General features: G+C 72.9%; 108 protein-coding genes, 1 tRNA gene and 1 pseudogene (1 of these 110 cut by a window edge). 36 read left to right on the top strand and 74 right to left on the bottom strand.

Translation table 11 applies throughout. The annotated features are described in order from the left end of the window. Positions 1-66, top strand: the 3' end of a protein-coding gene (locus ABGB11_RS33915; RefSeq protein WP_347639559.1) for an ABC transporter substrate-binding protein. The gene continues 1,218 nt to the left of window position 1, outside the view; only the last 66 of its 1,284 coding nucleotides appear in the window; its start codon lies beyond the left edge, outside the window; its stop codon occupies positions 64-66. On the opposite strand, the gene ABGB11_RS33910 is transcribed toward ABGB11_RS33915, so the two are convergent. Genes ABGB11_RS33910 through ABGB11_RS33890 form a run of 5 tightly spaced genes read right to left on the bottom strand, consistent with a single transcriptional unit; the run spans position 63 to position 5,035 of the window. Then, a complete protein-coding gene (locus tag ABGB11_RS33910; protein ID WP_347639558.1) occupies positions 63-545 on the bottom strand; it encodes a MarR family transcriptional regulator in 483 nt (160 codons plus the stop codon). The genes ABGB11_RS33915 and ABGB11_RS33910 overlap by 4 nt on opposite strands. Next, positions 542-2,038, bottom strand: coding sequence for an MFS transporter (locus ABGB11_RS33905; RefSeq protein ID WP_347639557.1), 1,497 nt, complete (start codon positions 2,036-2,038; stop codon positions 542-544). Before ABGB11_RS33905 ends, ABGB11_RS33910 begins: the two co-directional genes overlap by 4 nt. A 44-nt stretch (positions 2,039-2,082) precedes the next feature. Further along, positions 2,083-2,892, bottom strand: coding sequence for an ABC transporter ATP-binding protein (locus ABGB11_RS33900; protein WP_347639556.1), 810 nt, complete (start codon positions 2,890-2,892; stop codon positions 2,083-2,085). Next, entirely contained in the window at positions 2,892-3,941 is a 1,050-nt protein-coding gene (locus tag ABGB11_RS33895) for an iron chelate uptake ABC transporter family permease subunit (protein WP_347639555.1), read from the bottom strand. The genes ABGB11_RS33900 and ABGB11_RS33895 overlap by 1 nt, the downstream gene beginning before the upstream one ends. Then, positions 3,938-5,035 carry an iron chelate uptake ABC transporter family permease subunit gene (locus tag ABGB11_RS33890; protein WP_347639554.1) on the bottom strand — a complete coding sequence of 366 codons (1,098 nt, stop codon included), beginning with the start codon at positions 5,033-5,035 and terminating at the stop codon, positions 3,938-3,940. Before ABGB11_RS33890 ends, ABGB11_RS33895 begins: the two co-directional genes overlap by 4 nt. Before the next feature lie 75 nt (positions 5,036-5,110). Between ABGB11_RS33890 and ABGB11_RS33885 the strand changes: the two genes are divergently transcribed. Then, positions 5,111-6,130 carry an ABC transporter substrate-binding protein gene (locus ABGB11_RS33885; protein WP_347639553.1) on the top strand — a complete coding sequence of 340 codons (1,020 nt, stop codon included), beginning with the start codon at positions 5,111-5,113 and terminating at the stop codon, positions 6,128-6,130. A gap of 11 nt (positions 6,131-6,141) precedes the next feature. Then, complete coding sequence (locus ABGB11_RS33880) at positions 6,142-6,963, top strand: siderophore-interacting protein (protein WP_347639552.1); 822 nt, start codon at positions 6,142-6,144, stop codon at positions 6,961-6,963. 1 nt (position 6,964) lies between these two features. On the opposite strand, the gene ABGB11_RS33875 is transcribed toward ABGB11_RS33880, so the two are convergent. Both ABGB11_RS33875 and ABGB11_RS33870 read right to left on the bottom strand, forming a co-directional pair. After that, the gene (locus tag ABGB11_RS33875; protein ID WP_347639551.1) at positions 6,965-7,579 is read right to left on the bottom strand and encodes a response regulator transcription factor; all 615 of its coding nucleotides are present in this window, start codon (positions 7,577-7,579) and stop codon (positions 6,965-6,967) included. Further along, on the bottom strand, positions 7,564-8,718 hold the full coding sequence (locus ABGB11_RS33870) for a sensor histidine kinase (protein ID WP_347639550.1): 1,155 nt from the start codon (positions 8,716-8,718) through the stop codon (positions 7,564-7,566). The genes ABGB11_RS33875 and ABGB11_RS33870 overlap by 16 nt, the downstream gene beginning before the upstream one ends. A gap of 70 nt (positions 8,719-8,788) precedes the next feature. Here ABGB11_RS33870 and ABGB11_RS33865 point away from each other — a divergent pair, with 70 nt between their 5' ends. Then, entirely contained in the window at positions 8,789-8,971 is a 183-nt protein-coding gene (locus tag ABGB11_RS33865) for a hypothetical protein (RefSeq protein ID WP_347639549.1), read from the top strand. Between the two features lie 12 nt (positions 8,972-8,983). On the opposite strand, the gene mnhG is transcribed toward ABGB11_RS33865, so the two are convergent. Genes mnhG through mbhE form a run of 6 tightly spaced genes read right to left on the bottom strand, consistent with a single transcriptional unit; the run spans position 8,984 to position 14,873 of the window. Then, complete coding sequence (mnhG, locus tag ABGB11_RS33860; RefSeq protein WP_347639548.1) at positions 8,984-9,316, bottom strand: monovalent cation/H(+) antiporter subunit G; 333 nt, start codon at positions 9,314-9,316, stop codon at positions 8,984-8,986. Then, positions 9,313-9,579: a monovalent cation/H+ antiporter complex subunit F gene (locus ABGB11_RS33855; RefSeq protein WP_347639547.1), complete on the bottom strand. Its 267-nt coding sequence runs from the start codon at positions 9,577-9,579 to the stop codon at positions 9,313-9,315. Before ABGB11_RS33855 ends, mnhG begins: the two co-directional genes overlap by 4 nt. Next, positions 9,576-10,103: a Na+/H+ antiporter subunit E gene (locus ABGB11_RS33850; protein ID WP_347639546.1), complete on the bottom strand. Its 528-nt coding sequence runs from the start codon at positions 10,101-10,103 to the stop codon at positions 9,576-9,578. The genes ABGB11_RS33855 and ABGB11_RS33850 overlap by 4 nt, the downstream gene beginning before the upstream one ends. Continuing rightward, on the bottom strand, positions 10,100-11,623 hold the full coding sequence (locus tag ABGB11_RS33845) for a Na+/H+ antiporter subunit D (protein ID WP_347639545.1): 1,524 nt from the start codon (positions 11,621-11,623) through the stop codon (positions 10,100-10,102). The genes ABGB11_RS33850 and ABGB11_RS33845 overlap by 4 nt, the downstream gene beginning before the upstream one ends. Beyond that, on the bottom strand, positions 11,620-12,066 hold the full coding sequence (locus ABGB11_RS33840) for a Na(+)/H(+) antiporter subunit C (protein ID WP_347639544.1): 447 nt from the start codon (positions 12,064-12,066) through the stop codon (positions 11,620-11,622). Before ABGB11_RS33840 ends, ABGB11_RS33845 begins: the two co-directional genes overlap by 4 nt. Beyond that, positions 12,063-14,873, bottom strand: a complete 2,811-nt coding sequence (gene mbhE / locus ABGB11_RS33835; RefSeq protein WP_347639543.1) for a hydrogen gas-evolving membrane-bound hydrogenase subunit E — start codon at positions 14,871-14,873, stop codon at positions 12,063-12,065. Before mbhE ends, ABGB11_RS33840 begins: the two co-directional genes overlap by 4 nt. Before the next feature lie 138 nt (positions 14,874-15,011). Between mbhE and ABGB11_RS33830 the strand changes: the two genes are divergently transcribed. From ABGB11_RS33830 to ABGB11_RS33820, 3 genes are read left to right on the top strand one after another with little or no spacing between them, the layout of a single operon-like run. Then, positions 15,012-15,440, top strand: a complete 429-nt coding sequence (locus ABGB11_RS33830) for a hypothetical protein (RefSeq protein WP_347639542.1) — start codon at positions 15,012-15,014, stop codon at positions 15,438-15,440. 13 nt (positions 15,441-15,453) lie between these two features. After that, entirely contained in the window at positions 15,454-15,846 is a 393-nt protein-coding gene (locus ABGB11_RS33825; RefSeq protein ID WP_347639541.1) for a peptidase inhibitor family I36 protein, read from the top strand. Then, positions 15,847-16,221 carry a peptidase inhibitor family I36 protein gene (locus ABGB11_RS33820; protein ID WP_347639540.1) on the top strand — a complete coding sequence of 125 codons (375 nt, stop codon included), beginning with the start codon at positions 15,847-15,849 and terminating at the stop codon, positions 16,219-16,221. 45 nt (positions 16,222-16,266) lie between these two features. Here the strand turns inward: ABGB11_RS33820 and ABGB11_RS33815 are convergent, their stop codons facing one another. From ABGB11_RS33815 to ABGB11_RS33800, 4 genes are all read right to left on the bottom strand, one after another. Next, positions 16,267-17,085 carry an AfsR/SARP family transcriptional regulator gene (locus tag ABGB11_RS33815; protein WP_347639539.1) on the bottom strand — a complete coding sequence of 273 codons (819 nt, stop codon included), beginning with the start codon at positions 17,083-17,085 and terminating at the stop codon, positions 16,267-16,269. A gap of 176 nt (positions 17,086-17,261) precedes the next feature. Next, entirely contained in the window at positions 17,262-18,017 is a 756-nt protein-coding gene (locus ABGB11_RS33810) for a hypothetical protein (RefSeq protein ID WP_347639538.1), read from the bottom strand. Between the two features lie 75 nt (positions 18,018-18,092). Further along, on the bottom strand, positions 18,093-18,293 hold the full coding sequence (locus tag ABGB11_RS33805) for a hypothetical protein (RefSeq protein ID WP_347639537.1): 201 nt from the start codon (positions 18,291-18,293) through the stop codon (positions 18,093-18,095). A gap of 240 nt (positions 18,294-18,533) precedes the next feature. Continuing rightward, positions 18,534-18,606 (bottom strand) — tRNA-Asn (locus ABGB11_RS33800). 139 nt (positions 18,607-18,745) lie between these two features. On the opposite strand from ABGB11_RS33800, the gene ABGB11_RS33795 reads away from it, so the two are divergent. Next, positions 18,746-19,024, top strand: coding sequence for a YtxH domain-containing protein (locus ABGB11_RS33795; protein WP_347639536.1), 279 nt, complete (start codon positions 18,746-18,748; stop codon positions 19,022-19,024). Here ABGB11_RS33795 and ABGB11_RS33790 read toward each other — a convergent pair. The 10 genes from ABGB11_RS33790 to ABGB11_RS33745 form a co-directional block, all read right to left on the bottom strand. Next, entirely contained in the window at positions 19,021-19,515 is a 495-nt protein-coding gene (locus tag ABGB11_RS33790; RefSeq protein ID WP_347639535.1) for a hypothetical protein, read from the bottom strand. The genes ABGB11_RS33795 and ABGB11_RS33790 overlap by 4 nt on opposite strands. A 17-nt stretch (positions 19,516-19,532) precedes the next feature. After that, a complete protein-coding gene (locus ABGB11_RS33785) occupies positions 19,533-20,852 on the bottom strand; it encodes a hypothetical protein (RefSeq protein WP_347639534.1) in 1,320 nt (439 codons plus the stop codon). A gap of 125 nt (positions 20,853-20,977) precedes the next feature. Continuing rightward, entirely contained in the window at positions 20,978-21,784 is an 807-nt protein-coding gene (locus tag ABGB11_RS33780; protein WP_347639533.1) for an HAD family hydrolase, read from the bottom strand. Further along, positions 21,781-22,893, bottom strand: coding sequence for a cysteine protease StiP family protein (locus ABGB11_RS33775; RefSeq protein ID WP_347639532.1), 1,113 nt, complete (start codon positions 22,891-22,893; stop codon positions 21,781-21,783). Before ABGB11_RS33775 ends, ABGB11_RS33780 begins: the two co-directional genes overlap by 4 nt. Continuing rightward, positions 22,890-24,245, bottom strand: a complete 1,356-nt coding sequence (locus ABGB11_RS33770; RefSeq protein ID WP_347639531.1) for a phosphoribosyltransferase family protein — start codon at positions 24,243-24,245, stop codon at positions 22,890-22,892. Before ABGB11_RS33770 ends, ABGB11_RS33775 begins: the two co-directional genes overlap by 4 nt. Further along, complete coding sequence (locus ABGB11_RS33765) at positions 24,242-25,399, bottom strand: HpcH/HpaI aldolase/citrate lyase family protein (protein WP_347639530.1); 1,158 nt, start codon at positions 25,397-25,399, stop codon at positions 24,242-24,244. Before ABGB11_RS33765 ends, ABGB11_RS33770 begins: the two co-directional genes overlap by 4 nt. A 22-nt stretch (positions 25,400-25,421) precedes the next feature. Beyond that, entirely contained in the window at positions 25,422-26,000 is a 579-nt protein-coding gene (locus tag ABGB11_RS33760; RefSeq protein WP_347639529.1) for a TerD family protein, read from the bottom strand. A 52-nt stretch (positions 26,001-26,052) separates the two neighbouring features. Beyond that, entirely contained in the window at positions 26,053-27,171 is a 1,119-nt protein-coding gene (locus ABGB11_RS33755; RefSeq protein WP_347639528.1) for a DUF475 domain-containing protein, read from the bottom strand. Positions 27,172-27,234: 63 nt separating this feature from the next. Then, positions 27,235-27,813 carry a TerD family protein gene (locus ABGB11_RS33750; RefSeq protein WP_347639527.1) on the bottom strand — a complete coding sequence of 193 codons (579 nt, stop codon included), beginning with the start codon at positions 27,811-27,813 and terminating at the stop codon, positions 27,235-27,237. A gap of 31 nt (positions 27,814-27,844) precedes the next feature. Further along, positions 27,845-28,420, bottom strand: coding sequence for a TerD family protein (locus ABGB11_RS33745; protein WP_347639526.1), 576 nt, complete (start codon positions 28,418-28,420; stop codon positions 27,845-27,847). A gap of 224 nt (positions 28,421-28,644) precedes the next feature. On the opposite strand from ABGB11_RS33745, the gene ABGB11_RS33740 reads away from it, so the two are divergent. Further along, on the top strand, positions 28,645-29,895 hold the full coding sequence (locus tag ABGB11_RS33740; RefSeq protein ID WP_347639525.1) for a molecular chaperone DnaJ: 1,251 nt from the start codon (positions 28,645-28,647) through the stop codon (positions 29,893-29,895). A 20-nt stretch (positions 29,896-29,915) separates the two neighbouring features. Here ABGB11_RS33740 and efeB read toward each other — a convergent pair whose 3' ends face one another. The 6 genes from efeB to ABGB11_RS33710 all read right to left on the bottom strand — a co-directional run bounded on the left by efeB (position 29,916) and on the right by ABGB11_RS33710 (position 37,852). Continuing rightward, positions 29,916-31,160, bottom strand: coding sequence for an iron uptake transporter deferrochelatase/peroxidase subunit (gene efeB / locus ABGB11_RS33735; protein WP_347639524.1), 1,245 nt, complete (start codon positions 31,158-31,160; stop codon positions 29,916-29,918). Between the two features lie 23 nt (positions 31,161-31,183). After that, on the bottom strand, positions 31,184-32,308 hold the full coding sequence (gene efeO / locus ABGB11_RS33730) for an iron uptake system protein EfeO (protein ID WP_347639523.1): 1,125 nt from the start codon (positions 32,306-32,308) through the stop codon (positions 31,184-31,186). A gap of 131 nt (positions 32,309-32,439) precedes the next feature. Further along, a complete protein-coding gene (locus ABGB11_RS33725) occupies positions 32,440-32,904 on the bottom strand; it encodes a heavy metal-binding domain-containing protein (RefSeq protein ID WP_347639522.1) in 465 nt (154 codons plus the stop codon). 105 nt (positions 32,905-33,009) lie between these two features. Further along, the gene (gene rpoD / locus ABGB11_RS33720; RefSeq protein ID WP_347639568.1) at positions 33,010-34,155 is read right to left on the bottom strand and encodes an RNA polymerase sigma factor RpoD; all 1,146 of its coding nucleotides are present in this window, start codon (positions 34,153-34,155) and stop codon (positions 33,010-33,012) included. Between the two features lie 71 nt (positions 34,156-34,226). Next, entirely contained in the window at positions 34,227-36,203 is a 1,977-nt protein-coding gene (gene dnaG, locus ABGB11_RS33715; protein WP_347639521.1) for a DNA primase, read from the bottom strand. A gap of 116 nt (positions 36,204-36,319) precedes the next feature. Then, positions 36,320-37,852, bottom strand: coding sequence for a M20/M25/M40 family metallo-hydrolase (locus tag ABGB11_RS33710; protein WP_347639520.1), 1,533 nt, complete (start codon positions 37,850-37,852; stop codon positions 36,320-36,322). A gap of 415 nt (positions 37,853-38,267) precedes the next feature. Here ABGB11_RS33710 and ABGB11_RS33705 point away from each other — a divergent pair, with 415 nt between their 5' ends. Next, the gene (locus ABGB11_RS33705; protein WP_347639519.1) at positions 38,268-39,542 is read left to right on the top strand and encodes an ABC transporter ATP-binding protein; all 1,275 of its coding nucleotides are present in this window, start codon (positions 38,268-38,270) and stop codon (positions 39,540-39,542) included. Here the strand turns inward: ABGB11_RS33705 and ABGB11_RS33700 are convergent, their stop codons facing one another. Next, positions 39,543-40,952 (bottom strand): PLP-dependent aminotransferase family protein, encoded by a 1,410-nt coding sequence (locus ABGB11_RS33700; protein WP_347639518.1) that lies wholly within the window; start codon positions 40,950-40,952, stop codon positions 39,543-39,545. A gap of 83 nt (positions 40,953-41,035) precedes the next feature. Here ABGB11_RS33700 and ABGB11_RS33695 point away from each other — a divergent pair, with 83 nt between their 5' ends. Beyond that, entirely contained in the window at positions 41,036-41,641 is a 606-nt protein-coding gene (locus ABGB11_RS33695; RefSeq protein WP_347639517.1) for a TIGR03086 family metal-binding protein, read from the top strand. A gap of 4 nt (positions 41,642-41,645) precedes the next feature. On the opposite strand, the gene ABGB11_RS33690 is transcribed toward ABGB11_RS33695, so the two are convergent. Beyond that, positions 41,646-42,035 (bottom strand): MerR family transcriptional regulator, encoded by a 390-nt coding sequence (locus ABGB11_RS33690; protein ID WP_347639516.1) that lies wholly within the window; start codon positions 42,033-42,035, stop codon positions 41,646-41,648. Between the two features lie 132 nt (positions 42,036-42,167). Here ABGB11_RS33690 and ABGB11_RS33685 point away from each other — a divergent pair, with 132 nt between their 5' ends. Further along, positions 42,168-43,037: an LLM class F420-dependent oxidoreductase gene (locus ABGB11_RS33685; protein WP_347639515.1), complete on the top strand. Its 870-nt coding sequence runs from the start codon at positions 42,168-42,170 to the stop codon at positions 43,035-43,037. Between the two features lie 9 nt (positions 43,038-43,046). Here ABGB11_RS33685 and ABGB11_RS33680 read toward each other — a convergent pair whose 3' ends face one another. From ABGB11_RS33680 to ppdK, 6 genes are all read right to left on the bottom strand, one after another. Then, on the bottom strand, positions 43,047-43,499 hold the full coding sequence (locus ABGB11_RS33680; protein WP_347639567.1) for a GtrA family protein: 453 nt from the start codon (positions 43,497-43,499) through the stop codon (positions 43,047-43,049). Between the two features lie 57 nt (positions 43,500-43,556). Further along, on the bottom strand, positions 43,557-44,774 hold the full coding sequence (locus tag ABGB11_RS33675) for an MFS transporter (protein ID WP_347639514.1): 1,218 nt from the start codon (positions 44,772-44,774) through the stop codon (positions 43,557-43,559). Between the two features lie 49 nt (positions 44,775-44,823). Further along, positions 44,824-46,050 (bottom strand): FAD-dependent oxidoreductase, encoded by a 1,227-nt coding sequence (locus tag ABGB11_RS33670; protein WP_347639513.1) that lies wholly within the window; start codon positions 46,048-46,050, stop codon positions 44,824-44,826. A 114-nt stretch (positions 46,051-46,164) separates the two neighbouring features. After that, complete coding sequence (locus ABGB11_RS33665; protein ID WP_347639512.1) at positions 46,165-47,439, bottom strand: deoxyguanosinetriphosphate triphosphohydrolase; 1,275 nt, start codon at positions 47,437-47,439, stop codon at positions 46,165-46,167. Between the two features lie 33 nt (positions 47,440-47,472). Further along, positions 47,473-48,267 (bottom strand): YdcF family protein, encoded by a 795-nt coding sequence (locus ABGB11_RS33660; RefSeq protein ID WP_347639511.1) that lies wholly within the window; start codon positions 48,265-48,267, stop codon positions 47,473-47,475. Between the two features lie 132 nt (positions 48,268-48,399). After that, positions 48,400-51,108 carry a pyruvate, phosphate dikinase gene (ppdK, locus tag ABGB11_RS33655; RefSeq protein WP_347639510.1) on the bottom strand — a complete coding sequence of 903 codons (2,709 nt, stop codon included), beginning with the start codon at positions 51,106-51,108 and terminating at the stop codon, positions 48,400-48,402. Positions 51,109-51,438: 330 nt separating this feature from the next. On the opposite strand from ppdK, the gene ABGB11_RS33650 reads away from it, so the two are divergent. Next, positions 51,439-53,325, top strand: a complete 1,887-nt coding sequence (locus ABGB11_RS33650) for a glycoside hydrolase family 15 protein (protein ID WP_347639509.1) — start codon at positions 51,439-51,441, stop codon at positions 53,323-53,325. Positions 53,326-53,370: 45 nt separating this feature from the next. Here the strand turns inward: ABGB11_RS33650 and secD are convergent, their stop codons facing one another. Next, positions 53,371-55,641 (bottom strand): protein translocase subunit SecD, encoded by a 2,271-nt coding sequence (gene secD, locus ABGB11_RS33645; protein WP_347639508.1) that lies wholly within the window; start codon positions 55,639-55,641, stop codon positions 53,371-53,373. A 63-nt stretch (positions 55,642-55,704) separates the two neighbouring features. Beyond that, complete coding sequence (locus tag ABGB11_RS33640; protein ID WP_347639507.1) at positions 55,705-56,136, bottom strand: hypothetical protein; 432 nt, start codon at positions 56,134-56,136, stop codon at positions 55,705-55,707. Positions 56,137-56,439: 303 nt separating this feature from the next. Here ABGB11_RS33640 and ABGB11_RS33635 point away from each other — a divergent pair, with 303 nt between their 5' ends. Beyond that, the gene (locus tag ABGB11_RS33635; protein WP_347639506.1) at positions 56,440-57,114 is read left to right on the top strand and encodes a hypothetical protein; all 675 of its coding nucleotides are present in this window, start codon (positions 56,440-56,442) and stop codon (positions 57,112-57,114) included. 125 nt (positions 57,115-57,239) lie between these two features. On the opposite strand, the gene ABGB11_RS33630 is transcribed toward ABGB11_RS33635, so the two are convergent. From ABGB11_RS33630 to ABGB11_RS33620, 3 genes are all read right to left on the bottom strand, one after another. Continuing rightward, positions 57,240-58,628 (bottom strand): glycine--tRNA ligase, encoded by a 1,389-nt coding sequence (locus ABGB11_RS33630; RefSeq protein WP_347639505.1) that lies wholly within the window; start codon positions 58,626-58,628, stop codon positions 57,240-57,242. 167 nt (positions 58,629-58,795) lie between these two features. Then, positions 58,796-60,088, bottom strand: a complete 1,293-nt coding sequence (locus tag ABGB11_RS33625) for a DUF1906 domain-containing protein (protein ID WP_347639504.1) — start codon at positions 60,086-60,088, stop codon at positions 58,796-58,798. A gap of 139 nt (positions 60,089-60,227) precedes the next feature. Next, positions 60,228-60,512 (bottom strand): antibiotic biosynthesis monooxygenase family protein, encoded by a 285-nt coding sequence (locus ABGB11_RS33620; protein ID WP_347639503.1) that lies wholly within the window; start codon positions 60,510-60,512, stop codon positions 60,228-60,230. Between the two features lie 28 nt (positions 60,513-60,540). On the opposite strand from ABGB11_RS33620, the gene ABGB11_RS33615 reads away from it, so the two are divergent. The 7 genes from ABGB11_RS33615 to ABGB11_RS33585 all read left to right on the top strand — a co-directional run bounded on the left by ABGB11_RS33615 (position 60,541) and on the right by ABGB11_RS33585 (position 66,228). Beyond that, a complete protein-coding gene (locus ABGB11_RS33615) occupies positions 60,541-60,849 on the top strand; it encodes a DUF6703 family protein (protein ID WP_347639502.1) in 309 nt (102 codons plus the stop codon). 32 nt (positions 60,850-60,881) lie between these two features. After that, the gene (locus tag ABGB11_RS33610; protein WP_347639501.1) at positions 60,882-61,832 is read left to right on the top strand and encodes a metal ABC transporter substrate-binding protein; all 951 of its coding nucleotides are present in this window, start codon (positions 60,882-60,884) and stop codon (positions 61,830-61,832) included. A gap of 59 nt (positions 61,833-61,891) precedes the next feature. Then, positions 61,892-62,581: a metal ABC transporter ATP-binding protein gene (locus ABGB11_RS33605; protein ID WP_347639566.1), complete on the top strand. Its 690-nt coding sequence runs from the start codon at positions 61,892-61,894 to the stop codon at positions 62,579-62,581. Then, positions 62,578-63,477 (top strand): metal ABC transporter permease, encoded by a 900-nt coding sequence (locus ABGB11_RS33600; protein WP_347639500.1) that lies wholly within the window; start codon positions 62,578-62,580, stop codon positions 63,475-63,477. The genes ABGB11_RS33605 and ABGB11_RS33600 overlap by 4 nt, the downstream gene beginning before the upstream one ends. After that, positions 63,474-63,860 carry a transcriptional repressor gene (locus ABGB11_RS33595; RefSeq protein WP_347639499.1) on the top strand — a complete coding sequence of 129 codons (387 nt, stop codon included), beginning with the start codon at positions 63,474-63,476 and terminating at the stop codon, positions 63,858-63,860. The genes ABGB11_RS33600 and ABGB11_RS33595 overlap by 4 nt, the downstream gene beginning before the upstream one ends. A 184-nt stretch (positions 63,861-64,044) precedes the next feature. Then, positions 64,045-65,658, top strand: coding sequence for a M4 family metallopeptidase (locus ABGB11_RS33590; RefSeq protein ID WP_347639498.1), 1,614 nt, complete (start codon positions 64,045-64,047; stop codon positions 65,656-65,658). Positions 65,659-65,802: 144 nt separating this feature from the next. Then, positions 65,803-66,228: an OsmC family protein gene (locus tag ABGB11_RS33585; RefSeq protein WP_347639497.1), complete on the top strand. Its 426-nt coding sequence runs from the start codon at positions 65,803-65,805 to the stop codon at positions 66,226-66,228. 263 nt (positions 66,229-66,491) lie between these two features. Here the strand turns inward: ABGB11_RS33585 and ABGB11_RS33580 are convergent, their stop codons facing one another. Then, positions 66,492-67,310, bottom strand: coding sequence for an isoprenyl transferase (locus tag ABGB11_RS33580; protein WP_347639496.1), 819 nt, complete (start codon positions 67,308-67,310; stop codon positions 66,492-66,494). Next, on the bottom strand, positions 67,307-68,095 hold the full coding sequence (gene recO / locus ABGB11_RS33575) for a DNA repair protein RecO (RefSeq protein WP_347639495.1): 789 nt from the start codon (positions 68,093-68,095) through the stop codon (positions 67,307-67,309). Before recO ends, ABGB11_RS33580 begins: the two co-directional genes overlap by 4 nt. A 182-nt stretch (positions 68,096-68,277) precedes the next feature. Between recO and ABGB11_RS33570 the strand changes: the two genes are divergently transcribed. Together ABGB11_RS33570 and ABGB11_RS33565 are read left to right on the top strand one after the other, a co-directional pair. After that, positions 68,278-69,324, top strand: coding sequence for a M4 family metallopeptidase (locus ABGB11_RS33570; RefSeq protein WP_347639494.1), 1,047 nt, complete (start codon positions 68,278-68,280; stop codon positions 69,322-69,324). After that, positions 69,321-69,575: a protealysin inhibitor emfourin gene (locus tag ABGB11_RS33565; protein ID WP_024934600.1), complete on the top strand. Its 255-nt coding sequence runs from the start codon at positions 69,321-69,323 to the stop codon at positions 69,573-69,575. Before ABGB11_RS33570 ends, ABGB11_RS33565 begins: the two co-directional genes overlap by 4 nt. A 54-nt stretch (positions 69,576-69,629) precedes the next feature. On the opposite strand, the gene ABGB11_RS33560 is transcribed toward ABGB11_RS33565, so the two are convergent. Then, entirely contained in the window at positions 69,630-70,826 is a 1,197-nt protein-coding gene (locus tag ABGB11_RS33560) for an erythromycin esterase family protein (RefSeq protein ID WP_347639493.1), read from the bottom strand. Positions 70,827-70,884: 58 nt separating this feature from the next. Here ABGB11_RS33560 and ABGB11_RS33555 point away from each other — a divergent pair, with 58 nt between their 5' ends. Next, a complete protein-coding gene (locus ABGB11_RS33555; protein WP_347639492.1) occupies positions 70,885-71,643 on the top strand; it encodes a TioE family transcriptional regulator in 759 nt (252 codons plus the stop codon). Positions 71,644-71,694: 51 nt separating this feature from the next. Here ABGB11_RS33555 and ABGB11_RS33550 read toward each other — a convergent pair whose 3' ends face one another. The 10 genes and pseudogenes from ABGB11_RS33550 to ABGB11_RS33505 all read right to left on the bottom strand — a co-directional run bounded on the left by ABGB11_RS33550 (position 71,695) and on the right by ABGB11_RS33505 (position 84,780). Then, positions 71,695-74,067: a CARDB domain-containing protein gene (locus ABGB11_RS33550; RefSeq protein ID WP_347639565.1), complete on the bottom strand. Its 2,373-nt coding sequence runs from the start codon at positions 74,065-74,067 to the stop codon at positions 71,695-71,697. 15 nt (positions 74,068-74,082) lie between these two features. Next, positions 74,083-75,135: pseudogene (locus tag ABGB11_RS33545) on the bottom strand (discoidin domain-containing protein); the annotation flags it as partial. Positions 75,136-75,339: 204 nt separating this feature from the next. After that, positions 75,340-76,884: a glycoside hydrolase family 13 protein gene (locus tag ABGB11_RS33540; protein WP_347639491.1), complete on the bottom strand. Its 1,545-nt coding sequence runs from the start codon at positions 76,882-76,884 to the stop codon at positions 75,340-75,342. Positions 76,885-76,947: 63 nt separating this feature from the next. Next, on the bottom strand, positions 76,948-77,826 hold the full coding sequence (locus ABGB11_RS33535) for a carbohydrate ABC transporter permease (protein ID WP_347639490.1): 879 nt from the start codon (positions 77,824-77,826) through the stop codon (positions 76,948-76,950). A 2-nt stretch (positions 77,827-77,828) separates the two neighbouring features. Continuing rightward, the gene (locus tag ABGB11_RS33530; protein ID WP_347639489.1) at positions 77,829-78,770 is read right to left on the bottom strand and encodes a sugar ABC transporter permease; all 942 of its coding nucleotides are present in this window, start codon (positions 78,768-78,770) and stop codon (positions 77,829-77,831) included. 66 nt (positions 78,771-78,836) lie between these two features. Beyond that, the gene (locus ABGB11_RS33525; protein WP_347639488.1) at positions 78,837-80,207 is read right to left on the bottom strand and encodes a sugar ABC transporter substrate-binding protein; all 1,371 of its coding nucleotides are present in this window, start codon (positions 80,205-80,207) and stop codon (positions 78,837-78,839) included. A gap of 192 nt (positions 80,208-80,399) precedes the next feature. Beyond that, entirely contained in the window at positions 80,400-81,410 is a 1,011-nt protein-coding gene (locus tag ABGB11_RS33520; protein WP_347639487.1) for a LacI family DNA-binding transcriptional regulator, read from the bottom strand. 53 nt (positions 81,411-81,463) lie between these two features. Then, entirely contained in the window at positions 81,464-83,191 is a 1,728-nt protein-coding gene (gene leuA, locus ABGB11_RS33515; protein ID WP_347639486.1) for a 2-isopropylmalate synthase, read from the bottom strand. Between the two features lie 184 nt (positions 83,192-83,375). Further along, the gene (gene ddaH, locus ABGB11_RS33510) at positions 83,376-84,167 is read right to left on the bottom strand and encodes a dimethylargininase (protein WP_347639485.1); all 792 of its coding nucleotides are present in this window, start codon (positions 84,165-84,167) and stop codon (positions 83,376-83,378) included. 1 nt (position 84,168) lies between these two features. Continuing rightward, positions 84,169-84,780, bottom strand: coding sequence for a hypothetical protein (locus ABGB11_RS33505; protein ID WP_347639484.1), 612 nt, complete (start codon positions 84,778-84,780; stop codon positions 84,169-84,171). 101 nt (positions 84,781-84,881) lie between these two features. On the opposite strand from ABGB11_RS33505, the gene ABGB11_RS33500 reads away from it, so the two are divergent. Then, positions 84,882-85,745 (top strand): hypothetical protein, encoded by an 864-nt coding sequence (locus ABGB11_RS33500; protein WP_347639483.1) that lies wholly within the window; start codon positions 84,882-84,884, stop codon positions 85,743-85,745. Here the strand turns inward: ABGB11_RS33500 and era are convergent. The 3 genes from era to ABGB11_RS33485 are packed head-to-tail and all read right to left on the bottom strand — an operon-like array spanning position 85,736 to position 92,196. After that, positions 85,736-86,632, bottom strand: coding sequence for a GTPase Era (gene era / locus ABGB11_RS33495; RefSeq protein ID WP_347639482.1), 897 nt, complete (start codon positions 86,630-86,632; stop codon positions 85,736-85,738). The genes ABGB11_RS33500 and era overlap by 10 nt on opposite strands. A gap of 46 nt (positions 86,633-86,678) precedes the next feature. Beyond that, positions 86,679-90,011 carry a BTAD domain-containing putative transcriptional regulator gene (locus tag ABGB11_RS33490; RefSeq protein ID WP_347639481.1) on the bottom strand — a complete coding sequence of 1,111 codons (3,333 nt, stop codon included), beginning with the start codon at positions 90,009-90,011 and terminating at the stop codon, positions 86,679-86,681. Between the two features lie 52 nt (positions 90,012-90,063). Further along, positions 90,064-92,196, bottom strand: coding sequence for an MMPL family transporter (locus ABGB11_RS33485; RefSeq protein ID WP_347639480.1), 2,133 nt, complete (start codon positions 92,194-92,196; stop codon positions 90,064-90,066). Between the two features lie 110 nt (positions 92,197-92,306). Here ABGB11_RS33485 and ABGB11_RS33480 point away from each other — a divergent pair, with 110 nt between their 5' ends. Further along, complete coding sequence (locus tag ABGB11_RS33480) at positions 92,307-92,642, top strand: cytidine deaminase (protein ID WP_347639479.1); 336 nt, start codon at positions 92,307-92,309, stop codon at positions 92,640-92,642. Between the two features lie 76 nt (positions 92,643-92,718). Here the strand turns inward: ABGB11_RS33480 and ABGB11_RS33475 are convergent, their stop codons facing one another. The 4 genes from ABGB11_RS33475 to ABGB11_RS33460 all read right to left on the bottom strand — a co-directional run bounded on the left by ABGB11_RS33475 (position 92,719) and on the right by ABGB11_RS33460 (position 96,082). Further along, positions 92,719-94,062 (bottom strand): hemolysin family protein, encoded by a 1,344-nt coding sequence (locus ABGB11_RS33475; protein WP_347639478.1) that lies wholly within the window; start codon positions 94,060-94,062, stop codon positions 92,719-92,721. Then, positions 94,062-94,538 (bottom strand): rRNA maturation RNase YbeY, encoded by a 477-nt coding sequence (ybeY, locus tag ABGB11_RS33470; RefSeq protein WP_347639477.1) that lies wholly within the window; start codon positions 94,536-94,538, stop codon positions 94,062-94,064. Before ybeY ends, ABGB11_RS33475 begins: the two co-directional genes overlap by 1 nt. Continuing rightward, positions 94,535-95,614 carry a PhoH family protein gene (locus tag ABGB11_RS33465; protein ID WP_347639476.1) on the bottom strand — a complete coding sequence of 360 codons (1,080 nt, stop codon included), beginning with the start codon at positions 95,612-95,614 and terminating at the stop codon, positions 94,535-94,537. Before ABGB11_RS33465 ends, ybeY begins: the two co-directional genes overlap by 4 nt. A gap of 123 nt (positions 95,615-95,737) precedes the next feature. After that, positions 95,738-96,082, bottom strand: a complete 345-nt coding sequence (locus ABGB11_RS33460; RefSeq protein ID WP_347639475.1) for a histidine triad nucleotide-binding protein — start codon at positions 96,080-96,082, stop codon at positions 95,738-95,740. A 344-nt stretch (positions 96,083-96,426) separates the two neighbouring features. Between ABGB11_RS33460 and ABGB11_RS33455 the strand changes: the two genes are divergently transcribed. Both ABGB11_RS33455 and ABGB11_RS33450 read left to right on the top strand, forming a co-directional pair. Then, positions 96,427-96,969, top strand: coding sequence for a SigE family RNA polymerase sigma factor (locus ABGB11_RS33455; protein WP_347639474.1), 543 nt, complete (start codon positions 96,427-96,429; stop codon positions 96,967-96,969). Beyond that, positions 96,966-97,661: a hypothetical protein gene (locus ABGB11_RS33450; protein WP_347639473.1), complete on the top strand. Its 696-nt coding sequence runs from the start codon at positions 96,966-96,968 to the stop codon at positions 97,659-97,661. Before ABGB11_RS33455 ends, ABGB11_RS33450 begins: the two co-directional genes overlap by 4 nt. A gap of 19 nt (positions 97,662-97,680) precedes the next feature. On the opposite strand, the gene ABGB11_RS33445 is transcribed toward ABGB11_RS33450, so the two are convergent. From ABGB11_RS33445 to hrcA, 3 genes are all read right to left on the bottom strand, one after another. Further along, on the bottom strand, positions 97,681-98,412 hold the full coding sequence (locus tag ABGB11_RS33445; RefSeq protein WP_347639472.1) for a 16S rRNA (uracil(1498)-N(3))-methyltransferase: 732 nt from the start codon (positions 98,410-98,412) through the stop codon (positions 97,681-97,683). Between the two features lie 90 nt (positions 98,413-98,502). Next, the gene (gene dnaJ / locus ABGB11_RS33440; RefSeq protein WP_347639471.1) at positions 98,503-99,639 is read right to left on the bottom strand and encodes a molecular chaperone DnaJ; all 1,137 of its coding nucleotides are present in this window, start codon (positions 99,637-99,639) and stop codon (positions 98,503-98,505) included. Further along, a complete protein-coding gene (gene hrcA / locus ABGB11_RS33435; protein ID WP_347639470.1) occupies positions 99,640-100,650 on the bottom strand; it encodes a heat-inducible transcriptional repressor HrcA in 1,011 nt (336 codons plus the stop codon). Positions 100,651-100,855: 205 nt separating this feature from the next. On the opposite strand from hrcA, the gene ABGB11_RS33430 reads away from it, so the two are divergent. After that, complete coding sequence (locus ABGB11_RS33430; protein ID WP_347639469.1) at positions 100,856-101,671, top strand: DUF3097 domain-containing protein; 816 nt, start codon at positions 100,856-100,858, stop codon at positions 101,669-101,671. Here the strand turns inward: ABGB11_RS33430 and hemW are convergent. Continuing rightward, a complete protein-coding gene (gene hemW, locus ABGB11_RS33425) occupies positions 101,668-102,876 on the bottom strand; it encodes a radical SAM family heme chaperone HemW (protein ID WP_347639468.1) in 1,209 nt (402 codons plus the stop codon). The genes ABGB11_RS33430 and hemW overlap by 4 nt on opposite strands. Positions 102,877-102,915: 39 nt before the next feature. Then, a complete protein-coding gene (locus ABGB11_RS33420; RefSeq protein WP_347639467.1) occupies positions 102,916-103,356 on the bottom strand; it encodes a hypothetical protein in 441 nt (146 codons plus the stop codon). A gap of 171 nt (positions 103,357-103,527) precedes the next feature. On the opposite strand from ABGB11_RS33420, the gene ABGB11_RS33415 reads away from it, so the two are divergent. From ABGB11_RS33415 to ABGB11_RS33405, 3 genes are all read left to right on the top strand, one after another. Further along, on the top strand, positions 103,528-104,406 hold the full coding sequence (locus tag ABGB11_RS33415; protein ID WP_347639466.1) for a hypothetical protein: 879 nt from the start codon (positions 103,528-103,530) through the stop codon (positions 104,404-104,406). Positions 104,407-104,509: 103 nt separating this feature from the next. After that, positions 104,510-105,913 (top strand): hypothetical protein, encoded by a 1,404-nt coding sequence (locus tag ABGB11_RS33410; protein WP_347639465.1) that lies wholly within the window; start codon positions 104,510-104,512, stop codon positions 105,911-105,913. A gap of 140 nt (positions 105,914-106,053) precedes the next feature. Next, a complete protein-coding gene (locus ABGB11_RS33405; protein ID WP_347639464.1) occupies positions 106,054-106,578 on the top strand; it encodes a DUF4870 domain-containing protein in 525 nt (174 codons plus the stop codon). 37 nt (positions 106,579-106,615) lie between these two features. Here the strand turns inward: ABGB11_RS33405 and lepA are convergent, their stop codons facing one another. Continuing rightward, on the bottom strand, positions 106,616-108,460 hold the full coding sequence (lepA, locus tag ABGB11_RS33400) for a translation elongation factor 4 (protein WP_347639463.1): 1,845 nt from the start codon (positions 108,458-108,460) through the stop codon (positions 106,616-106,618). 237 nt (positions 108,461-108,697) lie between these two features. Here lepA and rpsT point away from each other — a divergent pair, with 237 nt between their 5' ends. Further along, the gene (gene rpsT, locus ABGB11_RS33395) at positions 108,698-108,970 is read left to right on the top strand and encodes a 30S ribosomal protein S20 (RefSeq protein ID WP_347639462.1); all 273 of its coding nucleotides are present in this window, start codon (positions 108,698-108,700) and stop codon (positions 108,968-108,970) included. A 49-nt stretch (positions 108,971-109,019) separates the two neighbouring features. Then, on the top strand, positions 109,020-109,556 hold the full coding sequence (locus tag ABGB11_RS33390) for an RNA 2'-phosphotransferase (protein ID WP_347639461.1): 537 nt from the start codon (positions 109,020-109,022) through the stop codon (positions 109,554-109,556). Here ABGB11_RS33390 and ABGB11_RS33385 read toward each other — a convergent pair. Next, positions 109,498-110,025: a hypothetical protein gene (locus ABGB11_RS33385; protein ID WP_347639460.1), complete on the bottom strand. Its 528-nt coding sequence runs from the start codon at positions 110,023-110,025 to the stop codon at positions 109,498-109,500. The genes ABGB11_RS33390 and ABGB11_RS33385 overlap by 59 nt on opposite strands. Positions 110,026-110,095: 70 nt before the next feature. On the opposite strand from ABGB11_RS33385, the gene ABGB11_RS33380 reads away from it, so the two are divergent. Beyond that, entirely contained in the window at positions 110,096-111,016 is a 921-nt protein-coding gene (locus ABGB11_RS33380) for a LysR family transcriptional regulator (protein ID WP_347639459.1), read from the top strand. After that, positions 110,956-111,381, top strand: a complete 426-nt coding sequence (locus tag ABGB11_RS33375) for an SRPBCC family protein (RefSeq protein ID WP_347639458.1) — start codon at positions 110,956-110,958, stop codon at positions 111,379-111,381. Before ABGB11_RS33380 ends, ABGB11_RS33375 begins: the two co-directional genes overlap by 61 nt. Before the next feature lie 27 nt (positions 111,382-111,408). On the opposite strand, the gene holA is transcribed toward ABGB11_RS33375, so the two are convergent. Then, positions 111,409-112,362, bottom strand: a complete 954-nt coding sequence (gene holA, locus ABGB11_RS33370; protein ID WP_347639457.1) for a DNA polymerase III subunit delta — start codon at positions 112,360-112,362, stop codon at positions 111,409-111,411. Positions 112,363-113,161 lie beyond the last annotated feature (799 nt).

Genomic DNA, 113,161 nt, shown 5'->3' with positions numbered 1-113,161 from the left:
GTCGTCGAGCGGGACGCCGAGGAGTCCGAGGCCGCCGAGACCTACCGCGTCCCCGCGGGCGCCTAGCCTTCCGCCGACGTTCGCGGCTCCGCCGGCGCCTCCGGCTCGGCGACGAGCCGGGCGGCGACGCGGTCGAGGACGGCCAGGTCGCCCGGCGGCAGGTCGTAGAGCTCCGGCGGCGGGGTGTCGAGGATCCGCTCGGCCTCCGCCGCCGCGGCGCGCCCGGCCTCCGTCACCGTCACGATCTTGGACCGGCGGTCGGCGGGGTGCGGGGTCCGCTCGACCAGGCCGCGGCCGACCAGGTCGTCCACCACGAGCGTGGCGTACGGGCGGTCGGTCACCAGCGCCTCGGCGAGGTCGCGCAGGGTCAGCGGGGTCGTCGCGGCGGCGATGCGGCGCAGCGCCTTGACCCGGAAGAAGCTCATGCCGAGCGCCTCGGAGACCTCGCGGCGCCGGTCGGCCCGCTCGTGCAGCAGGACGCGCAGGTTGTGCCACGCCCGCGCCGCGGTCGCGGCGTGCCGGGCGGCCGTGTCGGGCTCGGTCATCGGGCGGTCGCTCCCGTCGCGTGGCTCGGGTCCGGCGCGTCCCCGGACCCGAGCAGGGCGGACGTGCGCGCGGCGCTGCGGGCGGCCCGCCGGCCGGTGGTCAGCGTGCCGAGCACGAGAACGGTGGCGGCGCACCCGGCGAGGATCCAGTATGCCGGGCGGGCGGCCGACACGAAGACCGACGCGGCGTAGGAGCCGGACGTCCCGGCCGCGAGCACCGCGCCGATCACCGCGACGCCGAGCGCCTGCCCGACCTGCCGGCCGGTGGAGGTGACGGCGGCGGCCACGCCCGCCTGCGAGCGCGGCATCCCGGCGACGGCGGTGTTGGTGACCGGCGAGTTCACCATGCCGAACCCGACGCCGAACAGCACGTAGGCGGCGAACAGCGTGCGGTCGCCGGTCTCGGCGTCGAACGCGGCGAACAGCAGCGCACTGGCGAGCATCGTCGCGCCGGCGATCTGGAACGGGAGCCGCGGGCCCCTGCTGCCGACGAGCCGCCCGGACAGCGGGGCCGTCGCCGCGGTCATCGCCGCCATCGGCAGCAGGTAGAGCCCGGCCTCCAGCGCCGACATCCCGCGCACGTTCTGCAGGTACAGCGTGTTGATGAAGAGGAAGTCGCCGAGCGCCGCGAGCCCGCTGAGGCCGATGACGGTCGCGCCGGAGAACGGGACGCTGCGGAAGAAGCGCAGGTCGATCAGCGGCTCGGGAGTGCGCCGGGCATGCCGGACGAACCTCGCGAGCGCCGCCACGGCCAGCAGCGCGGCGCCGAAGACGGCCGGGTCGCCCGGCCCGCGGCCGGGCGCCTCGATGATCGCGAACGTCAGCGTCCCGAGCATGACGATCATGAGGACCTGGCCGAGCGGGTCGAGGCGGCGCGGCCGGGCGGCCCGCGACTCGGGGACGAAGCAGGCGGTCAGCACGAGCGCGGCCAGCCCGATCGGCACGTTCAGCCAGAAGATCGAGCGCCAGCCGACCGAGTCGACGAGCAGCCCGCCGACGAGCGGCCCGAGCGCCATGCTGAGGCCGACGACCCCGCTCCACACGCCGATGGCGCGGGCCCGCTCGCGCGGCTCGGTGAACACGTTCGTGATGATCGACATCGCGACCGGGTTGAGCATCGACCCGCCGACCGCCTGCACCACGCGGGCGCCGACGAGCCAGCCGAGGGACGGCGCGAGGCTGCACATCACCGACCCGGTGACGAACAGCGCGAGCCCGGTCTGGAACACCCGGCGGCGCCCGATCCGGTCGGCGGTCGAGCCGGACAGGATCAGCAGCGACGCCAGGACGATGAGGTAGGCGTCGATCGTCCACTGGAGGCCGGACAGCGAGCTGCGGAAGTCGTCCTGCATCGACGGGAGCGCGACGTTGAGGATCGTGTTGTCGAGGCTGACGACCAGCAGGCTCATCGAGCAGATGGCGAGGACCAGAAGCCGGCGCCCGGGGACTGAGTTCGGGCACGCGCCCTCCCACCGTTGTAGCCGTATAACCATTATGAGACTACAACCGTTGTGCGGCTACAACGATTACGGGGCGCCTAGTGCGCGGCGGGCGTGCGGGCGCGGGCGGCCGGGACGACCAGCGGGTTGCCGGTCTCCGGGCAGTCGATCACCTGGCACGGGAGCCGGAAGACCCGCTCGACCAGCTCGGAGGTGACCACCGCGGCGGGCTCGCCCTCGGCGACGATCCGGCCGTCCCGCATCGCGATCATGTGCGTGGCGTACCGGGCGGCGTGGTTGAGGTCGTGCAGGACGGCGACGACGGTGCGGCCCTCCTCGTGCAGCCGCGCGCACAGGTCGAGCACCTCGATCTGGTGGGCGATGTCGAGGTAGGTCGTCGGCTCGTCCAGGAGCAGCAGCGGCGTCTGCTGGGCGAGCGCCATCGCGATCCAGACGCGCTGGCGCTGCCCGCCCGACAGCTCGTCCACGGGCCGGTCGGCGAGGTCCCCGACGCCGGTCGCGTCCATCGACTCGGCGACGACCCGCTCGTCCTCCCTCGACCACTGCCGCAGCAGGCTCTGGTGCGGGTACCGGCCGCGCGCGACCAGGTCGGCGACCGTGATGCCCTCCGGCGCGATCGACGACTGCGGGAGCAGGCCGAGCGTCCGCGCCAGCTTCTTGGCCGGCCAGTCGGCGATGGGCCGGCCGTCCAGCACGACCGTCCCCGCGGACGGCCGCAGGATCCGCGCCAGCGCCCGCAGCAGCGTCGACTTGCCGCACGCGTTCGGGCCCACGATCACCGTGAACGAGCCCTCCGGGACGGCCACGTCGAGGTCCTCGGTGATGATGCGCTTGTCGTAGGCGAGCGTCAGCCCGGTACCGGCGAGGCGCGCGTTCCCGTCCTTCATCAGATCCGTCCCGTCTTGCGTTCGGTCACGAGGAGCCAGACCAGGTATCCGCCGCCGAGCAGGCCGGTCACCACGCCGACCGGGAGCTGGTGCCCGGGGAAGGCGCGCTGCGCGGTCCAGTCGGCGGCCACCAGCAGCGCCGCGCCCATGCACGCCGCGGGCAGCAGGTTGGGGCCGGCCGTGCGGGTGAGCCGGCGGGCGAGCTGCGGCGCGGTCAGCGCGACGAACGCGACCGGGCCGGCCGCCGCCGCGGCGAACGAGGTGAGCAGGACGGCCGCGGCCAGCATGACCAGCCGGACCCGCTCGATCGGCACGCCGAGGCCGTGCGCCGCGTCGTCGCCCATCTCCAGCATCCGCAGCGCCCGGCCGCAGCCGACCAGGACCAGCGGGCCGAGGACGGCGAGCGCGGCGATCACCGGCGCGGAGTCCGCCCAGTCGCGGCCGTCCAGGCTGCCGGTCAGCCACAGGACGGCGCGGGCCGCGTCGACGATCTGCGCCTGGGTGAGCAGGTAGCCGTTCACGCCGGTGAGGATCGCGGCGACGCCGATGCCGACGAGGATGAGCCGTTGCCCGTGCGCGCCGCGCCGGCCGGCGGCCGCGTAGACGAGCAGGCCGGTGAGCAGCCCGCCGCCCGCGGCCCCGGCGGCGACCGCGGCGCTGCCCCCGCCGGTCAGCACGATCACGGCGAGCACGCCGGTCGCGGAGCCCTGGGTGAACCCGAGGATGTCCGGGCTGCCGAGCGGGTTGCGGACGAGCGACTGGAAGATCGCCCCGGCCAGCCCGAGCGCGGCGCCCACCGCGAGCGCGCCGGCCACCCGCGGCAGCCGGATCTGGTTGACGATCAGGGAGTCGGCGGGCGAGCCCTGCCCGAGCAGGGTGAGGACGACCTGCGCGGGGCTCATCGGGAAGTCGCCGCTGCCGATGAGCAGGATCCCCGTCCCGAGCGCGACGGCGAGGCAGACCGCCGCGACGACGAGAGCGCGCGGCCGGAACCGGAACGACGCCCCGGCGGGCCACCGGACGACGGCGAAGTGCGGGGCCCTGCTCATGAGGCGGCCGTCCTCCGGCGCCGGACGAAGTAGAGGAACACCGGGCCTCCCGCGACGACCATCACGATGCCGACCTGGAGTTCCGACGGGCGCACGACCACCCGCCCGAGGACGTCCGCGGCGAGCATCAGGGCCGGCGAGAGGACCGCGCAGTACGGGATCAGCCGGCGCAGGTCGGGACCGGTCAGCGCGCGGACGAAGTGCGGGATCATCAGCCCGACGAAGATGATCGGCCCGCAGGCGGCCGTCGCCGCCCCGCACAGCAGGGTGACCGCGGCGATCGCGCCGACCCGGACCCGGCGCGGGTGGGCGCCGAGCGCGCGGGCGGCGTCCTCGCCCATCGCCATCGCGTTCAGCGGGCGGGCCAGCAGCAGCGCGAGGACGAGCCCCGCGAGGACGAACGGCGCGACGCGGACGACGGTGTACCCCTGCGCGGCGCCGAGGGAGCCGACCGTCCAGAAGCGCATCCGGTCGAGCGACGCGGTGTCGAGGAGCTGGACCGCGTTGACGTAGGAGAACAGCGCCGCGTTCAGCGCCGACCCGGCGAGCGCGAGCCGCGCCGGGGTGGCACCGCGCCCGCCGCCGACCGCGTAGAGCAGCACCGCGACGGCGCCGGCGCCGGCGAACGCGAACCACACGAAGCCGGTGAACGAGGCGATGCCGAGGAAGGAGATCGCCGAGACGACCGCCGCGGAGGCGCCCGCGTTGATGCCGAGGATCCCGGGGTCGGCGAGCGGGTTGCGGGTCAGCGCCTGCATCACGGCGCCGGCGAGCCCGAGCGCCGTCCCGGCGAGCAGGCCGAGCAGCGTGCGCGGGACCCGCATGTCGTGGACGACGGTGTAGGCGGGCGAGCCGGCGTGGAACAACCCGTCCCACGCCTGCGCGGGCGACAGCGGCTTCGCGCCGACGGCGAGGCTCAGCACGACGGCGGCGAGCAGGAGCAGGACGGCGGCGAGGAGCCCGGCCGCCCACGGCGCGCGCCCGGGGGCCGGGCGTTCGACGGGGACGGCGAGCGGCGGCGACTTCGTCAGCAACACCTGGTGGGCTCCGGGGGACGTGCCTGGGGCCGCGGTGGCGGGCCCCGCTCTGGACAAGATCTTAGGTTAGGTTAACCTAAGCCCGCAGTGGTCACCATCCACCACAGTAGTTGATTTGGGAGAACGTCCGTCATGTCACACATCGGTGCTGGTCATCTCACCCGCCGCGGCTTCCTGGGCGCGACCGGCGCCGCCGCCTTTGGAGCGTTCCTCAGCGCGTGCGGCGACGGGGGCGGCTCGGTCTCGTCCGGCGGCGGTGCGTGGACGTTCACCGACGACCGCGGCATGAAGGCCCAGCTCAAGGCACGCCCGCAGCGCGTCGTCGCCTATGTCGGTGCCGCCGCGGCCCTGTACGACTTCGGCGTGGACAAGCAGCTCGTCGGCGTGTACGGCCCGACGAAGCTCAAGGACGGCAAGCCGGACCCGCAGGCCGGGAACCTGCCCGTCGACCGGCTGGAGATCATCGGCAACGCGTACGGCGAGTTCAACATCGAGAAGTACGCCGCGCTGCGCCCCGAGCTGCTCGTCGACAACATGTTCGTGCCGCCGAACCTCTTCTACGTCCCCGAAGAGAGCAAGGACAAGATCTTCGCGCTGGCCCCCAGCGTCGCCATCTCCACCGGGGCCGTTCCGCTGCCGAAGCCGATCGAGCGGACCGGCGCCCTGGCCGCCGCCCTCGGCGCCGACCTGACGTCGGAGAAGGTCACCGCCGCCAAGACCCGGTTCGACAAGGCGTCCGAGACGCTGCGCGCCGCCGCCAAGGCCCGGCCGGGCCTGAAGGTGCTGGCCGCGTCCGCGAGCCCCGACCTGTTCTACGCCTCCAGCCCGAACAAGAACACCGACCTCATCTACTTCAAGGAGCTCGGCGTCGACCTGATCGTGCCGGAGAAGCCGGGCCGGGACGGCTACTTCGAGGAGCTGAGCTGGGAGAACGCCGGCAAGTACAAGGCCGACGTCATCATGCTCGACGCCCGGACACAGGCGCTCCAGCCGAAGGACCTCGGCTCCAAGCCGTCCTGGAAGGACTTGCCCGCGGTGAAGGCCGGCCAGGTCATCGCCTGGCAGCCCGAGCCGCGCTTCTCCTACGAGGGCTGCGCACCGATCATCGAGTCCCTCGCCCAGACCATCCAGTCCGCGAAGAAGACCGGCTGAAAGGCGGCGCGATGACGACCCCTGCCCACCCGTTCGCGTTCTTCGACCTGCACGTCCTGCGGTCCGAGCGGCTCGGCCCGTCCATGGTCCGGGTCACCTTCGGCGGCGCGGACGGCTTCGCCACCGCCGGGCGCGACCAGCGCTTCAAGCTGTTCCTCCCGCACCCGCACCAGGACGCGCCGGTGATGCCGCGCGGCAGCGGCGGCGACACGTGGTTCGCCGACTGGCGGGCGCTCGACCCGGCCGAGCGCGGCATCATGCGGTCCTACACCGTGCGCGACACGCGTCCGGGCGAGCTCGACGTCGACTTCGCGCTGCACGCCGGCACATGCGGCCCGGCCGCCCGCTGGGCCGGGTCGGCGGGCGCGGGCGACCGCGTCACCGTCCTCGGCCCGACCGGCCCCGACAACGGCGGCTACGACTTCCGGCCGCCGCCCGGCGCCCCGGTGGTGATCGCCGGCGACCTGACCGCGCTGCCCGCGATCGCCGGGAACCTCGCCTGGCTGCCCGCCGGGACACCCGCGCAGGTGTGGATCGACGTCTCGTGCCCCGAAGACCGGCAGGACCTGCCGACCGCCGCCGACGCGCACATCGACTGGGTCTCCCCCGGCGGCCTGGTGGACGCGGTCCGCGCCGCCGCGATCCCGGAGGGCGCCTACGCGTGGATCGCCGGCGAGTCGGCCGTCGTCAAGGCGCTGCGCCGGCATCTGGTCAAGGAGCGCGGCCTGGACCGCCGCGCCGTCACCTTCACCGGCTACTGGCGCCGCGGCGCCACGGAGGAGGACCTGCTCGCCGAGGTCGTCGCCGGCGGCAGCCCCGCCACCGAGGAGTGAGTCAGGGGGGCGGGAGGATGCGGCGTTCCAGCGCGGTCATGACCGCGGCGGTGCGGTCGGAGACGCCGAGCTTGCCGAAGATCCGCAGCAGGTGCGTCTTCACGGTCGCCTGGCCGATGTGGAGGCGCGCGCCGATCTCGGCGTTCGTCAGGCCCTCCGCCACCAGGGCGAGCACCTGCGACTCCCGGGCCGACAGGGCGGGCGGCGGCGCGGCGGCGCTCGCCGCCGCCAGCCGGGCCGACACCTCGGGCGACAGCACCCGCCGGCCCGCCGCGACGTCCCGGACGGCGGCCGCGAGGGCGGCCCGCGACGCGTCCTTGAGCAGGTAGCCCGCGGCGCCGGCGTCGATCGCCCGGACGATGTCGGCGTCGTCGTGGAAGGTCGTGAGGACGAGGATCCGGTGGCCGGGCAGCCGCTCGATCGCGCTCACCCCGTCCCCGGACGGCATCCGCAGGTCCATCAGGACCACGTCCGGGCGGAGGGCCGGCACCACCGCGACGGCCTCGTCCCCCGACGCGGCCTCCCCCGCCACCTCGATGTCCGGCTCGGCCGCGAGCATCCCCCGCAGCCCCTCCCGGACGATCGGATGGTCGTCGACGATCATGACGCGGAGCACGGCACCTCCGCCTCGACCCTGGTGCCGTCCGCGCCGGAGACGGTGAACGTCCCGCCGGCCTGCTCGACCCGGCTCCGCATCCCCCGGAGCCCGAACCCGCGCCCGGGCCGTCCCGGGTCGAAGCCGCGCCCGTCGTCGGCGACGGTCAGCCGCACCGTGTCCCCGTACTCCAGCATGATCATCACCGACGCGGCGCCGGCGTGCCTGCGGACGTTCGCGAGCGCCTCCTGCGTCACCCGCAGCAGGACGACCTCCACGGCGTCCAGCGGGCGCGGCTCCCCCTCGACGACCAGGTCGGCCGGCAGGTCGAAGTCGTCGGCCATCCGCCGCAGCGCCTCCACCAGCGAGCCGCCGTCCAGCGCCGGCGGTGCCAGCGCCGCGACCAGGCCGCGCGTCTCGGCGAGGTTCTCCCGCGCCGTGCGGACCGCCAGCTCCAGGTGCCGGTTCCGCCCGGCCTCCGCCTCCGCCGCCTGCAGCAGCATCACGATGGAGGTGAACCCCTGCGCGATCGTGTCGTGGATGTCGCGGGCCAGCCGCTCCCGCTCGGCGAGCACCCCCGCCTCGCGGCTCACCTCGGCGAGCTCGCCGCGCGTCCGGTCCAGCTCCTCGATCAGCCGCAGCCGCTCGTGGTTCTGGCGGCCGAGCCGGCCGACGAACACCGCGAGCAGGACGCTGCACGCGACCCCGCCCGCGATGATCACAACGGTCATCGCGCGGCCCGCCCCCGACTCCGCCAGCGCGAGGCCGACCGGCCCGGACAGCAGCGTGAGCATCAGCGCGAGGCCGCGGCCCGTCCCGTACATCATGTAGACCTGCGGCGCCAGCGCGGACATGCCCGTCGCCGTCACCGGCGCGAGCAGCGTCGCGGGCACGAACATGCAGATCAGCGCCGCCGCATAGATCTTGCACCCGGGCCGCGGGACCTCCTGGGACCGCAGCGCCTTCCGCCCGATCGCCACGTACGCCAGGCTCAGCAGGACCAGCAGCAGGATCGCCGCCGCCCGCCGGCCGGGCGGCGCTCCGTCGGCGGCCGTCGCGGCGATGGTCCCGACCAGCACCATCGCGAAATAGGCGTCCCAGAACGGATACGAGCGCAGCCAGACGCTCTCCGCACGCGCCCCTTCCGGACCGCCGGTCATGTCCGCCACCCCGCTCTGTCCACCGACCGGTGGATACTACCGACCGCCGGGTCGCAGCATGATCGTGTCCATGAACAGCACCGCCGCCCGGCAGGCCCTCCTGGCCCTCACCGTCCTCTACGGTCTCCTCATCGCGCTCCTCGCCGTCCTCGACGTCGCCGCCCTCGGTATCGTCGCCGCCGCAGGAGCGGTCCTCCTCGGCCTCGGCTGGGCCTTCGCGGGCAGGCTGACCCGCGGCAAGCCCCAGGGCTGACCTCCCGGCGGCCTACCGGTCCCCGGCGCCGGGCTCGTCGAGGACGAGGGTTTCGCGGTCGACGGCGCCGGCGCGGTACGCGGCGGCGCCGATCGTCTGCGCGGCGACCGGGGCCGTGATCAGCTGGAAGGCCGCGACCAGGAGCAGCGGCGCGGCGGCCGAGACCGAGCCGGCCTGCGGCGCCGCCCCCGCGAGGACGAGCAGGAGCCCGATGGTGTGCGGCTTCGTGGCCGCGTGCAGCCGGGTGAGCAGGTCCGGGAACCGCAGGACGCCGAGCGCGCCGGCCGCCGTGAACGCGGCGCCCGCGGGAAGCAGGACGGCGGTGAGGACGTCGCCGATGCTCACGCGCTTCCCTCCCGCCGCGCCGCCAGCCGCGCCGCGGTGACCGAGCCGACGAAGCCGAGCAGCGCGATCACCACCAGGATGGTGCCGTTCGCGGGCTCTCCCCAGACTGCCGCGTGCACCGCGACGCCGCTGACGAGCAGCACCGACAGCACGTCCGCCGCCATGACCCGGTCGAAGACGGTCGGGCCGCGGACGAGCCGCGCGGTCGTCATGAGGGCGGCCGCGCCGAGCAGGGCCAGGGTGACCGCGTAGACGACGTTCATCGTTCCTCCTTGTCCTCGGGCGTCCCGAAGGCGCGGACCAGCCGGTGCTCCGTGCCGAGCACGCCGTCGCGGGCGGCGTCCGCCTCGTCCCGGTCCCGGACCGGCATGGCGTGGATGCGCAGGATCGACCGCTCCCAGTCGAGGTCGACGAGAAGGGTCCCTGGGCGCAGCGAGATGCTCATCGTCACGGCCAGCAGCACCAGTTCCGAGCGGGACCGGGCGCTCACCTCGACGATCGCGCCCCGGACCCGGCGGGGCGCGCGCACCGCGTGCCATCCGATGACCACGCTGGAGGCGACCAGGTCCCACGCGAACTCCAGCACCGCCTCGGCGAGGCGGAGCGGCCGGACCCGCGTGACCAGCGGGACGGTCGGCAGCCGGCTCACCCCGTAGGCGACGGCGACGGCCGCGATGCCGCCGACGACGGTCAGCGCGTCGATCCGCCCCCAGAGCAGCAGCCACACGGCGAGCAGCCACACGGCCATGCCCAGCCGGGAGCCGAGCCCGCGGAGCGCGCTGTTCACGGCGTCCTCCCGTCCAGCACGGCCTGCCGGTAGGGCGCCGGGTCCACCAGGTCGGCCGCGGCGCGGCGGCTCCACGACGAGAGCGGGCCCGCGAACACGGCGATGGCGAGGCCGCCCACCACCATGACGGCGGTCACCGACCGCATCACCCGCACGCCGCCCGGCGTGTAGGCCTCGGTGGAGGGCGGGTCGCCCGCGTCCTTCGGGCGGGGCCGCCAGAACCCGAGCGTCCAGATCCTGGCCATCGCCATCAGGGTGAGGACGCTCGCGAGGACGGCGACGCCCGTGACCGCGTACGCCAGGGGGCGCCCCTCCCCGAGCCCCGCCTGGAACAGGGCGAGCTTCGCGACGAACCCCGAGGTCGGAGGCACGCCGCTCACGCTCACCGCCGGGACGAAGAACACCACGGCGATGAACGCCGACAGGCGCGCCAGGCCCCCGAGCCGGCGCAGCGACGTCTCCCCCGTACGGGCCTGCATCAGGTCGCTGACCAGGAACAGCGTCGCCTGCACGACGATGTGGTGGACGAGGTACAGGATCGCCCCGGTGAGCCCGGCGACGCTGAACAGCGCGAGCCCGAAGAGCATGTACCCGATGTGGCCGACGAGGGTGAACGAGAACACCCGGTGGATGTCGTCGTGCGTCAGCGCGCCGAGCGTGCCCACCAGCATCGTCCCGGCGGCGAGGACGAGCATGACCCGCGAACCGTCCTCCCGGGGGAACACCAGCGTCTCCACCCGGATGAGCGAGTAGACGGCCGCCTTGGTCAGCAGCGCCGCGAACACCGCCGTGACCTTGGTGAGCGCCACCGGGTAGCTGTCGGGCAGCCACATGTGCATCGGCACGATGGCGCCCTTGATGCCGAACACCACGAGGAAGAGCAGCCCGAGCGCCGTCCGGGTGGCGGCCGGCAGGTCCGGGACGCGCTCCGACAGGTCGGCGAGGTTCACCGTCCCGGCCGCCGCGTAGGTCAGGCCGAGCGCGGTGAGGAACAGGATCGAGGACGTGAGGCTGACCACGGTGTAGGTCATCCCGGCCCGGAGGCGCTCCGCCGTCGGCGTGAGCGTCATCAGGACGTAGCTCGACGCGAGCATGATCTCGAACGCGACGAACAGGTTGAACAGGTCACCGGCGAGGAACACCAGGCTGACCCCGGCGGTCAGCGCGAGGTAGGCCGGATGGAACACCCCCGGCTCGGTCCGGCGCTCCAGCCCGCCGGCGCCCTCCGCGACGGCGTGCACCAGGATCGCCAGGAGCACCGCCGCCGACACCACGAGCAGCAGCGCCGACAGCCGGTCGGCGACGAGCGTGATGCCGAGCGGCGCCGCCCATCCCCCGATCTGGACGGCGAGCACGCCCTCCCGGGCCACCGCCGCCAGCAGCGCCGCGGCGGCCCCCACCACGCCCGCGGCGACCAGCGGCGCGAGGACCCGGAGCCAGACCTTCCGGCGCCGGCTGATCAGCGCCAGGGCCGCCCCGAGCAGCGGCAGCACGAACGGCAGCGGGACGAGCACGGTCATCGGCCGTCCCCCTCGTCCCGGCCGGGCTCCTCGCCCTCTTCGAGGGGGTCGCGCTCCTCGGGCGGGACCTTCCAGGTCTCGCGGCGGCGCTCCGCGGCGATGCGGCGGTCCTCGACGTCGTCCTGCACCTCGTCCTCGCCGAGCAGCTCCCGGGCGCGGTAGGCCAGCGCGAGCAGGAACGCCGTGACGCCGAAGGTGATCACGATGGCGGTGAGCGCCATGGCCTGCGGCAGCGGGTCGGCCATCGGCCGCTCCGAGCCGCCGCCGAGCAGCGGCGGCGCGCCGGCCGCCCCGCCCGCCAGCAGCAGGACGAGGTTGGCGCCGTGCCCGAGCAGCATGAAGCCGACCACGACGCGGATGAGGGAGCGCTGCATCAGCAGGTCGAACCCGGCCCCGAACAGCACCGCGACGGTGACGACGAGGACGAGGGCGGGCCCGTTCATGACGCCTCGCTCCCGTCCGGCGCGTCCTCGGCGTCCTCCACGTCCAGGCTCGCACCGAGAGTGGTGAGGAACACCAGCACCAGCCCGAGGACCAGCAGGTACACCCCGAGGTCGAAGAACAGGCTGCTGTAGATCTTGACCTCGCCGAGGGCCGGCAACGTCGCGTCCAGGACCTCCCCGTGCAGGAACTCCCCGTGCGGGAACCCGCCGGACGCCCAGCCGGCCGCGCCGGTGGCGATCGCGAGGCCCAGCCCGGCGCCGACCAGGACGCTCGGGCGCAGCGGCAGCGCGGTGGCCAGCTCCCGCCGCCCGCCCGGCAGGTACCGCAGGACGAAGGCCATGCCCGCGACGAGCCCGCCCACGAAGCCGCCGCCGGGACGGCCGTGCCCGGCGAGGAGCAGGTAGAGGGAGAAGACGAGGAGGGTCGGGCCGAGCAGCCGCGCCGCCGCCTCCAGGACGACCGAGGATCCGCCGAGCGGCGGGCTGCCCGGCGTGGCCAGCCACCGGCTCCCCGCCGCCCGCCCGCGCTGCCCGGCGAGCGGGTACGGCGGCGTCCGCCCGCTGGTCACGAGGCCGACGACGCCCATCGCCGTCACCCCGAGCACCGTGATCTCGCCGAGGGTGTCGAGCGCCCGCACCTCGACCAGGATCAGGTTCACCACGTTCTTCGCACCCTCCGCCGCGGCGAGCCGGGTGTACCCGGGGCCCACCGGGCGTTCGGCGCGGCTGAGGGACGCCACCACGAGGAACAGCGCGACGAACCCGCCGAGGCACAGGCCGACCAGGGCGGTCGCGATCCTGGCCGGGGCCGCGCGGCGGCGCGGCGGATACCGTTCCGGGAGCCGCCGCAGCACCAGCACCAGCATGATCAGCGACAGCGTCTCCACGACGACGAGGGTGAGCGCGAGGTCGGGCCCGCCGTGCGCCACGAACAGCCCGGCGGTCCCGTAGCCCGTCCCGGCGAGCAGGAGCGCGGCCGACAGCCGGCGGCGGGCGCGCAGCGCGCCGAGCGCGCAGGCGATGACGACCACGGCGAGGACGGGCTGCACCGGGTCGTCCCAGGCCTGCAACCGGTCCGCGGCGAGGTCGGGGCCGTTCCCCCGGATCAGGCCGGTCACGAGGGCCGTGCCCGGCACCACCAGCACCATCGCCCCGATGACGCCGAGGTAGGCGGGCAGCGACCCGACCTGCACCCGCTTCGTGATCGCGTACGCGCCGGAGAGGACCGCCTCGACCAGCCCGTCGTAGGCGCGCCGGCCGTCCAGGAACCGGATGCGGGGCCGCCGCGCGGGGAACGTCCGGCCGAAGAGGAGGTACAGCGCGGCACCGAGGAGCAGGGCGAGCGCGGACAGGGCGAGCGGCAGGCCGAGTCCGTGCCACAGGGCGAGCTTGTACTCCGGATCTCCCGGCAGCGTCTCGGCGTAGGGGCCGACGGCCGTCCGCACGGCCCCGGGCACGCATCCGAGGACGAGCCCGGCGGCGGCGAGGACCGCGATCGGCCCGGCGAGCCCCCACGAGGTCGCCGAGCGCGGCCCGCCCTCGCCGCCGAACGCGCCGTCCAGGAAGCGCAGCCCGTAGGCCACCGTCAGCGCCGACCCCGCCACCACCCCGGCGAGGACGGCGGCGTCCGGCCCGCCGTGGGCGAACGCCTCCAACGCCGCCTCCTTCGCCACGAACCCCAGCAGCGGCGGCAGGCCGACCATGGACGCGACCGCCAGCGCCGCCGCGGCGGCCGGCACGGGCAGGCGCCGCCAGGCCCCCGACAGCCGGTCCGCGCGGCGGGTCCCCGTCTCGTGCTCCAGCGCGCCGACCGTCAGGAACAGCGGCGCCTTGAACAGGCCGTGGGCCAGCAGCAGCGCGGTGCCCGCCAGCGCCGCCGTGCGCGTCCCGTCCCCGAGCAGGACCATGAGCAGGCCGAGCTGGCTCACCGTCCCGTAGGCGAGCAGGCGCTTCAGATCGTCCTGCCGCAGCGCGATGACCCCGCCGGCCAGCAGGCTCAGCATCCCCGCCCCGATGACCAGCGGGCGCCACGCGCCGGCGCCGGCGAACGCGGGCGCCAGCCGCGCGACCAGGTAGACGCCCGCCTTCACCATCGCGGCGGCGTGCAGGTAGGCGCTCACCGGCGTCGGCGCGACCATCGCCGCGGGCAGCCACCCGTGCAGCGGCACCTGCGCGGACTTGGCGAACGCGCCCAGCAGCACCAGCACCACGCCCGCCCGCGCCGCGCCGCCGCCCGGCGGGTCCGCGACCAGCGCCGAGATCCGGTACGTCCCCGCGGCCTGGCCGAGCAGGACGAAGCCGGCGAGCATCACCAGGCCGAACGCCGTCGTCGTCAGCAGCGCCTGCGTCGCCGCCCGGCGGTCCTCCGCGCGGTCCGGCCGCACCGCGCCGATCAGGATGAACGAGCTGAGCGTCGTCAGCTCCCAGAACACGTACAGGACGAGCAGGTTGTCGGCGAGCACCAGGCCCGTCATCGCGCCCGCGAACGCCACCAGCGTCCCGGTGAGCAGCCTCTCGGAACGCTCGAAGTACCAGCCCGCGTAGCAGAGGACGACCGCCCCCACGCCGCCGACGAGCAGCAGCATGACGACGGCCAGCGCGTCCAGCCGGAAGTCGATCACCAGGCCGAGGTCCGGCGCCCAGTCCAGCCGTGCGGTGAGGTCGTCCCGCCCCGCCCGGACCGCGGCCCAGGCGGCCGTCCCCGCCGGCAGCACCGCCGCGGCGCACGCCATCGCCCGCCGGTGGCCGCCGAGCGCCCAGGGAACGGCGATCGCGGCGACGGCGTAGGCGAGAACGAGCGTCAGCATGCCGCCGCAGACCCCCTCAGCAAGGCACCTCGGAAGCTGATCTACCCGGTCGGTGCCCGCGAAACGGGACCGATAAGCGTTCGATAACGGGCCTCCCTAACGTGTTCGGCGTCCACCGACACCGACGGGGAGAAGGGGATGAGAAGGACACAGATCATCGGGGGCGCCCTGGTCGGGGCAGCCGTACTGGGTGCCTTCCCGGCCGGGACCGCGGCATGGGCCGACGGCCCGGACACGCGGCGCCAGGCCTGCTGGACCGAGGCGAAGATCGACGGCAAGCAATGGGTGAGGACGTTCGACAAGGCGTTCGCCAACCCGAACTACCTGAAGTGCGGGTCGCCCGTCGGCTACCTCTACCAGGGCGAGAACTACGTCTACTGCAAGAAGTGGGGCCAGGAGTACGACGGCGAGCACGGCACCAACCACTGGTGGCTCTACACCGACCTCGACCAGGGCGCCAAGCGCGGCTGGGTGTCGGCCTACTTCCTGACCGGGCCCGGCAACGGCGACGACAAGGCCGTGGACGTCAACGGCAAGACCATCCGGACCTGCTCGAAGGTCTACTGACAACGGGGAGAACATGAACAAGATCCGGATCGGGCTGCTGGCCGGCACGGTGGTGGCGGGGGCCATCACCGCGACGGCACCCTCGGCCGCCCTGGCCGCGACGACCACCACCGGAACGTGCCCGAAGGGCGACGTGTGCGTCTGGAGCGGCAAGAACGCCACCGGCACCCGGTGCAACTGGACCGGCGACGACCCCGACTGGCAGGGCGGGTCCGTCCGGTGCCGGCCCTACGGGTTCAAGGTCAACTCCATCTGGAACAACGGGTACACCAGCGACCCGTACCACTGGGTCCGCTTCTTCCACGGGGCGAACTACAAGAACGAGGTCTCCGACGCGGTACCGGTCACCGCCAAGCCGATCAATGCCGGGAACGTGTCCATCCGCTCTCACAAGTGGGCGAAGTAGATGAAGAAGATCACCGTGGCCGCCATGGCCGCCGCCGGCCTCGCGACACTCCTGACTCCCACCACCGCCCAGGCCGACGCCGCGTGGCAGGGCTCCTGCGCGAAGGGCGACTTCTGCGTCTGGAGCGACAAGAACGGCACGGGCATCAAGTGCGCCTGGACCGGCGACGACCCCGACTGGTACGGCGGCAACGTCCGCTGCAACCCGAGGTTCTTCGTCGTCTCCTACTGGAACAACGGCTACACCGGCTCCTACAGCAAAGTGAAGGTGTACATGCAGGCGAACTACAAGCGCCACTGGGCCACCATCCCCGCCGGTAAGCGGGAGAGCCTCTGGGAGGGCCAGCCCTTGCGCTCCCACAGATGGGCGAACTGAGCCATCACCAAAGGCCGCCGGGCTAGCGCCCGGCGGCCTTTCGCGTTAGCAGGTACGGACGATCCGCGCGGGCCCCGAGGTACGCCGCCACCGGAGCGCCCGCCCGCGCGGGCCGGCGCACGTCTGGGGCCGCGTCACGGGATCGTCCCGCAGGACGGCGGCGTGCACCTCCTGGAGTTCCCGGCCCGGCTCCAGGCCGAGCTCCTCGTCCAGGCTCCGGCGCCCCTCGTGGTAGGCGTCGAGGGCCTCGCTCTGCCGCCCCGCCCGCGCCAGCGCGATCATCAGCAGGACTCCCAGCCGCTCCCGGAACGGATGCTCCCCCACCGGCCCCATCAGCTCCCCGACGAGCTCCCGATGACGCCCGAGGGCCAGCTCCACCTGCGCCGCCTCCTCCAGGGCGGTGAGCCGCAGCTCCTCCCACCTCAGCGCGCTCGCCTCGATCCCCGGACGGTCGAGGCCGGCGAGGACCGGGCCGTCCCACAGCCTCAGCGCGTCCCGGAACAGGTCCGCAGCCTCGGCCGGCCGCCCCGCCGCGACCGCCTCCCGAGCCCCGCCGATCAGCTCCTCCGCCGCCACCGCGTCGATCGCTCCGGCCTGCCCGGGAATCCGGTACCCGGGCCGGACGGTCTCGATCACATGGCCGCTGCAGCCCGCGCACCGGAACGCCCGCCGCAGCCCGGACACCGCGATGGCGATCTGGGTCCGGGCGGACGCGGGCGGGCGGTCCCGCCAGACGACGTCCACGAGCCGGTCCACCGGCACCGGCCGGTCCGGCTCCAGCAGCAGCGCCGCGAGCACCAGCCGCGCCCGGTCGCCGCCGAGATCGACCGGCGTCCCGCGCACACCGGCCCGCAATGGACCCAAGATCCGGAAACTCACACCCTCGGTCACCCGTCGCGTCACCCTTTCCCTGGCGCTCACTGCCGTGGACGGTCGCGGGGTGCGGGGTACCCCAGAACCTTAGACAACGAGCCGCCGGAACGGTTCGCCCGGACGCCCTAAGACCTGTTCCGATCCGTTCAGAACAGAGAAACCGCAGGTCAGCACCGCCGGGTGATCGCCGGATCGGGAGCGCGCCCGACCCGCAGATCGGACGCGGGCACGTACCCCCAGGCGTCCAGCTCGGGCATCCGGGTCGAGTGGTCCCCCTGCGTGTAGTACCAGATGTCGTTTCCGCCCGAATGCCGCTGGCCGCGCGTCCAGCAGATGAACCAGCTGGGATCGGTCTCCAGAACCGCGATCTCGCTACCGAACGCCGCCTTCTCGTACACCCCGACCCGCGGCTTGTTGGGACACTGGAACAGATCCCCCCACGTCCGCTTCATCCGCGTGTCCTTGACATTGCCGCTGACCCGCTGACACGACCCCAAACCGTCCCCACCCGCAAGCAAGAAGACGCCGGCGCCCACCACCAAGACCCCGACGAGCCCACCCGCATACCACCGCCACCAGCGGACTCCGGGGCCCGGCGGCACCTCGGCCGGCACCGAACCACGATCGATCACACCCCAATGCGAGATCCACCGCTCGACCTCGCTGTCCGTCTCGGACCACCCGCGGTAGCGCAGGCACGCCTCGACGAACCGGGCGGTGGCGGTCTCCGGCGGCCGGGTCAGCGGGTTCTTCCCGATCAGGTTCGACACCGCCGCGGGCGACAGCCCCGGCGACCGCGCGCACAGCGCCCGGTACTTGGGTCGTCCGCACCACTCGTACAGCGCGCGGAGCCGGGCGATGAACTCCGACCAGGTGTTCGCTTCTTCGGGAACGGGCGGCGGGGGGTCGTCCTCAGCGGGCAAGTCTCACTCCTGCACTCGAGCGGGGCCACACCCATTGTCACTACCCCACCACACGCCCACCCGTGAAAGTGCGAGCTAGCCGGCTCGGGCGGCGCGACGACGGATGAGGAAAATCACCAACGTGACGATCGCGGCGCCCATGATGCCGCCGACGAGGATCGCCGGTGGGATCCACGCCATCTGATCGTCGACCACGTCGGGAGGCTCAAGGCCATAAACCTCCAACACCCACCAGATCACGAACAGACCGACGCCGGTGGCGACGAGGACGAACACGGGAACGAGGTACCAGAGGGCGGACGGCCGGGACTTCGGTGACGGGGAGCTTCCAGGAGGCGGGTACATCACCGCCCAATGATGCCGCCGAAGCCCTGCAACAGAGAACCACGCCGGCCAACTCGCCTGGCGCAGCGGACGGGCGGCGGCGGTCCCCCGACTGGCTCCCCAGGAAGCACACAGGCCCCGTTCTTTGATCGGAACGAAGGCCTGACCTCGGCTCTACCGGGCAGAAAAAAGCTCCCGCGATTGGACTCGAACCAATAACCTGCCGGTTAACAGCCGGCTGCTCTGCCGATTGAGCTACGCGGGATCGTGCGTCCGACCAGGTCTGGCCTCTGTCGGCGGGTCCTAGGTTAGCGCATGTGCGGAGGTGTTCGCGCACCGTTATGGATGGGGGCGGCGGCGGTGGGTATGGGGCTGTCACGATTCCGCCCGAGTGGGAGTTGGACATGAAGACCCGCATGATGTTCATGGCAGGAGCCGCGATCGGCTACGTCCTCGGGACGAGGGCCGGGCGTGAGCGGTACGAGCAGATGAAGCGGCTGTCGAAGCAGGTGTCGGAGAACCCGAACGTGCAGGAGGCCGCGGGGATGCTGCGGTCGAAGGGCGAGGAGTTCGCCGGGGTGGCGCGCGGCAAGGCCGAGCAGTTGAAGGACCGGGTGCCCGAGCAGATGCCGGGGCGGCACAAGGCCGAAGAGGGCGAGCAGCCGCCCGTCTATCCCGGTTAGAGGCCGGTCTGGCGGCGCAGGTCCTCCAGGATCTGCTCGGCCTGGGCGCGCAGGCCCGGGTCCGCGGGGTCGAGCCCGGCGTCGAAGACGAACGTCCAGCGCACGTCGCCTCCGGCGGCCGGGCGCCGGCCGGCGATGCGGACCTTGCCGCCGGAGGGCAGCGTGGCGTGGTGGGTGACGGCGATGGTGGCGGTGACGCGTTCGCGGACGGTTTCCGGGACGGAGCCGGGGTCGGTGAGCCGGACGTGGTGCTCGGCGCCGCCGGAGGTCTCCCTGACGTGCAGCCAGCCGTCCTTCCAGGTGGCGTGGTCGACGCGTTCCCAGGGGATGCGGGCGAAGCCGCCGGAGGGGGCGGGGACGTGCAGCGCGGTGAGGGTGGCGACGACGTGGGAGCCGCCGCGGGTGGGGGCCGAGGCGAGGACGCGTTCGCCGCGTTCCAGTGTCAGGGTGCCGCGGAGCGCGGGCGGGAGGGGACCCCGGAGTAGGCGCATGCGTCCACGGTAGGCGATCAGGCGGCCTGCGGGGCGCGCCGGGCGCCGAGGAGGTCCAGGACCAGCGCCGCCGACCAGGCGTAGTCGTGGCTGCCGCGGCCGGTGCCGTCGAACGGGTCGAAGAACTCGCGGAAGCCGGACTGGCGGACGAGCCGCATGGTGGAGCCGTAGAGCAGGTCGGCGACGACCGGGAGGTCGTGGCCGAGGGCGCCGTACCAGATGAGCCAGTTCGTGCTGATCCAGGTGGGGCCGCGCCAGTAGCCGGCGCGGTCGAACGCGGGGGCCTGGATGTCGCAGGTGGGGACGGGGTATCCGGCGGCGCCGGCGAAGCGGGCCGACAGGAGCAGGTCGACGAGGTTGCGGACGATCGGGGCGGGCAGCTCGGGGTCCAGCAGCGGGCCGAACGAGCCGGCGGTGATGACGGGCAGGAGCCGGCCGTCGCGCAGGTCGCGGGCGCGGAAGCAGCCGGTCTCGGCGTCCCAGAGGCGCTCCAGCATGGCCCGGTGGACGTGGTCGGCGCGCTCGCGGTGCGGGACGGGGTCGGCGCCGATGATGCCGGCGACCTCGGCGAGGGCGTGGGTGGACGCCAGGTAGGTGGCGTTGACGAGGGGGTCCTCGACGGCGAACGGGTGGGTGTCGCGCAGGTAGGCGGGCCGGTATCCGGCCTCCCGCATGAGGGCGGCGAGCCACACGTAGCGTTCGTAGTCCTCGCCGGTCGGGAGCGCGTGGGTGCGGAGGCCGGGCGCGTAGGAGGACGGCGGGAGGCGGAGGGCCCCGAGGGGGCGGTCCCAGGCGGGGCTGTTGTCGAGGCCCGACTCCCACGGGTGGCAGATGGCGACGAGGCCGCTGGAGCCGAGGTCGCGGCAGCGGGTGAGGTAGCGGTGCTGGGCGTCCAGCATCGGGTAGAGGTGCGCGAGGAACGCCCGGCTGGCCTCCAGGTCGGTGGCGCATTCGTGCAGGCGGAGGGCCGTGAGGGCGTGCAGGGGAGGCTGCGTGAGGCCGGAGGTCTGGACGCCGTGCGGGGCGCCCGGCTGCCGCTCGCTGTGCCACAGGTCCGGGCCCGGGAAGAACGCGTGCCGGTCGAGGGTGGTGTTGAACACGATGTGGGGGAGCATCCCGTCCGCCCACTGGCCGCGGAAGAGGGAGAGCAGCTCGGCCTCGGCCCGGTCGCGGCGGTGGCGGGCGAGCCCCATGCTGATGAAGGCCGAGTCCCAGCTCCACTGGTGCGGGTAGAGGCCGGGCGAGGCGGCGGTGGCGGTCCCGGTCCAGTTGGCATCGAGGACCCGGGCCGCGGCCTTCCACAGCGCGGTCTCGTCGCCGGTGAGACGGGAGCTCATGTGGTCCAGGTGACCTCCTCCTGAAGCGAGGGGGGCTCACCGTGATTGTCGCCTCAGAACGCGGCCGGGGCGACCCCTGGACGTCCGTCGGTTGTCAACGGGGCGCGGCGGCGGGCCGTGATTAATTACGGCGCGGCCGCCCGGTCCAGCAGCCAGCGGGCGATCTCCTCACCTGCGCGGATGCCGCGGGCGGCGGTGACGGAGGTGGCCGGGGACGTCCAGCCGGTGTCGTTCAGCTCGCCGTGGGCGGGACGGATCGAGCGGTCGGCGGCTTCGAGCAGGTCGATGTCGAGCAGCGAGTCGCCGGCCGCGAGCATGCCGGACGCGGCGGCGCGGCGGGCGACCTCCGCGGCGGCGGCGGCCTTGGTCAGGCCGGCGGGCAGGCAGTAGACCTTGCGGCCTTGCAGGGACGTCCGCCAGCCGCGTTCGGCGCACCATCCGGTGAGGTCCTCGACCCAGCCGGGCGGGAGCGCGGCCCGGTCGACGACGGTGTAGGCGAACAGGCCGGACGCGGTGCGCCGCTTGAGGACGAAGTCACCGCCGGACTCCGCGAGATGGTGCTGGACGTCCGCGAGCGGCGCGCACGCGTCCGCGACCCGGCTCCGGACGGCCGCGGCCCACTCGGGGTCTTCCCGGCCGTCCACGAGGAGGTGGCCGCCGTTCGCGCAGATGGCGAACGGGGGCGGCTTGTCCAGGAGTTGCACGCGCCGGTACTGCTCGGGTGTGCGCGTCGTCGTGGGGACGAACGTGGCCGCCGTCGAGAGGGCCTCCAGCATCCGTGCGGCGGTCTCCGTCATGTAGGAGAGGGGCGCGCCCTGGTAGAACTCGACGCACAGCAGGCGGGGCATCGTCTCGTCCGGCCCGTCCAGGGCGAAGGCGGCGGCCGAGTAGATCAGCGTGCGGTCGAGGTCCGCGCACACCAGGACGGTCACTGGGCGGCTCCCTTGCCGAACCGGGGATGGATGAGGCCCATGCAGGCGTACGGGAACCGGCCGGGCTCGACGTCGTGGACGGGGACGCCGCGTTCACCGGCGAGCAGCCGGATGTGCGCGACCTCGGAGCCGGCGTCGGCACGGACGAGGACCTTCCACGGGACGCGCCGCAGCAGTACCCGCGTGGTCTCCCCGATGCCGGGCTTGACCAGGTTCAGGTCGCCGATCCCTTCCGCCTCGGCGCAGCGGCGGACGGCCTCCCAGCCCGACCAGTCGGGCGTCCGGTCGGCCGCGAGGGCGTCCGGCAGGTCCTTCGCGACGGTCGCGGCCACGTCGCCGAACCGGGCGCACACCGTGTCGAGGTACAGCGCGGACACGTCGTCGGCGGCGAGCTCGGCGTAGAACTTCGCGCCGTGGAAGTCGCCGGGCCCGATCAGGTCGTCGTTGAGGACCGTCCGGCTCACCAGCCCCGACACCGTGGAGTTGAGGCACGCGGACGGGATCAGGAAGTCGTCGCGCGTGCCGTACAGGGATGTGCACCGGCCCGGGTCCGCGAGGACGGCGAGGTCGGAGGCGAACGGGTGCGCGGCCAGGGCGGCGGTCAGCTCCCGCGTGATGGCGCCCTTGCCCGTCCAGCCGTCCACGAACATCACCGACGCCGGATCGTGGCGCTCCGCGAGGTACCGCAGCGCGACGGTGTCGATCCCCCGCCCCCGGACGATGCTGACGGCGTAGTGCGGCAGGTCGAGGCCGTGCGCGAACCGGGCCCAGCGCCGCATCAGGATCCCGACGGGCGTGCCGGCGCGGGCGAGCGACACCAGGACGGCGTCCGGGCCCCGCTCGGTGAGGATCATCTCGGTGACGAGCCCGGTCGCGTAGGCGATCCGCTCGGCGGACGCCTCCAGCGCCTCCTGGAACAGCTTCCGGTACTCGGGACCCGGCTGGTACTCCACGGGAAGCGACTCGGCGTAGTGAGCACGCCCCGACTGGATGGCCGCCTCACGTTCCTCTGTGGGCGCCTCCAGACGCACGTGCGAGAGGTCCTTGAGCAGCCATGTGACGTCCTCGGCCCGATAGCTGCCGAAGGCCGGCCCGTGCAGCGGCTTCACGAGGCGCTCCTATAGGACGGGACGGTGGCGACCAGCACCGGCGCAAGCGCGCGCAGCCTCTCCAGAAGCCCTTCGGCGAGCGCCGGGGTGTCGCCGACGTCGTCCACCATGAACACGATCCGGTCGAACGGGCGCTGGCCGGTGCCTGCGGCGACGTTGTAGGCGTACCGCTCCCCCGGCCCGTCGGCGGGGTCGTCATGTGCGGGGAAGGCCAGCCGCGTCCGGATGGCGTATCCGGGGTCGTCCACGGCCACGACGGGCGAGCGCGTGGTGGTCGAGTAGCGCACGTCCGCGTCCGGCAGCGCGTCGGCGAGCGCCTCCGCCAGGCGCAGGGGCGTGTACATCAGTTCCTCGAAGCCCAGCACGAGCACGCGGGAGGCCTCGCCCCTGAACCGCGCCGCCAGGACGTCGGCCATCCCGGCGAGCTCCTTCTCCAGCCGTGCGCGGTGCTCCGGCAGGAACCCGTGGCGTCCTCCGTCCGGCAACCCGGCGGGCCACCCCAGCGCGATCCGGGAGACCTCGAATTTCGGTCCGCCGCCGTCCTGGGCGCTCGGAGGGAGGCCGGCGACGAGCGCCTTCCCGGCCTCCAGGATGCCCTCTGGAAGCTCGACATGCCCCCCGGCCAGCGCCACCGCGTCGATGCGCGTGCCCAGCCCGGCCGCGAGTTCGTCCATACGGGCCCGGTCGGCGGGGCCGCGCAGGTCGACCAGGGCCGCCAGCACGTAACGGCCCCTGGGACGGACGGCGTGCAGCGCCTCGATGGTGTTCAGCACCGTGCGCCCGGTGGAGAGCTCGTCGTCCACCAGCACCATCGGCACATCGCGGTCGAGCGCCGCCCCGTCGGCGGGTAGCAGCAGGTGGCTGGTGGCGTGGCTGTGCTCCTCCTCGAACCCCCCGTAGGTGGCGAACCCCTCGACGGGACGCCGCGTGGAGTGCAGGTAGTACGCGCCGCCCAGGGCGTCCGCCACCGAGTGGCCCAGCGCCGTGGCCGTCTCGGCATAGCCGAGCACGATCGCCTCCACGGGGATCCGTGGTTCGCGCAGCAGATCACGCAGCCCGCGCGCCGCCCCCGGCTCGCCTCCAAGCGCGCGCGAGAGAAGCGGACCGGGACGGGACGGCTCCTCTCCGCGCAGCCGCGCACGCACGAGCTCACCCAGCAGCAGCCCCGACCCGTACACCAGACGGGGATCGGTCGGGACGTGCTTGCCCAGCACCGCCGAAACCAGCAGGTGCGCGCGTTTCGGGTTCCGGCGCACCGCGAGCCCCACGAGGGACGACAACCCGGCTCCGCCCGCGCACGGGCCGTCCACGAGGCGCACCCCGAGACGCGACGCCACCCAGGAGGCCGTCACCGGACGTCCGCCGCTTCCAGCAGCTCGACGAACGTGACGCCCTCCGCCGCCACCCCGAACACCCGGGCGCGCAGCATCAGCCGCTGCGCCCACGCGCGGTGCGGCTTCGCCTCGTTCATCTTGTTGGCGTACGAGCTGGCCATCGCCCCGCCCCCGGCGACGCCGAGGATGTCGGCGGCGTCGCAGTACTCCTCGTGCGTCACCACCGACAGCGCGTGGACGGCCGCGACATGGCTCGGATGGATCACGGTCTTGCCGGTGAGGCCGTTGGCCTTGTCCAGGTGCACCTCGCGGATCAGCCCGTCCAGGTCGGAGGTGATCAGCCGCTGCCGCAGCGGCGCCGCCCGCTGCCGCTCGAACGGCGACTGCCGCAGCTGCGGCTTGAACATCCGCTCCCCCTGCGAGAAGTACTCCCACACCGGCCCGGTGACCACGTACCCCGTGCCGTCGGCGCGGCCGAGGATGTTGACCACGTCGCAGACCACCCCGGCGACGGGCCGGATGTCGTAGATCGTCAGGTCGGGCGGCCGGCGCAGCCCGTACGCGGCGGACATGTCGGCCGCGCCGAGCCGGACCGCGACGATCCGCGACCGGTGCTTGGCGAGCAGCCGCGCCACATCGTGCAGCATTTCCGCGCGGGACTCGGCGTACACCGCGTCCGGGCTCTCGATCACCGGCATCGCCAGCAGCCGCAGCCCGGTGCGGGCGGCGGTGTCGGCCAGCGCGTCCAGGAACGCTCCACCGTGCGCCGCGGTGAACTTCGGCAGCACGAACCCGGTCACCAGCTCGGCGGCGTCGCCGAGCCGGTCGGCCAGGTCGCCGATCTGCCGGGGGTCGCGGACGCGGACGAACAGCAGCGGCACCTGCGCGCCGCGCGCGTGCAGCGCCTGGAACCCGGCGACGAGGTTGGCCTCGCCGGCCGCGACCTCGTCGTCGCCGATCGCGTCCTCCAGGCACACGACCATGCTCATCACGCCCCGCCGCAGGGCGCGCTCGATGTCGGTGTCGAGGGCGGGCCGGGTGGCCGGGCAGTACAGCGTGGCACCCAGCGCCACCCCCAGCACCGCCGGGTCGTCGTGGCGGCCGAACGGGCGGGGGTGGCGGTAGAACAGGTGCTTGCGACGCGCGGCGTCGATGTGCTCGAAATGCCGCATGGAGCCCGTCAGACGCCCGGGGTCACAGGTGCGTCGCCACGGCCGGCAGCAGGTGCTGGAACGTGCGGCCGGTCGCCGTGGCGCCGATGGCCGTCATCGACCAGCCCTGCCCGTCCCGCGCCACCTTCGCCATGATCTGCGCGTTGTGCTGGCCGGCGCCGCTCAGGTCGTAGCGGGCGATCTCCTGGCCGGTGCTCTCGTCCACCAGGCGGCAGAACGCGTTGGCGATCTGGGAGAAGTCCTGCCCGGTGAAGGAGTTCACCGTGAACACGAGCTGGGTGACGTTGGCCGGGACGTTCTGCAGGTCGACGTTGATGACCTCGTCGTCGCCCTCGCCCTCGCCGGTCAGGTTGTCGCCGGTGTGCTGCACGGAGCCGTCCTTGCTGCGCAGCTGCCGGAACCACACCTGGTCGGCGAGGTTGCCGGCGGCGTCGAACAGCAGGCAGGACGCGTCCAGGTCGATGGACTGCGCCTTGCCCTTGCCGAACAGCCCCTTCTTGGGCACGGCGTCCCAGCCGAGCCCCATCCTGACGCGGGTGAGGGTGCCACCGCCGGGCTTGGCCAGCGATACCTTCTGCCCCTTCTGCAACGAGATTGACATCGGTCCGTCTCCTTTGATGATCGATGTGTGTCGCTGGGGTCGCGGTGGCCGGTCAGACGTTGCTGGAGTGCAGCTGCTTGTCGCCCTCGCCGCCGGCCGCCGGTCCGGAGGACGCCCCGTCGCCGTTCCGGTTGCGGACGACGGAGCTGGCGAACGCGGCGATGATCAGTCCGGCGCCCAGCCCGCCGGTGATCCACTCGGGCACGTGGTGGCCGATGCTGATCAGCATGCAGACCGCCAGGGCCCCGATCGCCCAGTGCGCGCCGTGCTCCAGGTACACGTACTCGTGCAGCGTGCCCTTGCGGACCAGGAACACCGTCAGCGACCGGATGTACATGGCGCCGATGCCGAGGCCCAGCGCGATGACGACGGGGTCGGTGCTGATCGCGAACGCGCCGATGACGCCGTCGAAGCTGAACGAGGCGTCCAGCACCTCCAGGTACAGGAAGAGGAAGAACCCGGCCTTGCCGGTGGCCAGCGCCAGCGAGCTCGGCCCGGACCTGCCGCCCTCCCCGGCCTCCTCGCCGTCCTCCTCCTCGTCGTCCTCGCCCGCCTCGGAGAACAGCTCCCCGAGGCCGTTCACGAGGATGTAGGTCACCATGCCGAGCACGCCGGCGATCATGACGCTGCCGGGGTCGTCGGCCGCCAGCCACGCGACGAACGCCAGCGAGCCGCCCGCGACGACGACCGCCAGCTGGTCCAGCTTCCCGATGCGGGCGAGCGGCCGTTCCAGCCACGGCAGCCACTTGTCGGCGCGCTCCTCGAACACGAAGTCCAGGAACAGCATCATCAGGAACATGCCGCCGAACGCCGCGATCATCGGGTAGGCGTCGTTCATCAGCTCGTGGTAGCGGTGCGAGTCGTTGAGCGCCAGGTCGAACGCCTCGTAGGGGTTCAGCTTGGCGGTGATCCCGACGATCAGCAGCGGGAAGACCAGCCGCATGCCGAACACCGCGATGGCGATGCCGATCGTCAGGAAGATCTTCTGCCAGAAGACGCTCATCCGGTCCAGCACCTTGGCGTTGACCACGGCGTTGTCGAACGAGAGCGAGATCTCGAGGACGGCCAGCACGGCGACCAGGGCGAGCCCGGTCGGCCCGTCGTACAGCAGGGCGAGGAGCAGGCCGACGACCGTGACGCCGAAGGACCACCCGAAGGTGCGAAGAATCATGCGCGTATCTCTGTTAGGGAAGGGCGGCCGGGCGTGGCGGCCGCGGGGCGGGGGCGCCGGCCGTCAGCCGACGTTCACGCCGAAGTCCATCGCGATGCCGGCGAGACCGGAGGCGTACCCCTGCCCGACGGCCCTGAACTTCCATTCACCGCCGTGCCGGTACAGCTCGCCGAAGACCATCGCGGTCTCGGTCGAGGCGTCCTCGGTGAGGTCGAAGCGGGCGAGCTCGTTGCCGTCGGTCCGGTTGACGATCCGGATGAAGGCGTTGCGGACCTGGCCGAAGCTCTGCTGCCGGTTGTCCGCGTCGTAGATGGAGACGGGGAAGACGATGCGCTCGCACTCGGGCGGCACCGCCCGCAGGTCGACGTTGATCGACTCGTCGTCGCCCTCGCCCTCACCGGTCAGGTTGTCGCCGGTGTGCTCGACCGATCCGTCCGGGCTCCTCAGGTTGTTGAAGAACACGAAGTGCTGGTCGGACATGACCTTGCCGGTGCTCGCGAGCATCAGCGCGGACGCGTCCAGGTCGAAGTCGGCACCCGTGGTGGCGCGGACGTCCCAGCCGAGGCCGACGGTGACCGCGGTGAGGTTGGGCGCGGCCTTCGTCAGTGAAACATTGCCGCCCTTGGCGAGTGAGACTCCCATGTACGGGCCTCTCCCTTCCCGTAGAACCTGATCAGATGTTGACGCCGAAGTCCATGGCGATGCCCGCCAGCCCGGACGCGTAACCCTGGCCGACCGCCCTGAACTTCCACTCGGTGCCGTTGCGGTACAGCTCGCCGAAGACCATCGCGGTCTCCATCGAGGCGTCCTCGGACAGGTCGTAGCGCGCCATCTCCGACCCGTCGGCCTGGTTGAGCACCCGGATGTAGGCGTTGCGGACCTGGCCGAAGTTCTGCCCGCGGCTGTCGGCGTCGTAGATGGACACGGCGAACGCCACCCGCTCGGCCGTGGCCGGCATCGCCCCGAAGTTGACCTTGAGCTGCTCGTCGTCGCCCTCGCCTGCGCCGGTGGTGTTGTCGCCGCTGTGCTCGACGGCGCCGTCCGGCGTGCGAAGGTTGTTGAAGAACACGAAGTGCTGGTCGGTGATGATCTTGCCGGAGGCGTCGAGGACCATGGCGGAGGCGTCGAGGTCGAAATCGGACCCGGTGGTGGTGCGCAGGTCCCAGCCGAGACCGACGGTCACCGCGGTCAGGCCGGGGGCCTGCTTGGTGAGCGAGACGTTGCCGCCTTTGCTCAGGCTGACGGGCACGATGGGCCTCCCAGATCGCATGCCGAAACGGACGGACGCCGACCCGGCGCCCAGCCTTATCGACGTAGCAGCGATGCTATCCGTTCCATCCTTTGCGGAGCGATGGCGAACATCATTGTGCTAGGGCACCGCCGGCCGGTCGTCCGGCACCGCTACCGGCCGCGCGCGTGCACGCAACCTGACCCTTTTGCGCAAGACTGGGGCTGGGACGAAGGGAGGCTGCGTTGCGGGGACCGGGTGACCAGCGCCGCCGGGGCGGCCGCGGGGGGCAGGCGGCTGCCGGGGCGATCGAGGCCAGGGAGGCGGCGGCCACCGCCTTCTACGACATGGACCAGGCGCAGAAGTACATCGACGGCCGCGTCACCGTGTTCGAGGACCTGGACGCCCAGGCCGCGGCGCCCGCGCGGCGGGAGTTCGCCGGGCTGTCCGAGGCGGCGGACGCCGCGTCCGTCGCCTACATCTCCGTCCTGGACGCCCACGACCTCGATGACCGGGACCGGTCACCGGCCGAGTACGACGCGGCGCGGCGCGCGTTCGTCGCGACCACCGAGCGGCTGCAGCAGATCACCCGGAACCTGAACGGCTTCGCCGAGCGCCTCGCCCCGCAGATGGCCCGGCTGGAGTCCGCCCTCGACCAGCTCCCGCCGCGGCTGGCCGCCGCCCGCGACGCGGTGGCCGCCGCCGACGCCGCCGTGGCCGCCGCGAAGGACGCCGGGATGGACGCCTCCGAGCCCGAGGCGGAACTGGAGCGCGCCAGGGAGGTCCTCGCCCAGCTCGGCTCGCAGGGGCTCGGCGGGCTCGGGCTGGACGGCGCGATCCGCAAGGCCGAGGAGGTCCGCGGCATCGCCGAGGGGGCGCGCGAGGCCGCCGCGGAGCTGCCGCAGCTGGCGCAGAAGGTCCGCAACTCGCTCGCCTCCGTCCGGACGCGGGTGGACGTCGTCGCGAACCGCGTGGGGCCGGTCAAGGAGGCGATGCGGGTCCTCGTGCGCGGCTACTCGCAGGCCTGCTGGCAGGACCTCAAGGGCGCCCCGGAGTCCATCGAGGCGGCGGTCGTCCGGGCCCGCGAGCGGCTGAACGAGGCGTCCGCGCACGCCGGCCGCACCGAGTGGAACGAGGCGCAGCGGGCGCTCACCGCGGCGCGCACCGAGCTGAACGCGGCCGACCGCCGGGCCGGGCAGGTCACCGGGCGGGTGGAGGACCTGAAGGCGGTCGCCGAGGACCCGTCCAAGCCCGCCGAGGGCGTGCGGTTCGCGGTGCGGGACGCGCAGCGGCTCGCGATGGCGCAGCCCGGAGGGCCGGCGCCCCAGCACGCGCGGGTCCTCGACTCGCTCGTCGAACGGCTGGAGAACGCGCCGAACCGGCTCACCGGTGCCCACCCGGACTACTGGGCCTACCTCCAGGAGCTGGAGTCCATCAAGACGGCCGCCGGCGACGTGGTGGCGCGCATACGAGCCGAACGCGCCGGTCAGGGGTAGCGGCTAGCCGAACGGCGTGTCTAGCCGAACAGCGTGTCGCCCCAGTAGCCGTCCTCGCCGACGCCGGGCGGGCACGCGTAGACGCCCGATCCGACGTGCTGGATGTACTCGTTGAGCGCGTCCGCCGCCAGCGAGTTCTGGATCCGGATGAAGCCCGTGCGCGGGTCGCGCTGGAAGGCGATGAAGAACAGGCCCGCCTCCAGCCGCCCGAGGCCGTCCGACCCGTCGGTGAACGAGTAGCCGCGCCGCAGGATCCGCGACCCCTGGTTGCTCTCGGGATGGGCCAGCCGGACGTGCGCGTCCGGCTTCATCCGCGCCAGGACGGGCTTGTCGCGCTCCTTGCGCTCCCCCACCGGCGCGCCCTCGCCCTTGTTCCTGCCGAAGATGTCCTCCTGCTCGCGCAGCGACGTCCGGTCCCAGGTCTCGATGTGCATGCGGATCCGGCGGGCGACGAGGTAGGAGCCGCCGGCCATCCAGTCGGCGCCCTCGCCCTTGCGGGCCCACACGTGCTCGTCGAGCAGCGCCCTGTCGTTCCCCCCGATGTTGTCGGTGCCGTCCTTGAACCCGAACAGGTTGCGCGGGGTCTGCGCGTCCGGCGTCGTCGAGGACGTCTTGCCGAACCCGAGCTGCGACCACCGGACCGCGACCACGCCGAAGCCGATGCGGGCCAGGTTCCGGATGGCGTGCACCGCGACCTGCGGGTCGTCGGCGCACGCCTGCACGGCGATGTCCCCGCCGCCGCGGGCGGGGTCCAGGGCGTCGCCCGGGAAGTGCGGCAGGTCGACCAGGGCGGGCGGGCGGCGCGCCTTGATCCCGAAGCGGTCCTTCCCGTCCTTCTCGAACAGCGTCGGGCCGAACCCGATCGTCAGCGTGAGCCGGGACGGCGGCAGCCCCAGCGCCTCGCCGGTGTCGTCCGGCGGCGCGACGGCGATCCCGCCCACCGCGCCGTCGCCGACGGGCCGTCCGGCGGTCATGGCGGCGGCCGCCTCCGTCCACTCCTTCAGCATGCGCACGAGCCGGTCGCGGTCGCCGGTCGTGACGTCGAACGCCGCGAAGTGCAGCCGGTCCTGGACGGGGGTGGCGATGCCCGCCTGGTGCGCGCCGCGGAACGCGATCGCGGCCCCCGCCCCGGAGTCCTCGTCCGCGGAGGCGACCCGGTCGAGCCCGGCCCCGGCGGCGGCGCCGACGAGCAGGCTCGCGCCGGAGAAGCCGAGCATCCTGCGCCGGGACAGCCCCGGCCGCGGCGCGGTCCCGTCGCCGGTCATCTCGCCACCGTCCTCTCGTCCCGCTACTTCGCCACGGCCTCGGCGAGCTTCGACAGGGGCTCGCCCAGGGCGTTCACCGCGTCGGCCAGCTCCTTGCGGTCGTCCTTGCCGACCTTGTCGTAGGACACGTAGCCGTCGCCCTTCGCGTGCTTCTTCAGCAGCGCGTCGACCTTGGCGAAGTTGGCGTCGAGGTCCGCGGCGAGCTGCGCGTCGCGCTCCTGGACGACCGGCTTGAGCAGCTCGTAGATCTTCCTGGCGCCGTTCACGTTCGCTTCGAAGTCGACGAGGTCGGTGTGGCTGAACGCCTCCTCCTCACCGGTGACCTTGCCGGTGGCGACCTCGTCCAGCAGTTCCTTCGCTCCGCCGGCCATGTCGTTGACCGGGTCGAGGGTGAGGCCGGGAAGCCGCGACTTGAGCACTTCGAGGTCCTTCAGCAGCTGGTCGCCGTACTTCTCCTTGCCCTTGACCGAGCCGTCCTTCCAGAGGGCCTTCTCCAGCAGGTGCCAGCCGGACCAGTCCTTCTTCTCCTCCGGCTTCAGGTCGGCCTCGCGGGCGTCGACCTTCGGGTCGATGTCGCCGAACTTCTCGGCGACGGGCTCGATCGTCTCCCAGCCGACGCGGGACGGCGCGTACAGCTCCTTGGCCTTCTCGACGTCGCCGGCCTCCACCGCGTCCACGAACGTCCGGGTCTTGGCGAGGGTGTCGTCGAGCTGCGCGATGACGAAGGCCTTGTAGTCGGCGGCGGCCTTGTCGAGCCGCTGGTCGCCGCCGCCCGCGGAGGCGCCGGTGACCGTGACGTTCTGGGACGGGCCCTTGCCCGTCTGCCCGGCGCTGCACAGCATCCGGTACTGCCCGGCGGGCAGGTTCACGACGAAGTCGACGCTGGTCCCCGGGCCGATGTTCTCCCGCTCGGCGAGGATCTTGCCGTCCGGCTTCAGGACCTCGAACTCGTTGACCTTCGAGCCCTCGTTGGTGACCTTGAAGGTGGTCTTGCCGGCGGGAAGGTCGGTCTTGGCCACCTCGCAGGTGTCGTCGGTGGCCGTGACGGCGATCGCGCCCGCCGCGTCCGCCTCGTCCCCGTCACCACCGCACGCCGCCAGGAGGGACATCGACACCGCGGCGGCGCCGGCGAGTGCGAGAACGGACACAGGACGCATGAGGGGCTCCAGGGGCGTGCAATTTGGTTAGGCAAACCTAACTTAGCGAAGCCCCGGCTCGCCAGGTCAAGCGCCCCCGCGACAGGGTGTCCTCCCTCGTCGCGGCCCCTGGGGGAAGGACGTCAGCGCGGCCGGTCGTGCAGGCCCATCGTGAGGTTGCGGGCGGCCATCGGCGGGCCGCCGGCCTGCGGCTCCCCGTACGGCGGGAGCTGGCCCTGCTGAGGCGGCTGCTGCTGGTACTGGGGCGCCTGCTCGCGCTGCTGCGCCGCGGGCTCGGCCCAGACGGCCGTCCCGTAGGCGCACACCTCGACACCGCCGCCCACCGCGGCGGTGTCGTACCGCATGCCGACCACCGTGTTCGCGCCCTTGCGGCGCGCCTCCTCGCCGAGCCGTTCCACCGCCTCCCGGCGCGCCGCGGCGAGGCTCATGCCCGGCTGCTCCCCGGTCACCCGGAACGTCGCACTGCTGCCGCCCTGCCCGGGGGCGGGCCCGCCGCCCTGAGCCGCCTGCACGGCCGTCCCGAGGACCTCCCCGAGGACGCTCCTGATCTCGTACCCCGCCACGCCATCAGTCGTCACGATCAGCATGACCACCACGGTAGGACACGGTCCGGACGAAATGCGACGTAATGACCAGATGACCAGGCACGGACACGGGAGGTCCTCCCGGCCCGCCGGCCGGGAGGACGCCCGTCAGTCGAGGTACTCCCGGAGCGTCTGCGCGCGCGAGGGGTGCCGCAGCTTCGCCAGGGTCTTGGACTCGATCTGGCGGATCCGCTCCCTCGTCACGCCGAACTCCCGGCCGACCTCCTCCAGCGTGCGCGGATGCCCGTCGGTCAGGCCGAAGCGCAGCTGGATGATGCGCTGCTCCCGGTCCGACAGGGTGCCGAGGATGTCCTCCAGCTGGTCCTGCAGGAGGATGAACGCCGCGGCCTCGATCGGGACCACCGCGTCCGCGTCCTCGATGAAGTCGCCGAGATCGGAGTCCTCCTCGCCGATCGGCGACTGCAGCGACACCGGCTCCTGGGCGATCCGCTGGATCTCCACGACCCGGACGGGCGACAGCCCCATCTCCAGGCCGATCTCCTCCGGGGTGGGTTCGCGGCCGAGGTCCTGGTGCATCTGGCGCTGCACCCGGACCAGCTTGTTGATGGTCTCCACCATGTGGACCGGGATCCGGATCGTCCGGGCCTGGTCGGCGATGGCCCGGGTGATCGCCTGCCGGATCCACCAGGTGGCGTAGGTCGAGAACTTGAACCCCTTCGTGTAGTCGAACTTCTCGACCGCGCGAATCAGTCCGAGATTTCCCTCCTGGATGAGGTCGAGGAAGAGCATTCCCCGGCCCACGTAGCGTTTCGCGATCGAGACCACCAGCCGCAGGTTGGCCTCGATCAGGCGTTGCTTCGCACGCATCCCCTCGCGGGCGAGCAGTTCGAGGTCGATCAGTTCGCCGCGGGCGAGGACGGCGGTACGCGCCATCTTCTCCTCGGCGAACAGTCCCGCCTCGATCGATTTCGCGAGTTCTACTTCATCTTCTGCCGTGAGAAGCGGTACGCGACCGATCTCTCTCAGGTAGATCCGAACCAGGTCGCTCGTCGGCGCCCGCTTGCCGAGGTCTCCCTCATCCGCTCGCGCGACGTCCTCGGTCTCCTGCTGAGACTCGAGAACCTCCACCCCCTGCTCTGCGAGCATCCGGACGACCCTTTCCAGGGAGTCGTCCGGCAAGTCCGAGCGATCGAGCGCGGCAGCGACGTCCTCGACGGTCACACCGCCGCGTTCTCTGCCACGTGCGACGAGGTCCGCCACCTGATCAACCGATGGCGCCTCGCTTGGCAGCACCGAAGGGCCCACGCAGACAGTCTGCGTCAAATGGAGCCAAGATCACAGGACCTATTTTTGCGTCCGTTGACCTACTGCGCCCCAAGTCCCCTCTCCCGCAACACCCGTCGCTGCCGCTCAAGTGCGACAAGGTCGCCGAACAGCTTCTTGTACTCGTCGCCGGCCTCGGCCGGATTCAGCCGCCCGAGTTTAGATTTGGCGTCGGCGATCATGCGGGTGAGCTGGCGTTCCTGTATTCGGGCCAGCAGGTCCGCGGCATAACGGTCGTCCGCTTCCTGGGCGGATCGGACCGGCTCCACCCCGAGCTTGGTGATCAGGTCCCTGACCTGGTCGTTCGGCGCGCGCTCCAGGAGCAGCGCGACCCACTCGGCGACGCTCCCGGCCGCCGTCACACCGCCTGCCTCGGCGATCACCGCCCGCACCGCCGCGTGCGGCGGGGCGAGGAACGCGCCGGCCGGGACCTCCTCGAACCCCGGCCCGAGCAGCGCCGGGCGCTGGACGGCCAGTTTCAGCAGTTCGCGCTCGCGCTGGACCTCGGGGTCGGCCGGGTCGAACGCCGGACGCGGCGGCGCCGGCGGCTCGCCGCCCGGCCCGTCGCGCCCGTCGCGCCCGTTACGGCCGCGGCCGTACCCGTCCTGGGGCCGGCCGTTCCCGTTCTGCGCACGGCCGTTTCCGGCCTGCGGGCGGCCGCTTCCGGCCTGGGAGCGGCCGTGCCCGCGGGCGGCGAGCTCCCGGACGCGGCGCAGCACGAACTGCTCGTCCATGATGCCGAGCCAGCGGTCCAGGTTGACCGCGTACATCTGCCGGCGGGAGCGGTCCTTGATGGCGGCGACCACCGGGGCCGCCGCGTCCAGCGCGCTCAGCCGCCCCTCGACCGTGTCGAGGTCGTACTGCTCGATCGTGCTGCGCACCGCGAACTCGAACAGCGGCAGCCGGGACGCCACGAGGTCGCGCACCGCCGCGTCGCCGTGCCGGATCCGCAGGTCGCACGGATCGAGCCCGTCCGGCTGGACGGCCACGAACGTCTGCGAGACGAACTTCTGCTCGTCGTCGAACGCGCGCAGCGCCGCCTTCCGCCCGGCGGCGTCGCCGTCGAAGGTGAAGATCACCTCGCCGCGGAACTCGTCCTGGTCCATCAGCAGCCGGCGCAGCACCTTGATGTGGTCGTCGCCGAACGCCGTCCCGCTGGTGGCGATCGCCGTCGGGACGCCCGCCAGGTGGCAGGCCATCACGTCGGTGTAGCCCTCGACGACCACGGCCTGCCGCCGCCGCGCGATCTCCTTCTTCGCGAGGTCGGCCCCGTAGAGCACCGAGCCCTTGTGGAACAGCGGCGTCTCCGGGGTGTTCAGGTACTTGGGGCCGTCGTCGTCCTCGTAGAGCCTGCGGGCGCCGAAGCCGATGACGTCGCCGGACAGGTCGCGGATCGGCCACATCAGCCGGCCGCGGAACCGGTCCATCGGGCCGCGGCGGCCCTCCTTGGCGAGCCCGCCGGCGACGATGTCGCGGTCGGCGAAGCCGCGGCCGCGCAGGTGCCGGACCAGGCCCTCCCACTCGCGGGGGGCGAAACCGACGCCGAAGCGCTCGGCGTCGGCCTGCTCGAAGCCCCGCTCGGCCAGGAACGTCCGGCCGATCATGCCCTCGGGCGAGGCGAGCCGCTCCGCGTAGTACTCGGCGGCGGCCTTGTGCGCCTCGATGAGCCGGGCGCGCTGCCCGCCGTCCTGCCGGGGGCGGCGCCCGCCGTCCTCCTCGTAGCGCAGCTGGATGCCGGCCTGCGCGGCGAGCCGCTCCACCGACTCGCTGAAGGACAGGTGCTCGATCTCCTGGACGAACTTGATGACGTCGCCGCCCGCCTCGCAGCCGAAGCAGAAGTACAGCCCGCGTGCGGGCGTCACGTTGAACGACGGCGACTTCTCGTCGTGGAACGGGCAGAGGCCCTTGAGGTTGCCGCCGCCCGCGCTGCGCAGCTGCAGGTACTCGCCGATCACGTCGGCGATGGACGAGCGCTCCCGCACGAGCGCGATGTCCTCATTGCGAATCCGGCCTGCCACGACCAAGGAGTCTACGGCGGCCTCACGACATCGCGGGCATCACATCGGAACCCGGCATGGGCGCGCTCCCGGCCCGCAGCGGGACCGGGAGCGCACCCATGTTCATCGCGCCGGTCTCACCGGACGCGGAACCGGTCGAACAGCCGGTACATGAACTCCGTGCCCTGCTTGAGCGCCTCGACGGTGATGCGCTCGTCGTTGCCGTGCATGGCGATCAGCTGGTCGTTGTCCAGCACGTACGGGTAGACGCCGTAGCCGGGGACGCCCTTGGACGTCCAGGGCCCGAGGCTCGTCCCCGCCTCGAACAGGGCGGGGGCGAAGACGGCGCCCGGGTAGGTCTCGGCCGCGGCCTCGCCGATCGCGGTGTACAGCGGCGAGTCGAGGCTGGACGGCTGCCTGGCCCAGGTCTCGTCCAGCCGCTTGAGGGCGTCCTCCTCCGACTCCCCCGGGTTGCCGGCGAGCTTGACGGTGACGTCGCGGTCCGCGAGCCGCTTGCGGAACGCCGCCAGGAAGTCGCGGGGCCGCTGGCCGCCGGGCACGCCCCGGCAGTTGACCCGGAGGGTGGCGGAGGACGGGATGACGTTCTCCTTGTACCCCGCCTCCTCGATGACGAAGGAGTGCGTGGTCCGCAGGAGCGCCTGGTGCAGCCACGGGTAGGAGCTGCGCTTGACCACGAGCGCCGCCGCCCGCTCGCGGGCCGGCTGCGACCGCGCCGACAGCAGCAGCCGCAGCGCCCGCTCGAACGGGCCGTCGTCGGTGGCCTTGGCCAGGGCGCCGAAGTACTCGCGGGTGACGGGCGTGAGGGCGACGGGCGCGAGCCAGGTGTCGATGTCGGTCACGGCGCGGGAGAGCCTGGCGATCGCGGACTCGGGGTTGGGCTTGGACGAGTGGGTGGCGGTGCCGTCGGCGACGAGGTCGAGGTTGAAGTAGACCTTGTCCTGGCGCGTCACCGTGATGAGCATCGGCGTCCTGCGGTCCTTCTGGGCGAGGAACCAGCCGCCCTCGGTGAGGACCATGCCGGCGTTGATCTTGTCCCAGTGGTTCTGGGCGAGCCAGCCGGAACCGTACTGCCCGGCCTCCTCGTCGCAGTCGGTGAGGACGATGATGTCGCGGTCGAACTTCGCGCCCTCCTTCACGTGCCGCAGCAGGGCCGCGATGTTGGCGGAGTTGGCGCCCTTCATGTCGAGGGCGCCGCGGCCGTAGATCTCGCCGTCCTTGACGACCCCGGCGAACGGGTCGACGGACCATTTGTCGCGTTCCACGGGCACGACGTCGGAGTGCCCGAGCAGGAGCAGCGGCGGCGCCGCGGTGGTGCCCTTGATCCGGGCGATGAGGTGGACGTTGTCCTTCTTGGGCGTGGGGATGATCTCCGCGGGCACGTTCGCGGAGTCCCAGACCGCCTTCAGCATCTCGGCGTGCGGCCGGGTGACGCCGCCCTCGCCGAAGTTCTGGGTGTCGAAGGACAGCATCTTCTTCAGCAGGGCCAGCGGGTCGAGATCGGCGGGGGCGGGCGCGGCGGGCACGCGTCCGCGGGAGGGCGCGGCGGCGGCGGTGCCGCCGGCGAGGACGCCGCCGGTGAGCAGGACGGCGCCCGCGCCGCCGCGGCGCAGGAAGGTTCGGCGGGTGACGGGGGTCGGGGAGTCGGACACGGGAGCTCCTCCTTCGCTGGGCGGGAGCGCCCCGGGGGACCGCGGAGCGCTCCCGGACCGTGGCGGACGCGGCCGCGCTACCGGAACGCGGCGACGACCTCCACCTCGACGAGCCAGCCTGACACGGGAAGGTTCTCGATCTCCAGAGGGACGCGTGATGGACGTGCGGCATTGGCGTACATGGGAGGTGCGGGAGGCGCGGTGCCGACCGGGACCTTGACGGGCGCGCCGGTGGACAGGTCGGTGTCGGCGAAGTACTGCCGGTAGGCGCGGTTCCATATCGGGGCGCCGCGGCGGCCGCATGGCCGGACTCGGCCGGGCCGACGGGCTGTAACCCCGGATTTACTCTGGACAACCTCGACCGTCGCGCGGTGTGATGACGGACCGAAGATTCACCCACCACCAGGCGGCCCCGATGACGGATGTTGTGCTCGACGGCGTCGACAAGGTGTACCCCGGCGGGCAGACGGCCGTCCGGAACGTCCGCCTGCGGATCAACGACGGCGAGCTGTTCGTCCTGCTCGGGCCGTCCGGGTGCGGCAAGTCGACCATCCTGCGGATGATCGCCGGGCTGGAGGAGATCACCAGCGGCGACCTGTGGCTGAACGGGATCGTCGCCAACGCGCTGCCGCCGCGCGAGCGGAACGTGGCGATGGTCTTCCAGGAGGGGGCGCTCTACCCGCACCGCACGGTCAAGGGCAACATGATGTTCCCCCTGGAGGTGTCGGGGGACGACCGGGCCGAGGCCAGCGCGAAGGTCGTCGAGCTGGCCCGCGCGCTCGGCATCAACACGATGATCGACCGGATGCCGGGCACGCTGTCGGGCGGCCAGCGGCAGCGGGCGGCGATCGGGCGGGCGCTGATCCGCGAGCCGTCGCTGTTCCTGATGGACGAGCCGCTGTCGAGCCTGGACGCGGGGCTGCGCGCCGAGCTGCGCGTCGAGATCGCCGCGTTGGTCCGCTCCACCGGCACCACCACCGTCTACGTCACGCACGACCAGATCGAGGCCATGACGATGGCCGACCGGATGGCGGTGCTGCGCGACGGCGTCCTGGAGGACGTCGGCACCCCCGAGCAGATCTACGAGGACCCGGCGACGGTGTTCGTGGCCGCGTTCCTCAGCTCGCCGCCGATCAATCTGATGCAGGCCACGCTGTGGGCCGTCGAGGGCGAGGGCCTGCTGCTCGACTTCGGGCCGCAGCGGCTGATGCTGCCGTGGAACGATCCCCGCGCGTCCGCGCTGATCAGCCACCACGGGCGGCCGGTGATCGTGGGCGTCCGCCCCGACACGCTGATGCCGATCGCCCCCGGCTCGCCGGCCCCGCACGGGAGCGTCCTGTCCGGGCAGGTCCGCGCGCTGGAGTTCCATGGGCACGAGTGGCTCGCCTACGCCGAGGCGGGCATCCCCACGGTCGACGCGACCGAGGTGGGGCGGCCGGAGGCTCCGCCGGCCCGCGAGCCGGACCGGACCGGCCTGCGCGGGCGCCTGCGGGAGATGCTCGGCCGCCCGTCCGGCGATGAGGAGTACACCGAGGAGCACGCCGGCCACCACCGGCGGTCCGACCTGGTGTTCCGGATCGCGCCGGGCGGCCGTCCCGATCGCGGCGACCATGTCGCGCTGACCGTCGACTTCGGCCGGGTGCTGTTCTTCGGCGCGGACGGCCGGCGCGTCACCCCCGTCCAGCGGTAGTCAGGCCACGATCCGGCTCAGCCGCCGCAGGCCCTCGTCGATGGCGGGCGGCGGCGCGGCCCCGTACCCGAAGACCAGCCCCGGGACCGGCGGCGCGGACACCGCGAACTCCGAGAGCGCGAACAGGCCGATGCCCGCCTCCAGCGCCCGCGCGGCGATCGCGGCGTCGTCCGTCCCGGCCGGGAGGGTGGCGCTCAGGTGCAGCCCGGCCTCGGACGGGACGAGGGTCAGCCGGTCGCCCATCAGCCCGCCGACCAGGCCGGCGACGCGCTCGTGCCGGGCCCGGTACTCGCGGCGCGACCTGCGCAGGTGCCGGGCGAGCAGGCCCTCGTCGATGAACCGGGCCAGCGCCGCCTGCGCGGGCAGCTCGGCGTGCCAGGACGACACGTAGCGCGCCATCCGGAACGCGTGGTGCAGCGCCGGCGGCACGACGACGAAGCCGAGCCGCAGCACCGGCCGCATGACCTTGGAGAACGTGCCGGTGTACAGGACGCGGCCGTCCCCGTCGAGGCTCTGCAGCGGCTCGACCGGCCGGCCCCCGTAGCGGTACTCGGTGTCGTAGTCGTCCTCGACGATCACCACGTCGCGGCGCCGCGCCCAGCCGAGCAGCGCCCGGCGCCGCGGCAGCGACATCGGCATGCCCAGCGGGAACTGGTGCGACGGGGTGACGTAGACGGCCCGCGCGTCCTCGGGGAGCGCGTCGACGCGCAGGCCCTCGGCGTCGACCGGCACCCCGCGCACCCGCATCCCGGCCGCGGTGAGCAGCATCCGCACGGGCGGGTAGCCGGGGTCCTCGACGGCGACGACGTCGCCCGGTTCGAGCAGCACCCGGACGATGACGTCGAGCGCCTGCTGGACGCCCGCGGTGACGACGATGTCGGCGCCGGCCGCGCGCACCGAGCGCGACACGCCGACGTGCCGGGCGATGGCGTCCCGCAGGGCGGGCAGGCCCGCCGGGTCGCCCGCCGACGCGGGATCGCCCAGCGCCGACGGCCGGAGCACCCCGGCCATGATCCGCCGCCACGCCTCGTACGGGAACAGCGTGACGTCGGGCAGCCCGACGCGGAAGTCCCATCTGATGCCCTGCATCCGCGCGGGCCAGGCCGACACCTCGTCCCACACCCGGCGCGGCCGCAGCGGCGAGGCGGCGGGCGCGCCGCGCGGGGCGGACCCGGTCTCCCGGACGAACGTCCCCGCCCCCACCCGGCTCGTGAGGAAGCCTTCGGCGGCGAGCCGGTCGTAGGCGACGCCGACCGTGTTGCGGGAGATCGCGAGGCGCCGCGCCAGCTCCCGCGTCGGCGGCAGCGCGTCGCCCGCGCGGAGCCGCCCGTCCAGGATCGCGGCGCGCAGCTGGCGGTAGATCTGGCCGGCGATGTCGCGGCGGCCCACCAGGCTGACGTGCAGATCCACGGCGCCGACCCTAGATCGGCTCAGTCGTTTCCCGCAATTTTGGCCCTTTACCTGGTCCTCTGCCGGTTCCTAGCGTGAGCGGCATGGATCTGCTCACCGAACTGCTCAGCACCGATTTCCGCCCGCTGGACCGGAGGGCGGCCGACCTCTATCTGGCCGCCGTCGCGCAGGTGAAGCCGGACGCGCTCACGCTGCCCACGCCCTGCCCCGACTGGACCCTGCACGGCCTCCTGCGCCACCAGGTCGGCCAGGACGAGGGCTTCGCCGCCGCGGCACGGGGCGACGGCGGCCGCCTGTCCCGCTGGCGGGGCGGCGACCTCGGCGACGACCCCTACGAGGCCGCGAAGGCCTCCGCCGATCTGGTGGCCCGCGCGTTCACCGACGTGGCGCTGGACGCCCAACTCGTCCTTCCGGAGATCCGCGACGGCGGCGCCTTCCCCGCGTCCCTGGCGATCAGCTTCCACTTCGTCGACCTGGTCATCCACGCGTGGGACGTCGCGGCCACGATCGGTGTCCCGTGGGAGCCCCCGGAGGACCTGGTGGACGCGGCGCTGAAGGTCGCCGCGATCGTCCCCGAGGACGGCCGCGGTCCCGGCGAGCCGTTCGCCCCGTCCGTCCCCTCCCCGGACGGCGCGCGGCCGGATGACCGGCTGCTGCGCATGCTGGGCCGCACGTCCGGGTGGCGGTGACCCGTTAGACCGAGGCGGTGGCGGGGGTGCAGAGCGCCGCGGCGTCCCGGTAGTAGCCGATCTTCGTCTTGATCTGCTCCTGCTGCGCGCGCAGCGTCGCGATCTGCTCCTCGACCCGGCGGTCGTGCTCCTGCAGCAGTTCGAGCCGCTCCTGGACGGTCTCGCCTCCGCCGCGGGCCAGCTCGGAGTAGCGCAGCATCTCGGCGATCGGCATCCCGGTGCCGCGCAGGCAGCGCAGCATCCCGAGCCACTGAAGGTCGCTGTCGCTGAACACGCGCCGCCCGGACGCGTTCCGCGCGATCCCGGAGAGCAGCCCGATCTTCTCGTAGTAACGCAGCGTGTCGATACTGAAACCGCTCTTCTCGGCGGTCTCGGCGGGAGAGTAGTGACTCACGTCTCCCAGGATCGCACCTGGAGTGCACTCCAGGTCAACGCCGGCCGCCGCACTTGACCTGGAGTGCGCTCCAGGTCACAGAGTGGGAAGGGACAGCCGAGAGAGCACTGCGACACGTGAGGGACGACGGCCATGCGCGTTGGACTCCAGATTCCGAGCTTCACCCACCCCGGCGGCCCCGAGGAGATCGCCCCGACGTTCGGGCGCATGGCCCGCGAGGCCGACCAGGGCGGGCTGCACTCGCTGTGGGTGATGGACCACTTCTTCCAGATCCGCGGCGTGGGGCCCTCGGAGGACCCGATGCTCGAGGGCTACACCGCGCTCGCCTACGCGGCCGCGCTCACCGAGCGGATCTCGCTCGGGACGATGGTCACCGGCGTGACGTACCGGGAGCCCGGCATCCTGGTCAAGACGGTGACGACGCTGGACGTCCTGTCGGGCGGGCGGGCCTGGCTCGGCATCGGCGCGGCGTGGAACGAGGAGGAGTCGCGGGGCCTCGGCGTCGCGTTCCCGCCCACCGCGGAGCGTTTCGAACGGCTGGAGGAGACGCTGCGGATCGCCCGCCAGATGTGGGAGGGCGACGAGGCGCCGTTCGAGGGCGAGCACTACAGGCTGGAGCGGCCCCTGAACTCGCCGCCCGCGCTGCGGCGCCCGCACCCGCCGATCCTCATCGGCGGAGGCGGGGAGAAGAAGACGCTCCGGTTCGTCGCGAAGTACGCCGACGCGTGCAACCTCTTCGACGGTGACGAGCTGCCGCACAAGCTGGACGTGCTGCGGGAGCACTGCGAGCGCGAGGGCCGCGACTACGACGAGATCGAGAAGACCGCGCTGACCCTCCTCGAGGGCACGCCCTCGGCCGACCAGGCCGCCGACGCGATCGGGCGGCTCGCGGAGAAGGGCGTCGACCACGCGATCTTCTCGCAGGGCACCGGGCAGGACCTCGCTCCCGTCCTCGGCGAGGCCCTCACCCAGACCGAGAAGATCGTCCCGGCCGGGCGCTGAGCGACCGCGTCAGACCGCGGCGGGGGTGAACACCCACTTCTTGTACGACCAGTAACGGAACGCCGAGCCGAGCCCGACGCCGGCGAGCAGCCCGAGGTTGTAGGCGACGCCGCCGTGGAGGCCGAGGGTGTAGTAGGTGAAGCCGGTGCACAGCACCTGGATCAGCAGGCCGACGCCGTTCAGCGCGAAGAAGATCGCGACCTCCCGGCCGGAGCCGTCGCTGTCGCGGTGCCGGAACGTCCAGAAGCGGTTGAGCAGGTAGGAGGACAGCGTGGACACCACGGCCGGCACGGCGACGCTGGTGACCGGGCTGCCGCCGAGCCACGCGCGCATCAGGTTGGCGCCGAAGATCATGATCAGCGTGCCGACGCACCCCACGAAACCAAAACTGAGCAGTTCACGGAGGAATGTCCGGTACGCCGGGGCGGACGAGACCGTTTTGGCGGGTCTCGACCGCTGCATGGTGTCCACCCGCCCAGACCTTACCTGAGTAGGACATATACGGAAGTCGCAGGCCGGTCAGAGATCAGGATCGGTGACGGGCTTGCGACCGGCCGTGTCGGCGGCGGTGTCGGTCGCCGGGGCGGCCGCCGGGGCCAGCAGGACGATCAGCCCGGCCAGCGCCACCGGGACGGCCAGCGCCCACGTCAGCCCCACGCCCTGCGCGACGAATCCGATGACCGGCGGGCCGCCGAGCAGGCCGAGATAGCCGACCCCGGTGACCCGGGAGATCCCGGCCGCGGCGGGCACGCCGGGGATGTTGCCGGCCGCGCTGAACGTGACGGGCGCCACCACCGCGACCCCGAGGCCGAACAGTGTGAATCCGGCCACCGCCGCCGTCGGGTCGCCGGCCGCGAGGCCCAGCCCGAGGCCGAGCGCGGCGACCAGCGACCCCGCCCGCAGCACCCGGACCGGCCCGAACCGCGCCACCACCTGGTCACCGGTGAGCCGCCCCACCGTCATCGCCACCGCGCACCCGGCGTAGCCGAGGCCCGCGACGCCGGGCCCGGTGCCGAGGTTCTCCCGCAGGTGGATCGCGCTCCAGTCCGCCATGGCGCCCTCGCCGACGAACGAGCACAGCCCGATCACGCCGAGCATGAGCAGCGGCCACCGGGACCGGGGCCCGGCGGCGACCGCCGCGCCGTCCGTCTCGGGCAGGGCGTCCGCGGAACGGTCCAGCAGGTTCCGGCAGGACGCCAGGACCAGCACCGCGAGGACGGCGGAGGCCACCGCCAGATGCAGCGGCACGGGCACCTCCGCGTGGGCGGCGCCCGCACCGGCCAGCGCGGCGAGCAGCGTCCCGATGCTGTAGGAGCCGTGCAGTCCGGACATCAGCGGGCGGCCGTACCCGCGCTCGACGGCCACGCCCTGCGCGTTCATCGCCACGTCCATCAGGCCGAGAGAGGCGCCCATCAGCAGCAGGGCGACGATCAGCGCGCCGAGGTTCCAGGCGAGGCCGAGCGGCGGCAGCGACACCGCGCAGGCGACACCGGCACCGGCCGTCGCCGGCCGGCTCCCCCACCGCGCGATGATCGGGCCCGCGAACCGCACCGCCGCGACGACGCCGGCGGGCGCGCCGAGCAGCGCCACGCCCATCGCGCCCTCACCCAGCCCGAGATGCTCCTTGATCTGCGGGATGCGGGCGACCCAGGCGGCGCCGAGCAGGCCGTGCGCGGCGAACACCAGCGTCACCGCGACACGGGCACGTCGTAACGCGGCGAGATTCTCCGTGACCACCGGCCCGACTGTACGTGCCCAACGCGCCGCCCTCACATCGGAGCCGCCCTCACACCAGATCGGCGAGAGGCACGGCGGCGTCGGCGAGACGGGCCGCGTCCACCGGCCGCCCGGAGCGGATCAGCGCCTGGACGTCCCCGGTGACGTCCCAGACGTTGACGTTCATCCCGGCGACGACCCGGCCGCCCGACAGCCAGAACGCGATGAACTCGCCTCCCTCGGGGTCGCCGCGGTACACGATCTCGTCGTACTCCCCCGGCGCCGCGACGCCCGACATCTCCATCCCGAGGTCGTACTGGTCGCTGAAGAAGTAGGGGACCCGGTCGTAGACGACGTCCTGGCCGAGCATGGCGCGGGCGGCGGCGGGCCCGCCGTTCAGCGCGTTCGCCCAGTGCTCCACGCGGATCCGGCGGCCGAGCAGCGGGTTGTAGGCGTTGGCGGCGTCCCCGGCCGCGTAGATGTCGGGGTCGGACGTGCGCAGCGACTGGTCGACGAGGATCCCGTCCGACACCTCCAGCCCGGCGGCCTCCGCGATCGCGGTCACGGGCCTCACCCCGATGCCGACGACCACCACGTCCGCGGGCACCTCGGCGCCGCCCGAGGTGACGACGGCCGACACCTGCCCGGCGCCCCAGAAGCCGGCGACGCCCTCGTCCAGCCGCAGGATGACGCCGTTGCGGCGGTGCAGGTCGGCGAACCTGGCGCCGAGCTCGGGCCCCATCGCGGCGTGCAGCGGCGTCGGCTCCGGCTCGATGATCGTCACGTCGTTGCCGTAGGAGCGGGCGGCCGCGGCGGTCTCCAGCCCGATCCAGCCCGCCCCGGCCACCACGACCCGCCGCCCGCCGTGCGCGAGCGCCTGCTTCAGCGCCGCCGCGTCGGCCATCGTCCGGAGGTAGTGGATGCCCTGGAGCTTGGACCCGGGGACGTCCAGCCGCCTCGGGGCGGCGCCCGTCGCCAGCAGCAGCCGGTCGTAGGAGACCGGTTCCTTGGAGGACAGCCTGACCTGGTGCGCGCCCCGGTCGATCGACGCGACCGACATGCCGACCCGCAGCTCCACGTCGTGCTTGTCGTACCAGTCCGCCTCGTGGACGTGCGCCTTCTCGCGCGGCTCCTTGTCCAGCAGGAAGCCCTTGGACAGCGGCGGCCGCTCGTAGGGCCGCTCGATCTCCTCCCCGACGAGGACCACTCTGCCCGCGAAGCCCTCCTCGCGCAGCGTCTCCGCCGCCTTGGCACCCGCCAGGCCGGCACCGGCGATGACGAACGTCTCCTCGGGCATGGCGACCTCCTGTAGTTGACCTGTAGCTATCCCTACAGCGGCCTCCGTAACGAGACAAGGGCCGCCGATGGGCGCGTCGGGGCATGTTCCTCCCCCGCTAACGCCCCCTGGAGGTCAGCGCGAGCGATCGCCCAGCATGCGGTGCCGGGCCACCGCGGACAGGTCGGTCAGCGAGGCGATCTGGTCGATCACGGCGCGCAGCCGGGCCGCGTCGTCCCCGGCGTCCACGAACGCGTCCTGGAACCCGGGGTCGAGGGTGCCGGGCGCCCCGGCCAGCATCATCTCGGCCAGCTCGGTGATCAGCGTCCGCTGGCGGGCCCTGATCTCCTCGTGGCTGATCCACACGTAGTGCGCCGTGATGCCCTTGAGCAGCGCGTTCTCCAGCCGCTGCACGCGCGGGACGATCAGCTCGGCCGCGTACCGGGTCAGCGGGCGGTCGCCGTAGGCCTCCCGGGTGGCGGTCTCGGCGGCCAGGCAGAACCGCCCGATGAGGGTGCTGGTCAGGTTCTTCAGGGCGGCGAGGCTGCGCGGGGTGCCGTCGTAGCGGTCCGGCCAGCACGGCTCGGCCAGCAGCGCCGCGAAGCACTCCTCCAGCTCCGCCGGCGCGGCGTCCGGGCAGTACAGCTTGGCCGCCGTGGCGGCGACCAGGCGGCGCTCGGCGCGATCGGCGAGCCGGACGAAGTCGACGTGCCCGGCGACCAGCGCGTCCTCCAGGTCGTGGACGGAGTAGGCGACGTCGTCGCTCCAGTCCATGACCTGGGCCTCGAAGCACGTCCGCCCCGGCTCGGCGCCCTCCCGGACCCAGCGCGCCACGTCGACGTCGTCGTCGTAGACGCCGAACTTGCCGTTCACGGCCTCCGCCTGGGACCACGGGTACTTCATCGCGGCGTCCAGCGCGGCCCGGGTCAGGTTGAGCCCGACGCTGCGGCCGTGCAGCGGCGGGCCGTCCGGCGCGAACGACTTGGGCTCCAGCCGCGTCAGGACGCGCAGGCTCTGGGCGTTGCCCTCGAAGCCGCCGCAGTCGCGGGCGACGATGTCGAGCGCGTACTCGCCGTTGTGGCCGAACGGCGGGTGCCCGATGTCGTGCGACAGGCAGGCCGTCTCCACCAGGTCGGGGTCGCAGCCGAGCGACTTGCCCAGCTCGCGGCCGACCTGCGCGCATTCGAGCGAGTGGGTGAGCCGGGTGCGCAGGCTCTGCACGGTGTCGGCGGCGGCGTCCGCGCCGGGCGAGGCCACCTGCGTCTTGGCGGCGAGGCGCCGCAGCGCCGCGCTGTGCAGCACGCGGGCGCGGTCGCGCTCGAACGCCGTCCGGTCGCGGCGCTTGGCGGGCTCGGGCGCCCACCGCCGCCGGTCGCGGTCCGCATACCCCTGGTTCGCGTTGGTCGTCATGGCCCTATCCAGGGTAAAGGGGTGCGGTGGGCGTCAGCCGCCCGGCGAGGCGGGCGGGGCGGGGGAGGCCGTCTCGGAGGGGTCGATGCGGATGCGCTTGACGGTCTCGTCCGGCACCTGGACGCTCTTGCCGAGCAGCACGTACGACAGGTACCCGCCGGTCTCCCGGAGGATGTAGTTGAACTGGGTGTCGCGGGTCTGCACGCTCGGGCCGCTGCGGGTCGGCGAGGCGGCGGCCTTGACGCCGTTGTCCTCGGCCATCTTCTTGGACCGCAGCCCGTGCCACGGGTCGGTGACGATCACCCCGGACGACCAGTGGTGCCGGTCGAACTCCTTGCCCACGGCCTTCATGCTCTCCAGCGTGTCACGCCCCACGGGCACCGCGAAGACCCTGGACGCGGGCACTCCGCCCTTCTCGATCAGCCAGGTGCGGCCGGCGCCCGCCTCGGTGTAGTTGTCGCCGGGGGCCTTGCCGCCGACGGTCACGATGGCGGGCGCGACGCCCTTGCGGTAGAGGTCGAGGGCGTGCTGGAGCCGCCACTGGAGCGTCGGGGACGGCTCCCCGTTGTACTGCGCGGCGCCGAGCACGATGATCGCGTCGGAGCGGGGCCGCTCGTCCTGCCGGGCCTGGAACCAGATCCGCGCCCCGACGACGGCGGGCGTCAGCACGGCGATCGCCAGCAGCCCGGCGACGATGCTCAGCGGGACGGTGATCCACCGCGACCTGCGGCGCCGGACGCGCTTCTTCGGCTCGGAGGCCTCGTCCCCGGGCTCGTCCGCTCCGCGGTCGTCAGGCGGCGGCTCCGGCATTTCCACTTCCAACGTCATCGCATCGGACACGTTAGTGAGATGGTCCGGCACGTGTGCCAGGTTCGCCAGGTCGCCGTGTGGCGTTAATCCCATTCCTTCCCAGGCGGCCCGCCGGGACGAGACGTGCGGCGGGCCGCCCGGGAAGGGCGCTCAGCGGCTGTCGCTGCCGCCGGACGCCGCGCCCGCCTCGATCGCCGCGATCGCCGCGCGGCCCGCCTCCAGCCGGGCGACGGGGATGCGGAACGGCGAGCAGGACACGTAGTCGAGGCCGACCTCGTGGCAGAAGTGCACCGAGTCGGGGTCGCCGCCGTGCTCGCCGCAGATGCCGAGCTTGATGCCGGGACGCGCCCGGCGCCCCTCCTCCGCGGCGATCCGGACCAGCCGCCCGACGCCCTCCCGGTCGAGGGTCTCGAACGGCGACACCCCGAAGATGCCGAGCTCCAGGTACCGGGAGAAGAACGCCGCCTCGACGTCGTCCCGGGAGAACCCCCAGGTCGTCTGGGTGAGGTCGTTGGTGCCGAAGGAGAAGAACTCGGCGGCCTCGGCGATCTGCCCGGCGGTCAGCGCGGCCCGCGGCAGCTCGATCATGGTGCCGATCAGCGCGGGGACGTCGATGCCGGTCTCCCGCCGGACCGCGTCCAGGATCTCGCGGGCCTCGTCCCGGACGGCCTCCAGCTCCTGGACCGCGCCGACGAGCGGGATCATGATCTCCGGCCGCGGGTCGCCGCCGGCCCTCCTGCGGGCGGCCGCGGCCTCGGCGATCGCGCGGACCTGCATCGCGAACAGGCCGGGAATCACCAAACCGAGCCGCACCCCGCGCAGGCCCAGCATAGGGTTCTGCTCGTGCAGCCGGTTGACCGCTTCGAGCAGCCTGCGGTCCTTGGCGTCCGCGTCCTCGCCCGCGAGCGCGACCCTGACCGACAGCTCGGTGATGTCGGGAAGGAACTCGTGCAGCGGCGGGTCGATCAGCCGGATCGTGACGGGCAGCCCGTCCATGGCCTCGAAGATGCCCTCGAAGTCGCTCTTCTGCAGCGGCTCCAGGGCGTCAAGCGCGGCCTGCCGCTCCTTGTCGTCCTCGGCGAGGATGAGCTTCTCGACCAGCTGCCGCCGGTCGCCGAGGAACATGTGCTCGGTGCGGCACAGCCCGATGCCGGCCGCGCCGAACCGGCGCGCCCGGGCGGAGTCCCCGGGGTTGTCGGAGTTCGCGCGGACCTTGAGCGCGGCGCGGGCGTCGGCGTGCGCCATGACGCGGTCGACGGCCTTGACGAGGTCGTCGCCGTCCCCGGCGGTCAGCCGCCCCTCGAAGTACTGGACGACCGGGGAGTCCTCGACGGGCACCTCGCCGAGGTAGACGTCACCGGACGTCCCGTCGATCGAGATCACGTCGCCCTCGCTCACCGTCACGCCGCCGGGCGCGGTGAAGTGCCCGTTCTTGACGTCGACGTCCAGCTCCTCGGCGCCGCAGACGCAGGTCTTGCCCATGCCGCGGGCGACGACGGCGGCGTGCGAGGTCTTGCCGCCGCGGGACGTCAGCACGCCCTTCGCGGCGACCATCCCGGCGAGGTCGTCGGGGTTGGTCTCCCGGCGGACGAGGATCACGTCCTCGCCCCGCTCGGCGAGTTCCACGGCCCGCTCGGAGGTGAACACGGCCTTGCCGACGGCGGCGCCCGGCGAGGCGTTCATCCCCTTGGTGAGCCTGCGGACGCCGTCGACCCGGTCCGCGAAGCGCGGGAACATGAGCTGGGCGAGCTGGTCGCCGGTGACGCGGCGGGCGGCCTCGTCCAGGTCGATCAGTCCCTGGTCGAGCAGCTGGCAGGCGATGCGGAACGCCGCGCCGGCCGTCCGCTTGCCGACCCGGGTCTGCAGCATCCACAGCTTCCCGCGCTCGATCGTGAACTCGATGTCGCACATGTCGCGGTAGTGGTTCTCCAGCGTCTCCATGATCTGGAGAAGCCGGTCGTAGGACGCCTTGTCGATCCGCTCCAGCTCCTTGAGCGGAACGGTGTTGCGGATGCCGGCGACGACGTCCTCGCCCTGCGCGTTCTGCAGGTAGTCGCCGTAGACGCCCTGCTGCCCGGACGCGGGGTCGCGGGTGAACGCGACGCCCGTCCCGGAGTCCATGCCCATGTTGCCGAAGACCATCGAGCAGATGTTCACGGCGGTGCCGAGGTCGACCGGGATGCGCTCCTGGCGGCGGTACAGGATGGCGCGGGGCGCGTTCCAGGAGTCGAACACCGCCTTGACGGCCAGGTCCATCTGCTCGCGCGGGTCGGTCGGGAAGTCGCGGCCGGCCTGCTCCTGGACGATGTCCTTGAACCGGCCGACGAGCTCCTTGAAGTCCTCGGCGGTCAGGTCCACGTCGTCGTCGCTGCCGCGGGCCCGCTTGACCTCCTCGACGGCGTCCTCGAACAGGTCGCCGTCGATGTCCATGACGGTCTTGCCGAACATCTGGATCAGCCGCCGGTAGGAGTCCCAGGCGAACCGCTCATCCCCCGCCTGGGCCGCGAGGCCGTGCACGGACTCGTCGTTCAGCCCGACGTTCAGGACGGTCTCCATCATCCCCGGCATGCTGAACTTGGCCCCGGAGCGCACGCTGACCAGCAGCGGGTCGTCACTCTGGCCGAGCCTCTTGCCCATCGCGGACTCCAGCGCGGCCAGGTGCCGGTTCACCTCGTCCGCCAGCCCCTCGGGCAGGTTCCCGTGCTCCAGGTAGTGACGGCAGGCCTCCGTGGTGATCGTGAACCCGGGAGGCACGGGCAGTCCGAGATTGGTCATCTCGGCCAGGTTGGCGCCCTTGCCGCCCAGCAGATCCTTGAGGTCCTTGTTTCCCTCAGTGAAGTCGTACACGAACTTCGGCACGGGGAGCTCCTTCTCGCTCCGGTTCCACCCAGTGACAGTTCCGGGTCCGCCCGCACGAGGGCGCGCGACGTCGCGTTCCCCCAGGCGGCGGCGGGTCCGCTGTCCTGTTTGCCGGGACTGTACCCGCGAAGTCGGGCCTTGCTCGGCGCCCCGTGCGCCGGGGCGCGTTATCCCAGCTCAGACCGCGGATAATGGTCTATTCCACTGGTGAGACCGGGGACACACGGCCGCAACACGGGTCCCGGGCGGGGCCGTCCCGCGACCCACGGCCCGCACGACTGGCATACCCACTGCGCTGGAGAGGGAATGATGGATCAAGGAGGTGAGGTTGTGAGGCCGAGAGTCGCCGGCGGCCGGGCGGGAGATCCGTTCGCCCCCATAGCCGATTTCGGGTTCCTGTCCGACTGCGAGACGACCGCCCTGGTCGCGCCGAGCGGCAACATCGAGTGGATGTGCCTGCCGAAGATGGACTCCCCGAGCGTGTTCGGGTCCATCCTGGACCGGGACGCCGGGTACTTCCGGGTCGGCCCCGCGGGCGTGGAGGTGCCCGCGGCGCAGCGCTACATCCCCGGCACCATGGTGATGGAGACCACCTGGTGGGTGCACGGGGGCTGGCTCGTCGTGACCGACGCGCTGCTGATGGGCCCCTGGCACCACGAGACAGAGCGCTCCCACACCCACCGGAGAGCGCCGACCGACTACGACGCCGACCACGTCCTGCTGCGGATGGTCCGGTGCGTGAACGGCCAGGTCCAGGTCCGGCTCGACTGCATGCCGGTGTTCGACTACGGCCAGACCCCGGCGCGGTGGGAGCACACCGGCGCCGGGTACCACGAGGCCGCCGCGCGCGGGAACGGCGTGGGGCTGCGGCTCAGCACCGACATGAACGTCGGGTTCGAGGGGTCGCTCGCCACGTCCCGGACGCTGCTGAAGCAGGGCGAGTCCCGGTTCGTGGCGCTGTCGTGGAGCGAGCACGCGCCGCCGTCGTCGTGGGAGGAGGCGCAGGAGCGGCTGGTGTGGACCGTCCACCACTGGCAGCACTGGCTCGACCGCGGCCGCTTCCCCGACCACCCGTGGCGCAGCCACCTCCAGCGCAGCGCGCTGACGCTGAAGGGCCTGACGTTCGCGCCGTCCGGGGCGGTCGCCGCCGCCGCGACGACGTCGCTGCCGGAGACGCCGGGCGGGGACCGCAACTGGGACTACCGCTACACCTGGATCCGCGACTCCACGATGGCGCTGTGGGCCTTCTACACGCTCGGCTACGACTGGGAGGCCAACGACTTCTTCTACTTCATCACCGACGTCGCCGAGGCCGCCGAGGGCAAGCTGCAGATCATGTACGGGCTGGACGGGCGGGAGGAGCTGCCCGAGTCCACGCTCGAGCACCTCTCCGGCTACGACGACGCCCGCCCGGTCCGCATCGGCAACGAGGCGTACATGCAGGCGCAGCACGACGTGTGGGGCGCGATCATCGGCTCCATCTACCTGTTCGTGCGCCGCCGCGACCGGCTGGACGACCGGCTCTGGAAGATCGTCGTCAGACAGGTGGAGGACGCCCTCGCCAACTGGCGGACGCCCGACTGCGGCATGTGGGAGGTGCGCGGCGAGCCGCAGCACTTCACCTCGTCCAAGATCTTCTGCTGGGTCGCGGCCGACCGCGGCGCGCGGCTCGCCCGCGTCCGCGGCGACCAGGAGCGTGCGCGCCGCTGGCAGGCCGCCGCCGACGAGATCCACGCCGACGTCCTCGCCAACGCGCTGGACGAGCGCGGCGTCTTCACCGCGCACTACGGCGCCACCGCCCTGGACGCGTCGGCGCTGCTGATCCCGCTGCTCGGCTTCCTGCCGTCCGATGACAAGCGCGTCCGCGAGACCGTCCTCGCCATCGCCGACGAGCTGTCGGAGGACGACCTCGTCCTGCGCTACCGGGCGACGGAGACCGACGACGGCTTCGACTCGGAGGAGGGCACCTTCACCATCTGCTCCTTCTGGCTGGTCAGCGCCCTGGTGATGATCGGCGAGCTGGACCGGGCGCGCGCCCTGTGCGAGAAGCTGCTGTCCTACGCGAGCCCGCTGCAGCTGTACGCCGAGGAGATCGACCCGCACACCGGACGCCACCTCGGCAACTTCCCGCAGGCGTTCACCCACCTGGCCCTGATCAACGCGGTCATGCAGGTGATCCGAGCCGAAAACGGCGAACCCCAACCCCCTCTGGCCTGACCGACGTGCCGCCGGCGCCGGGGTGGTGCCGGCGGCACGGGGGGGTTAGACGACTGCGCCGGAGTCGTCGGGGGTGCGGCGGGTGGGCTTGCGTTTGCTCTTGGGCTGCGGGGGCGGGGTCTTCGAGTGGCGCTCCAGGACGACGGCGATGGGCGTCGCGGTGAAGACGCTGGAGTAGGTGCCGACGACGATGCCGATCAGGAGCGCGATGGCGAAGTCGGTCAGCGAGTCCCCGCCGAGGACCGCCAGCGCCGCCAGGATGAACAGCGCCCCCATCCCGGTGTTGATCGTCCGCGGGACGGTCTGCAGGGTGCCCCGGTTCGCGATGCCGGCGAAGCGGCCCTTGGGGTCGGCCGTCCACATCTCCCGGACGCGGTCGAACACCACGACCGAGTCGTTCACCGAGTACCCGATGATGGTGAGCAGCGCGGCGAGGAAGACGCCGTCGATCGGTTTGCCCAGCCAGGCGAAGATGCCGGTGACGATCGCGATGTCGTGGAACATGGCGATGACCGAGCCGGCCGCGAACGTCCAGCGGAACCGGATCGTCAGGTAGGCGAGCTGCACCAGGAGGGCGACGCCGAGGGCGATGAGCGCCTTCTTCCGCAGCTCTTCGCCGAGGCTCGGGCCGATCAGCTCGTCGCGCTGCTTGGTGGCGCCGCCGCCCTCCTTCGCGAGGGCGTCCTTGATCCGCTGCTCCTCCTCGTTGGTGAGGTCGCTCGTCCGGACGGAGATGTCGTCCTGCCCGGACGTCTGGACGACGGCGCGCGGGAACCCGGCGGAGGCGACGGCGGAGCGGGCGGTGTCGATGTCGACGTGCCGGCTGGTGGAGTACTCGACGAGGCGCCCGCCGGTGAACTCGACGCCGAAGTTCAGGCCCCGGGCGAAGATCCCGGTCACCGCGACGACGACGGCGAGGGCGGAGACGCCGAGCCACAGCCGGCTGCGCTTCATCAGGTCGGGGCCGCTCTCCTCCAGCCACCGGCGGATGCGGCCGGCGCCGCCGAGACCGCCCGCCTTGCCCTTGGCGAGCCTCGGCATGCGCGCGGCGAAGGCGTCGGTGAGGACGCGGCTCACGAGCATCGCGGAGATGAGGGAGCCGATCACGCCGATGGTCAGCGTGACGCCGAAGCCCTTGACCGGGCCTGAGGCGAGGAAGAACAGCAGGCCGCCGGCGAGCAGCGTGGTGACGGCGGAGTCGGCGATCGCCGACCACGCCTTGTCGAAGCCGACCGCCAGCGCCGCCCGCGCGCCGCGGCGGGGCGCCGCGGCCCGCTCCTCCCTCGCCCGTTCGAAGGCCAGCACGTTGGCGTCGATCGCCATGCCGATGGCCAGCACGAACCCGGCGAGCCCGGGCAGGGTGAGGGTCGCGCCGACCGCGACGAGCGCGCCGTAGGAGATCAGCGCGTATCCGGCGAGCGCGACGGTGGCGAGGAGGCCGACGATGCGGTAGACGGCGACGATGAACAGGCCGGTGAGGACGATGCCGATGACGGCGGCGCGGGCGCTGGCGTCGATCGCCTCGTCGCCCAGCGTCGGGCCGACGACCCGCTGCTCGATGACCTTCACGGGGACGGGCAGCGAGCCGCCCTGGATGAGCGCCGCGAGGTCCTTGGCCTCGCCGGCGCTGAAGTCGCCGGTGATCTGGGTGGACCCGCCGGTGATGCCGACCCCGCAGGGCACGCTCTCGGTGACCTGCGGCGAGGAGATCACCTTGCCGTCCAGGACGATCGCGACGCGCCGCTCGTCGCCCGTCGCGCAGGCCGCCTTGGCGGTCACCTTCTCCCAGGTCTTGCCGCCGTCGCCCTTGAACTTGACGTTGACGGCCCAGCCGCCGACGTTCTGCGGGTCGTAGGAGGCGCTCGCCTCCCCGATCCCGGCGCCGGTGAGCACGGCCGGGCCGATGATGATCGGCTGCCCGCTCTCGTCCGGGATCTGCTGCTGCCCCTTCTCGGGCCGGCCGTCGTTGGGCACCACGGGGTGGGCGGTGAGCTGCGCGGTCTTGCCGATCGCCGCGGTCGCGCGGGCCGGGTCCTGGACGTCGGGCAGCTCGACGATCAGCCGCCGGTCGCCGGACCGGGTGATGGACGACTCGGCGACGCCGAGCGCGTCGACGCGCCGCTGCAGGACCTCCCGGGCGCGGTCGGTGGACTCCCGGTCGGCCTTCACCGTCGGGGAGTCCTGGGTCTCCAGGACGATCTGGGTGCCGCCGCGCAGGTCGAGGCCGAGGCGGGCGGGTTCGGACCAGGCGAAGTAGAACGATGTGGCGAGCACGGCGAACGCCAGTACCGCCCGCACCACGTTGGCGCGAGTCAAGGGAAAACCTCCACACGGGCTCGGCGCCGCACGTCCCGTGCGGCACCGCGGAAAGGGGAAAGCTCAGATCCGTGTGGCGGCGGGCGGGGCGCGCCCGCGCGGGACGCCGCGCGGCGCGAGGTCCGGCGCGGCCGGCGCGGCGGCGGGCGGGGCGGCGCGCCGCGACGGCGGCCTGACCTCGGCGCCGGACCCGGGGAGGGTCGCGTGGGCGGGCTGGGCGTGCGGTGCCGCCCCCGCCGCGTGGAGCGCGACGGCGGTGATGACGGCCTGGGCCCGGCCGGCCTGCCGCGGCTTGGAGGCGGTCCGGGGCCGGGCGGGCGCGGTCTGCGCCGGTCCGGTGCGGACGCCGGTGATCGTCCCGTTGGGGGACGTCCCGCCCTGGACGCCCGGCGCGGCGGGCGCGACGACGAAGCCGAAGAGGCCGAGCGCGAGGACGAGCAGCCGCGCGGCGGGCGGCCGGAGCGCGGCCAGGGAGGAACGGCCCGGGTGGCGCATTCCGGTCCTCCCTCCGTGGTCTCCGGCGGACGTCCGCGGCCGGCCGTTCCCGCCAACCTAGCCCAGGATCCAGGGCCCGGGGACGCCGTTCACTCTCCGTTGCCGGAACACGGAAGGGCGCGGCCGTCAAGGCGGCCCGGCGTGACAAAGAGGTTGCCGAACCCTCACCACGCACCCTTACCAGCAGACACTGGCGGGTGTCCCAATCCGGCCAGGCCGCAATCGGCCGCCATCCATTGCCCGCGCCCTATACGCGAATTACTTTCGCGTATGCCCACCCCGAACCGGACAGAGGAGTTTCCGGTGGCACGTTTGAGACAGACCGCGATCATTGGGACCGCCGTCCTGGCCGTCCTCGCCGCGGGGGTCTCCCCCGCGGCGGCCGCGACCACCACCATCCGCAAGGGCTCGGCCACGGCCGACCCCTACGCCGGCAACGTGCAGGCCTCGCTGCTCGGCACCGCCACGGTCTCGACATCGATCGGCGAAGGCTCCTGCACCGAGTCGACCATGACCGGGTCCATCCAGTCCGACGGAAGCGACCTCAGCGTCACCAGCGCCACGTTCAGCGGCGACGGCGGCGGCCCCTGCTCCGGGACGACCAGCGCCACGATCGAGACGCTGAACCTGCCCTGGACGGGCGGCGGCGTCGTCTTCGACGAGGGCCACACCGGCGGCCGCGACGCCACGGTCACGATCGCGAACTTCAGCGTCCGCGCCACGGTGGACATCTTCGGCGGCATCACCTGCGAGTTCGGCGGCGACCTGACCGCCAACGGCTTCAACGGCGACAACGCCTCGCGTCCCGACACCAGCAGCTCCGAGGCGCAGGTCGGCGTCCAGAACGCCCAGGTGAACAAGACCGGCGGCAGCTTCCTCTGCCCGTCGACCGCCACCGTCACCGCCACCTACGCCCTCAAGGGCGAGACCGCCGCCGGGTCCGGCACCTACGACCAGTCCCTCTACGTCACGAGCTGACCCGGGACGCTCCCAGGAAAGAACGCTCCCCCAAGGACACGCTCCCAGGTGTGCTCCCAAATGAAGCGGGTCGCCCCCCATACGCGGGGGGCGGCCCGTAGCGGTCTCCGGCGGTGCCGGCGGTGTCAGCAGCCGACGAGCTGGGCGGCGAGGAACGCCTCGACCTGGCCGATCGCGATGCGCTCCTGGCTCATCGAGTCGCGCTCCCGGACGGTCACCGCGTCGTCGTCCAGGGTGTCGAAGTCGACGGTGACGCAGAACGGGGTGCCGATCTCGTCCTGGCGGCGGTAGCGGCGGCCGATGGCGCCGGCGTCGTCGAACTCGACGTTCCAGTTGCGGCGCAGCCGCGCGGCGAGGTCGCGGGCCTTCGGGGACAGGTCGGCATTGCGCGACAGCGGCAGCACCGCGACCTTGACCGGGGCGAGCCGGCGGTCGAGCCGCATGACGGTGCGCTTCTCCAGCTTGCCCTTGGCGTTCGGCGCCTCGTCCTCGGCGTAGGCGTCCATCATGAACGTCAGCGTGCAGCGGTCGACGCCCGCCGCGGGCTCGATCACGTACGGGGTGAACCGCTCGCCGGACTCCTGGTCGAAGAACGACAGGTCGGCGCCGGAGGCCTTGGAGTGCGTCGTCAGGTCGTAGTCGGTGCGGTTGGCGATGCCCTCCAGCTCGCCCCACTCGGCGCCGACGAAGTCGAACTTGTACTCCACGTCCACGGTCCGCTTGGAGTAGTGCGACAGCTTCTCGGCCGGGTGCTCGTACAGCCGGAGGTTCTCCTTGCGGATGCCGAGGTCGACGTACCACTGCATGCGCTCGTCGATCCAGTACTGGTGCCATTCCTCGTCGCTGCCGGGCTTGACGAAGAACTCCATCTCCATCTGCTCGAACTCGCGGGTCCGGAAGATGAAGTTGCCGGGCGTGATCTCGTTGCGGAACGACTTGCCGATCTGGCCGATGCCGAACGGCACCTTGCGGCGCGCGGACTGCTGGACGTTCAGGTAGTTGATGAAGATGCCCTGCGCGGTCTCGGGACGCAGGTAGGCGAGGCCGGACTCGTCCTCGACCGGGCCGAGGTAGGTCTTGAGCAGCCCGTTGAACATCTTGGGCTCGGTGAAGGAGCCCTTGACGCCGCAGTTCGGGCAGGAGATGTCGGCGAGGCCGTTCGCGGGCGCGCGGCCGTGCTTCTCCTCGTAGGCCTCCTCCAGGTGGTCGGCCCGGAAGCGCTTGTGGCAGGACTGGCACTCGGTGAGCGGGTCGACGAACGCCTGGACGTGGCCGCTGGCCTCCCAGACCTCGCGCGCCAGGATGACGCACGAGTCGATGCCGACGATGTCCTCCCGGCCCTGCACCATGGACTTCCACCACTGGCGCTTGACGTTGTTCTTCAGCTCGACGCCGAGCGGCCCGTAGTCCCAGGACGCGCGGAGCCCGCCGTAGATCTCGCTCGACGGGTAGACCAGGCCCCGCCGCTTGGCGAGGTTGACGATCGTGTCCAGCACATCGGAACGGCGTGCCATGAAAGATTCTCCATCCGGCTGGCGGTCGGCGGGACAGTGAGTGCGCCCCCGTCCCGCGGCGGCGGCGGGCGGCGGCGAGTGTGATCCCCGGTGAGTGCCCCGGCGCGGGCGTCGCCGCCGCCGGAGAGCATTTCCCAGCTTAGGGCACCGGAACGGCTGAGCAGGCCCTAGTAGACGCGCCCGTCGACGATGTTGCTGTCGATGTTCAGCGTGACGCCGCCGTGCCGCTCCCGATGGCCGCCGCGGTACTGCTTGATCCGACGGTGCGGGGACCACAGGTGGTCGGGGAAGTACGGGTCGCCGTACACCTCGGCCCGCCCGTCCCAGTTGGCGAACCAGATGGCGACGGGCTTGCTGATCCCCTTGGCCCGGCCGACGTCCCGGATGCCGGAGCTGGAGCTGCTGTACATGCCCGGGACGTAGCCCTCCCGCTTCAGCCGGTCGACCCAGTTGTCCACGAACCGCAGGACGGCGGCCTTGCAGGCGCGGTTCCGGTGGCGGTACGCCTCCATGTCGAAGTAGATGGGGCTGCCCTTCGGGATGCCCAGCCTCCCGGCCCTGCGGGCGGCGTCCACGGCCGCCTTCGCGCCCTCCGAGGAGGCGTTGCGGGTGGTGAAGCGCTGCGGCCTGCTGCCGCAGGGGGCCTGCAGGCCGACGTAGGTGGGCGTGATGCGGTAGCCCATCGCCCGGACCTGCCTCACCCACGAGGCGCTGAGGTTCGGCTGGGCGCACCCGCGCGCCGCGCCGCCGATGTAGATGTTGGTGACCTCGAACGAGGGCCGCCATGCCTCCATCGTGGCGAGGGATGGCGCGGTGCAGGTGTCGAACCCCTTGCCGCGCACCCACGGGCGCTCCGGGCCGGGGGCCTGCCCCTGCCCGGATGGAGCGTCCACGGGGGGCGGCGGGCTCTCCCCCGGCCGCAGGCCCCGGCCGGGCGACACCGCGGCACCTCCCGCGGACAGCCGGGTGCCGCGGAGGATCCGCTGGAGCCGCGCCGGGTCCGTCCCGTACACACCGGTGATCGTCACCCCGGCCTCGGGAAGGGTGAACCGCGCCTCGTGGCCGGCGGACGGCGTCACGGTCAGCGACGCGAGCCCGGTGCCGCGCACGACCGTGCGGGCCGCGCGGTGGTCCCCGGCGGGCTCGATCAGCAGTGACTCGGTGCGGCCGACGACGCGGGCCGGGCAGTCCGGCTGGGGTCCGGGGCGGCCGAGGTAGACGGCGTGCCGGTCGAAGCGGACGCACCGGGACGGGTCCCGGTCGAGCCGGTGCACCTCCCAGCCGGCCGGGACGGGGACGCGCAGCCCCCGGTACTCGACGACGCGCGGCGTCCCGGCAGCGGCGGTCAGTGCGGCGGGCGGCTCGTGCGCGGGCGGCGCGGGGGCCGTTCCGGCGGCGGCGAGGACGGGAGCGGCGACCGCCATCCCGGAGAACACGCTGAACAGGACGGCATGGCGCATCACAACTCCCCCGGCGGCGCACGGCATGATCATCTGCGGCAAGGATGACCATGGCCGGGCCCGCCGAAACCGGGCCGGGACGCTTCTTGCCCGCCGGTTTCCCGCATCCTGACGGTGGCCCGCGGCGGGCGGTCCGGGCTCAGGCGGAGCTGACGACCTCGTACGCGCCGGGCTCGTCCACGGCCAGGGCCGCCAGCGGCATGAACAGGAGCCGCACCTCGTAGGCGCCGAGCGCGCGGCGGTAGTGGCCCGCCCCGTCCCATTCGGTGACGAGGGCCCAGAGGCCGGGGTCGTCGACGGTCCGGGCGAGGCGGCCGGAGCGGAAGCCGGGGCTCGCCGACAGCGCCGCGAGCACCGCGGTCATGTCCTCGGCGAAGCCGTCCGCGGCCTCTCCCGGCACCCGGTACCGGGTTATCGCGATCATCCGCCCATCCTGGCAGTACGTTGGGCACGTGGAGACATCGGATGAGCGGCGGACGGGGCTGCGGGCCGCCGTCGAGCGGCGCAGCGCGGCGCCGGTGGTGGTCCTGCACCGGCTGCCGCGGTGGGTCCTGCTCGTCGCGGTGTTCGCGCTGCTGGTGGTCGGGATGGCCGGGACGGGCTGGGTCGCCGCCGCCGGGGTGCTGGTCCTCGCCGCGGCGCTGGCCTGGTTCGCGTATCTGAACTGGCCCGCGCTGGACGGCCCGGGAAGGATCCTGCGGCTCGTCGCGTTGGCCGTTCTGGTGGGTTTCGCCCTGGGACGTGGTATCGGGCGGTTTTGACAACCGTTTTCATCTTCGTCCATAATCGGACGGTGCCCCCCACTCGCGCCGCCCTCCGGGCCCTGCCGGCGACCGCCCTGGCTCTGGCCGGCCTCGCCGCGGGGCTGGCGGGCTGCGCCGACGCCGGCGCCGACGTGCCGCCCGGCAAGACCGCGGTGGTCGCGTCCTTCTACCCGGTGGCCTGGCTGGCCGGGAAGGTCGGGGGCGGCGACGTCTTCGTCCGGACGCTGACCAGGCCCGGCACCGAGCCCCACGACCTGGAGCTCACCGCCCGGCAGGTCGCGAACGTCGCCGACGCCCGGCTCGCCGTCCACGTCAAGGGCGTCCAGCCGGCCGTGGACGACGCCGTGCGCACCCACGCGAAGGGCCGGTCCCTCGACGCGGCGAGCCTCGTGCGGACGCTGCCGCCGCCGGAGGAGACCGACGACGAGGAGGCCCACGACGGCGTCCGGCACCGGGAGGCGTCCTACGACCCGCACATCTGGCTCGACCCGAGCCGGATGGCGACCGTCGCGACCGCCCTCGGCGCGCGGCTGGCCGCCGCCGACCCCGCCCACGCCGCCGCGTACCGGGAGCGCGCCGCCGCCACCGCCGCGGAGCTCGCCCGTCTCGACCGCGACTTCCGGGACGGCCTGGAGGCCTGCAAGCGCAGGCAGATCATCACCGCCCACGCGGCGTTCGGCTACCTGGCGGACCGCTACGGGCTGCGCCAGATTCCGGTGGCCGGCGTGGACCCGTCGGGCGAGCCGTCCCCGAAGCGGCTGGCCGCCCTGACGCGGCTGGTGTCCGCCACCGGCGCGACGACGGTCTTCAGCGAGACGCTGGTCAGCCCCAAGGTGGCCGAGTCGCTGGCGCGGGAGGCGGGGGTGCGGACCGCCGTCCTGGACCCGGTCGAGGGCATCGAGGACGGCGCGTCCGGCGACTACATGACGATCATGCGAGAGAACCTGCGGACCCTGCGGCCCGCGCTGGAGTGCTCATGACCGACGGCCCGCCCACCACCGGGGAGACCGCGTCCCCGGAGCCCGCGCCGCCGTTCGCGATGACCGGCGGGCACGTGCGGCGGGACGGCCGCGAGGTGCTCGCCGGCATCGACCTGCGGGTGGACGCCGGCGACGTGCTCGCCGTCCTCGGCCCGAACGGCGCGGGCAAGTCCACGCTGGTCAAGGCCCTGCTCGGCCTCGTCCCGCTGGCCGGGGGCAGCACCGCGATCTACGGTGAGCCGCCCGCCCGGTTCCGCGACTGGACGCGCGTCGGGTACGTCCCGCAGCGGCTGCCCATGGGCGGCGGGGTGCCCGCGACGGTGCGGGAGGTCGTGGCGTCCGGCCGGGTGGCGCGGCGGTCCCGCTGGCGGCCCGCGGTGTTCGCCGACCGGGCGGCCGACCGCGCCGCCGTCGACCGCGCGCTGGAGACGGCCGGCCTCACCGGGCGCGCCCGCGACCCGGTGCACCTGCTGTCGGGCGGCCAGCAGCAGCGGGTCCTCATCGCCCGCGCCCTCGCCGGCGAGCCCGACGTGCTCGTGATGGACGAGCCCACGGCCGGGGTGGACGCCCGCAGCCAGGCAGCGCTAGCGGCGGCCCTGCGCGAGCCGGCGGAGGGCGGGCGCACGGTCGTCCTCGTCGCCCACGAGCTCGGGCCGATGGAGCCGCTCGTCACCCGCACGATCGAGCTGGGCCACGGGCGCGTCGTCCGCGAGACCCGCGCGCACGAGACCCTCGGAAGGCCGGCGTGACCGAGATGCTGCAGTACGACTTCATGCGCGTCGCCCTGGTGATGGCGGTGCTCATCGGCCTGGCCGCCCCCGCCGTCGGCACGTTCATCGTCCAGCGCGGGCTGTCGCTGCTCGGCGACGGCATCGGGCACATCGCGCTGACCGGCATCGGGCTGGGCCTGCTGACCAGCACCTCCCCCGTCCTCGGCGCGCTGGTCGTGTCGGTGCTGGGCGCGGTCGCCATCGAGGTGCTGCGCGCCCGCAGCCGCAGCGGCGCCGACGTCGCGCTGGCCCTGCTGTTCTACGGCGGGCTGGCGGGCGGCGTGATCCTCACCGGCGCCGAGGGCGGCGGCTCGGCGAGCCTCCAGTCGTACCTCTTCGGTTCGATCAGCAGCGTGACGACGGCCGACCTGTACGTGGTCGCGGGCCTCGCCGCCGTCGTGCTCGGCATCGTGGCGCTGTTCGGCCGCGAGCTGTTCCTGCTGTGCCAGGACGAGGAGGTCGCGCGGGCGGCCGGGCTGCCCGTCCGGTTCCTCAGCGTGCTCATCGCCGCGACCGCCGCGGTCACCGTGGTCATCTCGATGCGCGCGATCGGGCTGCTGCTGGTCAGCGCCCTGATGATCGTCCCGGTGGCGGCGGCGCAGCAGCTCGCCCGGGGATTCTGGAGCACGATGCTGGCCGCGATGGGGATCGGTGTACTGTCGGCCGTGTCGGGCCTGGCGGGGTCGTTCCAGTACGATCTCCCCCCGGGGCCGTCGATCGTGCTGCTGGCGCTCGCGGTGTTCACGGCCGCGGTCGCCGGAGGGTCGGTCGTACGCCGCAGGCGCGCCCGCGCCGTCGCGGCCGGGGACGCCGTCTCCGGCCGGCCCGGTGTGGAGGCGCGCGTGGACGCGGAGGCGGAGGTGCTTAGGGGATGACGACGGCCCGCCGGGACGCCGTCCGGCAGGTCCTCGCCGGCTGCGAGGGCTTCCGCAGCGCGCAGGACATCTACGCCGACCTGCGCGCCGACGGCTCGAAGATCGGCCTCACCACCGTCTACCGGGCGCTGCAGGCGCTCAGCGACGCCGGCGAGGTCGACGTGCTGCGCACCGACGAGGGCGAGGCCGTCTACCGCGCCTGCCGCACCGAGCAGCACCACCACCACCTGGTCTGCCGCGACTGCGGCCGGACGATCGAGGTGGAGGGCCCGGCCGTGGAGCGCTGGGCCGACGCGATCGCCGCCGAGCACGGCTTCACCGGCATCACGCACACCGTCGAGGTCTTCGGGACCTGCGCCGGCTGCGCCGCGAAGACCTCCTGAACACCGGCCGAAGCCCCGCCGAACACTGGCAAGACCCGCAGTTCACACGCTCTGTGCGCGTTTCTTGGCAAATTGCCATATCTACTTCTGAGTAGCTTTCATGCCATAAATGTCCCCGTCGCCACCGCAGGCCCGACGAGCGGGCCCTCCGGGGGGTGCGTGGCGCCCGCACGAGAGGGCGTTCATGACAAGACGGGCGTTCACCAGCCGACGGACCGTGCTCCTGGCCTCGGCGACCCTGCTCGCGACGGCGGGCACCGCGGTGCCCGCGTCCGCGCGGCAGGCACCGTCCCCACCGGGCCCCCGCGCCGCCGCCGAGCAGGCGCTCCGCTCGCTCACCGCCCGCGGCGCCGAGGTGCGCGGCGGCGAGGGGCAGAGCTTCAAGGTCGTCGGCGTCATCACCGACCGGGACGGCGCCTCCCACACCCGGATGACCCGCGCCTACAACGGCCTGCCCGTGCTGGGCGGCGACATCGTCGTCCACCAGACCGCGGCGGGCAAGTGGCGGGGCAGCAGCCTCACGCTCGCCGAGGCGCCGGCGGCGTCCAGCCCGCAGGTCTCCGCCAAGACCGCGAAGAAGCGCGCCGTCACCAAGAACCGCAAGGCCGACGGCTCCCCCGCGCTCGTCATCGAGGCCCGCACCGCCGACCACGCCCCCCGCCTCGCCTGGCGGGTGCTGACCGTCGGCAAGCAGGCGGACGGGACGCCCAGCCGGGTCTACACCTCCGTGGACGCCGCCACCGGCAAGGTCCTGCTGCGCGAGGAGACGGTCCAGACCGAGGCGGGCGACGGCAAGTCCCTCTACACCGGGACGGTGCCGCTGGAGACGACCAAGTCCGGCAGCACGTTCCAGCTCAAGGACCCGTCGCGCGGCAACACCTACACCGGGGACGCCGAGAACGAGACCGACCTCTGCATCCTCATCTGGTGCCTCCGGCGGGCCCCCGCCACGCTGTTCACCGACGCCGACAACCACTGGGGCAGCGGCACGACGTCCGACCGCGCCACCGTCGCCGTGGACGCCCAGTTCGGCACCGCCGTGACCTGGGACTTCTACAAGAACGTCTTCGGCCGCTCCGGCATCGCCGGCGACGGCAAGGGGTCGTTCAACCGCGTCCACTACGGCGACGGCTACGCGAACGCCTTCTGGGACGACTCGTGCTTCTGCATGACCTACGGCGACGGCGACGGCAGCCAGCTCGGCCCGCTCACGTCCCTCGACGTGGCCGCGCACGAGATGAGCCACGGCGTCACCAGCTCCACCGCCAACCTCACCTACAGCGGGGAGTCCGGCGGGCTGAACGAGGCGACGTCCGACATCATGGCGGCCGCCGTCGAGTTCTACGCCGGCAACTCGAACGACGTCGGCGACTACCTGGTCGGCGAGGAGGTCGTCCTGCCCGGGCTCGGCCGGGCGGCACTGCGGTTCATGGACAAGCCCAGCAAGGACGGCAACTCCGCCGACTCCTGGTCGTCCAACACCAAGAACCTCGACGTGCACTACTCCTCGGGCGTCGGAAACCACTTCTTCTACCTGCTGTCCGAGGGCAGCGGCGCGAAGACGATCAACGGCGTCTCCTACAACAGCCCCACGTCCAACGGCTCCACCGTCACCGGCATCGGCCGTGACGCGGCCGTGAAGATCTGGTACCGGGCGCTGACCACGTACATGACGTCCTCGACCGACTACAAGGGCGCGCGGACCGCGACCCTGAACGCGGCCAAGGACCTCTTCGGCGAGGGCAGCACCCAGTACGCCACCGTCGCCGCCGCCTGGTCCGCGGTGAACGTCTCCTAGGCCCCTGTTCCGGGGACGGAAGGCCCCGTGCCCGCGACCGATGTGACGCGCGGGCGCGGGGCCTTCCGGTCTCCGGAGGGCCACGACCCGCCGATCGCCCGGGTTCGTGATCTGCGACGCGGGGCCATGGTGAAGAATCGGGGCATGGCTACGACACGTACTGCGAACGCGCACTGGGAAGGCTCACTGCTGGAGGGCCAGGGGAAAGTCTCGCTGGACTCCTCGAAGCTCGGCACCTACGACGTGACCTGGGCATCGCGGTCCGAGGAGCCGGGCGGCCGGACGAGCCCGGAAGAGCTCATCGCCGCCGCGCACTCCACCTGCTACTCGATGGCGCTCTCGCACGGCCTCGCCGGAGCCGGGACCCCGCCGGAGAAGGTGGACACCAAGGCCGAGGTCACCTTCCAGCCCGGCGAGGGCATCACCGGCATCCACCTGACCGTCCGGGCGAGCGTGCCCGGCCTGTCCGCCGCCGACTTCGAGAAGGCCGCGCAGGACGCCAAGGCGGGCTGCCCCGTCAGCAAGGCCCTCGCCGGCACCACGATCACCCTCGACGCCGCGCTCTACTAATTGCATTCCTCTCCTCCTTCGGCCCTGGCGGGCCTCCATCGTCGAGGAACGCGGGCGATCGCTGCATCGCTCCGACTCGCCTTGGCGGCTCGCTGCGCGATCAGGTTCTCGCCTCGCTTGAACCTGCCTTCGGACGCGATCGCAACCATGAGGTTGTCGCGTGGTCGCGGCGGTGGCCGAGGTCAGCGCGATGGTGAGTGCAGGTGCTCCCGATCGCTGGGGCCGCAAGGCCGGGGACGAGGGGTCTTCGCGGGGGTCGCCGGTCAGGTGTCCGCGGGCGCCTGGCCGGCGGCGACCGTGTTGGGGACGGCGTTGGGGACGGCGCCGCCGTAGCGGCGGTCGCGGGAGGCGTACACCTCGCACGCGTACCAGAAGTGGCGCCGGTCGAAGTCGGGCCAGAGCGTGTCGAGGAAGACCATCTCGGCGTAGGCCGACTGCCAGAGCAGGAAGTTGGACGTGCGCTGCTCCCCCGACGAGCGCAGGAACAGGTCCACGTCCGGGATGCCGGGCTCGTCCAGGTAGCGGGCGAACATCCGCTCGTTGATCTTGCCTGGGTCGAGCCGGCCGTCCCGGACCTCCCGGGCGATGGCCGCCGCCGCGTCCGCGATCTCGGCCCGGCCGCCGTAGTTCACGCAGAACTGCAGGGTGAGCACGTCGTTGTGGCGCGTCATCTCCTCGGCCGTCTCCAGCTCCTTGATGACGCTGCGCCACAGCCGCGGCCGCCGGCCCGCCCACCGCACCCGGACGCCCATCGAGTGGAGCTGGTCGCGGCGGCGGCGGATCACGTCCCGGTTGAAGCCCATGAGGAAGCGCACCTCGTCCGGCGAGCGCTTCCAGTTCTCCGTCGAGAACGCGTACGCCGACAGGTACGGGACGCCCAGCTCGATCGCGCCCATGATCACGTCGAAGAGCGAGTCCTCCCCGCGCTTGTGGCCCTCGGTGCGCGGCAGCCCGCGCTCCTTGGCCCAGCGGCCGTTGCCGTCCATCACGATGGCGACGTGCCGGGGTACCAGGTCCGCGGGGATCGGGGGCGGCGTCGCGCCGTCCCGGTGCGGTTCCGGGGGTGAAACGGCCCTGCTCAAACTCTCTCCCTGTCGGTGTCGTCGTCGCGCGTTCCGCGCTCCTCGGGCCCGCGCGCCTCGCGCTCGACGTGGCGCAGCGAACGGATCCCGTGCTCCAGGTGCCACTGGAGGTAGGCGGCCACCAGGCCGCTGGTCTCCAGCCGGTGGCGCTGCTCGCTGCCGTCGGCGTACTCCCAGTCGCCGCGCAGCAGCGCCAGCATCAGCGCGAACGTCGGCGGCGCCGGGGTCGCGGCGCCCGGCTGGCGGCAGCCCGCGCAGACCGCGCCGCCCGCCGCGATGGCGAACCCGCGCAGCCCGCCGCGGTCGCCGCACCGGCAGCACTCGTCGAGCGCGGGCGCCCAGCCGGCCACCGACAGCGAGCGCAGCAGGAAGGCGTCCAGGACGAGCCGGGGGTCGTGGACGCGCTCGGCGAGCGTGCGCAGCCCCCCGACCAGCAGCAGGAACTGCCGGAGCGCGGGCTCGCCCTCCTCGCTGGTGAGCTTCTCCGCGGTCTCCAGCATCGCCGTGCCCGCGGTGTAGCGGGGGTAGTCGGTGACCAGCGCCTCCCCGTACGGGCGCAGCGTCTCGGCCTGGGTGATCAGGTCGAGGGAGCGCCGCTCGTACAGCTGGAGGTCGACGTGGGTGAACGGCTCCAGCCGCGCGCCGAAGCGGGACCTGGTCTTGCGGACCCCCTTGGCGGCGGCGCGGATCCGGCCGGTCCGCCGCGTCAGCACCGTCACGATGCGGTCGGCCTCGCCCAGCTTCTGGGTGCGCAGGACGATGCCTTCGTCGCGGTACAGGGTCACCCGTTCATTCTGACGCACGTCACCGGATGCCTCGGCGCCCGCCGGACATCTCCCCAGGATCTGCACAAGTCACTCGTCGATGCCCCTGCGCTCTGCAACGATCACGTACCGTGACCGGATTCGGCCGTGGCGTCCTGCCGAAAGTCATGGCCCGCACCGCGGGGACCTGGCAGCGTTGGGGCATGAGATGCCACATCGTGCCACCGCACATGCTGGAGCGGATCGCCCGCGACGCCGATGACCCGGCCATCCGCGACCGCGCCCGCCGTACGCTGGCGCTCACCTCCGCCCAGTACGCCGAGCGGCGGACGTCCGCGGCCGGGGCCCCCTCCCCGTCCGAGGACTTCGTCCCCAACCGGACGATCAAGGACGCCGGGCACCGCGAGGAGCTGCCCGGCCGGACCGTGCGCGCGGAGGGCGCCCCGGCCACCGGCGACCGGACGGCCGACCGCGCCTACGACTGGCTCGGCGCCACCTTCGACTTCTTCGAGGCCGCGTACCGCCGCAACTCGATCGACGGAGCCGGGCTGGAGATGGTCTCGACCGTCCACTACGGCGACCGGTACGACAACGCCTTCTGGAACGGTGAGCAGATGGTGTACGGGGACGGCGACGGCGTCCTGTTCACCGACTTCACCGGCCCCCTCGACGTCACCGGCCACGAACTCGTGCACGGCGTCACGCAGTACACCGCGAACCTGGAGTACTACGGCCAGGCCGGCGCCCTGAACGAGTCCCTGTCGGACGTCTTCGGCTCGCTGGTGAAGCAGTGGCATCTCGGGCAGACCGCCGACCAGGCCGACTGGCTCATCGGGCAGGGCCTGCTCGCCGAGGGCGTGAACGGCGTCGCGCTGCGCTCCATGAAGGAGCCCGGCAGCGCCTACGACGACCCGCGCCTCGGCAAGGACCCCCAGCCCGGCCACATGGACCACTACGTCGAGACCTACCGCGACAACGGCGGCGTCCACATCAACTCGGGCATCCCGAACCACGCCTTCTACCTCGCCGCCACCGGCATCGGCGGCAACGCCTGGGAGAAGGCGGGCCAGGTCTGGTACGACACGCTCACCGGCGGCACGCTGGCGGCCGGCGCGGACTTCGCCGCGTTCGCCGCCGCGACCGTGCGGGTCTCGACCGCGCTGTACGGCGCCGACGCCGTCGAGACCAAGGCCGTGAGCCGGGCCTGGACGGGGGTAGGTGTCTCCCTGGAGGCGAACGGAGAGCAGTGAAAGTGACAGTCGTCCGCAGCGGGGGATTCGCGGGTATCGAGCGGCGCGCCGAGTCCGACAGCGCCAGCGATCCCATGCTGTCGAGGCTCGTCGGCCGCGTCGACCTGAAGAGCGTCCCGCCGCCGGGCCGGATCCCCGACCAGTTCCTGTACGAGATCGACATCGACGGTGACCGGACCACCATCGGCGAGGCGCAGCTCCACGGCGCCCTCCGCGAACTCGTCCACCACGTCCTCGGCCGCGCCCGCTGAGCCCGCGTCCGCCCCCGGCGTCCGGGCCGAGTGTCCGGGCCGGGGGCGGGCGGGCTAGGGGCGCGGGACGTCCCTGACGAACACGATCCCGTCCATCCCGGGCAGGTGGCCGGGATCGAGCGGGGCGTAGCCGAAGTAGGGGGACGCGCGGAGGGCGGGAGCCGCGTCACCGAAGGCGGCGGCCAGGCGCCGCGGGTCGACGAAGAACCGCTCCTCCGGAAGGGCGTACAGGAGGCCTTCGAGGGTGTCACCGGGCGGGACGTCCACACCGTGATGCCGGATCGTGCCCAGGCCGGTGGCCAGGAAGGCGTACTCCGGGCCCAGCCGGGTGCTCACGAGGGCGCCGGCACTCCACCACTCGACCCGCTGCTCCCCCATGCGCATCGAGCTCTTGGCGCGCTGGAGATGGCCGTTGTGGGCGTGGACGAACACATCACCCCGCTCGGCGAGGGCGAGGAGGTTCTCGGCCATCATCTGGTCGCGCGCGCCCGCCAGCCGCGCCAGGCGGGCCGGCGAGTCGTCGGCCATCCAGTAGTGGTAGCGCAGCAGGCCGATGGCGGTGCGACCGTACAGCCGCGCCCGGTCCCAGCCGTCCCCCGTGGCCGCCAGGTCCGGTGCCAGCGTGCCGAGCAGCGCGACGAGCTCGTCGGCCAGCACCCGCAGTTCCCTGGCGTCGGCCGACCGCCCCACCGACCGGGACGGATTCATCATCGCGGCGGGCTCGGTCCACCGGTCGTCGGCGCCGAGCAGGCGGTCGAGCGTCTCCGCGGTGCAGGGGAGCGAGTAGGCGCCGACCTGGTCCGCGAGGCAGCGGTGGAGCGCGGTGAGGGCCTGCCGGGGGCTGGCGGCCTCGGTGATCTCCAGCGGGCCGTCGAAACCGGCGAAGCGGACGTGCTCGGACGCCGGCCTGCCCTCGTTGCGGGCGCGCATCCAGCGCACGAGCTCGCGGTTGGCGGCGGAGGCGCCCCAGCCGTGGCTGAACCCGCGCTCCATGACCTCGTCGAGGGTGCCCGTGCCCGAGGTGACGTAGTCGTCCACCAGGAGGCCCGCCATGCAGTCGCTCTCGATCGTGATCGTCTGGCGGCCGTCCTCCTCGACGAGCGCGCGGAAGAGGTCGTTCCGGACGTCGAGCAGGACGTCCTCACCATGGGTCGGCTCGCCCAGGGCGAGCAGCCGCGGCCGGGCCGGGAGCAGGCCCATGACGGCGGCCGCGTCGACGGCCTGGACGGCGTCCGTGATTCCGGTAACCATAAGATAAACGGTATCGTTGAACTTACGCTTGAGACTTTATGGAGACTGCAGCGCAGGTATGGGACCAAAGCTTCAAAAAGGAGGACGGCTCAGGCCGGTCGACCTGGCGCGGGAGCACGGCCTGTCGACGCAGGCGGTCAGGAACTACGAGGAGGCGGGCATCCTTCCGCCGGCCGGTCGGACGGCCCACGGCTACCGCACCTACACCCCGTCCCACGCGCAGGCCCTGCGCGCGTTCCTCGCCCTGGTGCCGGGCCACGGCCACCGCACGGCGACGTCGATCATGCGGGCCGTGAACGAGGGGGCGGCCGAAGAGGCGTTCCGCCTGATCGACGAGAGCCATGCCCAGCTCCTCGACGACCGCCGGACGCTCCGGGCGGTGGAAAGCGCCCTGCGCGACCTGGACCCGGCCGCGGTCGCGGAGCCCAAGGCGGCGACGGCGTCCGGCGCGGCGCCGGGCAGGGCGTCCGGGCCCCGCGAGACGTTCATCGGACCGCTGGCGCGGCGGCTCGGGATACGGCCCGCGACGCTGCGCAAGTGGGAGCGCGCGGGGCTGGTGCACCCCCGCCGCGACCCGCGGACCGGGTACCGCGTCTACGACGAGGCCGCCGTGCGGGACGCGCGGCTGGCGCACCAGCTCCGGCGGGGCGGCTACCTGCTGGAGCAGATCGCCCCGCTGCTCGCGCAGGTGCGGGCGGCCGGCGGGCTGGAACCACTGGAGGGCACCCTGCGCGACTGGCACGGCCGGCTGTCGGCCCGCGGGCGCGCGATGCTGGCCGGGGCGGCCGAGCTGGACGCCTACCTCCGCCGGCGGTGAACGCGGGGACCGCGGGCGCCTCCCAACACTCGCGGTCCCCGGTCCCCCGGGTCAGGTGCGGTTGATGGTGAAGGTGGTCGTGGTGTTCTTGATGTCCTGGTGGTTGCCGGAGAGTTCCAGGCCGTCGAACGTCGCCGAGCCGACCGCCGGGCCCTGCCCGGGCTCGGGCAGCTCGTTCACCCAGATCCCGAAGCCGGACTTGGCGTCGAACTCGTCACCGCTCTTGCGGGCGCCGGAGATGCTGACGTTCGTCAGGACGGTGTCGGTCACGGGGTTGAGCGGCCGGCCTCCCGAATACTTCGTCTGGATCATGATCCCGGAGTAGGTCGGATCGGTGATGTCCACGTCGCTGATGCGGATCCCCCGGAACGCGTACTCCGCCGAGAACAGCCACAGGGCCGGGAACGTCTGCTGGCCCCAGAAGTGGCCGCCGTCCCGGACCAGCGAGATGTTCTCGAACCTCGTCTGGGGGTTCGCCTCGAAGCCGAGGGCCGGAATGCTCCCGAACCTCAGCGTCCCGATCGTGATCCCGGAGTAGACGAGCGTGTCGGCGATGTGGATGTTGCGGAAGGTGTTGCCGCCTCCCCCGTAGACGGCGAGGCCGGCGGCCCTCCAGGTCAGCAGCGAGGTCAGGTCCTCGTAGACGTTGCCCGTCTGCTGCTCGTTGCGGTGGTCGACCGCCGGGAACAGCGCGAAGCCGTCGTCGCCCGTCGTCCGCGTCTCGACGTTCGCGACGTGGTTCCCGCTGCTGCCGTTGGTGAAGTTCAGGCCGTCCGCCCATATGTCGCGGATGCGGCTGTTCTTGATGGTGGAGTCGTCGACGTTGGTGCCCCAGAACAGGCAGACCACGTGCTCGGCCCAGATGTCGTCGATCGTCATGTCGCTGACGTTCGAGAAGTCGAACACCTTCCCGGGCCCGTCGATGCGGGAGGTGTAGTTGCCGAAGAAGCCGAAGCCGGAGAACGTCGAGCCGTTGGCGGACGCCTCCGTCCGGAACCCGGCGTCGGTGTTCTGCTGCGCCGGCGGCGTGCGGAACCGCGTGAACCACGGGCCGGCGCCGACGACCTTCACCACCTTCCCGTAGACCTGGAACTTCTGCGCGGTCTCGTAGGTGCCCGGAGGGAGGTAGACACCGGTCAGGTTCGCGTCCTGGCGCACCTTGTCGAGGGCGGTCTGGACGTCCTGGTGCGTGAACCCGGCGGGCTCCGCGTACTTGGCGGGGTCGGGGTTCGGCGCGGCCGTGGCGAGTTCGGTGTTGATGAAGTCGATGGCGTAGGTGGTGGTGTTGGCGGCGTCCTTCTGCAGCTTGATCCTGCTGCCCGCCGGGACCGTCCGGCCGAGCATCAGGTTCGCCTCGTCGTAGATGTGCCGGGGCGGCCCGGCGCCCGGCGAGTCGCTCGGGCTCGCCTCGTTCCCGTACACCCACGTGTACTTGGACGTCAGGTCGATGGCCTTGAGGAACGTCCCGTCGACGTAGACGTTGAGGGTCGACTCGATGCCGCCGCCGCCCGGCGCGTCCGGGATGGAGTACCGGGTCACGAGCGTGTTGGTGGCCGCCCCGGTGGTGAACTCGACGCTGCTGCCGGTGGTGTTCAGCGTGACGGCGCGGCGGCCGGACGCCTCCCCCGCAGGGTCGCCGACGGTGCGGTTCGGGCCGACGGTCGCCGCGCCGCCGCCGAGCACGCCGTCCTCCGCCTCGTACATGTCGAACGGCAGGTGCGCGCCGCGGCCGACGAAGAGGGACTGCGCGGAGGTGTTGTTCGCGCGCTTGACCGGGACCTCGTTGGCGTCGTCGTCGATGACGGTCCGGACCGTGAACCGGCCGTTCGCGGCCGTCCACGTGCCGAGGTCGATCGGCGCGGTCGAGGCGCCGGGGGCGAGCGACCCGCTGTAGGAGCCGGTCAGGGTCTTGACCGCGGCGTCGCCGTCCAGGACCTGGAGGGTGATCCCGTGCGCGCCGCCTGCGGTCGCCCGGGTGCCGTCGTTGCGGAGCGTCACCGCGAAGGTCACGGAGTCGCCCGCCCGCGGGGTGCCCGGGTTCCAGGTGACGGCCTGCGCGACCAGGTCGGAGCTCGGTACCGGCCCGACCGTGAGCTGCGCGCCCGCCACGTTGTCGGTCTCGTTCAGCTCGATCTCGTCGTCGCCGGCGTCGGCCTCGGCGGTGACCGCGTAGGTGCCCGCGTCACGCGTCCCGATCGGCGCGGACACGGTCGTCGAGGCGCCGGCCGCGAGCTCGCCGACCTGCGCGGACGCCGCCTTCCGGCCGCCGGCGAGGAAGTCGAGCAAGGTCGGTCCGGCCGGGCCCGTCCCGATGTTCTTCACGGTCGCGCGCAGCGTGACGTCGTCGGTCTCGACCGGGGACGCCGGGTCCCACGTGACACCGGTGACCGTCAGGTCGGGGGCCGGCGCCGGGGTGCCGATCACCTGGATCTCGGCGGCCTGGCCGCCGGGCGCGCCGGAGTTGGACGTGAACTCCAGCCGCACGTGGGCGGCGGTCGCGACGATCGGGATCGACACGGTGTTCCCGCTCGCCGGGTCGAACATGTACGCGGCGGCCGGCTTGATGGTCGTGAAGGGGGCGTTCGGGCTGCTCCGGCCGAGCACCTCGATCGTCTGGGTGCGGGTCGCCCACGCGGCGTCCGGGTTCAGCTTCACGACCGCGAAGGTGAGGTCGGCCTTGGCGCCGAGGTCGGCGGTCAGCGTGGCCGGATAGGCGCCCGGCTCCGACTCCCAGTACGTCGCGAGGTCGTTGTCGTTGGCGTTGGCCGCGGTGAACGCGAAGACGTGCGAGGACGCCGTGATCGGCTTCCCGGCGGCGAGGTTCGTCCCGCCGCCGGTGCCCTGCCTGGTCACGACGTTGCTGTTGGACGAGACGTTGCCCGCCGCGTCCCGCGCCCGGACGAAGTACGAGACGGTTTCGGTGCCCGGCTGGTCGTCGGTGTAGGTGAGGACGTCCCCGGCGACGCTCGCGCGTTTCTCCCCGTTGGCGTAGATGTCGTACCCCACCACGCCGACCGCGTCGGACGCGGCGTTCCAGGTCAGCCGGACCTTCCCCGCGGACGGCTCGGTGAACGCCAGCGCGGAGGGGGCGGTCGGCGCGGTCCGGTCTCCGGTGGACGGCCCGTAGACCTCCAGCTCCGAGAGCTGCGCGGCGGGCCATCCGGTGTTGGCGGTGATACGGACGCGCAGGTAGCGGGTGACCCTGGCGGGATAGGTCAGCGTCACGGTGTTCCGCGCGGCCGGGTCGAAGACGCGCCCGCCGGGACCGGCGAGGTCGCCGTAGGTCGTCCCGTCGGTGCTGCCCTGCACGGAGAGCGCCTGGGTGCGGGTGCCCCAGTTCCCGGTCGGGAGCTTCAGGACGACCTTGTCCGTCTCGACCGAGGCGCCGAGGTCGACCTGGATCCATTGCGGGAAGGCGTCGTTCGCGCTCTCCCAGTAGGTGGCCTGGTCGCCGTCGTTGACGTTGGACGCGATGTACGGGCCGTTCGAACTGCTCGCGGACGCGGTCTAGCCCGCGGCCAGGTTCGCGTCGGCCGCCGCGGGCACCGCCGCCGGGCCGGTCAGCCCGGCGGCGGCCAGCGCCGCGGCCAGCAGGATGCGGAGGGACTTCTGTCTCATCGCTGGTTCTGCTCCCTGTCGGTGATTGCGGGGGTGGGACACCTGCCTGGGAGGAGCGGCAGAAGTTCGCGGACGCGGTCAGCGCAGCCAGACGGCCGTGTCCGGGGGCAGCGCGCCGTCCTGGAGGGGCCCGCTGGCCAGCAGCACGTCACCGGTGATCGGGGCGGGCTCCGTTCCGAGGTTCACCACGCAGGTCAGGCCGGAGTCGCGGGTGAACGCCAGCACGCCGGCCGCGGACGGGAGCCAGGTGAGGGAGCCGTCGCCGAGGTGCTCGCGGCGGAGCGCCAGGGCGTCCCGGTAGAGGTTCAGCATCGAGCCGGGGTCGGCGTCCTGGGACTCGACCGTGAGGTCCTTCCAGTCGGGCGGCTGCGGCAGCCACGGGTCGCCGCCGAACCCGAACGGCGGCTCGTCCCCCGACCAGGGCAGCGGGACGCGGCAGCCGTCCCGGCCGGGGTCGGTGCGGCCGGAACGGGTCCAGATGGGGTCCTCGCGCACATCGTCCGGGAGGTCCTCGACCTCGGGCAGGCCGAGCTCCTCGCCCTGGTAGACGTAGACGGCGCCCGGCAGCGCCATCGCCAGCAAGGCGGCGGCCCGCGCCCGGCGCACCCCGAGCGCCCGGTCGGTCGGCGCGCCGTGCCGCCGGTCCTGCAGGTCGAACGAGGTGTCGGCGCGGCCGTACCGGGTCACCGGGCGGACGACGTCGTGGTTGGACAGCACCCAGGTCGCCGGGGCGCCCAGCGGCACGTGCGTCGCGAGGGTCGTGTCGATCACCCTGCGCAGCGCGTCCGGCTCCAGCGCGCAGTTGAGGAAGCCGAAGTTGAACGCGGTGTGCATCTCGTCCGGGCGCAGGTAGCGCGCGAAGCGCTCCTGGTCGGGCAGCCACACCTCGCCGACGAGCATCCGCCCGGGGTAGGCGTCGGTGATCTTGCGCCAGCCCCGGTAGATCTCGTGGACGCCGTCCCGGTCGGTGAAGGGGTCCTGGCCGTCGGGTTCGGCGTCGGGGTCCTTCACCGGCAATGCGGCCGAGTCGATGCGGATCCCGTCCACGCCGCGGTCGTACCAGAACCGCAGGACGTCGTGGAACTCGTGGACGACGTCCGGGCTGTTCCAGTTGAAGTCGGGCTGCTCGGGGGCGAACAGGTGCAGGTACCACTCCCCGTCCGGGACGCGGGTCCACGCGGGCCCACCGAAGATCGACTGCCAGTCGTTGGGCGGCCCCCCGTCCTTGCCGGGCCGGAACCAGAACCGCTCCCGCTCGGGCGAGCCCGGCCCGGCCGCGAGGGCCTCCCGGAACCAGGCCGCCTGGTCGGAGGCGTGGTTCGGCACCACGTCCAGGATGATCCGCAACCCGGCCTCGTGCGCCTCGCCGATCAGCGCCTCGGCCTCGGCGAGCGTGCCGAACACCGGCGCGACGTCCCGGTAGTCGGCGACGTCGTAGCCGCCGTCGGCCATCGGCGAGGGGTACCACGGGTTCAGCCACAGCGCGTCGACGCCGAGCCCGGCGAGGTAGGGCAGCCGGCCGCGCAGGCCGGCCAGGTCGCCGACGCCGTCACCGTTTCCGTCGGCGAAACTGCGCGGGTAGACCTGGTAGATCACCGCGCCGCGCCACCAGTCTTCGGGCATGCGAGCAACTCCTTAGTGAAACGGGGACGGGACAGCGAGACGGGGCGGGAGGCGCGAAGGGGGTCAGCCCTTCAGGCCGCCCGCCGTGAGACCGGCCATGATGTGCCGCTGGAAGACGAAGAAGACGACGATGGTGGGCAGGCTCGCGATCACCAGCGAGCCGATCAGCACGTTCTGCGGCACCTGCACCGCGAGGGACGCGATCGCGACGCTGATCGTCTTGCGTTCGGTGTCGGGCAGCACGAGCAGCGGCCAGACGAAGTCGCGCCACACGTTCACGACCGTGAAGATCGACACGACGCCGAGGATCGGCCGGGACACCGGCAGCACGATCGACCACAGGATCCGGGCGGGCGACGCGCCGTCCACCTCGGCGGCGTCCAGCAGCTCGGTGGGGATCGAGTCGAAGAACCGCTTGAGCAGGAAGATGTTGAAGGCGTTCGCGGCGGCAGGCAGCCAGATCGCCCACGGGGTGTTGAGCAGGTTGACGTGGAGGAGCGGCAGGTCCTTCACGGTCAGGTACGCGGGCAGCAGGATCACCATCGGCGGGATCATCAGCGTCGCGAGCATCATGCCGAGGACCGCCCGGCCGAGCAGCGGCCGCAGCTTGGACAGCGCGTACGCGGCGGTGACGTCCACGCCGAGCGTGAACAGCCAGGCGCCGAAGGCGTAGACCGTGGTGTTCCACATGTACGTGCCGAGGTCGAGCTGGCGCCACGCCTCCCGGTAGCCCTCCAGGTCGACGCCGCGCGGGAACACGCTCGGCGGGATGTCGGCCAGCTCGTCCGGCGACTTCATCGCGCCGGTGACCATCCAGTACAGCGGGAAGACGAACACGAACGTGAAGGTCACGAAGACGGTGGTGAAGACCGTCCAGTAGACCGCCCGGCCGCGCCGGGTGCCGAGCGTGTGCGGCGAGACGAGGGTCCGCGTCTCCGCCATGCCTACCTCGCTTCCTCGCGCGACACGCGCAGGTAGACGACGGAGAACACGAGCAGGACGATCATGAGCATCAGCCCGAGCGCGCCGCCTCCGCCGAAGTTCGTGAAGTTGAACGCGTACTGGTACATCAGGTAGGCGACGGTGACGGTGGCGTCCTCGGGCCCGCCCCCGGTGAGCAGGAACGGCTCGATGAACACCTGCATCGTCGCGATGATCTGCAGGAGCAGCATCACGAGCAGGATCAGCCTGGTCTGCGGGATCGTGATGTGCCGGATCCGGCGGAACAGCCCGGCGCCGTCCAGCTCCGCCGCCTCGTACAGCTCGCCGGGGATGGTCTGCAGTGCGGCCAGGTAGATCAGGGTGCCGCTGCCGAGGTTCATCCACGTCGACACCAGCACCAGCGAGACGAGCGCCGTCGAGGTCGAGTCGAGCCAGCTCAGCCCCGGCAACTGGAAGAACCCGAGGATCTGGTTGAACAGCCCGGGCCCGGGGTCGTAGAACCACTTGAACAGCAGCACCGCGACCGCGGGCGGCAGCATCACCGGCAGGTACACGACGAACCGCAGGTAGCCGCGGGCGTGCCTCAGCTCGTTCAGCACGATCGCGATGGCGAACGGCACGACGTACCCGATCATCAGCGCCAGCAGGGTGAAGATCGCGGTGTTGATCCAGGCGTCCACGAACACCGGGTCGCGGATCACGGTGCGGAAGTTCTCCAGGCCGACCCACTCGGCGTCCCCGACGAAGTTCGTCCGCTGGAAGCTGAGCAGCACCTCGCGGACGATCGGGTACCAGGAGAAGAACGCGAAGCAGATCAGCGCCCCGGACAGGAACCCGTAGGCGGTCAGGTTCCGCCGCACGCTCCGCCGGGCGCGGCCGGGCGTGCGCGGGGCCGCGGGCCGCTCGCGCTCGGAGGGCCGCGCCCGCGTCCGCACTGTGGTCATGGTCGATGTCCCCTCGGGAGGCCCGGGTCACCGGCGGGACGGCCGCCGGCGACCCGGTGGCGGGCGTCAGCTTCCGGACCGCGCGAGCGCGGCGTCGGCCTTCTTCTGCGCGTCGGCGAGCAGCTGGTCGATGTCGGCGTCACGCCTGGTCAGCACGGCCGAGACGACCGAGTCGAGGATGGCGTAGAGCTGCTGCGCCTGCGGCGGCTCCAGCTTCCCGGGGACGTTCAGGTAGGCGTCCTCGTACGGCTTGAAGTTCCGCACCGGCAGGTTCGCGGACGCCGCGCGCAGGTCCCGGTCCTTCTGGCCGGTCGCGTTCTGCCCGAAGAGCTTGGGCTGCGGGAGCCCGACCGGGCGCCCGTCCTTCGCGGCCCGCGCGTAGTTCAGCTGCCCCTGGCCGGGCGTGATCGAGTAGAAGTCCAGCCACATCAGCCCGGCCTTGATCTTCTCCGGGGACGCCTTCGGGTTGATCATGTAGCCGTCGCCGCCGAGCAGCGTGCCCGTCGCGCCGGGGATCGGGCCCATGCCGTAGTCCTCGTAGTCGCCCTTGAACTGGTCGACGAGCGCGGTGGCGTTGTCGGGGGCGCCGAGGTACATCCCGAGCTTGCCGGCGGCCATCATCCGCTGGATGTCGGCGTCGACGAGGAGCTGCTTGCTGCCCATCGAGTCGTCCGTCCAGCGCATGTCCTTGAGGTTCTGCAGGACGGCCTTGCCCTGCGGGCTGTTGAACGCCGACTTCCTGCCGTCCGGGCTCACCATGGAGCCGCCCTGGCTGTAGAGCGAGGTGGTGAAGTGCCACCCGCCCTGGTTCTTGGCGCTCAGCTCGGCGTAGCCGACGACCCCGTCGCCGAGGGCGCTGATCTTCTTGGCGGCGTCGCGGACCTCGGCCCAGGTCTTGGGCGGCGCGTCCGGGTTCAGGCCGGCCTTCTCGAACAGCTTCCGGTTGTAGAACAGGCCCATCGTGTAGTTCTGCCGCGGCAGCCCGTACACCTTGCCGCCGTCCTTGAAGACCTTCATGACGGCCGGGTCGAGGTTCCCGTACTGCTCGACCTGGCCGAGGTAGGGGGTGAGGTCGGCGGCCTGGCCGTGCGCGACGATGTTCTTGACGTCGGTGAAGTAGACGTAGAAGACGTCCTCCATCTGCCCGCCCGCGAGCTTCGCCTGGAAGGTCTGGGGGTCGATGCAGGGGAAGGCGTCCTTGCCCTCGACGGTGATGTTGGGGTGCAGCTTCTGGAACGCGGCGACGTCCTCGTTCCACTCCTTGCGCTGGGCCGCCTGGCTCTTGGCCGGCATGCAGCCGACCGTGATCGACACCTTGGTGCCGGCGTCCAGGGGCGCCGTGTCCTGGTCGTCGGAGCCGTCCCCGCCGCAGCCGGCGGCGGTCGCGCCGAGCACCGCGGTGAGCATCGTCAGGGTGGCGAGTATCCGGGGTCTCATGGGGGTTCCTCCTGGGCCGTCGGGTCGGCCGATTGCGAGGAACATACAGAGACCTACATCACAATGCAATAGATGAATTGACATGCGCAAGAAGTCGACAATGCGACCGGTCACCTCTGCAAACGCACGTCGGACACGCGAAAGCCGCCCTGCGAAAGGGCGGCATTCGGACGGTCTCGAACCGGCGCGGCGTCAGGCGGCGCGGACGGGCGCGGTCGACGCCCGGACGACGAGCTCCGGCTCGTACAGCAGTTCCTCGGCGGTGACCGAGCCGCCTTCCACCTGGTTCACCAGCAGCGTCACCGCCGCGCGGCCGATGGCCTCGATCGGCTGCCGGACGGTGGTCAGCGGCGGGTTCACGCAATTCATGAACGCCGAGTCGTCGTAACCGACGACCGAAACGTCGTCCGGCACCGACCTGCCGAGCCGCCGCACCGCGCGGATGACGCCGAGCGCCAGGGGGTCGCTGGCGCAGATGATGCCGGTCACGCCGTCGCGGATGAGCCGCCCGGTGACCGCCTGCCCGCCCTCCAGCGAGAACATGCTGCGCCTGACCCACGCGTCCGGCAGCTCGACGCCGGCGCGCTCGGCGGCGTCGCGGACGGCGGCGAGCTTGCGGCTGCACGGGACGTGGTCCTCGGGCCCGAGGACGATCCCGATCCGCTCGTGGCCGAGCGACAGCAGGTGCGCGAACGCCTGCTCGGCGGCCACCGCGTCGTCGGTGGAGACCTGCGGGAAGCTCAGCTTCTCGGCCGCCGCGTTGACCAGCACGACGGGCAGCCGCACGTCGAGCAGCCGGTGGTAGTGGTCGTGCGGCGCGTCGGCCTCCGCGTACAGCCCGCCCGCGAAGATCACCCCGGAGGCCTGCTGCTGGAGGAGCATCTCGACGTAGTCGGCCTCCGACAGGCCGCCCGGGGTGAGCGTGCACAGCACCGGCGTGAACCCGCGCTGGGCGAGGGCGCCGCCGACGACCTCGGCCAGCGCGGGGAAGATCGGGTTGCCGAGCTCGGGCAGCACGAGGCCGACCAGCCGGGCCCGCTCGCCCCGCAGCTGGGTGGGGCGCTCGTAGCCGAGCACGTCGAGGGCGGTGAGCACCGCGGCGCGGGTCGCGTCCGACACGCCGGGCTTGCCGTTCAGGACCCGGCTGACGGTGGCCTCGCTGACCCCGACCTTCTTGGCGACCTCGGCCAGTCGACGTGTCATGCCGCAACTATACGACGCCTCCCTGCAAGTTCAGCAGGGTGCGCGCAAACCGCTTACATCCCTTGCGTGCGGGCGACGCGGTTGACCGCGGACAGCATCGCCTTGAGGGACGCGGTGACGATGTTGCCGTCGATGCCGACGCCCCACACCGTCGTCCCCGCCCCGTCGCCGAACCGGACCTCGCACTCGACGTAGGCGGCGGCGCGCGCGTCGCCGCCCGCGCTCATCGCGTGCTCGGCGTAGTCCAGCACCCGCACGCCGACGCCGACCGTGCCGAGCGCGTCCTCGAACGCCGAGACCGGGCCGTTGCCGACGCCCTCGATCTCGCGGATCTCGCCGTCCACCCGGACGTCGCAGCTGATCGCGTCCTTCTCGTCCACGCGGGACGCCGTGCGGTGCGCCAGCAGCCCGACGCGCGGCCCGTTGGCGAGGAACTCCGACTCGAAGATCTCCCACATCCGCTCGGCCGTGACCTCGCCGCCCGCGGTGTCGGTGTGCTGCTGCACGACGCGGGAGAACTCGATCTGCAGCCGCCGCGGCAGCTCCAGCGCGTGCTCGGTCTTCATCACGTAGGCGACGCCGCCCTTGCCGGACTGGCTGTTGACCCGGATGACGGCCTCGTAGGTCCGGCCGACGTCGTGCGGGTCGATCGGCAGGTACGGGACCTCCCAGCGGTACGCCTCCACCGGGACCCCGGCGGCGTCGGCGTCCTTGCGCAGGTGGTCGAAGCCCTTGTTGATGGCGTCCTGGTGCGACCCGGAGAACGCGGTGTACACCAGGTCGCCGCCGTAGGGGTGGCGCTCGTGCACGGGGAGCTGGTTGCAGTACTCGACCGTGCGGCGGATCTCGTCGATGTCGGAGAAGTCGATCTGCGGGTCGACGCCCTGGGTGAACAGGTTCAGGCCCAGCGTCACCAGGCACACGTTGCCGGTGCGCTCGCCGTTGCCGAACAGGCAGCCCTCGATGCGGTCGGCGCCCGCCATGTAGCCCAGCTCGGCGGCGGCGACGGCCGTCCCGCGGTCGTTGTGCGGGTGCAGGGACAGGATGACGGAGTCCCGGTAGGCCAGGTTCCGGTGCATCCACTCGATCTGGTCGGCGTACACGTTCGGGGTGGCCATCTCCACCGTGGCCGGCAGGTTGACGATGACCTTTTTCTCCGGCGTCGGCCTCCACACGTCGTTGACGGCGTTGCAGACCTCGACGGCGTACTCCAGCTCGGTGCCGGTGAACGACTCGGGCGAGTACTGGAAGAAGATCTCGGTGTCGCCCATGTCCTCGGCGAGCTTGGCGCACAGCTTGGCGCCCTCGACGGCGATCGCGGTGATGCCGTCCCTGTCCTGCCCGAACACCACGCGGCGCTGCAGGGTGCTCGTCGAGTTGTACAGGTGGACGATCGCCTGCTTCGCGCCGCGGACCGACTCGAAGGTCCGCTCGATCAGCTCGGGGCGGGCCTGCGTCAGGACCTGGATCACCACGTCATCGGGGATCCGGTCCTCCTCGATGATCTGCCGGACGAAATCGTAGTCGGTCTGGCTGGCCGCCGGGAACCCGACCTCGATCTCCTTGTACCCCATCCGTACCAGCAGCTCGAACATCTTGAGCTTGCGGTGGGCGTCCATCGGGTCGATCAGGGCCTGGTTGCCGTCCCGCAGGTCGACGGCGCACCAGCGGGGCGCCTCGGTGATGACGGCGTCCGGCCACGTCCGGTCGGTGAGCCGGACGGGGGCGAAGGGCCGGTAGCGCTGGAAGGGCATGCCGGAAGACTGCTGTTGCGGATACATCCGTTGGGGTCTCTCTGCTCGAACCTCGCGGCCGACGTCCACGTTGAACTCCCGCAGCGAGGGAGCCGACCTGGTTACAGGCCCCCGCTGCGGCCGCTAAGGAGGAGCAGCTCACGCAACACGAGGGCCAAGGTAACAGATGGCATCCGAGTCACGGAAACCGGCGTCCGGATGATGAGACGGATCACTCCCCGCCGCGCCCGGGGACGAGCACGCTGAGGCAGGTCACGCAGCCGTCCAGCGCCTCGAACTCGCTGATGTCGACGCTCGTGACGCGCAGCCCGTCCGCCGCCAGGACGGCGGCCGTGCGCGGCGCCGCCGCCGACATCAGGACGTGGTCGGGCCCGAGCACCACCACGTGCGCCCCCTCCGGCTCCGGCGCGACGCGCAGGCACGGGAGCACCGACGTGTCCACCATGTCCGGGGCGCCGATGAGGACGCCGTCCGGCAGCGCGGTCATCGCCGACTTCAGGTGCAGGCAGCCGCTGATGCCCACCGGGACGACCTTCCGCCCGCCCAGCAGCCGCGCGAGCTGGCAGATGCCCTCCTCGTTCGTCCGGACGCCGCGTCCCACGTAGACCGTGTCGCCGACCGCGAGGACGTCGCCGCCGTCCAGGGTCCCCGGGGCCGTGATCCGCTCGACCCGCAGGCCCATCTCCCGCGCCGCCCGCTCCGCGCCGGCGAGCTCGCCGCGGCGGCCCGGCGCGCTCGAGCGGCCGAGGATCGCCAGGTCGCCGGAGACGACCAGGGCGTCCTCGACGAACACCGCGTCCGGGTGGTCGTCGGCGGGCGCGACCGCACCGACCCGCCAGCCCGCCGACCGCAGCGCCGCGACGTACGCCGCGTGCTGGCGCGCCGCGAGGGCGGTGTCCACCGGGCGGCGCGTCGCGTGCGTGACGATCCCCTCGGCCAGCCGCGGGCCCGGCGCCCGGACCAGCGCCCTCCCGGTGCCGTGCGGACCGGCGGCGGCGCCCATGTCAGCGCGCCGCCCCCTCGGTGGTCACGATGACGCCGAGCGCGTAGGCGCGGGACATCCCGAGCAGGTCCGCGATGCCGTGCAGGGCCTGTCGCTCCCCCTCGCCGAGCGGCCCGTCGGCCAGCCCGATCCGGACGGCCTGGGCGAGGAACCACTCCTTGGCCTCCACGGCGAGCTGGGCGCCCGCCCGGGCGACCTCCTGCTCCAGGAACGTGCGGCGCAGCGCGAGATCCGCGTCGACGGCGTCGCCGTCGTACTCCGGCTCGCCGTACCCGGTCACCGTCGCGACCGCGCGGGCGCGGGACGCGGCGTCGGCCGGGTCGCCGGCGCGCAGCACCAGGGCCGCCGCCGCCCGCATCCCCGCGGCGAGCGCCTCGGCCATCTGCCGGGCGGTCGGCGTGCGCAGCGCCGACACCGGGAACCGGCCCCGGCACGTCCGGCACTCCACGGCGTGCCCGAGCCGCCACAGCGGCACCATCGGAACGAAGAACAGCGAGAACCAGCGGCGCCCGGCCCGCCGCCGGTAGGCGCGGTCGCCCCCGCACTGCGGGCAGTGGAACGTCCCCTCGCTGACGGTGCGGAAGACCGCCGTCAGGCCGAAAACGAGCAACACCGGGGCTCTCCTCCCATAACGGACTTCGTTCCAAAGTACCGATCCGGCGCCGCCCCCGGGGGCGTCCCGGACAATGCCGTTCCTGCGTTTACGCTGGGTCCATGACCGGTGACCTCGGATCCGACGCGGACCGCGCGCGGTCTCGCCCGACCTTCCTGCCGCCCGTCGACGGCTATCCGCCGCAGGAGGCACCGGCCGAGGCCGCCGACGGGGCCGTCCCCGCCGGACTCCCGCCGCGGCGCGGCACGCCCTGGATCCTCGCCATGATCGCCTCGGCGTCGGCGCTGCTGGTGGCGGCGTTCCTGCCGTGGGCACGGGCGCAGGTCGTCGTCGACCTGTTCGGCCGCACGCTGAGCCGCGACCTCGGCAGCCTGGCGGGCATCGACGCCGACGGCGCGGTCCTCGCCGTCCCGGTGCTCGCGGTGATCTCGATCGCGCTCGCCGCCTGGGACCTGATCGGGCGGGACGCGCGGATCGGCGCGCTCGCCGCCGTCCCCGGCATGCTCGCCCTGCTCGTGTGCGGCCTGTTCGTGCTGCGGCTCGACGGCGTCCGCGACAAGTTGCCCGAGACGGGGCTGGACCTCGGCTACCAGATCACCGTCCGGTTCGGCTGGTACCTCGCGGTCATCGCCTCCCTGCTGGTCGTCGGGTTCAGCCTCGCCCGCCCCATCAGCGAGCGGGTGTCGGCGCACCGGGGGTCGGGGCAGCCGCATTACCCGCAGTACGCGTACCCGGACCAGCAGTATCCGGACCAGCAGTACCCCGACCAGCAGTACCCCGACCAGCAGTATCCGGACCGGTACTCGGACCAGCAGTACTCGACCGGCGAGTACGCCGTCTGGCCGTCGGAGGAGCAGGCGTGGGGCCGCGAGGAACCCCCGGCGCACGCGGACGCGGCACCGGAGCCCCAGCCCGACGAGCCGCCGAAGGACCAGGCCCCCGGGCGGGAGGCCGGTCAGTCGTAGAACCCGAGCCGGCGGAGCTGCTTGGGGTCGCGCTGCCAGTCCTTGAGGACGCTGACGCGCAGGTCGAGGAACACCTTCGTGCCGAGCAGCGCCTCGATCTGCCGGCGCGCCGCCGCGCCGACCTCCTTCAGCCGCGAGCCCTTGTGCCCGATGATGATCCCCTTCTGGCTGGAGCGCTCGACGAACAGGTGCGCGTAGACGTCGATCATGTCGTCGCGGCCCTCGCGCGGGCCCATCTCGTCCACGGTCACGGCGATCGAGTGGGGCAGCTCGTCGCGGACGCCCTCCAGTGCGGCCTCGCGGATCAGCTCGGCGACGAGGACCTGCTCTGGCTCGTCGGTGAGGTCGTCCTCCGGGTAGAGCGGCATGCCCTCGGGCAGGTGGGCTATCAGCAGGTCGCCGACCAGGCCGACCTGGAACCCGCTCTCGGCGGAGCACGGCACGATGTCGGCGAACTCGCCGAGCCGCCCGACCGCGAGGAGCTGCTCGGCCACCTGCTCCGGCGCGGCCAGGTCGGTCTTGGTGACGATCGCGACCACCGGCGTCTTCTTCACCGCGGCCAGCTCGCGGGCGATGTACTTGTCGCCGGGCCCGACCGGCTGGTCCGCCGGGACGCAGAACCCGATCACGTCCACCTCGGTCAGCGTCGACCGGACGAGGCTGTCGAGCCGCTCCCCGAGCAGGGTGCGGGGCTTGTGCAGGCCGGGGGTGTCGACCACGACGAGCTGCGCGTCCGGCCGGTGCACGATCCCCCGGATGGCGCGCCGCGTGGTCTGCGGGCGGCTGCTGGTGATCGCTACCTTGGTGCCCACCAGGGCGTTCATCAGGGTGGACTTGCCCACGTTGGGGCGCCCGATGAAGCACGCGAACCCGGCGCGCATGGTCATTGCGGTGTCCTCCTCGTTCAGGCCCGGACAGTGTATTCGCGCCGGGTCATGCCGCGGTGCCGAGCCGGTCGAGCGCCGCGGTCGCGGCCTCGATCCAGTAGGCCGCGCCGAGGCGGGCGGCGACGTCGGCCGCGCGCCGGTAGTGCCCGGCGGCCACGTCCGCCGGGCGGTCGAGGAAGCGGGCGAGGTCGCCGAGGACGTGCGCGACCGGGCCGACCGTGGCGACGGCGGTGGCGCCGCCGGAGAAGTGCCCCTCGTAGGGCAGGAGCCGCGCGTAGGCGTGCTCGGCCAGCGGGCGGTCGCCGAGGGCCACGGCCCGGAGCCCGCGGACCGCCATGGTGAGGTCGAAGAAGTAGTCGAGCCGGACGGGCCCGGCCCCGGCTACGGCCCGCCGGGCGTCCGCCGTGCGGCCGGCGGAGGCGAGGGCGAGGGCGTACACGTCCGCGGTCGCCGCGACGTGCTCCCACTGCCCGTGCAGCCAGGCGGCCTCGTCCACCATCTCCCCGGCCCGCCCCTGGACCAGCCGCAGGCAGAACGGGCCGAGGACCGCCATGCCGCGCTCGCTGAACCAGATGTTGGTCCGGCCGATGGCGCGGCCGACCTCGGCGAACGCGTGCTCGGCCTCCTCGGCCGGGGCGGTGAAGGCGCGGACGAGGCTCGCGTACCAGTCCGCGATGTTGGCCAGCAGCGGCAGCCCGTACTGGTCGGCGAGCCGCCGCCCCTCCGCGAGGTGCCGGCGCGCGGCGGGCAGGTCCAGCGCGGCGACGCTCGCCTGCTGGAGCTGCAGGTGCGCGAGGACGCGGTAGGTGCCGAGGTCGTGCTCGGTCGCCACGTCGAGCAGCTCGGAGGCGATCCGGAGGCGCTCGGCGAGGTCGTCCGCCGCCCGGGAGCGGTTGATGTAGGCGCCGTTGAGCGCGACGGCGACCAGTTCGGGGTCGGCCAGCTCGCGGGCCGTGCGCAGCGCCTCCTCGGAGGCCTTCAGGCCTCGGTCGTGCTGCTCGCCCTCCAGCTCCATGGCGAGCGTGGTCAGCAGCCGGACGCGCAGCTCCCGCTCGTCCTGCGGGAGCCGCGCGAGCGCCTCGTCGGTCGCGTCCACCACGGCGTCGTCGCGGCTGCCGTACTCGCGGCTCGTCCACAGCGTCGGGATGTCGAAGCCGACGATGATCCGGGAGAGCAGCCGGACGTCGCCGAAGGCGCGGGCGTCGGCGATGGCGGCGCGCCGCCGCTCCCGCGCGTCCACGACCTGCCCGGCGAGCGCGGTGGAGCGGATCGCGGCGGCCTCCGCCTCCAGCCGTTCCGGAGCCGCCTCGGGACCCCGGGCGCGCAGGGTCTCCACGACGCGGACCCACAGGTCGGCCGCGGCGGCGTGCGCGTAGCGGGCCTCGGCGGCCGCGGCGGCGCGCCGCGCGTACCGGACGGCCTTGGCCGGGTCCGTGCCCGCCTCCAGGTAGTGGTGCGCGATCGCGGCGGCCTCGCCGGGGGCGTGCCGCTCGAGGGCGGCGGCGACCCGGCCGTGCAGCCGGAGCCGGCGGGCCCGCGAGACCCCGTCGTAGAGGGTGTCGCGGACGAGCGCGTGCGCGAACCGGACCCGGCCCGGCGCGGGCTCGGTGACCAGCCCGCTGCCGAGGCCGGCCTCGACGGCGTCGATCACCGTCTCCTCGTCCCCGGCCAGGTCGGACAGGACGCGCAGGTCCGCGTCCCGGCCGATGACGGCGGCGTCCCGCAGCACGGACCGGGCCGGTTCCGGCAGCCGGGCGATGCGGCGGCGCAGCACGTCCCCGACGCCGGCCGGCACCCGCCGCGTCGCGGCGGGCAGGCCCTCGGCGTCGATGAGCCGGGCCGTCTCCCGGGTGAAGAACGGGTTGCCGCCGGTCCGCTCGGCGATCGCCGCCAGCTCCGCGTCGGCCAGGTCGGTGTCGCAGGTGCCGCGGACCAGGACGGCGACCTCGGCGGGCGTCAGGCCGCCGAGCTCGATCCGCACGGGCTCGTGCCGGGCGAGGGCGGCCAGCGCGGCGGCGAGGCCGTCGGGGACCTCGGTCTGCCGGAACGTGGCGAGCAGCAGGACGGGACGGTCCCGGAGCCGGACGGCGAGCCGGACGAGCAGGGCGAGCGTCTCCTCGTCGGCCCAGTGCAGGTCGTCCAGGACGAGCAGCAGCGGCGCCGTCTCCGCGACGCCGGAGAGGTAGTCGCCGACGGCCAGGTGGAGCCGGAACCGCCCGGTGCTGACGTCTGCGTCGCCGGGGCGGGTGACGGCGTCGTCCAGCAGCGGGCCGAGGCGCTCGGCCGGCCCGGCGGCGGGCGGCGCGGCGGCGGCCAGCTCGCGCAGCAGCTCGGCCCACGGCCAGGCCGCGGGCGCTCCCCCGGTCTCAGGGGCCCGGCCCCAGGCGCACGTCCAGCCGCGCTCGGCGAGGCCCCGCGCGAACCGCTCGGCGAGCGCCGTCTTCCCCATGCCGGCGTCGCCGACGACGAGGGCGACGGCGGCCCGGCCCGCCTCGGCGGCGACGGCGGCGCCCTCCAGCCTGGCCAGCTCCTCGGCGCGCCCGACGAACGCCGCCCGCTCCCGCGGTCCCGGCACCGACCGCAGGACGGGGCGGCGGCGCGGGGCCTCCCCGGCCCCCAGCGCGGGCGCCTGGGCCAGGATGTCGGCCTCCAGGCGGCGCAGCGCGGGGCCGGGATCGACGCCGAGTTCCTCGCTCAGCGCCGTGCGGGCCCGCCGCAGGGCCGCGAGGGCGTCGCCCTGCCGTCCGGCCCGGTACAGGGCCAGGGCCAGCAGCCGCCACGCCTCCTCGCGCAGCGGGTTGCCGGCGGCGTGCGCCTCCAGGTCGGGGACGGCCTCGGCGGCGGCCCCGAGCCGGAGCATCGCCTCGGCGCGGCGCTCGACGGCCAGGCGGCGGCGCTCGTCCAGGCGGGCGGCCTCGGCCGCGGCCCACGGCAGGTCGGCGAACTCGGCGTAGGCGGGTCCGCGCCACTCGGCGAGCGCGGCCTCCGCGCGGCGGCGCGCCTCCGCCGGGTCGTTCGCCAGCAGCTCGGCGGCCTCGTCGATCAGCGCGTCGAACCGCCACGCGTCGACGGCGCCGTCCGGCAGCCGGAGCGCGTACCCCGGCGGCTCGGTGACGAGGACCTGCGCGGGCGTGCGGGGCGGGCGGTCCGGTTCGAGGGCGCGGCGCAGGTGCGACACGAAGGACTGCAGCCCGGCGGCGGCCCGCGGCGGGGCCGTCCCGGCCCACAGGTCCTCGACGAGCCGGTCCGCCGTCACCATCGCGCCCCGCGCGGCGACGAGGCGCGCGAGGACGGAGCGTTGCCGGGGACCGCCGAGGTCGGCGGCAACCCCCGCCACCTCGGCGCCGAAGGCCCCGAGAACGCGTACGACAGGCGACATGTCCCGCTCAGCCTAACCGGGACATGCCGCACCATCGCGATCACTCCCCCGGTTACGCGCCGCTGGGTTCGAGCTCCCGCTCGGCCGCCGCCGGCGGCGCGGCGCCGCCGTGCAGGTCGATGTCCGGCAGGACGCGGGCGAGCGGCCGCGGCAGCCACCAGTTGGCCCGCCCGAGCAGCGACATCGTGGCGGGCACCAGCACCAGCCGGACGACGGTCGCGTCCAGCGCCACGGCCACCGCGAGCCCCACCCCCATCTGCTTGATCACCAGGCCGGGGTCGGCGGCGAAGCCGAGGAACACCGCCACCATGATCAGCGCCGCGCTGGAGATGACCCGCCCGGTGGCGGCGAGCCCCCGGGTCACCGAGCCGCGCGCGTCGCCGTTCCGCAGCCACTCCTCCCTGACCCGCGAGAGCAGGAAGACCTCGTAGTCCATGGACACGCCGAACAGGACGGCGAACATCAGCAGCAGGATGAACGACGACACCGGGACGCTGTGCGGGAGGCCGAGCAGCTCGGCGCCCCACCCCCACTGGAACACCGCCGTCAGGACCCCGTACGCGGCGCCGATCGACAGCAGGTTCATCGCGGCGGCCTTCAGCGGCGCCAGCAGCGACCGGAACACGATCATCAGCATGAGGAACGAGGTCGCGACCACCACGCCGATCACCGGCCACAGGCGCTCCGACAGCATCCGGGACAGGTCCACGTAGACCGCGGTCAGCCCGGTGATCTCCGCGTCCGGCGGCAGCGCGTCCGCGCGGATCCGGTCGACGAGGCCGGTCACCCGCTCGTCCTGCGGCCCGTACTCCGGCGTGACCATGATCACGGCGGCGTCGCGCGCCGGGGACAGCTGGGGCGGCGAGACGGCCGTGACGCCGTCCGTCCTGGCGAGCCGCTCCCCCAGCCCCGGCAGGGCGCCCGGGTCGGTCTTCGTCAGGTCGACCGCGACGACCAGCGGACCGTTGGCGCCGGGCCCGAAGCCGTCCGCGACCAGGTCGTAGGCCTGCCGGACCGTGTTGGACGTCGGCTCGCTGCTCGCGTCGCTCGGCCAGGTCCGCATCCCGACCGCGGGCGCGGCCAGCGCCAGCATCAGCACCGCCGCGCCGAGCAGCCACGGCCACGGGTGCCGCCCGACGTGCCCCGCCCAGCGCCGCACCCGCGGCGAATCCACGACGATCGCCGCGCCGGCGGCCCGGTCGCGGCGCCGCAGCACCCGGCGCCCGGCGAGCCCCAGCACCGCGGGCAGCAGCGTGACGGCGCTCAGCACGGTGGCCGCGACGACCAGCCCCGTGGTGAAGCCCATCGTCATGAACACCGGGATCCGCGACAGCACCAGGCCGCACAGCGCCAGCAGCACCGTGAACCCGGCGAACAGCACCGACAGCCCCGCCGTCGCGATGGCGCGCCCGACCGCCTCGGGAACGTCGAGCCCCTCGGCCAGCCCCTCGCGGTGCCGGGTGAGGACGAACAGGGCGTAGTCGATGCCGACGCCCAGCCCCACCATGGTCGCCAGCGTCGGCGCCGTGGTCGCGACGTCGGTGACCGCGGCCACCAGCGTGATCCCCGACACGCCCGCGCCGAGCCCGGCCAGCGCCACCGCCAGCGGCAGCCCCGCGGCCACCACCGACCCGAACGCCAGCAGCAGGATGACCAGCGCGGCCACGATCCCGATCGCCTCGGCCACCCCGCCGGGCGCCGTCACGTTCTCCGGCACCTGGCCGCCGAACTCCACCTGGTAGCCGGCCGCTTCCAGGTTCTTCGTCGCCGACCGCAGCAGGTCCAGCGTCTCCCCGGGCTCCAGGTCCGTGACCGGCACCGAGTACCGGACGGTCACCAGCGCGGTCGCGCCGCCCTTCCCGACCTGCGCCGGATCGACTGCGCTGACGTGCGGCAGCCGCCGCAGCTCCGCCGACGCCGCGTCCAGCTTCGCCCGGTCGACCGCCCCCGACCGCGCGTGGACGACGACCCGGGCGTCCGCCCCCGACAGCGCCGGGAACCGCTCCTCCAGCAGGTCGGTCGCCTTCTGCGACCCCGTCCCGGCCAGCGTGTAGTTGTCGTGCAGCGCACCCCCGGCGACCCCGGCCAGCCCGGCCATCGCCGCGACGAGCACCACCCATATGGCGATGAACCGCCAGGGCCGCACGGCGGCGGCCCTCCCCAGCCGATACAGCAGACGGGACATCACGTCTCCCCCAAGAACGACAGTGTTCAACGCCCTAGACCCTCACAAACCCCCCTTGCCGCCCACTTGGCGCTGACTTGCGTCGGCCCAGGGGGCCGTAGGCTTGGGGGGTGAGCGAGCTGAACGCCGAGGACGCGAAGATCATCACCCTGGCCAGGTCGGCGCGGGCGCGGACGGGCGCCGCGGAGGGGGCCGCCGTGCGCGACGAGACGGGCCGCACCTATTCGGCGACGAGCGTGGACCTGCCGTCCCTGAAGCTCTCGGCCCTCAAGGCCGCCGTGGCGATGGCCGTTTCCAGCGGCGCCGAAGACCTGGAGGCCGCCGCCGTCGTCACCGCCGCCGAAGCACCGGACCCGTCCGACGTCACCGCCGTCCGCGACCTGGGCCCCAAGGCCCCGGTCCTGGTAGCGCGCCCCGACGGCACCGTCCACACCACCCTCACCTGACCCGCTGCCCGGACGCCCACGGCGCCGTGAGGATCGCCTGCGTCGTGACGGGGGTTCCAGGGGGTCGCCCCCTGGGTTAACTCCGCGAGGATCTGGCGGGTCTTGAAGGGGGGTCTGGGGGGTCGTTCTCCTGGGTGGGCTTGGTTCCCCGGACCAGCACCGTTCCTACACGGTTGCGGCGGCCGGCTATGGTCTCCGCCTTCAGGGTCAGGGTGGGGCCGTCGTCGCCGGTGCCGACCGTGGCCGTGGAGCCTTCGATGGGGACGCGGCCCAGGGCGTGGGCCAGCAGGCCGCCGACCGTCTCGACCTCCTCGACGTCGATCTCGACGTCGAAGAGCTCGGCGAGGTCCTCGACGGGGAGGCGGGCGGTGACGCGGGCGGCGCCGTCCTCCAGCCAGGTGACGGGCGGGATCTCCACGTCGTACTCGTCGGTGATCTCGCCGACGATCTCCTCCAGGATGTCCTCGATGGTGACGAGGCCGGCGGTGCCGCCGTACTCGTCGATGACGATCGCGACGTGCGTCTGCTGGGCCTGCATCTCGCGCAGCAGCTCGTCGATCGGCTTGCTGTCGGGGACGTAGGTGGCGGGCCGCATGACCGAGCCGACCGTCTCGGCCTCCTCGCCGCCGGGGTTCTCCTGGCTGCGGCGGACGATGTCCTTGAGGTAGGCGATGCCGACGACGTCGTCCTCGTTCTCGCCGACGACGGGGATGCGGGAGAAGCCGCTGCGCAGGGCGAGGGACAGCGCCTGGTGGAGCGTCTTGCCGCGCTCGACGAAGACGATGTCGGTGCGCGGGACCATCACCTCGCGGACGAGGGTGTCGCCCAGCTCGAACACCGAGTGGATCATCTCGCGCTCGACCGGTTCGATGAGGCTGCGCTGCTCGGCCAGGTCGACCAGGTCGCGCAGTTCCGCCTCGGACGCGAACGGGCCCTCCCGGAAGCCCTTGCCGGGGGTCAGCGCGTTGCCGAGCGCGATCAGCAGCCGGGGCAGCGGCCCGAACACCCGGGTCACCGGGTGGATGACCGCGGCGCCGGCGAGCGCGATCCGGTCGGCGTGCTGGATGCCGAGGGTACGGGGCCCGACGCCGATCACCACGTAGCTCACCACGATCATGATCGCGGCGGCGGTGACGTAGGCGCGCCACGTCTCGTCCAGCCAGGAGATGCACAGGTCCGCGACGATCACGGTGGCGACGAGCTCGCAGCCGATCCGCAGGAGGAGGACCATGTTGACGTAGCGTGCCGGGTCGGCGACGACCTCGGCGAGCCGCGCGGAGCCGCGCCGCCCCTCCCGGACGACCTCCTCGACGGTGACGCGGGACACCCGGGCGAGCGCCGTCTCGGTGCCGGCCAGCAGGCCCGCCAAGAAGACCAGGCCCACCGCCAGGGCGGACAGCCACGCCTGCGCGGTGCTCATCAGCCGCCGCGTTCCTCCCGCCAGGAGGTCAGGAGGCCGGCCTGCAGGCCGAACATCTCCTTGTGCTCCTCCGGCTCGGCGTGGTCGTAGCCGAGGAGGTGCAGGATGCCGTGCGCGCACAGCAGCTGCAGCTCGTCCTCGGTGCTGTGCCCGGCCTCGCGCGCCTGCCGCTCCGCGACCGCGGGGCACAGGACGACGTCGCCGAGCAGCCCGGGGTCGGTCTCGCCGTCCTCGTCGGCGCCGCCGGACAGGTGGCCGGGGCGCAGCTCGTCCATGGGGAACGACAGCACATCGGTTGGGCCGGGCTCGTCCATCCACTTCTCGTGCAGCTCGGTCATCGCGGCCTCGTCGACGAGGAGCACCGACAGCTCGGCGAGCGGGTGGACGCGCATCCCGTCCAGGACGTGCCGGGAGAGCCCGGCGAGGGCCTGCTCGTCGACCGGGACGCCGGACTCGTTCAGCACCTCGACGGTCACCGCCGCCCCCGCTTGCGGGAGCCGTCGCGCGCCGCCGCGCCGCGCTTGAAGTCGGGCACCTGCTTCTCGTCGTAGCGGTTGTAGGCGTCGACGATGTCGGTGACCAGCTTGTGGCGGACGACGTCGCGGCTGTCGAGCCGGCAGAAGTGGATGTCCTCGACGCCGTCGAGGATGTCCTGCACGACGCGCAGCCCGCTCAGCTGCCCGTTCGGCAGATCGACCTGCGTGACGTCGCCGGTGACCACGACCTTCGACCCGAACCCGAGCCGGGTGAGGAACATCTTCATCTGCTCGGGCGAGGTGTTCTGCGCCTCGTCCAGAATGATGAACGAGTCGTTCAGCGTGCGGCCGCGCATGTAGGCCAGGGGGGCGACCTCGATCGTGCCGGCGGCCATCAGGCGCGGGATCGAGTCGGGGTCGACCATGTCGTGCAGCGCGTCGTAGAGCGGGCGCAGGTACGGGTCGATCTTCTCGTAGAGCGTTCCGGGCAGGAAGCCGAGCCGCTCGCCCGCCTCCACGGCCGGGCGCGTGAGGATGATCCGGTTGACCTGCTTGTCCTGCAGCGCGCGGACGGCCTTGGCCATCGCCAGGTACGTCTTGCCGGTGCCGGCCGGGCCGATCCCGAACACGATCGTGTGCTTGTCGATCGAGTCGACGTACCGCCGCTGGTTCAGCGTCTTCGGGCGGATCGTGCGGCCGCGGCTGGACAGCACGTCCAGCGTGAGGACCTCGGCGGGGCGCGCGTCGGTCTCGCCGCGCATCATCGCGAGGCTGCGCTCGACGGCGTCGGGGGTCAGCTGGGTGCCGCCCTTCAGCAGGTCGAGCATCTCGGTGAAGAGCCGGGAGACCAGGTCGGTCTCGCTCTCCGGCCCGGTCACGGTGATCTCGTTGCCGCGGACGTGGATGTCGATGTCGTCGCCGAACGCCTGCTCGATCGCGTGGAGCAGCTCATCCCGGGAGCCCAGCAGGCTCACCATCGAATGGTCGTCCGGCACTACGATCTTGATCTGCGAGCGCGAGCCGGAACGGTCGTCGCGCCCCGTGCGAGGTGACCTCGTGGAAGTTGATTCGACCATCAGCCGGGCCTTGCGGCCTTCGGACCTGCCTTCTGTCTGCTCCGGGTGTCGGTGTGTGCCGGTTCCATCGTACCGACGACCCCCGACGGCGCGCCGAATGGTTTTCCGGCGGGCCGGATCCGCTCAGCCGGGGGGCCAGTTCAGGCCACGCCCGCCCAGCACGTGCGCGTGCACGTGGAACACCGTCTGGCCCGCCTGGGCGCCGGTGTTGAACACGACCCGGTAGCCGGACTCGGCGACGCCCTCGTCCACCGCGACCTGGTGCGCCTCGCGCAGCACCTCGGCGAGCAGCGCGGCGTCGGAGGCGGCGAGCTCACCCGCGGTCGGGTGGTGGTCACGCGGGATGACCAGCACGTGCGTCGGCGCCTGCGGGTTGATGTCGCGGAACGCCACCGTCCCCGCGGACTCGCGGACGATCTTGGCGGGCACGTCCCCGGAAACGATCTTGCAGAACAGGCAGTCGGTCATCTGTCTCCCCTCGCGGGCGGTCCGCGACCGCTACGGAATCCTATCGAGACCCGCGCCGCCATGGCTTGCGGCGCCCTCCCCCGGATAGTGTTTCCGGGACCTACCTCCGGTTGCGGTCGGCATTCCGACTCCACACTGGTTAAGGTTGTCAGCTCAGGCGTACCCCCCGGTTCGCAGGGCATTGGCGGCGCGCCGTGGACGGGTGGGGAGGCCCCATTCATGCCACCCGAGGGCGACCGCCCGAATGGACGGCCGGGGCCGGCAAAGGCGGCGGATAGGTGACCGAGGCAGATCAAGACATGCCCTTTCGTAAACCGAGCGACGAGGGTGCGCGTCCCACTGACGTGACCGAGACCCTCGTGGCCAGGGGTACGGCGGGAGCGGTGGCCGTCGCCTGGGATGCCGATCAAGCGGTGACCGCCCTCTACAGCGCCAACTACCGATCGCTGGTGCGGCTGGCGGCCATGCTCGTGCGGGACGCGGGGACGGCCGAGGAGGTCGTCCAGGACGCGTTCGTCGCGATGCACGGCGGCTGGCGGCGGCTGCGCGATCCCGACAAGGCGCTGTCGTACCTGCGGCAGTCGGTGGTCAACCGGTCGCGATCGGTGCTCCGGCACCGCGCCGTCGTGGAGAAGTACGCCCCGAAGGGCCTGCCGGACGCGCCGAGCGCGGAGGCCGGCGCCATCGGGCAGCTGGAGCGGTCGGCCGTCATCGACGCGCTGTCCCGGCTTCCCGCCCGCCAGCGGGAGGCGCTCGTCCTTCGCTACTACGCCGATCTGTCCGAAGCGGAGATCGCGAACGCGATGGGCATCTCGCGCGGTGCCGTGAAGAGTCATACGGCGCGCGGAATGACCGCGCTCCGCAACGTTCTGGAGCAGTTCTCATGACCACCGACCCCCACGACGAGCACGGCGAGATCCTCCGCCGTGCCCTGCACGCGGAGGCGGAGTCGGTCAACCCCGCGGGCGACGGCCTGGAGCGCATCCGGGCCCGCATTGCCGACGGCCAGCGCCGCCGGTTCGGTTTCGGACGGTTCGGCCCCGCCCGCTTCGGGTTCGACCGGTTCACCATCAACTGGGCGCGGCCCGTGCTGGCCGTCGCCGCCGCCGTGGTGATCGCCGCCCTCGGCGTCACCGCGCCACAGACGATCGACCTGATCCAGCAGTCCGTGGGCAACAGCGGGCCGTCCCATGACGGCGGCAACGGCACCGACGGCGACCGCACCGACGCCGGCGGGAACCCGGTGCAGCCCGCCCCGCCGTCCGGGGGGGCCAGCACGCCCGGCGGCCCGAGCAGCTCGCAGCCGCCGAGCTCCGACTCCCCGCCGGGGACGTCGTCCTGCCAGATCCCGCCGCAGGACGGCGTGACGACCGCCGCCTCGCCCGGCGCCACCCCCGCCCCCAGCCCGTCGGCCACGCCGTGCCCGAGCGACACGCCGACGCCGCCGACCTCCACGACGCCGACGCCGCCCACGTCCACGACGCCCGACCCGGGCACCACGACCGACGAGCCGTCGACGCCCCCGGCGACCCCGCCCACGAAGACGTCCGACCAGGGCGACGGGGCGTCCACCCCCTGACCCCACCCCCTGACCGGGGCTACCAGCGTCCGGTGGCGGCCAGCAGCACGCTGGCCGCCGCCACGCCCGCCGTCGAGGTGCGCAGCACCGTCGGGCCGAGCCGGGTGATCCGCCCGCCGGCCCCGGCGAACAGCTCCAGCTCCTCCTCGGTGATCCCGCCCTCGGGGCCGACCACGAGCACGATCTCACCGTCCGCGGGCGGCCGCACGGCGCTCAGCGGCGCCGCCGCCTCCTCGTGCAGGACCAGGGCCAGGGACGCGGCGCCGATCCGGCCGGCGACATCGCCGGTGGACGCGGGCTCCGCCACCACCGGCAGCCGGCCGCGCCGGGCCTGCTTGCCGGCCTCGCGCGCGGCGGCGCGCCAGCGGCCGAGAGCCTTCTCGCGCCGTTCCGGCTTCCATCGGGTGACGCAGCGCGCCGCGGGCCACGGGACGATCTCGTCCACGCCGACCTCGGTCATGGTCTCGACCGCCAACTCGCCCCGGTCGCCCTTCGGCAGGGCCTGGACGACCACGATGCGCGGCGCGGGCGGGGGCTGGCGGTGCCGGGCCAGCACGTCCAGCGTGAGGGAGGCACGGTCGGCGGCGGTGACCACGCACTCGGCCAGCAGGCCCTCGCCGTCGGTCAGGTCGACGCGCTCACCGGGACGCAGCCGCCGCACGGCCGCGGCGTGCCGTCCCTCGGGCCCGTCCAGCAGGACCGAATCGCGCCGGAGCGCGTCGGTCCCGGCGAGGAAGACCGGCGGGCTCATGCGGTCTCCGTTCGCTCATGGGCGTTCGCCAGTGCCGCCCTGCTCGATGTCGCCGCGGCGGCCCTCCTGGTAGGCCGCCGCCACTGCGCTTCAGTGCTGGTTGAACACGTCCTTGATGCGGGAGAACACCCCGCTGCGCTGCCCGGGGGCGAACTTGCCGGGCGGGCGCTCCTCGCCGCGCAGCGCCGCCAGACGGCGGAGCAGCTCCTCCTGCTCCTCGTCGAGCCGGTTCGGCGTCTCCACGTTCACGTGGATCATCAGGTCGCCGCGGCCGCTCTCGTTGAGGTGCCGGACGCCCCGGTTGTAGAGCGTGATGACCTGCCCCGACTGCGTGCCGGGCTTGATGTCGACGCTCTCGGCCGCGTCCAGCGTCTCGATCGTGACGCTGGTGCCGAGCGCCGCCGCCGTCATCGGGATCTCGACCGTGCAGTGCAGGTCGTCGCCCTCCCGCTCGAAGATCGGGTGGGGCTTCTCCACGATCTCCAGGAACAGGTCGCCGGGCGGGCCGCCGCCGGGGCCGACCTCGCCCTCGCCGGCGAGCTGGATGTGGATGCCGTTCTCCACGCCCGCGGGGATCTTGACCTTGACGGTGCGCCGGGTGCGGACCCGGCCGTCGCCGGAGCACTCGGTGCACGGGTTGCGGATCACCGAGCCGAAGCCGCCGCACGCCGGGCACGGCCGGGCCGTCATGACCTGGCCGAGGAACGAGCGCTGGACCTGCTGCACCTCGCCGCGCCCGTGGCAGGTGTCGCACGTCTCCGGGTGCGTGCCGGGCGCGCAGCCCGACCCCTCGCACGTCGCGCAGGCGACCGCGGTGTCGATGGACAGCTCCCGGGTCGTGCCGAACGCGGTCTCGGCGAGGTCGAGCTCGACCCGCAGCGTCGCGTTCCGGCCGCGCCGCGCCCGCGACCGGGGGCCGCGCGAGGTCGCCGTGCCGAAGAAGGCGTCCATGATGTCGCTGAACGGGAACCCGGCGCCCCCGAAACCGCTCGCGCCCGCCCCGCCCGCGGCCGCGAACGGGTCCGCGCCGAGGTCGTACATCTCGCGCTTCTTCGGATCGGAGAGCACCTCGTAGGCCTGGGTGATCTCTTTGAACTTCTCCTGGGTCTCCGGATCCGGGTTGACGTCCGGGTGGAGTTCCCGCGCGAGCCGGCGGTAGGCCTTCTTGACCTCGTCGGCGCTGGCGTCCCGCCGGACGCCGAGGGTCGCGTAGTAGTCGTTCGCCACTTACGACCCCGCCAGGATCTGTCCCACGTAGCGTGCCACTGCCCGTACCGCTCCCATCGTGCTGGGGTAATCCATGCGTGTAGGCCCGAGCACTCCCAGCCGGGCCAAGGTGAGGTCGCCCACGCCGTAGTCGGCGGCGACGACCGAAGTCGACTTGAGCCCCTGGTCGGGGTTCTCGGTGCCGATCCGCACCGTAACTGTAGAGGAGTCGCCGGTCTCGCCGAGCAGCCGCATGAGGACGACCTGTTCCTCCAGCGCCACGAGCACCTCCCGCAGGCTCTGCGAGAAGTCCACGGCGGCGAGGTTGGCCGCGCCGGCGAAGACGATCTTCTCCTCGTGCTTCTCGACGAGCGTCTCCAGCAGGACCGACAGGACCGCCGCGGCGACCGGCCGGTCGTCCGGGCCCACCTTCTCGGGCAGGTCCGCCACGGCCGCCGGGACGTCGCCGAGACCCAGCCCGTCCAGGCATGTGTTCAGCAACGCCCGCAGGTGCCCGATCGATTCCTCGGAGATCGGCCCGGTCTCGATGACGCGCTGCTCGACCCGCCCGGTGTCGGTGATCAGGACGAGCAGCAGCCGGCCCTCGGCGACCGGGACCAGTTCCACGTGCCGCACCGTCGAACGGGTCAGCGACGGGTACTGCACCACCGCGGCCTGCCGCGTCAGCTGCGCGAGCAGCCGGACCGTGCGGCCGACCACGTCGTCGAGGTCGTACGCCCCGGACAGGAACGTCTCGATGGCGCGCCGCTCCGCGATCGACAGCGGCTTGATCGTGGACAGCCGGTCGACGAACAGCCGGTAGCCCTTGTCCGTGGGGACGCGCCCGGCGCTGGTGTGCGGCTGGGCGATGTAGCCCTGCTCTTCGAGGACCGCCATGTCGTTGCGGATGGTCGCCGGCGACACGCCGAGGTTGTGCCGGTCCGCGAGCGCCTTGGAGCCGACCGGCTCGTTGGTGGACACGTAGTCCTCGACGATGGCGCGCAGGACCGCGAGCTTCCGGTCGTCCAGCACGTTTCCCACCTCCTTCGTCGGCTCGGGATGCGCCGCTGGCACTCCATACTCCCGAGTGCCAAGTGTACGGCCCCGAGAGGCCCCCTGGCGTGCCCGCGGCCGCCCCGTGCGGCTGCGCGATCCTATCCGTATCGGACGCCTGCGCCACGCCGAGGAACGAGGGACGACGCCGCGCGGGCACTCCGCCGGGTTAATGTGCGGACCCGTGGTGAGTAAGAACTACGGAAACGACGTGCTGGCCGGCGACTGGCGCAGGCCGCGCAAGGGGCTCATCCCCGAGGTCCCGGCCGAGCCGGGGCTCGTCGCCGAGGACCCCGACAGCGGTTTCTGCGGCGCCGTGGTCGCCTGCGACAAGTCCGGCGTCACCCTGGAGGACCGGTTCGGCAAGCGGCGGGTGTTCCCGCTGGCGAAGTCCGGCTTCCTCATCGACGGCGAGCCGGTGACGCTGGTCCGGCCGCCGGCGGCGCCCGGGAAGCCGGCGCGCTCGGCGTCCGGGTCCATCGCCGTCCAGGGGCTGCGGGCGCGGGTGGCCAAGGAGAGCCGCATCTACGTGGAGGGCGTCCACGACGCCGAGCTGGTCGAGAAGATCTGGGGCCACGACCTGCGCGTGGAGGGCGTCGTCGTGGAGTACCTCGAAGGCGTGGACGACCTGCCCGCCATCGTCGAGGAGTTCGCGCCGGACGAGGGACGCCGCCTGGGGGTCCTCGTCGACCACCTCGTGGACGGCTCCAAGGAGTCGCGGATCGCCGAGCGGATCACGTCCCCGCACGTGCTCGTGACCGGCCACCCGTTCATCGACATCTGGGAGGCCGTCAAGCCCGCGGCGGTGGGCATCGGCGCCTGGCCCCGCATCCCTCGCGGCGTCCCCTGGAAAGAGGGCGTCATCGCCGAACTCGGCTGGGGCGACGACACCGGCGCCGCCTGGAAGCGGATCCTCGCCTCGGTGAACACCTACACCGACCTCGAACCGGCCCTTCTGGGCCGGGTCGAGGAACTCATCGACTTCGTGACGGCGCCCTAGGTCAGGTCTCGGAGGACGGCGTCGGCCAGGAGGCGGCCCTTCCGGGTGAGGACGGCCCGACCCTGCCCATAGGGCGCGGGCTCGATCAGGCCGTCGTCGATCGCCCTGCGGACGGACTCGTCGTCCAGGAGGGTGGCGGGGCAGCCCTGCGCCAGGCGCAGTTCGAGCATGATGCGCTCGAAGCGGCGGTCATCGTCGTCCAGGATCTCCCTCGCGTGCGCGGGCGTCGTGCCCTCGGCGAGGCGGGCGGCGTACGCGGCGGGATGCTTGACGTTCCACCACCGGGTGCCGCCGACGTGGCTGTGGGCGCCCGGCCCGACGCCCCACCAGTCGGCGCCCGTCCAATAGAGCATGTTGTGGCGGCAGGCGGCGCGGGGGTCGGCGGCCCAGTTGGAGATCTCATACCAGCGCAGGCCGTGCGCGCTGAACAGCTCGTCGGCGATCAGGTAGCGGTCGGCCATGGCGTCGTCGTCCGGGGCGGCCAGCTCGCCGCGCCTCACCTGCGCCGCCAGGCGGGTGCCCTCCTCGACGATGAGCGCGTAGGCCGAGACGTGGTCGGGCTCCGCCGCCAGCGCCGCCTCCACGGACGCCCGCCAGTCGTCGTCGGTCTCCCCCGGCGTCCCGTAGATGAGGTCGAGGTTGATGTGCTCGAACCCCGCCTTGCGCGTCCACTCGACGACCTGCGGGACCCGTCCGGGCGTGTGCGTGCGCTCCAGGACGGCCAGGACGTGCTCGCGCGCGCTCTGCATCCCGTAGGAGACGCGCGTGAAACCGGCCTCGCGCAGCCGGTGGAGGTACGCCTCGTCCACCGACTCGGGGTTGGCCTCCGTGGTGACCTCCGCACCCGGGGCGAGGCCGAACTCCGCGTCGATGGCCGCGAGGACGCGGCCCAGATCGTCCGGCGGGAGCAGGGTGGGGGTGCCGCCGCCCACGAAGACCGTCTCCACGGGCAGGTCGACGTCGCCGAGGACCCGCCGCGCCATCCGGATCTCGCCGATGGCGGTGTCGGCGTAGGAGTCGCGGCTCGCGCCCGGCCCGAGCTCCGTCGCCGTGTAGGTGTTGAAGTCGCAGTACCCGCAGCGCGTCACGCAGAACGGGACGTGCACGTAGAAGGCGAACGGACGCTCCCCCAGCCCTTCCAGGGCGTTGCGAGGCAGCGCACCGTCAGCCGGTACGGGGTCACCATCAGGAAGCGTCGAGGGCACCCCTCAAGTCTGCCCCGCCGCGCGGGCTGCTCCGTCCGGTCAGGCCTCGCCGAGCTTGGCGCGGAGCCAGTCCGGGATGTGCTCGTCCGCGCGGGGGAAGCGGTCGAGGTCCAGGGCGTAGGCGGACGGCGCGAGCGGCGGGGTGAAGTCGGGCTCGCCGTCGTAGTCGAACTCGGCGCTGAAGTGGCCGGAGCGCTCGACCTGGAGCCGGGCGGTGAACCACGCGCCCTTGTCGGCCCGGTACATCACGCGGCGCAGCTCGTCCATCCGCCCGACGGCCTGGCCGGGCGGCAGGGCCGTGCGGCGCCCGCCGCCGGCGTCCTCCACCTCGAAGGAGGCGCTGTCGATGCCGACCGTCGCGCGGAACTCGAAGTCGAGCCGCTCCCAGCCCGCGGGGGCGGCGGCGCGCAGCGCGCGGACGGCGCCGTTCACCGTCTCCCGCTCCTTTTCGGATCGCAGAACCTGCTCGGGCTGGGTCACGCTGCCTCCGGAGGACTGTCGCGGTCGGTTGATCAGGCACGCTACCCGTCCGACCGTACCGGCGAACACCGCCACGCCCTGCGGCGGGCGCCCGTGTCGCCGCGGCGGACCCGGCCGCGGGGCCGCGCGACCGCCTGAGCGACCACGATGAATGCGGATAAAGTCATCCGGATGCGGAACGAGGGCGTGGCCGGGCGTGACCGGGTGCCCGCGCGGGTGGTGGTGCGCGGGGAGCCGGACGGGTGGCACTGCGTGGTGGTGGACGGCACGGGCGCCGAGCAGCGCTCGGACTTCGCCGGGGCCGGGACGCGCTGGTCGGCCGGCGGGCGCGGCGACCCGGAGCCGGCGTGGTGGCGCCGCCGCCTCGCCGAGACCGCCGAGGGCCTGCGGGAGGCCGTCGCCGAGCGGCTGACCGACGCGACCTTCCGCGAGTTCGGCGCCGAGTCCGTGATCACCTGGTTCGCGATCGAGGACCCCGTCGAGTGGGAGGGGATCGTCACGCTCCGGGAGGCCGACCCGGCCCGCTTCCCCGGACGGGTGCCGCCGTTCGTGATCACGCTGGAGCCGGGCCGCGGGGCCCTGCTGCCGGACGCGAACCTGCTGTTCTCCACCCGCGCCGCGGACGCCTGGACGACCCTCGACGCGGTCGCCGAGCGCTGCGGCACCCGCCCGCCGAAGGCGTCGTTCCTGTGCGGCTGGGCCGACCACCGCAGCGTCCGGGTGGGGCGCGGGACGCTCGCGCTGTCCACCGGCCGCGGCGAGGACGGCGTGGAGCGGCTCGCCGAGATCTTCGGGACGCGGGCGCCGGGCTGGAGCGGCAACCCGGAGATGCGGTTCCGGCTCGACGGCGTCGACCTGCTCGACGAGCCCGCCCGCGACGTCGTCACGCTGCTGGAGGAACTCGGCCACGAGATCGTCCGGCGCGGCCGGACCGTGCGGCTGGCCGCCTCGGGCCTCACCCTGTACGAGCCCGACCGGCCGGGCCCCGCCGACCGGTTCACCGGGGTCGCCCTGCGGCTGCCGGACGCGCTCGCGCCGCTGTGGGCCTGACGGCCCGGTCGCGGCCACCGAGCACCGGCGCGCACGAAGCCGACACCCACAGGGGACCCTGCCGTCACCGGAACGCAACTCCGCCGCCCTAGTTTCGCCGATCATGAGAAGCCGTGCGCGTCATGCCGTGCTCGCCATGACCGGCGCCGCCCTCGCCGGCGCTCCCCTCGCCCTCGCCGTCACCCCCGCCCACGCCACCGCGGCGGCCATGATCACGGTCCACCGCGGCGGCCCCGCCCGGACGCTGCCCTTCACCGCCGGCCGGGACGGCGAGGCCGTGATCTCCTTCGCCGCGTCCGCCCCCGGCGTGTCCTGGGCCCGCGCGGGCGCCGAGTCCGCCGTGGTGTCGATCGCCGTCGACGGGCGCCACGTGACCGACCTCGTCGTCCCGTCGTCCGCGCCGATCCCCCGCCGCCTCGGCCTCGGGCACGTCGCGAAGGGCGGCCACACGGTGACGCTGCGGTTCGCCAAGGGCAGCGCCCCCGCCGCCCGCCGCGTCACCCTCCGGCGCCCGCGCGTGGCCATGCCGGAGGCGGAGGAGCTCGCCCTGCGCCACGCGCCCGTCATCGTCGGGCGGACGGGCTGGCCGTTCGGCGACCCGTACCAGAACGCCAGGACCGACACCCCGCTGGTCTCCTGGCACGAGACCCGCCCCGCCGCGACCCCGGGGCACCGCGTCATCGAGTACTCGGTGGTGTGGAGCAACGAGGACGGCGGCACCGACACCCCCGCCCTGATGGCCCGCTGGGGCAGGACGACCGACATCGAATGGGTCTACCGGGTCGAGGTGGACGCGTCCGGCGAGCGGGTGGACGGCACCGGCGTCTACCAGGCGCCCATGCACCTGACGTTCAAGTTCACCGGCCGCTACGAGGGCGACCACCCGGTTTTGCAGACCTGCACCGACAACAACAACCTGTGCGACGTGATCTCCCCGGACCCGCCGCTGCGGTTCCTGCTCGACGCGTCCGGGACCCGCCCGGACGGGCGCGCCCGCGAGGCCGTCATGGACCGCGAGCCGTGGACGTACCGGATCGCGGCCGAGGAGATGCTGCGCGAGGACAAGATCGAGAAGCCGTCCGACCCGGCGACGCGCGAGGTCGGCGACCTTCGCACGTACCTGTTCGCGGAGTTCGCCAAGACGACCGGCGCGGCGACGACGCCCGGCTCCGCTCCGGGAGTGGCGCTCGGCGTCCGGCTCAGGTCCGGCCCGTCCACGCTGTACCGGTCCGACCACGACGAGCCGACCTGGTCGATCGACCGCGACGGCGCCGCCGCCACGACGGTCGAGCTGCCCGAGGGGACGGCGGTCTCCGACATCGCGAGCATCGAGGCCGTCCGGCGGCCGACCGGGTGGGGCGACAACGGCGCGCCCGCCACCGTCACGTCCATCAACCGAGGGTTCTTCCTGGACGGCTCCTACCTGCCGCGGCCGTCGTCCATCGCGTGGACCGGCTCGGTCACGCTCACGCCCGCCGAACCGTCCGCCGTCATCTGGCGTCCCTGACGCCTCACGCGGCCGGGCCCGTGGCGCGAATCGGCCACGGGCCCGGCCATGTGAGGGAACCGGTGCGAACTCCGGGCGCGTCCAAGGAGTCATACTGTTCGCCAACAGCTCGCACAGCGACCCTTGAGAGGACGTCCACCATGGCCTACGGGCCTCCCCCGTCGCCCGGCCAGGGACAGCAGCCCCAATGGCAGCAGCAGCAGCAACAGGCTCCTTGGCAGCAGCCCGGTAACGCCTGGCAGCAGCCACAGCAGCCACAGCAGCCGCAGCCCGGCCCAGAGTGGCAGCAGCCGCCCCAGGGCGGAGGCACCGCCCAGATGCCGGGCCACTTCGGCCCCGTCAGCGACGACGAGAAGACCTGGTCGCTGATGGCGTACGTGGGGCAGTTCCTCGTCGGCGCCATCGCGCCGGCCGTGGTCTACCTCGGCAAGGCCCGCTCGCCGTTCGTCCGCAAGCACGCCGCGCAGGGCCTCAACATGGGCATCGCGGCGATCGCCGTGTGGGTCGTGTTCGGCCTGCTGTCGCTGGCCGTCGACTTCTTCATCTGGGTGCCGCTGCTCTTCACGGCCGCGGTGATGTTCTTCCTCGTCTACGCGGGACGGGCGGCCAACCGCGGCGAGTTCCGCCGCGTACCGTCCGTGGTGGCCTGGCCCCTGCTGAAGTAGCGGCCCTCCGGGAGCGGCGGCCGGCCGGGAGCGGCGGCTACTTCTTGCCCTTGTCGGCGTCGCCGCCGCCGCCCGTGGAGAGCGCCGCGACGAAGGCCTCCTGCGGGACGTCCACCCGCCCGATGGTCTTCATCCGCTTCTTGCCCTCCTTCTGCCTCTCCAGCAGCTTGCGCTTGCGGGAGATGTCGCCGCCGTAGCACTTGGCGAGGACGTCCTTGCGGATCGCGCGGATGTTCTCCCGGGCGATGATCCGGGCGCCGATCGCGGCCTGGATGGGCACCTCGTACTGCTGCCGCGGGATGAGCTCCTTGAGCTTGGACGTCATCATCAGCCCGTACTCGCGCGCCTTGTCGCGGTGCACGATCTGGCTGAACGCGTCCACCGACTCGCCCTGCAGCAGGATGTCGACCTTCACGAGGTCGGCCTCCTGCTCGCCGCTGGGCTCGTAGTCGAGCGAGGCGTACCCGCGGGTCCGCGACTTCAGCTGGTCGAAGAAGTCGAAGATGATCTCGGCGAGCGGCAGCGTGTAGCGGATCTCGACCCGGTCCTCCGACAGGTAGTCCATGCCGAGCAGCATGCCGCGGCGGCCCTGGCACAGCTCCATGATCGCGCCGATGTGCTCGGCCGGGGACAGCAGCGTCGCCTTCACCACCGGCTCGTACACGGAGCCGATCTTGCCTTCGGGGAACTCGCTGGGGTTGGTGACGGTGTGCTCGGAGCCGTCCTCCATCACCACCCGGTACACGACGTTCGGCGCGGTCGAGATGAGCGACAGGCCGAACTCCCGCTCCAGCCGCTCCCGGACGATCTCCATGTGCAGCAGGCCGAGGAAGCCGCAGCGGAACCCGAACCCGAGCGCCGCCGACGTCTCCGGCTCGTAGACCAGCGCGGCGTCGTTCAGCCGCAGCTTGTCGAGCGCGTCGCGCAGCTCGGGGTACTGGTCGCCGTCCACCGGGTACAGGCCGGAGAACACCATCGGCTTCGGGTCGCGGTAGCCGCCGAGCGCCTCGGGCGCCGGGCGGGAGGCGATGGTCACGGTGTCGCCGACCCGCGCCTGCCGGACGTCCTTCACCCCGGTGATCAGGTAGCCGACCTCGCCGACGCCGAGGCCCTGCACGGGCTTCGGCTCCGGGGAGATCACGCCGACCTCCAGGGTCTCGTGCGCGGCCCCGGTCGACATCATCAGGCTCTTCTCGCGCCGCGACAGGTGCCCGTCCACGATCCGCACGTAGGTGACGACGCCGCGGTAGGTGTCGTACACCGAGTCGAAGATCAGCGCGCGAGCGGGGCCGTCGGCGTCGCCGACCGGCGCCGGCACCTCCTCGACGATCTTGTCGAGCAGCTCCCGGACGCCCTCGCCGGTCTTGCCCGACACGCGCAGCACGTCCGACGGGTCGCAGCCGATGATCCCGGCCAGCTCCTCGGCGTACTTCTCCGGCTGCGCCGCGGGCAGGTCGATCTTGTTGAGGACGGGGATCAGGTGCAGGTCGGCCTCGAGGGCCAGGTACAGGTTCGCGAGCGTCTGCGCCTCGATGCCCTGCGCCGCGTCCACCAGCAGGACCGCGCCCTCGCACGCCGCGAGCGACCGCGACACCTCGTAGGAGAAGTCGACGTGGCCGGGCGTGTCGATCAGGTTCAGGACGTGGTCGGTGCCGCCGGAGGTCCAGGGCAGCCGGACCGCCTGGCTCTTGATGGTGATGCCGCGCTCGCGCTCGATGTCCATGCGGTCGAGGTACTGGGCGCGCATCTGGCGCTCCTCGACCACACCGGTCAGCTGCAGCATCCGGTCCGCGAGGGTCGACTTGCCATGGTCGATGTGCGCGATGATGCAGAAGTTGCGGATGATCGCGGGATCGGTCTTGTCGGGCTGAGGCGCTGGCACCGGGGTCCGTTCGCAAAACTCACTGGTTGACTGGATCTGTGCGTCCCATGGTCCCATGCCCTGCGCGATGCTCGTGCACGGCCCGGTTTGGGACGGGCCCCGGTGATTGGTAGGCTGTGCGACTGCGTGTGGCGTAGCGTCGTGCCCCGGGGGCACCGTCCCGCCCCCGTTCAGACATTCCCGTTGGCGCCTGCCGGTGCGCAGGCCAGGATCGCAACCAAGCTGAGGCACTACGACGTGGCTAACATCAAGTCCCAGATCAAGCGCAACAAGCAGAACGAGAAGGCTCGCCTGCGCAACAAGGCCGTGAAGTCCGAGCTGAAGACGGCGATCCGCAAGTTCCGCGAGGCCGCGGACGCCGGAAACGTCGACGTCGCCGTCGCCGCCCAGCGCGAGGCCGCCCGCAAGCTGGACAGGGCCGTCAGCAAGGGCGTCATCCACAAGAACCAGGCCGCCAACCGCAAGTCGGCGATCGCCAGGCGCGCCGCCGCCCTGCAGGCCTCCGAGTAAGAGCCGCACGCACGGGGCCGGCCGTCATGCCGGCCCCGACGCATGTCCGATGGACGAACGCCGGCTGGTGAAGATCTCCAAGTATCTCGCCAAGCATCTGCGGCACCGCCCCGAGCGGATCGGCCTCACGCTCGATCCGGGCGGCTGGGCGGACGTCGGCGACCTCATCGCCGCCTCCGCGCGCCACGGGTTCCCGCTCACCCGTGACGAGATCGAGCACGTCGTGGCCGCCAACGACAAGCGGCGCTACGAACTGGACGGGAACCGCATCCGGGCCGTCCAGGGCCATTCGGTCCCCGTCGACCTGGGACTACCGGTGGTGCCTCCACCGGACCTGCTCTACCACGGCACCGTCGGCCGCTTCGTGGAGGCGATCCTCCGGGACGGCCTGCTGCCGATGGAGCGGCACGCCGTCCACCTCTCCCCCGACCGCGATACCGCCCGGCGCGTCGGCGCCCGCCGGGGCGAACCCGTCGTCCTCGTCGTCGAGGCCGCGCGGATGGCCGCCGGCGGGCACGAGTTCCGCGTCAGCGCGAACGGCGTGTGGCTGGTCGACTCGGTACCGCCGGAATATCTTCGCGGATGACCCGCGCGGCCTCCCAGTCCGGCACGTGCCGCACCCAGTCGGGCCCCGCCTTGGGCCCGAACAGGTACCGGTAGGGCACGATCTCGCGGATGGCGTCGTGCACGTCGAGCCGGTCGTCGATCATGTGGGTGATCCCGAGGTCCGCGCAGTGCCGCGCCTTGTCCCGCCGTTTCCGGCAGAACCGGACGTTGCTCCTCGGGATGCCCGTCCGCGCGTAGAAGTCGTGGTGGTCGAGCCAGGCCAGCGTCCGCCGCTGCACCCTCTCGCCGCACTTGGAGATGATCCAGGTCCGCGCGGCGAACGCCTCGACCAGTCCGGGCAGCACCTCGTAGACGCCCTCGGTCGCGGACGAGGCGAGCGCCTCCGCGAAGGTCCCGTCGAGGAACACGGTGTCGTCGTCGCCGGGGGCGAGCAGCCCGCCGTGGATGACCCGGCCGAAGTCGACGCCGAGCCGCGGTTCGATGTCCATGCCCACCACTGTCCCGCCCGGGACTCTAAACCAGAACTATATGATCGGCGACCGTCTATAGTTCTTGGCTATGGACCTGGCCCGCCTCTCCACGGACGCGCTCGCCTCGTTCGCCGTCTTCGCCGACCACCTCAACTTCACCCGCGCCGCCGAGGAACTCCACATCTCCCAGCCGGCCCTCCACGTCAAGGTGCGCAAGCTCACCGAGACCCTCGGCCGCCCCCTCTACACGCGGCACGGACGCCGCCTGGTCCTGACCCCCGCCGGGGAGCAGGTCGCCCGGTTCGCCCGCGACCTGGACGCCCGCATGACGGCCTTCCTCGCCGGCGTGCACGGCACCGGGCCGGGCCGCGTCCCGACCCTGGCCGCCGGCGAGGGCGCCTACCTGTACCTGCTCGGCGACGCCGTCCACCCCGGCATCCGCCTGATCAACGGCGACCGCGCCCGCACCCTGACCGCCGTCCGCACCGGCCGCGCCGACGTCGGCGTCGCCGTGCTGGACGTCCTGCCGTCCGACATCGAGGCGGTCCCGCTGGCCTCCTACCCGCAGGTGCTGGTCATGCCGGACGACCACCCGCTCACCGCGAGGACGCACCTCACCCTGGCCGACCTCGCGGACGCCGCGCTGATCGTCCCGCCGCCGTCCGGCCCGCACCGCGTCACCCTCGAACGCGCGCTGCGCGCCGCCGAGGTGCCGTGGTCGATCGCGGTCGAGGCGGAGGGCTGGCCGCTGATGCTGCACTTCGCGTCCCTGCGCGTCGGCCTGGCCGTCGTGAACGGCTGCGTCCCGCCTCCTCCCGGCCTGGCGGCACGCGAGATCATCGACCTGCCGGCCGTCCCCTACTACGCTCTGCACCTGCCCGGCCGCGCCGGCGACCCCCCGGTCGCCGGCCTGCTGACCGCCATCCGCACCGCGCTGAGGAGCACCCCGTGCACTTCGAGATCTCCGTCGACATCGACGCCTCCCCGGAAACCGTCTGGCGCCTCCTGACCGACGTCGAGCACTGGCCCGACATGACCGCCTCGGTGGACCGCGCCGAGATCCTCGACAAGCCGTTCGCCCTCTCCAGCCGTGCCCGCGTCCACCAGCCGAAGCTCCGCACCGCCATCTGGACGGTCACCGACTTCACCGAGAACGAGGCCTTCACCTGGGAGTCCCGCTCCCCCGGCGTCCGCACGATCGGCGGCCACCACGTCACCCGCACGCCCGGCGGCACGACCACCGTCCGCCTGACCCTCGACCAGACAGGCGCCCTGGCCCCCGCCATCGCGCTCTTCGCAGGCGGCCTGACCCGCCGCTACGTGACCATGGAAGCCGAGGGCCTCAAGGCCAAAGCGGAAGCCGAACCGACCTGAGCACCGGAAGGACACACCGCTGCCGGGTCAGCGCCGGGCGGCGACGATCTGAGCGACCGTCTTCTCCAGGGCGTACGCGGGGTCGGCGGCACCGCCCTTGACCTGCTCGTCGGCCTCGGCGACCGCGGTCAGGGCGCGTGCGACCCCGTCGCCGGTCCAGCCGCGCAGTTGCCTCTGCACCCGGTCGATCTTCCACGGCGGCATGCCCAGTTCCTTCGCCAGCGCCGCGCCGCGCGCCCCCCGGGGGGCGCCGCCGACCTTCGCCAGCCCTCGGACGCCCTGCGCCAGCGCACTGACGATCAGCACCGGTGCGACGCCCGTCGCGAGCGCCCAGCGGAGCTGTTCGAGCGCCTCGGCCAGCTGGCCCTCGATGGCCTTGTCCGCCACGGTGAACCCGCTGACCTCGGCGCGCCCCCGGTAGTACCGGGCGACGGCCGCGTCATCGATCTTCCCGCCGGTGTCGGCGACGAGCTGGCTGCACGCGGCGGCCAGTTCCCGCAGGTCGTTGCCGACCGCCTCGATGAGCCCGCGCGCGCCGTCCGGCGAGATCTTCCCGCCCGCCTTGCGGATCTCGGTCCGGACGAAGTCGACGCGCTCCCCCGCCTTGGTGATCCTCGGGCAGGAGATCTTGCGCGCCTTGAGCTTGGTCAGCCCCTCCACCAGCGCCTTCCCCTTGGCCCCGCCGGGGTGGACGGCGACGAGCACGACGTCGTCCGCGGGGGTCTTGGCGTACTTCAGCACCTCGGCGGACAAGTCCTTCCCCAGGTCCTGGGCCGACCGCAGCACGAGCACCTTCCCGCCGCCGAACAACGACGGCGACGTCAGCTCCGAGATCCGCCCGGGCTCCAGCCCGCCCGGCGCCAGATCGATGACCTCGACCTCCGGGTCCTCCGCCCGCACGGACGCGACGACGTCGCCGATTGCGCGCTCCACGAGCAGTTCTTCGTCACCGATGATCAAGATAAGGGGCTCAACCGACACCCTTGCAGCATGCCACGCCCACCACCCCGCCGCCGCTCCCGTCACCAACGTGAGGACGAGCAGCGGCACGCCCTCGACATGCAGGCGTCGCAGGCGACGGCCTGCGACGTCGGCCAGGGCGACGTGCCGGCCCTCTCCACCGGCACGGGCCGGCCGTCGCCGTGGATACCGGCACCGAGCCCGCTCTGGTCGACGGCCCATCTGCCACCCCGGCGAAGGCCAGGAGGGGCCAGGACGCGCATCGCGACGACCGCGGCGAGAACGCGGTCATGGCCGCCGCCACGCACAGGCGAAGACGGCGGCTGCGCAGCAACAGGACCGTGGCACCGCCCGCGAGCAGGAACGTCATGACGCCGGGCCCGCCGGTAGTCCAGGGGATCGTCGCGCAGGGCAGGCCGGTGTCATCCCCGGGCAGGCCACCGGTCCCAGCAACCAAACGCATCCCCCCGGATCCAACCCCCGCCGACGGAACAGCGGTCCCGGGCCGCGGGTAGCCTCGGTCCGGACTGCCGCACCCGCCGCCCCGGACCCTCGACACGCGGGTTCAGATGGTCGCCGGGCGATCCTGCCGGACGTCCCGGCCGAGCTGAGGTGACCGGGCGCCCGGCGCGGACCTTCGCCGAGTGGTCCGCCGAGCACGTGGCCGCGTTCGGCTGATCCGAGGTCCGCGGAGGGCTAGTACTACATCACTAGATCGCGGTTGGTGACTGGTGGGTATCGGTCAGTGATCAGGATGGGGTGTGCGAGCGTGTCGGCATGCCCCCATCCCCTGAGAACGCCGCTGCCGGAGCGGTGACAC

It is taken from the genome of Actinomadura sp. B10D3, from assembly GCF_039871695.1.
Lineage (GTDB): Bacteria > Actinomycetota > Actinomycetes > Streptosporangiales > Streptosporangiaceae > Spirillospora > Spirillospora madurae.
This window is presented reverse-complemented; position numbering and strand designations above follow the sequence as displayed.

Bases quoted from the DNA above. Each gene is read 5' to 3' on its own strand.
- ABGB11_RS33910 (WP_347639558.1), bottom strand. From the start codon at position 545: ATGACCGAGCCCGACACGGCCGCCCGGCACGCCGCGACCGCGGCGCGG.
- ABGB11_RS33905 (WP_347639557.1), bottom strand. From the start codon at position 2,038: ATGGTTATACGGCTACAACGGTGGGAGGGCGCGTGCCCGAACTCAGTC.
- ABGB11_RS33900 (WP_347639556.1), bottom strand. From the start codon at position 2,892: ATGAAGGACGGGAACGCGCGCCTCGCCGGTACCGGGCTGACGCTCGCC.
- ABGB11_RS33895 (WP_347639555.1), bottom strand. From the start codon at position 3,941: ATGAGCAGGGCCCCGCACTTCGCCGTCGTCCGGTGGCCCGCCGGGGCG.
- ABGB11_RS33885 (WP_347639553.1), top strand. From the start codon at position 5,111: ATGTCACACATCGGTGCTGGTCATCTCACCCGCCGCGGCTTCCTGGGC.
- ABGB11_RS33880 (WP_347639552.1), top strand. From the start codon at position 6,142: ATGACGACCCCTGCCCACCCGTTCGCGTTCTTCGACCTGCACGTCCTG.
- ABGB11_RS33870 (WP_347639550.1), bottom strand. From the start codon at position 8,718: ATGACCGGCGGTCCGGAAGGGGCGCGTGCGGAGAGCGTCTGGCTGCGC.
- ABGB11_RS33865 (WP_347639549.1), top strand. From the start codon at position 8,789: ATGAACAGCACCGCCGCCCGGCAGGCCCTCCTGGCCCTCACCGTCCTC.
- ABGB11_RS33855 (WP_347639547.1), bottom strand. From the start codon at position 9,579: ATGAACGTCGTCTACGCGGTCACCCTGGCCCTGCTCGGCGCGGCCGCC.
- ABGB11_RS33845 (WP_347639545.1), bottom strand. From the start codon at position 11,623: ATGACCGTGCTCGTCCCGCTGCCGTTCGTGCTGCCGCTGCTCGGGGCG.
- ABGB11_RS33840 (WP_347639544.1), bottom strand. From the start codon at position 12,066: ATGAACGGGCCCGCCCTCGTCCTCGTCGTCACCGTCGCGGTGCTGTTC.
- mbhE (WP_347639543.1), bottom strand. From the start codon at position 14,873: ATGCTGACGCTCGTTCTCGCCTACGCCGTCGCCGCGATCGCCGTTCCC.
- ABGB11_RS33830 (WP_347639542.1), top strand. From the start codon at position 15,012: ATGAGAAGGACACAGATCATCGGGGGCGCCCTGGTCGGGGCAGCCGTA.
- ABGB11_RS33825 (WP_347639541.1), top strand. From the start codon at position 15,454: ATGAACAAGATCCGGATCGGGCTGCTGGCCGGCACGGTGGTGGCGGGG.
- ABGB11_RS33820 (WP_347639540.1), top strand. From the start codon at position 15,847: ATGAAGAAGATCACCGTGGCCGCCATGGCCGCCGCCGGCCTCGCGACA.
- ABGB11_RS33795 (WP_347639536.1), top strand. From the start codon at position 18,746: ATGAAGACCCGCATGATGTTCATGGCAGGAGCCGCGATCGGCTACGTC.
- ABGB11_RS33790 (WP_347639535.1), bottom strand. From the start codon at position 19,515: ATGCGCCTACTCCGGGGTCCCCTCCCGCCCGCGCTCCGCGGCACCCTG.
- ABGB11_RS33785 (WP_347639534.1), bottom strand. From the start codon at position 20,852: ATGAGCTCCCGTCTCACCGGCGACGAGACCGCGCTGTGGAAGGCCGCG.
- ABGB11_RS33765 (WP_347639530.1), bottom strand. From the start codon at position 25,399: ATGCGGCATTTCGAGCACATCGACGCCGCGCGTCGCAAGCACCTGTTC.
- ABGB11_RS33760 (WP_347639529.1), bottom strand. From the start codon at position 26,000: ATGTCAATCTCGTTGCAGAAGGGGCAGAAGGTATCGCTGGCCAAGCCC.
- ABGB11_RS33755 (WP_347639528.1), bottom strand. From the start codon at position 27,171: ATGATTCTTCGCACCTTCGGGTGGTCCTTCGGCGTCACGGTCGTCGGC.
- ABGB11_RS33750 (WP_347639527.1), bottom strand. From the start codon at position 27,813: ATGGGAGTCTCACTCGCCAAGGGCGGCAATGTTTCACTGACGAAGGCC.
- efeB (WP_347639524.1), bottom strand. From the start codon at position 31,160: ATGACCGGCGACGGGACCGCGCCGCGGCCGGGGCTGTCCCGGCGCAGG.
- ABGB11_RS33725 (WP_347639522.1), bottom strand. From the start codon at position 32,904: ATGCTGATCGTGACGACTGATGGCGTGGCGGGGTACGAGATCAGGAGC.
- ABGB11_RS33705 (WP_347639519.1), top strand. From the start codon at position 38,268: ATGACGGATGTTGTGCTCGACGGCGTCGACAAGGTGTACCCCGGCGGG.
- ABGB11_RS33695 (WP_347639517.1), top strand. From the start codon at position 41,036: ATGGATCTGCTCACCGAACTGCTCAGCACCGATTTCCGCCCGCTGGAC.
- ABGB11_RS33685 (WP_347639515.1), top strand. From the start codon at position 42,168: ATGCGCGTTGGACTCCAGATTCCGAGCTTCACCCACCCCGGCGGCCCC.
- ABGB11_RS33680 (WP_347639567.1), bottom strand. From the start codon at position 43,499: ATGCAGCGGTCGAGACCCGCCAAAACGGTCTCGTCCGCCCCGGCGTAC.
- ABGB11_RS33670 (WP_347639513.1), bottom strand. From the start codon at position 46,050: ATGCCCGAGGAGACGTTCGTCATCGCCGGTGCCGGCCTGGCGGGTGCC.
- ABGB11_RS33665 (WP_347639512.1), bottom strand. From the start codon at position 47,439: ATGACGACCAACGCGAACCAGGGGTATGCGGACCGCGACCGGCGGCGG.
- ABGB11_RS33660 (WP_347639511.1), bottom strand. From the start codon at position 48,267: ATGACGTTGGAAGTGGAAATGCCGGAGCCGCCGCCTGACGACCGCGGA.
- ABGB11_RS33640 (WP_347639507.1), bottom strand. From the start codon at position 56,136: ATGCGCCACCCGGGCCGTTCCTCCCTGGCCGCGCTCCGGCCGCCCGCC.
- ABGB11_RS33630 (WP_347639505.1), bottom strand. From the start codon at position 58,628: ATGGCACGCCGTTCCGATGTGCTGGACACGATCGTCAACCTCGCCAAG.
- ABGB11_RS33625 (WP_347639504.1), bottom strand. From the start codon at position 60,088: ATGCGCCATGCCGTCCTGTTCAGCGTGTTCTCCGGGATGGCGGTCGCC.
- ABGB11_RS33620 (WP_347639503.1), bottom strand. From the start codon at position 60,512: ATGATCGCGATAACCCGGTACCGGGTGCCGGGAGAGGCCGCGGACGGC.
- ABGB11_RS33605 (WP_347639566.1), top strand. From the start codon at position 61,892: ATGACCGGCGGGCACGTGCGGCGGGACGGCCGCGAGGTGCTCGCCGGC.
- ABGB11_RS33595 (WP_347639499.1), top strand. From the start codon at position 63,474: ATGACGACGGCCCGCCGGGACGCCGTCCGGCAGGTCCTCGCCGGCTGC.
- ABGB11_RS33590 (WP_347639498.1), top strand. From the start codon at position 64,045: ATGACAAGACGGGCGTTCACCAGCCGACGGACCGTGCTCCTGGCCTCG.
- ABGB11_RS33585 (WP_347639497.1), top strand. From the start codon at position 65,803: ATGGCTACGACACGTACTGCGAACGCGCACTGGGAAGGCTCACTGCTG.
- ABGB11_RS33570 (WP_347639494.1), top strand. From the start codon at position 68,278: ATGAGATGCCACATCGTGCCACCGCACATGCTGGAGCGGATCGCCCGC.
- ABGB11_RS33560 (WP_347639493.1), bottom strand. From the start codon at position 70,826: ATGGTTACCGGAATCACGGACGCCGTCCAGGCCGTCGACGCGGCCGCC.
- ABGB11_RS33555 (WP_347639492.1), top strand. From the start codon at position 70,885: ATGGGACCAAAGCTTCAAAAAGGAGGACGGCTCAGGCCGGTCGACCTG.
- ABGB11_RS33540 (WP_347639491.1), bottom strand. From the start codon at position 76,884: ATGCCCGAAGACTGGTGGCGCGGCGCGGTGATCTACCAGGTCTACCCG.
- ABGB11_RS33535 (WP_347639490.1), bottom strand. From the start codon at position 77,826: ATGGCGGAGACGCGGACCCTCGTCTCGCCGCACACGCTCGGCACCCGG.
- ABGB11_RS33530 (WP_347639489.1), bottom strand. From the start codon at position 78,770: ATGACCACAGTGCGGACGCGGGCGCGGCCCTCCGAGCGCGAGCGGCCC.
- ABGB11_RS33525 (WP_347639488.1), bottom strand. From the start codon at position 80,207: ATGAGACCCCGGATACTCGCCACCCTGACGATGCTCACCGCGGTGCTC.
- ABGB11_RS33520 (WP_347639487.1), bottom strand. From the start codon at position 81,410: ATGACACGTCGACTGGCCGAGGTCGCCAAGAAGGTCGGGGTCAGCGAG.
- leuA (WP_347639486.1), bottom strand. From the start codon at position 83,191: ATGTATCCGCAACAGCAGTCTTCCGGCATGCCCTTCCAGCGCTACCGG.
- ddaH (WP_347639485.1), bottom strand. From the start codon at position 84,167: ATGGGCGCCGCCGCCGGTCCGCACGGCACCGGGAGGGCGCTGGTCCGG.
- ABGB11_RS33500 (WP_347639483.1), top strand. From the start codon at position 84,882: ATGACCGGTGACCTCGGATCCGACGCGGACCGCGCGCGGTCTCGCCCG.
- era (WP_347639482.1), bottom strand. From the start codon at position 86,632: ATGACCATGCGCGCCGGGTTCGCGTGCTTCATCGGGCGCCCCAACGTG.
- ABGB11_RS33490 (WP_347639481.1), bottom strand. From the start codon at position 90,011: ATGTCGCCTGTCGTACGCGTTCTCGGGGCCTTCGGCGCCGAGGTGGCG.
- ABGB11_RS33485 (WP_347639480.1), bottom strand. From the start codon at position 92,196: ATGTCCCGTCTGCTGTATCGGCTGGGGAGGGCCGCCGCCGTGCGGCCC.
- ABGB11_RS33475 (WP_347639478.1), bottom strand. From the start codon at position 94,062: ATGAGCACCGCGCAGGCGTGGCTGTCCGCCCTGGCGGTGGGCCTGGTC.
- ABGB11_RS33465 (WP_347639476.1), bottom strand. From the start codon at position 95,614: ATGGTCGAATCAACTTCCACGAGGTCACCTCGCACGGGGCGCGACGAC.
- ABGB11_RS33460 (WP_347639475.1), bottom strand. From the start codon at position 96,082: ATGACCGACTGCCTGTTCTGCAAGATCGTTTCCGGGGACGTGCCCGCC.
- ABGB11_RS33450 (WP_347639473.1), top strand. From the start codon at position 96,966: ATGACCACCGACCCCCACGACGAGCACGGCGAGATCCTCCGCCGTGCC.
- ABGB11_RS33445 (WP_347639472.1), bottom strand. From the start codon at position 98,412: ATGAGCCCGCCGGTCTTCCTCGCCGGGACCGACGCGCTCCGGCGCGAT.
- ABGB11_RS33415 (WP_347639466.1), top strand. From the start codon at position 103,528: ATGCGGAACGAGGGCGTGGCCGGGCGTGACCGGGTGCCCGCGCGGGTG.
- ABGB11_RS33410 (WP_347639465.1), top strand. From the start codon at position 104,510: ATGAGAAGCCGTGCGCGTCATGCCGTGCTCGCCATGACCGGCGCCGCC.
- ABGB11_RS33405 (WP_347639464.1), top strand. From the start codon at position 106,054: ATGGCCTACGGGCCTCCCCCGTCGCCCGGCCAGGGACAGCAGCCCCAA.
- ABGB11_RS33390 (WP_347639461.1), top strand. From the start codon at position 109,020: ATGGACGAACGCCGGCTGGTGAAGATCTCCAAGTATCTCGCCAAGCAT.
- ABGB11_RS33385 (WP_347639460.1), bottom strand. From the start codon at position 110,025: ATGGACATCGAACCGCGGCTCGGCGTCGACTTCGGCCGGGTCATCCAC.
- ABGB11_RS33380 (WP_347639459.1), top strand. From the start codon at position 110,096: ATGGACCTGGCCCGCCTCTCCACGGACGCGCTCGCCTCGTTCGCCGTC.